Here is a 115,343-nt window from a genome sequence, read left to right on the forward strand (position 1 = left end):
GGATGCACAAATCCAAGAACGGCCGCATGAAGTGCCTGTCCTTGCATTTTGATGCCTTTATTCCGTCCGTACGTTGGATCTCCTACAAGCGGGTGACCAATAAATTTCATGTGAACCCGAATCTGGTGAGTACGTCCTGTCTCCAGTTTCAGTTCAAGTAAGGTGTAATCTTTAATGCGCTCTGTAACGGTAAAATGCGTAACGGCATGTTTACTGTTACGATCCGTGACCGTATACATTTTGCGGTCATTGGTATCTCGTCCAATTGGTGCATCAATGGTCCCTTGATCATGGTTAAGATGACCATGCACGAGCGCAATATAACGTCTATTCACCGTATGGTCTTTCAACTGAGCAGCCAGTGATGCATGAGCACGATCGTTCTTGGCAGCCATGATCAGGCCGGATGTATCCTTATCGATACGATGCACAATACCAGGGCGCAACTCCCCATTAATACCCGAGAGGTCATTGCAGTGATACATGAGTGCATTAACGAGGGTACCGGACGTATGTCCTGGTGCTGGATGCACCACAAGACCACGCTGTTTGTTAATCACGATCAAGTCGCTATCTTCATATACCACTTCCAGTGGAATATCTTCGGCAACGATCTCCACAGCAGTTGGTTCTGGAATCTGTAACTCGACCAGATCCCCTTCGGATAACTTGGCATTGGCTTTAACCACAGCACCATTTACCGTAACCATTCCGTCTCCGATCCACAATTGAACTTGGGAGCGAGATACGTTATCTACCGCTTCCGTAATATATTTGTCAATTCGTTCTTTTTTATGTTCAGCGGCAACGGTCCATTCCATACGTTCATTGCCATTCATTAGTTCTTCGTCGTTAATCTGTTCCTTATTCGGATTACTCATGATGTTCATTCCCTTCAATCTTCGCGGCAGCTTTTTCGCGCCGTCCTTCAAGTAACGTCTCCACAATGATCAACGCTACACCGATGCAGATTGCCGAGTCTGCGATGTTAAAAATGGGAAACGTATAACTTCCAAAATTAAGTTGTACAAAATCCACAACTTCTCCGGTCAATGCCCGGTCAAGGAAGTTGCCAATTGCTCCACCAAGCACCAAACTAAGCGCCACAGGCAGCAATTTGTGCGGGGTATCTTTTACTTTTTGCAAATACCAAATCAAGGCAACGACCACAATCAACGTAACCACGATAAAGAACCAACGCTGGTCCTGCAGAATGCCAAAAGCTGCTCCTGAGTTACGATGTGATGTGATGACAAAGAAATTGCCGATTACCGGAATTTCTTCTCTGAGTTCCATCCGGGTTGCAATCAGATACTTGGTTCCCTGATCCAATAAAAATACGATAAAAGCGAGGATATAATACACCACGTTTGTTTGTCACTCCGTTCTTGTCTTTTCCAAACGATACCAGGCTTACGCCAGACTTGTTTATTGTAGCACAGCTGTTTGGAAATCGTCCACGACGCGCTACATCGCAATGCTCATGGCAAAAACGATAACATTTCCCTTCTGTAATCTTGCCCATAATGGCACATCCTACAATAGAGTCAACATCCGGATTCCAGCATGAAATCAGAAAGGGGAAAATCATGTCACATTTTACTGCCGAACAACTGCATTTTTTACGTTCCCAATTGATGTCCGATAAGCGCGATATTGAACATAGACTGTCGGAAAACGAGCATTATGGCCTTGGAGACTCCCTTAAACTACAGACAGGTGAACTATCACCGATTGATAACCATCCTGGCGACTTAGCCACGGAAGTGTATGAGCGCGAAAAGGATATTTCCCTGTTGGAACATGATGAATTCCAATTGGAGCGAATCGATTCTGCACTGCACTCCATCGAAGAAGGACATTATGGTACATGTGCAGTCTGCCAGCAACCCATTCCTTATGAACGCATGGAAGCTGTTCCTTATACGAAATACTGCAAAAAACATCAACCGGAAACCGTTGTCTCCGAAAACCGCCCTGTAGAGGAAGAGTTCCTCGCCCCGGCATTCGGTCGAACCAGTCTGGACGAGCGTGATGACCAAAACGGCTTCGATGGTGAGGACGCTTGGCAGATTGTTGAAAGCTGGGGCACATCGAACTCGCCAGCCATGGCTGAAGGACGCGATATCGACAGCTATGATGTTATGGCCATTGAAGCCACCGATGAAGTGGAGGGCTGCGTTGAAGCGTACGAAAGCTTCGTTGCAACAGACATCTATGGTCATGACGTATCCATCGTGCGCAATCGGCAATATCGCCAGTATCTGGAGAACCGTGAGGGCGAGGGTCTGTTAGAACCGGATATGGAGACGGATGACATTTACTAAAATGTAACTCAATATCATTCACCTTAATTGCTTAATAGGTGTTCATATCAAGCTGACGCTGGACAATACGCACAATATCAGCGATGTAGTCTCCAACAATGGGAAGATTGAGCGCCCCGAGTAGCTGTAAAACGTAAATAATTGTTGCTGCGAAAAAGGTAAAACCAATGGCGATCCCCACACCTCGTGCGGCTCCAGACAACAAGTTAAGTCCGATTAATTTCCATGGTCTGTTCAGCAATTCTGTGTATTGCGCAATCCGTGAACGTTCCAGTTCATTCGCCAGACGGTTAGTCAGGGTATGCAGCTCTTCAATTTTGTCATGTGAATTCAGATGATCTGATGTTGATGGTGTAGCCGCCGTTGCTGTTTGCTTGTCATGTTCGCTCATGTTTTGGTCAGTTCCTTTGATCAATATAGATTGACTGCACTATAGAATCATTTCCTTTTTGCCTAAAAAACAAACGAGCCCAGAATCAGGGAAAATGTCCCTGCCTCTGCGGCTCGTTTGTTTATGCTCTATATGCTCTCACTGTTGAATGGAAAATGCTTCGAATTATGCTTCGATGTAAATACCGATCGATTTGCCTCCGGCTTCAACACGTTCCATGGACTCATTCGAGCCAAATGTCACTTCGGTTACGAGAACATTCTCACGCAACACATCATCAAACGCCTGAATAGCTTCCTGTAGGGATGTATCCACATCCAGTGTCAAACGTACTCTTTTCTCAATCGGCAAGTCCAGTCGTTTCCGGGTATCCTGCACAGCACGAACCACTTCACGAACCCAGCCTTCTTGTTCCAGTGCTGCTGTGATTTCAGTATTAAGCGCAACCGTCAGTCCGTAACCTGATGCTGAAGCAAAACCTGATTTGGCCTGTTTATCAACCAATAATTCTTCGCTCGTCACTTGCAGCTCTTCGCCTTCCGGAGAAACGATGTTCAGCACACCCTCCGAAACCACTTTACGTGTCTCATCGGCTGACATTCCCTTGAAGAAGTTTTGCAGGAATCCTACGTTTTTACCGTATTTCTTACCTGCAACTTTCAGGTTCAGCTTCAATGTAAAGTCAACGAATTCCGCATCGTTATGCTCCGTACGGATTCCTTTTACATTGATCTCTTCCTTGATGATCTCTTCATAACTTGCCAGGTCAAAGCCTTTATCCAGAGAAACAATCAATTCGGACAGCGGCTGACGTGTCTTGATGCCGGTTTCGTTACGAACGTTGCGGGCAAGTTCAACCACACGGCGAGCCGTCTCCATATCCTGTTCCAGTCCTGCATCAATTAGAGATTCATTGGCTACCGGATAATCTTCCATGTGCACACTCTCGCCTGTTGCAAGGTTCAGATAGATATCCTCTGCGAGCATCGGTGTAAACGGAGCAACCAGTTTTGCAGTAGTCACCAATACCTCAGTCAATGTGCGGTAAGCATCCAGTTTATCCTCTGTCAGGCCACTTCCCCAGAACCGGTCACGGGAACGACGGATATACCAGTTACTCAGCTCATCGACAAATGCTTCAATCGCTTTGGAGGAGTTCAGGTAGTCGTTAACCAACAACGCTTTTTCTACAACCAGAATCAGACTGTTCAGCCTCGACAGAATCCAGCGATCCAGCTTGTGTGCGGACAGTTGGAACGGGTGCTCCTGTGGATCAAATCCATCAATGGTAGCATAAAGCGTCAGGAATGCATGGGTGTTAACCAACGTATCCACCATTTTGGATTTGGCTTCGCCTACGATCCCTTTGGAGAAACGTTTACTGTTCCACGGTGCACTATCAGACAACAAAGCCCAGCGGAATGCATCGGTACCGTATTCTTCAATTACTTCCCAAGGATCGATCACGTTACCTTTGGATTTGGACATCTTCTGTCCGTTCTCATCAAGAACGTGTCCTGTAGCCATAACTGCTTTGTAAGGCGCTTTGCCTGTCAAAAGGGTGGAAACCGCCAGCAAGCTGTAGAACCAGCCACGTGTCTGGTCAATCCCTTCACAGATCATATCAGCAGGATACTGCTGTTCGAAGACTTCTTTATTTTCAAATGGATAGTGCTGCTGGGCAAACGGCATGGAGCCACTGTCGAACCAGACATCGATCACTTCCGGTGTACGTTTCATCTCATATTTGCCACAAGAGCTCATGACTTTAACGTCATCCACATACGGTTTATGCAATTCAAGATTCTCAGGCACATCCCCTACCGCACGGGCACGTAATTCTGCAATGCTGTGTGGAGCAAATTGTTCGCCAGTCTCCTCGCACACCCAGATGTTCAGCGGAGTTCCCCAATAACGATCACGGCTGATGTTCCAATCCACCAGATCCTCAAGGAATTTCCCGAAGCGACCTTCACGAACATGACCTGGGTACCAATCCACTTCACTGTTGTTGGCAATCAATTGGTCCTTGATGGCTGTCGTTTGGATAAACCAACTGTCCATTGCATAGTACAGAAGCGGTGTATCACAACGCCAGCAGAATGGATAGCTGTGCTCATATTTTTCTTTGCTGAACAAACGTCCATTCTCAGACAGATATCGCACGATATCAATATCACAATCCTTCACGAAACGTCCGGCAAAATCAGTAACCTCAGCGACAAATTTACCTTCCAGGTCCACCATGTTCACAAAGCTGATACCATTTTCACGGCACACACGGTAGTCATCTTCACCATGGGCAGGAGCCATGTGTACGATACCCGTACCACTTGCATCTGTTACAAAGCCGGCACCCAGAATGATGTTGGCTTTCTCAGCCTGAACGTAGTTGAACGGAGGATCATACGTTTTGCCAACCAGATCGGCACCTTTCAGTGCACCAATGATCTCGTACTCACCCTTGGTATCTTTCATTACTTTCTCTACCAAATTCGTTGCCATGATGTACACTTCATCACCTTGACGAACACGGGAGTAGTCCATATCCGGATTCACGGCAAGTGCGACGTGTGAAGGCAGTGTCCAAGGTGTCGTTGTCCAAGCAAGCACGAATTCTCCGCTGTCATTCAGCTTGAATTTTGCTGTAGCGCTCAGGTCTTTGACGTCTTTGTACCCTTGTGCAACCTCATGGGAACTCAGTGTCGTCTGGCAAGATGGGCAGTACGGGCTCACACGATGGCCCCGATACAGCAGGCCTTTCTCATGGATTGTCGCGAGAATGTTCCATACACTCTCAATGTAGTTGTTATCAAGGGTGATATATGGGTTATCCATATCCGTCCAATATCCGATACCTTCTGTCAGATCACGCCATTGTTGCTCGTACTCGAATACACTCGCTTTACATTCGTTAATGAATTTCTCCACGCCGTAATCTTCGATTTCCCACTTGTGGGAGATGCCAAGCTTCTTCTGTACACCCAGTTCTACGGGCAGGCCGTGTGTATCCCAACCCGCTTTACGAACAACACGGTAACCCTTCATCGTGTTATAACGACCAACGAAATCCTTGATTACGCGTCCCAGTACGTGACCGATATGCGGTTTTCCGTTCGCTGTAGGCGGCCCTTCATAAAATACAAAGTTTGGCTTGCCCTCGCGGTTTTCGATGGATCTTCTAAATGTATTCTCCGTTTTCCATTTATCCAACACGCGTAATTCTCTGGCACGTGCCTTCTCTTTGACGTCAACTCGTTGCATGGTGATCATCTTCCCTTTCTTTGGTTAAGATTGTGGACCGTCCACAAAAAGCGTTTCAATCCCCCTAAATCCCCCTTGCCAAGGGGGACCCCATAGGCGCTCCGCCCTCTGGACACCCGGGATGGCTTGTCGATTGGGGGACAGTTGCGCCGCTTGTGGGCGAGGGTTTATGTGCGTGGTGACGGCCATTTTGCGGCTTGTTCCCTGCGTGAACGCCGCATGGCCTTACCGCGAGGCGGGTGTTGCCGGGCGCTTCGCTCTCCCGGCGGGCGGCTCTCTCCTTGAGGCACCTTCGGGCCTCATGGACGTTCGCCTTAGCGAACCCTGTGTGCCGGGTGCTTTGCTCTCCCGGCGGGTGGCTCTCTACCTGGGGGCCCTGCGGGCCTCATGGACGTTCGCCTTTTTTGGACACAAAAAAGCCCCATCCCTGGAAAGGGACGAGGCTATACTCGCGTTACCACCCTAATTCTGTTCATCACAAACCACATCCAGGCAAGCCTGGGTATGCTCTGTCATCAACAGCGCTTATGCCCCGCTAAACTACCGCAGGGTGCCGTTATAACGTACGGCTTACGGTTCGGCTTACACACGGCAATCACGATCACCGCTTCAGCGTCACTTCTCCGGGGAGATATTCGGCTATAACTCATCCATTGGTTTGCACCAACCACCAACTCTCTGAGGGATGAGATCATAACGTACTGAACCCGTCATGGAATCACTATTCATTATGAATATAGTTATAGCCTCTTTGCAGACAAAAGTCAACCAGGCGCCAGACTAATAAATTTCTTTCATCTCCCGCTCACGGTCACGCACTTCCTGCTCCCGGCTCTCCAGCACTTCCCAACCATCCTGAGTCAACAGTTCAAGCTGCGCTTCAACAAGCGTGCGGAAACGGGCACGATAGATCGATGCCTGCTTTTTCAGTTCCTCTACTTCCAAAGCAATCTTTCGTGATTTACCCAACGCTTCGTTCACGATCCGGTCTGCATTTTTCTCTGCTTCCTTCACGATCAACTGCGCTTCTTTCTTCGCATTATTCTTCACATCATCAGCAGCTTCCTGCGCAATAATGATTGTTTTGCTGAGCGTTTCTTCAATCGTTGCAAAATGATCCAGCTTTTCCTGAACGGACAGCAACTGATTGCTCAGCTCTTTGTTCTCGCGAATGACGCCTTCGTAATCTTTGATGACTTGGTCCAGGAATTCATTGACTTCATCCTCGTCATACCCGCGCAAACGTCGGGAAAATTCCTTGTTGTGTATGTCCAGCGGCGTTAATGGCATGCTGTCCACCTCCTGTAAAAGTTCCTTCCCGTCCAGAGAAGGTTTGCAGCATAAATCTTTGACTTAATGTATATCGGATACACCGCGTATTTTCTACACCTTTATGATAAACATTTCGACAAGAAAGCGGATTTTCCTGCAACAGACTCAGGCAAATTTGCCGATTTTCACTCGGCATCGTCCTTTTTTGGTCATCCCATCCTGTTCAATGACCTTGAAGCGGCCAAATCCCTGAATGGATACGACATCACCCGCTTTTAGCGATTTGGACGGATCTTCCTCAACCTTCCAGTTTACACGACAGCGTCCAGCTTTGATTGGCACCAACACTTTACTGCGACTAAGCCGGTATACATCTGCACAGATTCCATCCAAACGAAGCGAAGCGACTGTAATGTCCATCGTCTCCAGTTTGTTCTCTGACCACCGCATCTGTTCCAAAGGAAGTAACTCTGTGAACACATGTAACCGATGCACCTGATTCAGTTGAAGCGATAAAAAAGCGCCGGTTTCCGCCGCCACCACTGTATGGCAACCGTCCTCCAGCACTTGGATATCCCCGATCTTTCCACGTTTCATCCCAAGTCCGAGCAGGGAACCCATATAGTCCCCGTGCTCCAGCTCTGAGATTTTCTGATCATCAGACGTGATGCTGAGCACCTGCATACCCATATCCTCATCATCCAGATACATGTAATCAGGTGCAACCAGCGCACGCTTTCGCTCAGCAGCCTCGTAACCACCATCCAGACGAATCTGCACGTCATTACGACGATTGACAAGAGTTTGTAAGATAAACACCTGTCTTGGGTCAAGAAAGTCAGTTAGCTTCATCTCATGATACTTGCCTGCACCCTCAACCCAATCTGAAGCCTTAACTACGAAATCTCGCTCATCATGGCTAAAATGTTCGTAAATTTCACCGCTCATCTATGTCACCCTACCCTAATAGTCCGTGTTCAAAAAGACCGGTTTTCAGTACCGAGAAGATGGGATAAAGCTAGAAATGGAGTAGCGGAGCGTAGAGAAAACTACGTGAGCAACCACAATGTTTCCGAAGGAAACATTGTTCGTAAGCCTCCCACTTATTTCGGCTGAATTCCATATTCGATGCTGACGATGCCACTAGGCATCCTTCGTAATCAAAAGCGGACTCTTTGAACAACCTCTAATATACAAAATACCGAAGTATGGAGATCAATCCATTAAGCGCAAGTTGCAGAACGATCAGCGCCACAATCGGGGAAATATCCAGTACACCGAACAAAGGTGGGATAAATCGACGAAATGGTCTTAGATATGGCTCCACAAACTTGCCTAGCCATTCACCAATGAAGCTTTCCCGCGCATTGGGAAGCCAAGACATCAATATGTAGACGATGACCATGTAAAAGTAAATCTGGTATAACGTGTACAGCACGCTTTCAATCTGATACAAAAGTGGCTCACCTCATTCTGTTATAATCTTGCTCGCTGTCAGCCAGTATTTCCGTAATTGATCCCTGAATTTCAACCGTATCTGGCGTGCAGAGAAAAATGTTTCCGCCGATTTTGGAAATACCGCCACCCAATGCGTATACCGTGCCACTCAAAAAATCTATAACACGCAGCGCTTGGTCCTGACGTATCCGCTGCAGGTTTACCACAACGGTACGATGCGAACGCAGATGGTCGGCAATCTCCTGAGCCTCGTCATAAGAACGCGGTTCATACAGGACAACTTTAACATTTTTCTGGGAATGAATGCTCACCACATTATTCCCCCTTTGGTTTCTACGTTTATCGAGACTGGAGGTTTCAGCTTCCTGCTGTTCAGCCTCATTTTCCTCCTGCGAAGCCATCCGTTCACGTTCCACAATCTCTTCCTCTTCCTGAAGTCCGAGGAAATTCATAAATTTATTCATTACGCCCATCGTGAACCCTCCTCTTTTCCTACGAGAATCGATCCCAGCCGTACCCAGGTTGCCCCTTCTTCAATGGCCACTTCAAAATCATTGGACATCCCCATCGACAGCTCAGTTAATGGCTCTGCTGTAAGGGCCTGTCCATTCAATTGATCTCTCAGCTCACGCAATCCACGAAATACAGGACGCGTCAGCTCCGGATCTTCCTCATGAGGTGCCATCGTCATCAGGCCAACGACCTTGAGATTGTTGAACGAACGAATATCACGCAAAAAAGAACTTGCCTGTTCAGGCTGTAAGCCATACTTGCTCTCTTCACCCGAAATATTCACCTGCAAAAACGTTTCCACTTGCATGCCAAGTGAAGCTGCTTTTTTATCCAACTCCTTCGCCAACGACAAACGATCGAGTGAATGTATGTAACGAAACTTCCCGATCACGTCTTTCACCTTGTTCGTCTGCAAATGACCGATAAAATGCCAGGTACCCTGTTGACCAAAAGCTTCCCATTTGGCCTGTGCATCCTGCCATCGATTTTCTCCAATATGCTCAAGACCATGATTCAGCACCGATCCCGTTGTTTCCAGTGAGACATATTTCGTGACTGCAATCACATTCACATCATCACGATGACGGTTACTGCGCCGACATGCATCCTCGATCTTCTGATTTACCTGTTGTATACGCTCCTCCAATGACACAGAGGGTCACCTCTCTTCCAGCCCAATCCAGCTCGCCATCCGCCCTGTAACACCATTTTCCTTCCGATAGGAGAAAAATAATTCGGGATGACAACTTGTACACCATGTTGTACATTCGATATGATCCGGCAATATTCCTGCTTTCATCATAATGTGTCGATTACATTCTTTCAAGTTTAACATCGTTTTACCGTTATCTACGGATCGATATGCTTTTTTAGAAGCAGAATCCTTGTATTCATCATTAACCGGGGAATCATCAAACCAAACCCGTACATGCTGCATAACCGCCTCATCCACTTCATAACAGCAATCCCCAATGGACGGACCGATTGCAGCTCGAATGTCCTGTCTGCGACTTCCGTACTCCCGTTCCATCGTCTCCACCATGGATACAGCGATACCTGCGACTGTTCCTTTCCAACCGGCATGAGCAAGACCAACGGCCTGTTGCACAGGGTCATAGAAATAAAGCGGGACACAGTCTGCATAGAAAGAAGTCAACAGCACACCCGGCACATTTGTAACCAATCCATCCGTATCCTGCAACGCCGACTGACGATCAAGCAATCCTCTGCTCCGATCTTCAGCTTTAATTACAGCCACATGTTTGCCATGCACCTGTTCTCCACAGGTCCAGGCCTCCGCTTCATAGCCAAGCTTCCCGGTTACAAGCCTGCGGTTGTTAAGCACAACTTCAGGATCATCCCCCACATGATAAGCGCAGTTAAGCGTAGCATAGGGTACACTTCCGACTCCCCCATGTCTTGTCGTAAATCCGACCGATAACTGTTCAAACCGCTGTCTCCAGGGCTCAACATATAATAATAACGGGTCAGAACCGAAATCTGAATTAGGGTTCTCTGTCCGTTCAAGTAATTCCTTATTCAATACAAAGGGTTCCATTCTCTCACCTCACCACTTCCAGTGTACCAAATGAGCCACATTCTGTCTCCTTTATATCGTTCGACGCTGATTACGGTCTGATCGTTCAATGCGTTCCACACGCTCCGTGCGGAGATGCTGCTGTTCGTCATACAGGCGCGCTTCCCGATCACGCTCGTCATACGTGGTTTCCTTCACCTCATCCATCTTCACAAGAATCACATCCGAACCAATCTTTACGATATTTCTCCAGGGAATCACCAGATCCGTTCCCCCGCCAAAAAGTCCCATAAACCGGCTGTACCCCGGCACAACAATCGCTTCAATTCGTCCCTGCTTCAGATCCAACTCCAAGTCACTGATCTGACCTAGGCGCTTACCATCCGTAATGTTAATGACATCCTTAGTCTGAAAATCCGAGATTTTCATGCCTCGTGCCGCCACTTCGCTCGTATTTACTTTCATTCATTCCCGCCCCCTGTTGTTCCTCTTCTTTCCGTTCCAAACGCTTCTATACAATATATGTTTCAGGGGCGAAAAATGTCCTGTTTTTCATCGAATGTGGAGACGGCTTAACACAAAAAGACGACCAACGGTATACATAGCCCCGATTGATCGTCCTCCTGCCCTTACCTTGTGTTACGACTTCACATGTTTTTGCATCTGTTGTATCGCTGATTTCTCCAGACGTGATACCTGTGCCTGGGAAATGCCAATTTCATCAGCTACTTCCATCTGGGTCTTCCCTTCGAAAAACCGCATGGACAAAATCATTTTTTCCCGTTGGCCGAGACGATGCATCGCTTCGCGGAGCGCAATTTCCTCGATCCACGACACATCCTTGTTTCGGTCATCACTGATCTGATCCATAACATAGATCGGATCTCCACCATCATGATAAATCGGTTCAAAGAGCGAAACCGGGTCCTGAATGGCGTCCAATGCAAAAACAACATCTTCCTTCGGCACATTCAGTACTTCCGCAATTTCGAATATCGTCGGTTCCCGGGAATTTTTATTCGTCAGGCTGTCACGGACCTGAAGTGCTTTGTAAGCAATATCCCTCAAGGAGCGAGATACCCGAATTGGGTTATTATCACGCAGGTATCGACGGATTTCACCGATAATCATCGGCACCGCGTAGGTTGAAAATTTGACATTCTGGGATAAATCAAAATTATCAATGGCTTTCATCAGGCCGATGCAACCAACCTGGAACAGATCATCGACAAACTCCCCCCGATTGTTAAAACGCTGAATGACACTGAGTACCAGACGCAAGTTGCCATTCACTAATTTCTCTCTTGCTGAGCGATCATGGTGTTGCTGAAGGGAATGAAACAATTCCCTCATTTCAGTGTTGGTGAGGACAGGCAATTTTGCGGTGTCCACGCCACAAATCTCGACTTTGTTTCGGGTCATCGTGATTTACCTCCCAAGGAGAAACATTAATGTACATTATCTCCGGGGCAGGCTTTTTTATTCGTACTTGGCACCCTTGCCAGTAATACCCATTCTGAGCATTGATGGTTTTCAGACCATTTTATTGAACTCCTTGCGAAGTCTTTTAATGATTCTTTTTTCGAGACGAGAGATGTAGGATTGGGAGATTCCAAGTAGATCTGCTACGTCCTTTTGTGTCTTTTCTTCCCCATCCGTCAAGCCAAAACGAAGCTCCATAATCATTCGCTCACGCTCCGTTAATTTTTCCAGTGCCTTGTGCAAAAGTTTTCGGTCTACCTGCTCTTCAATATTCCGATAGATTGTATCGTTTTCTGTACCCAGTACATCCGATAATAATAGTTCATTTCCATCCCAATCAATGTTAAGGGGTTCATCAAAAGAAACTTCAGTTCGGATCTTACTATTACGTCTCAGGTACATCAAAATTTCATTTTCGATACACCGTGAAGCATAGGTTGCCAGTTTGATTTTCTTTTCCGGGTCGAATGTATTAACTGCCTTAATCAGTCCGATGGCTCCAATGGAGACCAGATCTTCAATATTGATTCCTGTGTTCTCAAACTTGCGTGCGATGTATACCACCAGACGCAGATTGCGCTCAATGAGCATCGCGCGAATGGCCGAGTCTCCCGAAGATAATTTTTGCAGTAAAAATTCTTCTTCTTCCCTTGTCAAAGGCGGCGGAAGTGCCTCACTTCCCCCGATATAATAGATCTCTTCACTTTTGAGTCCCAACAAAAATAACAGACGGTAATATTGCAGCTGCGCCACCAGTTTCCATTTCACAAGCATGTACGTTCCTCCTATACCACATTCAGCGGCTTTTCTGTTGCTCCCGCAGAGAGAGCCGTAGACTGCGCAGAAGCAGCGTCTTGCACAAGTTCAGGATGAATCACGGCCTGATATTTCCCATCCGACGACAAAACACCTCCATCCAGCCCAATGAGTACCCTTGTCGTCTCATAACATGTTTCCCCCATCGTCACCTTCACCCGGTCCGGCTTCATTGCCAGCATAAACGCAGTGCCTTTGTTAATGCCTCGATAGGGCACTAGCCGCAGTCGATCCTGCCACTGAAAACTTTCCTGATCAAGCTCCATAATAAGGTTGTCCGGCGCCTCGTCCTTGAGTCTACCCTTCCACGAAGCCGGTAACATGTCTTGCCACAACGAAACCTCCATCACCATGACTGGCATACGCGATAAGGGATCTGTAAGTTGATTGCCCGTATCCAGAAGGCCTGTACAAGAAATGACTACCTCATCGATGCAGACCTCAACTTTACCCAAATAGGTCGTCATGCGATCTGTTTTCCGTTTTGAGCTCTGCACAGCTTTGAATACAAACAGGACAGCAAAGAATACGATAAACGTGAACCAGAAGGCAATCTTCAGATCAAATGACATCCCGCCAGAAGCCGTGAACCAAATGCCGTTAAACAGCTCACCGGAGCTCTGAAGCATGTAATGCACACCCAGAATACCTCCGGCAGCGACAAAATTAATCACATAGAAGGTACCCAGCGTCCTCGTAAAAGCCTGCAGACCCTTAAAACCAAAAGCAATCGTAAGCATGACCAGCGAGAACCCGAACTTGATCAAAAAAGTGAACATAAAATCAAACTCCGGTACAAACATCATAACCACGTATAACGCGCCCACAATGGCTGACAGTAACCATCGCCACCAAACCAGCTTCGTTTTTCGCATCCAGGCGGTCATGCCGATGAGTGCACCGTCAATACACAGGTTTGTCAAAAAAATAAGATCCACATACACAACCAAACTCTTCACCTGCCTGCGCGCAACATATCGAAATACCGGTATCCCGATATCCTGATATTCATGAGCATATTCACAAGTATACGGAGACCCCTGTTCAAAGTCTGTCTAATCATGGGGGTGTGTTTCCAACTTTTTTTGTCGGAATTGCTCAGCCCTTTTGTTCAGAATTTGTTCAATGCTGTATGCTATGATATTTAAAAAAACAGAAAAACCCGGTCGCTCCATAAGGAGTACCGGGTTATCCATAATTTGATTTGGGTATTAATCGTTATTATTATTGCGTGAACGATTGCGTAAAAATGTCGGAATATCCAGCTGATCATTGCTCGGCTGATTTCCGAACGGACGCAGATTCGGCGAACGTGTATCGGTTGTCTCCGTTGTTGCCGGAGCTGGCTTACGTCCTTGTGGAGGTGGAGCAGGTTTGTCTTCGAAACCAGTTGCGATAACTGTAACCTTGATCTCCTCTTTCAAGTCTTCATCGATGATGGCACCAAAGATCATGTTTACTTCCGGATCGGAAGCAGAAGTTACGATCTCTGCCGCTTCGTTCACTTCATACAGGGACAGATTAACGCCACCCGTAATGTTCATAATTACGCCGCGAGCACCTTCAATGGATGTTTCAAGCAAAGGACTCATAATGGCTTTGCGTGCTGCTTCTGCCGCACGATTCTCACCTGTTGATTCACCAATCCCCATAAGAGCAGATCCACGTTCATGCATAATCGTTTTGACGTCAGCAAAGTCAAGGTTGATTAGACCCGGTACAGCGATCAAATCCGAGATACCTTGTACCGCTTGACGAAGTACATTATCCGCTTGACGGAATGCTTCAAGCATCGGTGTCTTTTTGTCTACAATTTCGAGCAACCGATCATTCGGAATAACGATCAGCGTGTCCACTTTTTCCTTGAGAGCTTCAATACCTTGCTCTGCATGGCTGGAACGTTTACGTCCTTCAAATGTAAATGGGCGAGTTACGACACCCACTGTAAGTGCACCGCACTCTTTAGCGATTTCAGCAATAACCGGAGCCGCACCTGTACCTGTACCACCGCCCATACCGGCTGTAACAAATACCATGTCTGCACCTTTCAACGTGTTCATGATCAGATCGCGGGACTCTTCCGCTGCTTTTTTACCTACATCCGGGTTGGCGCCAGCGCCAAGACCACGAGTCAATTTATCACCGATTTGCAATTTATGCTCGGATTTCGCCAGGTGTAATGCCTGAGCATCCGTGTTCACCGTAATAAATTCAACACCTTGTACACCATTTTCAATCATACGGTTGACTGCATTGCTTCCGCCGCCGCCTACACCGATGACTTTAATTTGAGCCAAGCTCTCCATCTCGAAATCAAATTCCAACATATTATTCCATCTCCCCCTCAATGTGCATGGATGGCCCGTCCAATTTTTGCTTTGAACCGAATCAATTTCATATATCGACGAACGAAAGCGTTTATGTTAGTACCAGCGCATTCAGACGGCTTCAAGAATGTATGAAATGGATCCAACCTGTTATATAAATTCACTGAACATATTCTTCAGCCGTTCGAACAGACCAGGTTTTTGCTCCGATTCCTGTGCCGTATTTGGCTTCGGACGGTTGGTCGGTTTCTTATTATTATTATTATTATTGTTGTTATTTCCACCGCCGTTATTGATCGAGGGACGAATGCGCAAACTGCGAATTACACTGTGCAATATGCCGACTCCGCTTGTGTAGCCAGGGTCACGCACACCAATGTAATCCGGAACTGCAACTCGTACTGAAGCCGCAAGCTCATGCTGAGCGACCTGCAGAACCCCAGGCATAGAGACCGTACCTCCCGTTAGTATATAACCTCCAGGAAGCTCATTGTAACCAAGACGCTTCACTTCTTGAGAGATCATCTGGAATATTTCCTGAACCCTAGGTTCAATAATAGCCGCCAGATCCTCCTGTGAAAATTCCTTGTCTACATTACTGCCGATTCGGGTTACTTTGAACATCACATCCGCAGCAGCATCATCCAACCAGGCGCATCCGTATTTCAATTTCACCTTCTCCGCCTGATCCGTCAACGTGCGTAAGCCATAGGCGATATCATTCGTTACGAATTCCCCACCAATAGGCAATGTTGATGTTGCAACAAGACTGTCTTCTTCAAAAATGGCGATGGTTGTTGCGCCTGCTCCAATATCCACAAGCACTGAACCCATCGTTTTTTCATCTTTGGACAAAGCCAGTTGACCCGCTCCGAGCGACATGAGAACCAGATCGCTTACTTTCAGACCCGCTTTTTCCACGCAGCGCAAAAGATTATGTATCGCGGTTTTTGCACCCGTAATGATCGTTGCTTCAACTTCCAGACGAACACCAATCATTCCACGGGGGTCCTGTATGCCCTCCAAGCCATCTACAACATATTGCTTGGCGACAACATCAATAATTTCCCGTTCCGGCGGAACTGCAATTACTTCGGCTGCTTTCAACACCCGTTCCATGTCTTCTTCTCCGATTTCACGATCCTCGTTAGAAACAGCCACGACACCGTGACTGCTCATCAGTCCGATATGATTTCCCGAGATTCCAACATACACTTCGGATATTTGAATACCCACCATACGTTCTGCATGATCCACTGCGTTGCGGATCGACTGCACCGTCTGATCGATATCTACGATTACACCTTTGCGAATTCCCTCCGAGTCGGCAGATCCAACTCCTATAATATTAAAGGTTCCATTATTCATTTCCCCAATAATAGCGCGAATTTTGGATGTACCGATGTCCAAACTAACAATGATGTCATTGTTGCTCAAGTCTGTGGCACCTCCTGACTCCAATAGTAAATTACGTTCGAATTTAAACACTCTTAAAACATATTCAACACACTTCAGGCTTTCCCTCTTTTTTCTACAATGTTTTTGGGTGTCAAAATCTGGTTGCGAGACATAAAACCTTGAAGAAAAAAGAAGGAGGCAACTCATGTGCCATAAGTTCAAGTGTATCATTTTTTCTTCATCTCAGAAAGAACAAGTTTCATTGCTCTGACGGGGCCCAACCCCCGACCAGCCTAGGCTTTCATATTCAGTACAGCCTCATCATGGCAAAGGTCAAGGGCTTGCTCCTGGCTCAGCATCATCTTCCGGGTCATCCGGGATGAACGGGACATAGGTATCTGCCTCAAGCATGGTGATTTTCCCAGGCCGTTCGGTCTCTATCACCTGATTTAGATATTCCACTTTATCCGATAAAAGAGAGACGGTCGTAATCACTTCAAACTGTGATTTGGTATACATCCGAATCTGATCCGGAAATGAAGGCGTTGGGTTCGGAATAATTTCCGAAATATCCGTCGTCAATTCATTCGGGATTTTAGCCAGTGTCTGACTCAGTTTGGCTTTGAGTGGATCATCAGCCTTCCATTGAGTCAATATGGGCTTCTCCACAGCAACACCAATTGTAGCCGGAACCGTCAAGCTTGTCCCACTGGCCAAAATCGCTTTAAGTGTACCGTCAGAACCAAGCTCATACGCAACGGTGTCATATTCCTGAACCTTGATATGGATAATACCCGGAAATTGCTTGTCCACGGTAACAGTTGAAATGGCCTTGTTGGTCTTGAGACGCTCAATCACCTCGGCAGTACTTGTCCCAAAAAATTGATCGCCTTCTTTCAGACCACTTTTCTCCAGTAGCTCTGAAGTCGCTGTATATACATTACCCGTAATTTCTATTGCCGAAATCCGACTCATGGAAGAACGAAAGAATAATACAGCGAGCAATACAATAAATAGTAATAAGAGAATAATTACAATTCTACGGCTTGTGTTTCCTTTTGGCCGATTCTTCTTCAGAACCGGAATTTGACTTTTAGGCATAAGTAGCGCTCCACAAAGCCTCAGGTCCCCTCCCTTCAAGAAGGGGACTCCAAGGACGTTAATTGGCAAAATCCAACTGTTTTGAAACGGGTGACTGTCGCTCAACCGATGCTCCAAGACTTTGGAATAACTTCTCGATCTGATCGTAGCCCCGGTCAATATGATGCACTTGCTCCACAACCGTTTTGCCTTGAGCAGCCAGACCAGCAATGACCAGAGCTGCACCTGCACGAAGATCGGTTGCTTCTACTGTAGCCCCGTACAGACGGGGAACACCACGGATAAATGCTGCGTTCAGATCGACTGAAATATCAGCCCCCATCACATTCAGTTCATCCACATGTTTGAACCGGCCCTCGAATACCGTTTCCTTCATCACACTGAATCCGTCTGCCAGACTGAGCAGCACCATGATTTGCGATTGCAAATCTGTCGGAAATGAAGGATACGGAGAAGTCACAATACGGTCTACTGATTTGGGACGGCTCATACAGCTCACCGTCATTATATCATTGCAGACTGTGATTTGAACACCAGTGCGCTTCAATACATGTATAAGTGAAGTAAGATGAGCAGGATTGCAGTGTGTAAGCGTAACATTGCCACGTGTTGCTGCTGCTGCAATCATCACAGTTCCGGCAACGATTCGATCCGGTATAATCTCATAGGAACAAGGCTTCAGTTTCTCAACGCCATTGATCGTAATCGTATCCGTTCCTGCACCAATGATACTTGCACCCATAGCATTCAGAAAGTTTTGCAGATCCTGTATTTCAGGTTCTCTTGCCGCGTTGCAAATGGTTGTCGTCCCTTTAGCCAGAACGGCTGCCATCATGATATTCTCGGTTGCTCCCACACTCGGGAAATCCAAAAGAATATCTGTACCCACCAGATTGCGGCCATGGCAGATAATCTGTTGGTCCTGCTCTTCAATTAAAGCTCCGAGCGCTTCCAGGCCCCGGAGGTGAAGATCAATTTTGCGTTCTCCGATGGCACAGCCTCCTGGCTGATACACTGACACATGCCCAAACTTAGCCAGCAATGGTCCCATCAAAAAAATGGAAGAGCGCATCTGCTTCATTAGATCTTCTGGCACATCATATGACCGAATCTGCGAGGTATTAATGGTCACTGTTCCCTGTTCATGCCGACACGTGCATCCAAGCCGTTCCAGGATATACAGCATCACTTCAATGTCCAGCAAGTGTGGAACGTTATGCAGTGTAACTTCTCCATCTGCCAACAAACTTGCGGCCATAATCGGTAAAGCGGCATTTTTTGCTCCATGGATGCGTATGGATCCTGAGAGGGGTTTCCCGCCTTCAATCACCAATTTGTCCAATGTATCACCTCCGGGGTTTACCGTTCACCCACTACGAAGACTTCCGGTACCAGGTTAATACCGTTTTGAGATGATATAGTGCTCTGAATCTGCTGCATTAGGGTGATAACGTCCTCTGCTGTTGCTTGGCCTGTATTGACAATGAAATTGGCATGCATGGTGGATACCTGTGCGCCTCCCTGATTCATGCCTTTGAGCCCTGCTGCTTCAATCAGACGGGCTGCATGGTCACCCGGTGGATTTCGGAATACACTGCCTGCACATGCCATCTGCAGTGGCTGTGTGCGTCGTCGGCGATCTTTGTAAGCTGCCATGGTTTCCGAAATGACTTTGCGTTCTCCATGCTGGAGTTCAAATGTAGCTTCCAGCACGATGCCTCTCCGATCATGCAGAACAGAGTGGCGGTAAGCAAAATCCATGTCCTCCTTGCTGTAACGTACCAATTCCCCTGTCTCCAGTACAATCTCAGCGAATTTGAATATCCGTGACACATCCGATCCATGAGCACCTGCATTCATGTATACGGCTCCACCGACAGTGCCGGGGATACCGCTGCCGAATTCCAGACCGGTCCATTCCTTTTTGGCAGCAACCACACTGAGTTTAACAAAAGAATGTGCTGCTCCGGCAGTTACACCACCTTCGTGAAATTCGGCATAATCAAAGCCATCGCCTGGTTTCACAACAACACCACGTATTCCTTTGTCTGACACCAGCATGTTTGAGCCCCGTCCAAGTTGCATCCACGGAATCTGAAACTTGTGAAGCAATTGAACGAGATTCATCATCTGCTCTTTATTCTCGGGAATGACCAGTGCATCCGCAGGACCGCCGATCTTCCATGTGGTGTATTTGGCTAGCGATTCGTTTTCAAGAACTCTGCCAACATTATTCTGGGATAGTAACGACATCCACTGGTGCATGTTTGCTTCCTCCTTTGCTTCCAAACCGATGAGCACGGTATTCTGTTGTTGCTAAAGAACGTGCTCTGGCGCCATGGAACGATGGTCACGATTTATACGGTATCTTATGTCAGCCCCGTCTTGTGTGTGACAATCGCCCACAAACGCACTTTACCGGCGTGCAGCAAGACGCTGAATTTCATGAACAAGCACTTCAGCAGCATCGGGTTTACCCAATTTCCGGGAGGCCTCAGCCATTCGTTTTCGTCCCAATTCATCATTCATAATTTTGGCGATGGCTTCATACAGGACTTGGCCTGTAAGATCCTTCTCCAGCATCGTGAGTGATGCGCCCCCACCTTCAAGCGTACGTGCATTGGCTTCCTGATGATTGTTAGTCACGTTAGGTGACGGAATCAGAATGGAAGGAATGCCCAGTGACGTAATCTCCGCAAGGAATGATGCACCTGCGCGGTTTACAATCAAGGATGTACAGGCAAGCACCTCAGGCATATTATGCACGTAAGGCAAGACATGCAGATGGTTTGGCATTGTACCCAATGAGCTGCGAATGGCTTCACGCGTTTCATCAAAATAGGTATCCCCTGTCACATAAACCACATGTACATCGTCCAGTTGTTCCAGCATTGGCGCCATGTCCACCATGGCCTGATTGATTGCTTTTGCCCCTCGACTGCCACCAACCACAAGAACAACACGGCTGTTCATCGGTACACCTAACGTGGCAAAACCACGATCACGGCTAGCCTGGGCTACCGTAGTCGCCCGTGGATTACCGGTGTAGATCACCTTTTTCGCGCCGGAAAACGATTTTTCAGAACCTTCAAAGCTAACTGCAACCGTGTCCACATACCGCATCAAAAATTTGTTCGTCAGACCCGGGATGGCGTTCTGTTCATGAATTATACTCGGAATTCCCAGTTTTGTTGCTGCATATACCACAGGTCCACACACATATCCACCTGTACCTATCACAACATCCGGTTTGAATTCCTTCAGCATTTTTTTGGACTTGCGTACACCTTGAATGAAACGCATGACCGTTTTCAGGTTGTCGATGGACAGTTTCCGTCGAAAGCCGGTAATATCAATGGATTTAAAAGGGATATTTTCCTGGGGAACCAGCTTGCTTTCCAACCCTCTGGTTCCTCCAATGTATAGAAATGTCGAGTCCGGGTTCTCCGCCTCGCATTGTCTTGCTATGGCAACGGCCGGATAGATATGTCCACCCGTACCGCCACCGCTTAGAACGACTCGCATCGCATAGTCACCTCGCATAACGGGATAAATTCACTAAAATGCCTAGTGCTGTGAGCATGAGGGTCAATGATGATCCGCCGTAGCTGATCAAAGGCAAGGTAATGCCCGTTACAGGCATCATGCCAATGACAACACCAATGTTAATAATAACCTGTACGGCTACCATACCTACGATACCCACACCCAGCAGACTGCCGAAGGCATCCGGAACGGTCATGGCTACACGCATTCCTCTCCACACCAGCACCAGAAACAACAATAATACAATCATTCCACCGATAAAGCCGAGTTCTTCGGCCAAAATACTAAAAATAAAGTCCGTTTGCGGTTCAGGTACATAACTGTACTTCTGCCGGCTCATACCCAGTCCCAATCCCGCCAGTCCACCAGGACCAATCGCGTATAAGGATTGAATGATCTGATATCCGGCACCCAACGGATCGGACCACGGGTCCAAAAACGCTGTGATACGCTGCAACCGATAGGGTGCTGCTGCAATCAAAGCTGCAAACCCCGCTACGCCGCCAAGAGCAAGCAAGCTCAGATGTTTCATTCGCGCTCCGGCTGTAAAAATAATAAGCATCGATGCGCCCATCATCACGGTGCCAGTCCCCAAATCAGGTTGCAGCATAATAATTCCAAAAGCCAAACCGATCAATCCCAGCGGTGGCAGAAGCCCCGTTGTGAAGGTCTTGATTTTGCCCGGTTCCTTGCTCAGCCAGTGAGCGAGAAACAGAATCATGCCCAGCTTCATGAATTCTGAAGGCTGGATACCGAACGAGCCTATGCCTAACCAACTTCGTGCACCGCCGCGAACCACACCGATCCCAGGAATGAGCACCGCAATGAGCATAATAAAACAGGCAATCAATATCGGCTTGGCATATTTCCTCCACACCCGGTAGTCTACGTTAGCGGTGACGAACATGGCCATAAGCCCAAGCACCGCAAATAGGGCCTGTCTTTTAACAAAATAGAAAGAATCGCCATAGTCATGAAAGGCAAGCACCGAGCCCGCACTGTATACCATTACGATGCCGATGGCAAGCAATGCCAAAATACTAATCAGCAACCAAATATCTGGTGCCGGTCGCGTCTGTTTCATCAGGAGGCCACCCCTTGCATGGAAGTAGGGGCTTTTCCACCCCCCTACTTACAAGTTATGCGCCGCCTCTTTAAAAATGCGTCCCCGCTCTTCATAGGAAGCAAACATGTCCCAACTTGCACATGCCGGAGATAACAAAACGACATCACCCTCACTGGCAAGCTTCGAAGCTTCCTGCACAGCAACAGTTAACGTCCGGGCAGCGTCCTCTTCATTATCGACGACCTTAATTTGCTTTAATCCGGCAAGTTCCGCGACTTTGGCAATTTTCATCCGTGTTTCTCCAAGCGCAACGACAGCTTTTACCCGTTCCTGGAACAAGGGTAACAACTCCATCATGTCTGACCCGCGATCCAACCCTCCAGCAATTAATACAACCGGCTCCTTAAACGAGTTCAGAGCCATGACCGTAGCCTTCGAATTGGTCGCTTTGGAATTGTTGTAATACGCAGCGCCATTATGATCTAGTACATATTCAAGTCGGTGCTCAACCGCCTTGAAGTCTGCAAGCGGCGCAGCCAGTATCGCTGGATCAGCTCCTGCAGCTACGGCAATAGCCACAGCAGCCATTGCATTTTCCACATTAAATCGTCCAGCGATGCCAATGTTCTCAATATCAATGATCATGTGCTGATCTCCGTTTTCATCCGCGTAGATAATCTGGCGCTTCACATCATCCTCTTCTCCATCCACATAAGGAGGATCTGCATACACACCTGTATCCAATTTCTCAATCATAGAGAAGGGAAGCAATCTGCTTTTGATGTAAGGAACCAGACCACGACATACCGCATCATCCCAATTCAGAATGGCTACGTCGTCAGGCTGCTGATTGGCGAACAGTTTGGCTTTGGAGGCCACATAATCATCCAGATCCCCATGATAGTCCAGATGCGTCTCTGTAACGTTAAGCAAGCACGCAATACGAGGACGGAAATCAACCGTTCCTTTGAGCTGGAAACTGCTCAGTTCGACAACCATCCAGTCATCTGGAGAAGCTTGCTCTGCCGCTTCAGAGAGAGGTGTCCCAATATTACCGGCAACAATTGGCTTGAGACCGGCATGTTCCAGCATTTTGCCCACCCAAGTGGTTGTTGTGGTCTTGCCGTTGGAGCCCGTAATCCCGATCATGGGTGCAGCACATAGATGATAAGCAACCTCGACTTCGGTCACCACTTCAATGCCCAATGCCAAAGCTTGCTGCACAGGAGCTGCACGGTATGGGATACCCGGATTTTTGACGACCAGCTTCACATCACTGTGAATCAGATCGTCCGGATGTCCTCCGCATACAACAGAAATTCCCAAAGCCTCCAATTCGGAAGCTTCGGGACATTGATCTCTCTCTTTTTTGTCATTAACTGTAACTTTCGCTCCGGCGCGATCTAGCACTTTGGCGACCTGTACGCCGCTTTTGGCCAATCCGAGCACGACTACTTGTTGTCCGCGATATGATTCAGGATGGTTCATGATCTACAACCCCTTGTTGAGATAAAGTCCAAGAGCGGCCAAAATTGCGCCTACCGCCCAGAAGGTAATAACAACCCGCCATTCCGACCAACCACTTAATTCAAAGTGATGATGAATGGGGCTCATTTTGAATACACGTTTGCCACGAGTCTTGAATGATACCACTTGAATAATAACAGACAGGATCTCGATGACAAAAATACCGCCAATGATGACAAATAAAAGCTCTGTTTTAGTTACTATCGCTACCGCACCTATGGCACCGCCAATGCCCAGAGAACCTGTATCGCCCATAAACACTTTGGCTGGATGTGCATTGTATACCAGGAAACCGAGCACGGCTCCGATCATCGCTGCTGCACACACTGCCGCCGGCATCGACGTGGCTTGCATCGCCACAATGGCAAATGCGCCAAAGGCAATCGCACTTACCCCTGACAGCAACCCATCCAGACCATCGGTAAAGTTAACCGCATTGGTAATGGCAAGCATCATGAATACGACAAACGGATAATAGAACCATCCAGTCCAGTCAAACGAGAACGACGTACCCGGAATAGAAATGGCTGTACTGTGTCCATTCTGAATCAGCAAGAAACACATCACTGCACTGAAGAACAACTGGCCCAGCATTTTTTGTCTGGCCGTCAGTCCCAGGGAACGTTTGAACACAATTTTGATGTAATCATCCAGGAAGCCAATCAACCCGAATCCCAGCGTAGCCACAAGCAAGACATAAAAGTCTGTATTCTTGACAGCCGAAAATTTCAAAAAGGCCAATGTGAACGCAACTAAAATGACGACTCCACCCATTGTAGGTGTTCCGCTTTTTTTCAAATGGCTCTGAGGCCCATCTTCCCTAACTTGCTGTCCGAATTTCATGCGTCGTAACAGCGGAATCAGGAGCGGTGCGGCAATCACCGCCAGAATAAATGAAACGCCGATTGTTAACAGTAATACCTGAAAATCCATGGGTTCACCCCTCTAGTCTACTCGATTCTGTAATGTTGCCATTTGTAGTGCTTCGACCACGTCCTCCAGCTTCATGCCCCTTGAGGCTTTGAACAAGACAACGTCTCTGGGATGAAGTTTCTCCAGTAGATAACGGGTCATTTCTTCTTTATCTATAAAAGCATGCACAGCCTCTGCCGGCATATGCTTTCTTGCTCCTTCGGCAATATGCGCTGATAGCGGGCCGTATACGAGCACCATGTCCATTTTGGCAGATGTAATATACGCTCCAATTCCAAAATGAAGGTCCTGCTCCTGAGGACCAAGTTCAAGCATATCACCAAGCACAGCCACTTTCATGCGGTATCCTTTCAGACCTTCTAGTACATCGATTGCGGCCTTCATGGAGGTAGGACTTGCATTGTATGCATCATTCAGCAGAGTTAGACCACTAACACCTTGAGTAACCTCAATACGCATGCCTGTCAATTTCAAGCGAGACAACCCAGCGGAAATCTGCTCCGTTGTCACTCCAAAATGACGGGCTACAGCCAAAGCAGCCAGACAGTTAACGACATTATGCGTTCCCAGAAGAGGGAGCGTAAATGCATGTTCTCCAGACTGTTTGGTGGTGAAAACGACTCCGCTCTGCGCATTCATAAGTCCGGTAGGATAATCATCATTATCGGTTTGCAGACCAAATGTAAACCGCTGCAAACCATCGGGTTGTTTCGTTGCGGGCTCTTCAAGAACTTGTGCAATTAAAGGCTCGTCTCCGTTGTAGATCAGTAATCCGCCAGGCTTCAGTCCCGCGGCAATCTCAGCTTTGGCTCTGGCAATCTCCAGTCTGGACCCCAGCTGAAGCAGATGAGATTCACCAATATTGGTAATGATCGCTACATCAGGCTGAGCAATAACCGACAGATCGTTAATTTCCCCGCGACCACTCATACCCATTTCCAAAATGATAATCTCCGTATCCGGGGCCATACTTAATACGGTCAGTGGTAGACCAATGTGATTATTGAAGTTGCCTTGTGTCTTATGCACTTTGAATGTAGTTGAGAGAATCGCATCCACGATGTCCTTCGTTGTTGTCTTGCCGTTGCTGCCTGTAATGCCAACAACAGCTGCTTTATTCTCCGTTAGATAAGCCGATGCGAGTGCTTGCAGTGCGACAAGTGTGTCATCCACCACAATGACAGCTCCTTGTGGTGGAATACCATGATCCTTTTGCCAGATCGCCCCTGCGGCACCCTTCTCTAAACAATCTTGCACAAACTCATGTCCGTCAAACCTTTCACCCACTAGCGGGATAAACAAACTGCCTTCCAAGGGTTTACGCGAATCGGTAAACACCCCTTCAACCGTTACATGGCCATGAGCAGCAGCGTCACTTAATGTTCCTCCACACATCTCGGCCAATTGTGCCAATGTTCTTTTTATCAATTGGATTTGCCCCTTATCGCTTCTTTGGCTATGATTCGGTCATCAAAATCGGTTTTGGTTGTGCCGATAATCTGATAGGTCTCATGACCCTTGCCCGCAATCAATACTACATCGGCTGGGCTTGCCATTTCAATAGCTTCATGAATCGCCTGGCGCCGATCCACAATCATCGTATAACGTTCAGCAGGAACAGATTCTTCAATCAGGCCCTGTTCAATGTCTTTGAGAATCAGATCCGGATCTTCTGTCCGTGGATTATCGGAAGTAACCAACACATAATCACTATACTTCGCAGCAATTTTCCCCATGAGAGGGCGTTTGGTACGGTCCCTGTCACCACCACAGCCAAACACGCAGATTACACGTCCTTCGGCAAACTCCTTCACCGTCCGTAACACATTCTCCAGTCCATCCGGTGTATGGGCATAATCGACAATAACAGCAAATGGCTGTCCTTCGTCCACTCCTTCAACACGTCCATCCACGCCTGGAACCGTCTCCAGACTGCGCTTGATCTCTTCCAGTGGAATACCTTCCACCAGTGCTGCAGAGATTGCTGCCATGGCATTGTACACATTGAATTTCCCTACCATGCGCAAGCGAATATCCGTGCTGCCCGAAAATGTATCCACGTGGAAAGAAGTTCCTTGAGAAGTGATTGAGATTTGGGATGCACGTACATCGGCCTCTTCACCCATGCCATATGTAATCACTTCAGCAGCCGTCACAGAGATGAAATAATTCGCAGCTGCATCATCTGCATTGATGACCGCGAACTTACGCTGCGAAGCATCTTGCGTATAGCCGTTACCCAGCCGTGCAAAGAACAATCCTTTCGCCCCACGGTATTCCTCCATGGAATGGTGGTAGTCCAGATGATCCTGCGTCAGGTTAGTGAATACCGCAGTACGGAAGTTGGTTCCCTTTACTCGTCCTTGTTCCAATGCGTGAGAAGAAACTTCCATGACACAGCAGTCCGTACCCTTCTGAACCATATCATGCAGACTGCGCTGCAGATCAAGCGCTTCTGGTGTCGTTCCTGACATCGGGTAGGTCCGACCGTCATACCGCATTTGAATGGTACCGATCAATCCTGTCTTGCGTCCATAATCACTCATGATTTTTTCAATCAAATACGTGGTTGTTGTTTTTCCGTTCGTTCCCGTAACACCAATCATATTCATCTTCTGGCTTGGCGAGTCAAAAAAGAAATCTGCCAGAACAGCCATTGCAAACCGGCTATCCTTCACAAGCAATTGTGGTACAGGCAGATCCAGTTGCCGTTCAACCACCAATGCGACTGCACCGGAATTAACCGCTTTTTCTGCATAATCATGACCATCTACCGTATGTCCCGGAAGACAGATAAACAGATCACCCGGTTTTACCTGCCGGGAATCTGTCTGAAGGTTTTGGCATTCTGTATTTGGTTCGCCCACGAGGCGGGCGGTGGTCAGCATCGATGCAAATTGTTTTAAAAGCACATGAATAACCTCACTTTTCCAATTATACTTCTGTTTTAGCATATGTCTGTATTTATTAATATCGTCAATACAGCCAAATAATGAAACGCACTTGGATGAACTTTGTTGCGCTTGAAGCCGAAACTGCTCCAGTGCACAAGTTATTCATCCTTCGTGTGATCGTGCGCATCGTTCAGTACATTCCCCATATAAATGCGGATGGTGGATCCCTGATCTACCCTTGCCCCGGGCTTGGGTGCCTGATTGATTACGTATTTACCACTGCCAGACTTGGCCAGCATAAAATTCATGTTCAGGTCTTCGTACAGATCTTCGACAGTAGCTCCTGTCAGGTCTGGAACTGTCACGATTTGGGTCTCACCATACTTGTATTCTTTCGCGACCTGATCCTTCCGAACAGGGACATTCATATAATGCAACGCATCTTCAAGGATGTTCTGTACAATCGGGGCGGCAACCACGCCTCCGAACTGAATTCCTTTGGGATTATCCACTGCGGTATAGACCACAATCTGAGGGTCATCTGCTGGTGCAAATCCGATAAAGGATACGATATGCTCGGTTGAGGAATAACGTCCGTTGATGACCTTCTGGGCTGTACCTGTTTTGCCACCGACCCGGTATCCATCAATGAACGCTGGACGTCCTGTTCCTTTGGCGACAACACTCTCGAGTGCTTCGCGTACTTGCTTGGACGTATTCTCCGAGATCACCTGACGAACCAGTTCCGGTTTGGCTTCTTCCATGACTTCTCCCGTAACCGGATGGACCCATGCTTTCGTAACATATGGCTTGTAAAGTTTACCCCCATTGATTGCGGCTGACACAGCTGCTACTTGCTGAATGGGTGTTACCGATACACCTTGACCAAAAGCGGTCGTTGCAAGCTCAACAGGGCCAACTCTGGACAGTTTGAACAAAATTCCACTGGCTTCTCCGCTGAGGTCGATCCCTGTCTTGGTGCCGAAGCCAAAGTCTTTAATATAGGAGAAGAGTGACTCTTTCCCCAGCCTTTGCCCGAGGGCCACAAATCCAGGGTTACATGAGTTCTCCACCACTTGCAAGAAGGTCTGACTTCCGTGGCCTCCCTTTTTCCAGCAACGCAGGCGGGCTCCACCCACCTCAACATATCCGGGATCAAAAAATTGATCCTGTTGCAGATTGACTTTTTTCTCTTCAAGCGCTGCTGCCAACGTAATGATCTTAAAGGTGGAGCCTGGCTCGTAGGTCATCCAGATTGGTAAATTCCGATTGTAGATCTCTGCGGGATATTGCTGATAATCGGCAGGTTCGTATCCAGGCCTGCTGGACATGCCCAAAATTTCACCTGTTTTGGGATTCATCGCTATGGCCAATGCTGAGTTCGCCTGAAACTTCACCATGGCCTGATCCAGTTCTCTCTCCATGATGGACTGAATGGATTTATCAATGGTCAGCTTGAGGTTAAGGCCGTCCTTCGGTTCCACATACTTCTCGGATGAGCCCGGCATTAGCCTTCCGGCCGCATCGGACAAGTAGGACACACTGCCATTCAGACCATTCAGCTTATCATCATATTTCTTCTCGACACCCGTTAAACCCTGATTATCAATACCCGTAAAACCAAGAATATGGGCAGCCAAATCATCATAGGGATAAAAACGTTTATTGTCCTCAGCAACAACGATACCCGGAAGCTTCAAATCACGGATGCGCTGAGCTTTATCCATCGTAATTTTGCGGCCGCCGGGTTGTAGTCGTACAATCAGTTCTCGTTTCTTGATGGTTGCCAGCACTTTTTCTTCCGTCATCCCAAGCAATGGGGCCAGTGCTTTAGCTGTCGTTTCAGCTTCTTTGACCTGAGCCGGAATAGCCATAATGGTCGGTGTCGTCACATTATAGGCCAGAGAGGTTCCATTTCGATCCAGGATCTCCCCTCGCTTGGCTGAGTAAGGAATATTACGCCGCCAGGATTCTTCTGCTTTTGCTGACAACTCCGGGCCTTTCCCGAGTTGTACATAAGCAAGCCTGATCATCAAGGCCGAAAATAACAAAACTAAAATCATTAAACTCCATAGCAACCTGCGCCGCAGATTTACACTTGATCCCTTCACGAAAAGATCCCCCCACTCGTCCCAAAATCATGACATTCGTTCCCTTCATGAATATTCAGGACAACCGGGGGTTAGAACAAGCTGTCAGAGCTCCCTATGGTAGCGAAGCCCCGTCTGTTGCTGGATCATCAGAGGATTCGGATTCATTGGCGGGAGCCTTGTTGTTGTCTGTTTCGTCTGTTCCATCGGTTTTACCTTCGTCGCCCGAGGCCTCTTGTTCCTTCACTTCAGAATCTGACGACGGATCAGAAGAGATTGGAGCCTCATCGGCTATACCTGTCACTGCCGCTTTGGCAGTTTGCAAGTTCAACTTCACGGTTCTCTGCTCACCTGCGACCTGCTCGGTTTGCTTCACGACATAGCCCTCACCTTCGACCGTTACCCCCACTTTCATGAGTGAAAGTACTTCAAGGGCATCACGAAGAGATTCACCTGTTAGATCTGGAATCTTCATCTTGCTGCTTTCTTCCGTTAGCAGATAGATTCGTTGGCCTGGATTCATAGAGGCGCCAGCAACCGGATACTGCCGAATTACATTATCTCCTTGACCAAGAGTAACATAAGCAATACCTGCGCTTAGAAGTTGGCTTCTGGCCTGTTTGGCTGTCTTGCCACTCAGGTCAGGCGCCTTCGCTTGCACGACAGAGACTTCTTTTGACTTTTTGTCAGGAGTTTTGGCAGTGTCCTTCGGTATTCCCATGTATTGAAGAGTCTGGCTGACAATCTTTTTGAATACCGGAGCAGCCGCGGTTCCTCCACCGATGTTGGTTCCATCCGGTTGGTCAATGACAACAAGTATGGCAATCTTCGGATTATTCACTGGTGCAAATCCAATAAACGATACAACGTCTTTGGACTTGCTGTATTCTCCGTTAACTACCTTTCTTGCCGTACCCGTCTTACCAGCTACACGGTAACCTTCAATATAGGCATTACGACCGGTACCAATCGTTTGATCTGCAACCACTTGTTCCAGATAACCGCTCACCAGCTTGGAAGATTCCTTGGAAATCACCTGACGAACCACTTTAGGTTTGATCACTTCCGTGGTCCCATCATTCGGGTTCTTGATCTCCTTCACCAGATGTGGCTCCAGCAATTTGCCGCCGTTGGCAATCGCAGAGATAGCTGCGACCTGTTGAATTGGTGTTACCTGTACAAGACCATGACCGTAGGCTGCCGTGGCAATCTCGGATTTGTATATAAGTGGCTTGATCGGTGACGCTGACTCATTCGGCAGATCAATACCTGTCTTTTTACCAAAACCGAATTCGTCTATGTAATGACGCAGACGTTCACCACCAAGCATGTTATAACCCAAGTTAACAAAGGCAATGTTACTCGACCGTTTGACACCTTCAAGATAAGATATCCAACCATAGGCATGTCCATTATCACTAATTGGGAAACCACCGATATATATGCGTTTGGATTCGAAACTAGCATTGGGATCAAAGAGTTTTTCTTCCACAGCTCCTGCCAGCGTAACTATTTTGAATGTACTACCTGGCTCATAGATGGATTGAGTGGCATGATTGATAAAATTCTTTTGATCAGGTGTACTCCCATACGAATTAGGGTTAAAGGTTGGCCAATTCGCCATGCCTAGAATCTCCATCGTGCTCGGATCTGCTGCAATGACCGTCATACTCAGTGGATTATATTTGGCAACGGCTTCTTTCATTGCATCCTCAATGTAAAACTGGATCGTGTCATCGATGGTTAGCGTAAGGTTTTTCCCGTTCTGAGGCGGCAGATAGTTATCCTGTGAATCCGGAAGTTTGATGCCCTTGGCATCCTTCTGATAATTCAAATATCCGTCTGTACCAGTCAGTGCTTCATCATATGAGACTTCAAGTCCATTGACAGCTTTCCCGTCACGGCTCATATATCCCAAGAGGTGAGAAGCAAGTGTTTCTTCAGGGTAAAACCGCTTCGACTCTTGAGCCATGACAATGGCATTACGAGCCTTGTATTCTTCTTGTAATTCCTCACGCAGTTCGTTGACTTTTTCCGCAAGCTCAGGACTTATCTTATACCCTTCACTGCGTACTTCACGCTGCTGATAGAACTTGCCATCTTCCTTTTTGGCTGTGACCAGAGCACGCATCTCACTCTCATTTTTACCAAGAAGGGCTGAGAGCTTTTCCGTCACTACATCCTGAATCCCAAGTTCATTAATTAACAGAGGATTCACGGAAACCGTGTATGCAGGCGCATCAGTAGCCAGAACATTACCATTGCGGTCCGTAATCGTCCCACGTGCGGCCTTAATCGTCTGTTCCCGCTCTACCAAACCGGCCGCCCTTTCCTGCCATACACCACCATTTACTACTTGAATGAAGAAGATTCGGGTTACGAGTACAAGAAAAAAGAGGGTAATACATCCCCCTATAAGCAACGTGCGCATCTTTATTCTTTTTATCATCGGAACACCTCTTTACTTACTGCTTGCTGTATTCGAAGACGATTCAGTGCCTGTTGATTTCGTGCTTGTTGAGCGTGGTACAAAAATGACATCCTTACCGGAAGCTTCAACGTAACCAAGTTGTTTTGCATTTTCGATGACCTGATTATTTAAGGTTTCTTTTTCCACCTGCAGGTCTGCAATTGTCTTCTCATACCCCTTGATATCCGTAATAGTAGCCTGGGCCTGTTTGTTCAGATCATAGATATGAGCATAACGAGACATTAAAGCTCCACCAACAAGGATAACTGCAACCAGGGTAATCAGATACAAAATCTTCTCGCGTGCCGGAAGACCCGTACGACGGGTCACCACTTTGGTGGTTTCTTTGTATCGTTGCTGGGTCACACGTTCCTGGGACGCTTTTTCTTTTACAGCGAGATTACCACGTGTATATGCCATACTCCGATTCTCTCCTCCACTCTTGATCTACAATTTCTCGGCAACGCGCAGCTTGGCTGAACGAGCACGTGAATTTTCGGCCAATTCCGTTTCCGTTGGAATTAGCGGTTTTCTGTTAACTAAACGCAGGGTACCCTTGCCGCCGCATACACACAACGGAAAATCGGGTGGACATGTACATTTTTCCAGATAACTGCTGAAAATCTGTTTACATATCCGATCCTCAAGGGAGTGGAAGGTAATAACAGATACACGTCCTCCTGGTGCCAGACAACGAACAGCCTGATGCAAGCCTTCTTCAAACGCACCCAACTCATCGTTAACGGCAATACGTAATGCCTGGAAGCTGCGCTTGGCAGGATGTCCACCCGTACGGCGAGCTGCCGCCGGGATGCCTTCCTTGATCAGTTCCACGAGTTCACCTGTCGTCTCAATGGTGGACTGCGCTCGTTTTGTGACGATAACACGGGCAATTCTTCTCGAAAACTTCTCTTCACCATAGCGATACAAAATTCGAGCAATCTCTTCTTCAGGCCACTCATTCACAATCTCTTTGGCCGTCAGCATTGCATCCTGGTCCATTCGCATATCGAGCGGAGCATCGTGATTGTAGCTGAATCCACGTTCTCCTTCATCAAATTGCGGAGATGACACACCCAAGTCGTACAAAATACCGTCGACCTGTGGTGCACCATCCTTCATTGGCACATCCAGATCCTTAAGTACCTGTTCCAGATCTCGAAAATTGGTTTTCACCAATGTTACACGATCTCCATAGGCAGCGAGCTTCTCGCGCGCATTATCCAAAGCCCAATCATCCTGATCTAGTGCGATCAGACGTCCCCCTGGACCGAGCTTGGACGCAATCACGGAGCTGTGTCCGCCACCGCCTAAAGTGCAGTCCACGTATATACCGTCCTGCTTGATGTTTAATCCCTCTGTTGCCTCTTCTTTGAGTACGGTTATGTGGTGAAACAACCTGCACCCCTCCTGACTTTATAAATCAAAATTAAAATCGACCAGCTTTTCGGCAATGTCGTTGAATGCTTCTTCGGATTGATTGAAATAACTCTCCCATATGCCTTTGCTCCAAATCTCCACCCGGTTCGACACGCCAAGGACAACACAATCCTTGTCCAGCTTGGCATACTCTCTTAGATTGCCCGGCAGATTTACCCTGCCCTGTTTGTCCAGTTCACATTCGGTTGCACCCGAGAAAAAAAACCGGGTAAACGCACGTGCGTCAGATTTCATCAATGGCAGTGCTTTGAGCTTCTGTTCCATGACCCCCCACTCCTCCATGGGGTACACGAAAAGACACTGGTCCAAACCCCGTGTGACAACGAAAGACGGTCCCAGAGATTCGCGGAATTTGGCCGGAATGATAACCCGACCCTTATCATCAATGCTATGTTGGAACTCCCCCATAAACATTGGCCCACTCACTCCTCACCCGTTTCTCCCACTTTGCCCCACTTTCCACCACCTAAGCATAATAGATTCGCACAAAAAAATCAAAACCCTTCTTGCAATACTTGATTTTTTAATTTTTCAGCATAAAAAAACGTCTTTGATCCTGTCACTCAGGATCAAAGACGTTTCCCGTAAACGGGCAATCGTATGTCTACACGCACATGAGCCATATCATCAATAAACCATTCTATACCCTTTGAATCAATTCATCAGCTTGTAATTATTGGATAAAACTTAAAATTTCCAGCTATCCAGGTATTTTTCTTGCTCAGCCGACAAAGAGTCGATACCAATATTCAAACTTTCCAGTTTATAGCTGGCAACCTGTTGGTCAATTTCATAAGGTACATTAACAACGTTTTTACCTAACTCCGCATAGTTCTCACTCACATAACGCAGGCCCAGAGCCTGCAGAGCAAACGTCGTATCCATGATTTCGGCAGGGTGACCATCTGCTGCACCTAGATTCACGAGACGACCTTCTGCAAGAAGGTACATTTTGCGACCGTCTTTGAAACGATATTCCTCAATGTTACGGCGAACTGTGCGAATCGATTCCGAACGTTTAGCCAGTTCAGGTTTGTTCACTTCAACATCAAAGTGACCTGCATTACTCAGGATTGCTCCGTCCTTCATCACATCGTAATGCTCGCCCGTGATAACATCCTTATTGCCTGTAACTGCGATAAAGAAATCACCCAATTGGGCTGCTTCCACCATCGTCATGACACGGAACCCGTCCATATGTGCTTCTACCGCTTTGATTGGATCAATCTCGGTTACGATCACATTCGCTCCAAGACCTTTGGCGCGCATCGCTACACCTTTACCACACCAGCCATAACCTGCTACCACTACGTTTTTACCAGCGACAACCAAGTTGGTTGTACGAATAATCCCATCGAATGCAGACTGTCCTGTACCGTAGCGATTATCGAACAGATACTTGCAGTATGCGTCATTAACTGCAACCATTGGAAACTTCAATTGGCCTTCTTTCGCCAATGCTTTCAAACGAATAATACCCGTTGTCGTTTCTTCTGCTCCGCCGCGAATTGTTGCTGCGAGGTCAGGGCGCTCGGCTGCAATAATGGTTGCAAAGTCTCCGCCATCATCAATAATGAGATCAGGCTTCACTTCAAGCGCACGCAGTTGCAGAGATTTGAATTCCGCAGGTTCCGGATTGTATTTCGCATATACGGTAACACCGTCTTCCACTAATGCTGCGCAGACATCATCTTGTGTAGACAATGGGTTACTGTGCGTAATCGTTACTTCCGCCCCACCCGCTTGGATCACTTTTGCCAAGTAAGCTGTTTTTGCCTCCAGATGAAGACAAATCGCAACCTTCAAACCTTTGAAAGGCAGATCCTGTTCGAACTGGCGACGAATGCGGTTTAATATCGGCATATGTGCCTCTACCCAGTCTATTTTAAGATGACCCTCTGAAGCGAGTCCCATATCTTTAACGATACTATTTTGCAACGCAGGTGTAGTCATTCCATATCCTCCTTGTTTATGTGTTTCTTCTATTATAAAGGGCTCTATAGTGCAATAACCTTGTGCTCTCCAAGGAATTCGCTTGAGGCCTTAATCAGTTCTTCGATCCACTCGGAGCCATAACGATTCAGGTAAAAGAGTGCATTATGTACTCGTTCCTGTGGTTTGCCCGTTGGAAATAAGGAGTTTTGAATGCCGTTCCAGTGCCTTAGGCTCACATTGTGTTTATCTTCAATGGCTTTGTGAGTCTGCTGTTTCAGATACTGCATTTGCTCGTTGATTTTACTCAAATTGGTGTCGCCAATTCGTTCCAGCCCTGGATGAATCTCCGCGATCTCATCTAGCAATGGTCCATACAGATCAAGAAACGCTTCCTGAACCTTGTCAAACTGCTCATCTACCTGGAACGTCTCCTGTTGTGCGAGCCACTGCTCCTTCTTTTCTTCCAAATGATATTGTACATCCTGAAAAGAAAGCCCATATTGTTTCATATGTTTGTGATGAATATCTTCCACAATGGTGAAGGACAACCGCGGCAACAGAATGGGCATTTGCAGTCCGAACTGACAAAATGCTTCCCGAGTCAAACCCCAATATGCAATTTCACCCTGCCCCAAAATCACAGCGGCTACAGGCAGCACGGAATCCTGCATTAAAGGTCGCGTCAATACGTTGTTACTGAAGCGCTCCGGATGTTCTTCCAGTTCCTGGAGCAAACGCTCCTCCGTGAAAGAAAGCAAACCTTTGCGATCACTATACAAACCGTCCTTCAACAACAGTAGCAGCCGCGTACCTTCATGAATGTAGAACAGATTTGCTCCATCCTCCGCTACTTCGGCAGGCATAGCATAACCCGCTTGTTGTACCAGCGACGCTCCTTGTGTGTACGCGTTGCGCAGTACATCATTTTTGCGTATCAACCGCTCAAACACGGGCTGTTCCAACCTGCGTAACTCTGGATCGGCTGCATCCATCAAAACAAGTCCACTGCTAGCAAACAAGGCAGATATCATGCGGGCAAATGCGTCACTCAGGTTTGAACTGGATTGATGAATCTCCGTGATACATTTCATCAATCCTGGTTTATGTATCGTATCAGGTAGCAGATGTTCCACCTGTTCGAGTACATTCATCCACTGCTGCGTATCCACATGAACATTACTCACAGAATCCCTTCCTGCGAATCGTCCCTGTAACTTGATCTTCTTCATATCTCCCTGATGATCAGGCAGGTACGTATGGTTAACTTCATCCCAGTCGTGGTCTTCACCGGCAATCCAAAATACAGGAACTACCGGGCGTTGAAGTTTATCTTCCGCTTCACGCGCAGCTGCCACTACACTGGCGGCTTTGTATATGACGAACAGTGGTCCGGTGAGCAGACCGCTCTGCTGTCCTCCTGTAACCACCAGTGCATCTTGTTCTGCAAGACGTGTGATGGACGCATGAACCTCTTCATGGTCGTTCACCCGCTTATTATATATACGTAAATACTCTGCCAGATCACGACGATCAATACGTGTGTTCTCCGATTGGTCCAGCCACTCGGCACGCGCCTGAAGTCCTGATTCCCAGCGAATGTCATACTCGTAAAGGCCACGCGCAGCATCTCTTGAACAGATATAATCTTCTGCAAGTTTTGATCCGCTGCGGAGTGCCTCGGTAATACCGTTCATGAGGTCTGCCTCCTATTCTGCTTCAAAGAGCCTTTCTTGATTGTACCGAATTCAAGGCCGCTTCGTCAAAAGAAAGTGATTAAAATACGAAAAAAACCGCCGAACGAGTCGGCGGCATTTAATACATCAATAATAGCATATCGCTTTAATATTCCTATTATACGTAAGGTTCTGCAACCCAGTGACCTTTGGAAACCTCAATCAATTGAGCATTTTCCAGGTTGTACGGATCATTTGCAGGACCACCAGATCCATTCTGAATCGGGCTCATATGCTCTTCTGGCAGCAAGATGCGACGTTTGTTCGCTTCCACTTCCGGATCAGGTACAGGGATCGCGGAAAGCAATGTTTTGGTGTAAGGATGGACAGGATTCGCATACAGTTCTTCACTTTCTGCGAGTTCAACCACTTTACCCATGTACATTACAGCGACACGGTCACTGATATGTTTAACCATTGACAAGTCATGCGCAATGAACAGGTATGTCAAGCCGAGACGTTGCTGAAGTTCTTCAAGCAATTTAACGACCTGTGCCTGAATGGATACATCCAGTGCAGACAATGGCTCATCACAGATGATGAATTTAGGGTCTACAGCAAGTGCACGCGCAATCCCGATCCGTTGTCTTTGACCACCGGAGAATTCATGTGGATAACGAAGTGCATGACTTGGATTCAGACCTACCAGATCAAGCAGCTCTTCCACTCTTCTCTTGCGCTCTTTGGAGCTGGAAGCCAGGCCATGAATATCCAGGGACTCCCCGATAATATCCATAACGTTGAAACGCGGGTTAAGAGATGCATATGGATCTTGGAAAATCATCTGCATATCTTTACGCATTTCTTTCATTTTGCGCGGGGACAACTTGTAGATATCCGTTCCGTTGAAGTTAACATTTCCGCCAGTTGGCTCATAAAGACGCAGAATGGTACGACCTGTTGTGGATTTACCACAGCCGGACTCGCCTACAACGCCAAGCGTTTCACCTTCAAAGATATCAAAGCTTACGTCATTGACCGCTTTGAGAATGTTACCTTTACCCAAATTAAAGTACTGTTTCAAGTTTTTCACTTGTACCAGAGGCTTATTGCTACCTTTGATAATACCAGCCGGAGCTGGTTTTTCCTTTTTGGGCTCGTCCAGACGAGGCAAAGCATTCAGCAATTTAATGGTGTATGGATGTTGAGGGTTACTAAAGATTTCAGCAGTTGTTCCTGTTTCAACAACTTCGCCTTCCTTCATAACAACAACACGGTCACACATACCCGCTACGACACCAAGGTCATGCGTGATCAGCATGATCGATGTTCCCAGCTTTTGCTGCATGTCTTTCATGACATCCAGAATTTGAGCCTGAATGGTAACGTCAAGTGCAGTTGTCGGCTCATCCGCAATCAGAAGGGATGGACGACATGCAAGCGCGATCGCAATCATGGCACGCTGACGCATACCACCAGAGAATTGGTGAGGATAATGATTCATGCGAATAGCCGCATTTTTAATACCTACAAGTTCCAGCATCTCCAAAGCAGCTTTATTCGCAGCTTGTTTGGACATGTTCTGATGCTTGCGCAATACTTCAGTAATTTGTTTACCAACTTTAATGGTAGGATTCAAAGAAGTCATTGGATCTTGGAAGATCATACCAATATCTTTACCACGAATCGCTTCCATTTGTTTGTCTGTCTTATTCAGCAGGTCTTGCCCGTGAAAAGTAATTTCTCCGCTTTTGACCTTCGAAGGCGGGGAGGGAATCAATTTCATGATGGTTTGGGCGGTAACACTCTTACCACTGCCCGATTCACCTACGATCCCCAGCGTCTCTCCTTTGCCAAGTTCAAAACTCACATGTTTAACGGCATCAAATTCACCAGAACGTGTTGAGAACGACACACTCAGGTCTTTGACAGTTAAAATCGGCTCCATAATCCCACCTCCTGTTTCTATTTACGTAATTTCGGATCGAGTGCGTCACGCAGACCGTCTCCGAGCAAGTTAAATGCAAGCATTGTAAGAACCATCAGACCTGCTGGGAACCACATCCGCCACGGGAATAGCGTCCAGCCTGTAAGTGCATCATTGATCATAGAACCAAGTGAAGATCTTGGTGCTGATACACCCAATCCAAGGAAGCTCAGGAACGCTTCGGCAAAGATTGCATTTGGAATAGACAACGTCAATGTTACAAGAATCGGTCCTATTGCATTTGGCAACAAATGACGGAACAATTGACGCCCTGTGCTTGCTCCCATGGACCTTGCAGCAAGAATAAAGTCTCTGTTTTTGAGTTGCATAATCTCACCACGCACAATCCATGACATGCTGATCCAGCCTGTGATGGTGAGGGCAATGATAATCGTTGTCAGACTTGGTTCCAATACAACCAGCAACAAGATAACAACGAGCATGTACGGCAGGGAATAGAGGATTTCGGAGAATTTGTTCATAATTCCATCTACACGTCCACCGTAGAAACCCATGATCGCTCCATAAATAACCCCGATAACAAGGTCAATCAAGGCTGCGGCCAAACCTACAGTAAGGGATACACGTGCTCCTACCCAAGTTCTTACCCACACGTCACGACCAAGCTCGTCCGTACCGAACCAGTGCTCTGCACTCGGCGCTGCATTGGCATTCAACAAATCATTGGAATAATAATTATAACTTGTAAACAAAGATGTTGGACCAATCAAAGAGAAAATCACGACAAGAACCAATACACCCAGACTTATCATAGCAGCCTTATTGGTTGCAAGTCTGTACATGGCATCTTTAAAAAGGGATACACTTTCTTGCGGTTTAACCGCTGCCTGACTAGTCAGGTTCGTGTTCGCCGTTTCATTCTTTTTATTATTCGTGCCAGACAACGTTATGCCCCCTTCCGGCTTTCCAGCTTAATTCTAGGATCAATCAGCACGTAAGCGATATCCGTAAAGAAACGAGCCAACATCAGGAGGATACCATAGAAAATCGTAATCCCCATGATCATAGTGTAATCACGGTTTGTGATACTCTCTACGAATACTTTACCAATTCCCCCGATGTTAAAGATCTGTTCAATTACAACGGAACCTGTGATGATATTCGCTGTCATTGGACCAACATAAGTTACTACCGGTAGAATACCGTTTCTTACAACGTGTTTAAACATAATTGCAGGCCATTTTAAACCTTTGGCTTTAGCTGTTTTGATATAATCTGCATGTAAAACTTCAAGCATGCTCGAACGCGTCAAACGAGCGATAAAAGCAATCGGAGATGCAGATAGCGCTGCAACCGGAAGAACGTAATCCAATGGACCATCAAAGCCCATAACGTTAAACCAGCCTAATTTAGTAGCAAAGAGATACTGCAATAGTGACGCAAGCAAGAAGCTCGGTACAGCTATACCTATGACAGCGAGGACCATTGTGATATCATCAATGAGTTTACGGTGGTATACTGCAGCAATAAGGCCCAGCAAAACACCTACGATAATGGAGATAACAATTGCAAACACTCCAAGCTTCAGCGAAGCGGTGAATGTTTCGCCGATCATTCCGGCTACATCTCGATTGAGATATTTCATTGAGACTCCGAAATCTCCCTTAAGGATTCCACCCATATACTTCAGGTATTGTTCATACATCGGTTTGTCCAATCCATACTTCTGTTCCAGCAAGACCCGAATTTCAGGCGATACTTTCTTCTCGGATGTAAAAGGGTCACCCGGAATAGCCTTCATCAGGAAGAAGGTTGCAGATGCGAGTATGAAAAGCGATAGCAGCATAAATAGTAGTTTTTTCAACACATACTTAACCAACCCTTGCACACCTCCACAAACAATATTTTGTATACAAATCGATTGTAGAATTAGACAGAAATAAAGTCCAATCCATTTATCGGAAATTTCAAGAATTATAAGGAAAATCGGTGCACATACAAAAAAATCGGGATATATATGGAATTCCACATATATATCCCGAAGTAATCATATTAGACTTCAGAACAACTTATTTCTCTTCCAGATATGCACGAGTGAAGTCAATAGCTCCACTGAAATCAAGTTGTACGCCTTTCAGGTAAGGCTTAGTCAAAGATACGTTAGTGTAGTAATAGATCGGCATAACGCCCATTTCATCTTGAATCAGGATTTTCTCAGCGTCAGCAAATGCAGCCATACGTGCAGCTGGATCAGCGGATTTTACAGTTTCTTTAACATCTTTGTCATACTGTTCGTTGCTGAATTTGGAATCATTGTTTGTGTTTCCAGTAGTCCACATTTCCAAGAAGTTGTATGGATCGTTGTAGTCAGCAGACCAACCTGCACGAGCTACTTGGAAGTTTTGGTTTTGACGGTTCTCAAGGAATACGCCCCACTCTTGGTTTTCTGTTTTCACATCAACACCAAGATTTTGTTTCCACATATCAGCAATTGCCAAAGCGATTTTCGCGTGACCATCACTTGTGTTGTAGATCAAAGTAACAGCTGGCAATGTAGTGTAACCTTCTTCTTTCATACCTTCAGCAAGCAATTTTTTAGCTTCATCCACATTTTCTGTGAAGTAATCGTCTTTGTGCTCATCACGGAATTCGCCGTTTTCACCACGAATACCTGGAGGTACAAAGCCGAATGCTGGAATTTGACCACCTTGTGTTACTTTGTCAACAATCAGTTGACGTTGAATTGCCATTGCAAATGCTTTACGGATTTTAACGTTGTTGAATGGTGCTTCATTTACGTTGAACTGGTAGTAGTACGTACTTGCAATACCAGTAGCTTTGAACTCGTCCGGCAATTCCGCTTTTACAGAAGGAATTTGGTCGGATGGGATTTCACCGTTAGGTGCACCAGTGTAGTCCAATTGTCCTGATTTGTAAGCTTGCAGTTCGGAAGCACTGCTGTTTGTCAAAGACATATCGATTTCAGCCAGTTTAATGTCAGCAGCTGCATGGTAACCATCGTTTTTCTTCACAACAATTTTTTGACCTTTAGAGTATTGATCCATTACAAATGGTCCGTTAACGATCATGTTTTTGTAGTCTGTGAAGAATTTGTCATTTGTATCAGCAGATGCATGTACTGGGTAGTACGTGTAGAATGCTGTCAGACCCAAGAAGTAAGGTGTTGGGTTTTCCAACGTTACTTCAAGCGTGTGCTCATCAGTAGCTTTAACACCTACTTGAGAGAAGTCTGTAACTTTAGTACCTTTATATGTTTCGTCTTTGCTCAGGTTGTAACCTTCAGCACCTTTGATGTAGTACAATTGGTATGCATATGGAGAAGCTGTTTCCGGTTTCAAAGCGCGTTCCCAAGAACGAACAAAGTCTTCGGCAGTGATTGCATCACCATTGCTCCATTTAGCATCCGGGTTCAGGTTGAAAACATATTTCAAACCATCTTCGGAGATTGTCCAGTCTTTAGCTACGCCCGCTTGTTCTTTACCGTCAGCATCGATGCGTACAAGACCTTCATACAAGAACTTCAGAACTGTGTTGGTTTGGCTGTCTTTTGCTTGAGCCGGGTCCAACGTAGGAGGTTCAGCTGACAGGTTAATTTTCAGGATTTGATCTTTAGCAAGACCATTTCCTTCGCTTGCAGAACCAGTATCGGTGTTACCTGTGCCTTCGTTTTTCGATCCGCACGCTGCAAGTACGGTACCGAACGCCAGAATCAGCGTCAAAAGGACTAATAGACTTTTCCTTTTCATCTAACACGTTCCCCCTAAATTGATATGGTTTATATGTTTATAGATTATACAACCACCGGTCAAAAAAATCTACATTACTTTTTCAGAAAGTAATGTTTTTTTCAGTTTTCGACAAAATCGACACATTTTTCAGCTCTTTTGCGTTATGTATCCTTACATCTGTTGCATGAAGTATCTAAATAATCCAAATAAAGTAAACAAAATGTATCCGAAACTCATGATTACAAAAGCCATGCGCCAAACGGCCCGGAACATTCTACCCCCATCCACCTTCCCCTTTAGTCGATTTTGCGCTCCCCCGATGAATCCAAGTGCTAGTAGTATGAGTAATAATGTCAGATAAAAACCAAAATTCGAATCAAATGTTAAGTTGAATAACGCCGATACTGAAAATACAAGGAAAAAGGTGGTTACATCCATTGCCGTCCGCAATGCTGTGCGCTTGTCTTTTTTCCATAAGTACATGCCCCAATAGACGAGAAAGAACGGAAAAAAAGGTAATATACTCAGCACGATAAAAAGTCCCATTAATTCACTCCTTCCGGTTGCATTCCTTCAATCAGATGAAGCAGTAGTTCATGTGTAGGTGCAGTAAGGCCCGACTTTTGTGCCATCCTTACAATATGTCCGTTAATTGATCCGACTTCTGTACCACGTCCAGCGAGAACATCTGCAAGCATGGAAGAAGTGTTCGTTGCAGTCGAACGACAGACTAATATCAATTGATCCCACATATCCTGATCCATACATATTCCGCGTTCAGAGTAGACTAACAATACTTCTTCATATAACTGCCGCATTAGCCTCTTGCGTTCTTCCGTGGTGATCAATTCTCCGTTCGGGATTCGCCATAACGCTGTAAGCGGGTTAATGACTGCGTTAATTAATAGTTTCCTGTATATCAGCTTATCGATTTCATTCGACACTGTACAGTCAAATCCTGCCTGCTCCAGGACTCTTGAAAGAGTAAATATTCCTTTTTCCTCTATAGAGATAGAAGCTTCTATATGTGTATTATGATTTCCCAACCTGGTTTCACCCGCCCCTGCACGAGTCACCTGACGCTGTGAACGCTTCGCACCTTCTGTTGTAACCGCACTACAGAGAAGCGAATTTGGCATAGCAGCATGAAGTTTTTCCAGATGGCCCATCCCATTTTGAAAACAAGCGATATTCAGCATATGATCTTGCAATGGACTAATCTCATGAATGAAATCATCAATGCCTGTCTGCTTAACCATGAGCAGTAACCATTCTCCTGGCGTGTTCTTCCATGTGTCAGTCAGCTCACTTATGGGTTTCACATGTATTTGATCCGGTAGAATATGTATCTCCTTGCCTCGTTCCACAAGGGTTACTCCATCATGATTGAGAAGGTCTGCCTGAGCCGTTGTTCTAGTCCAGAATCTGACCTGGTTACCTGTCAACAGCAGTTTCCCGCCATATAATAGACCCAGCGCCCCCGCTCCAACGATGTCAATGATCATATCATGCACTCCTATCCGCTTCAGTAGTTACGCTTCCCTTATCTATAATAGAACAAAAACACTAAACTAAAAACCCGTCATACCTGCCGTTATGTAACGGAGGTGTGACGGGTTCATACCTGACTCTCACAAATCAGACGTCTGTACTTGCTATTCAATTCGTTCCAGATTCCCGTTGGCATCCATCTTGAAACGTGTCTTGAGTTCTTCTTCTTCTTCGGACAAAAATGCAAGTCTGCGAGCACGATCCATAATCTGAATCAAAGCTTTGTAGTCGTCGTTCACCACGCGGTAATCCGTTTGTACTTCATTCACTTCCTTGGAGAGACGGTCATTCTCAAGACGCAGTTCAAGCAATTCATCTTCTTTCTCCCGAAGCTCCTTCTCCAGCATCTTGAGTTGACGATTACTCTCCTGCACGGTTCCCTTCCATTGTCGCAGGAAGCGAATGACTGCATCCATCGATAATGAATCGTCCGAGATCCCATCTGATTTGTACAGATGTTCTTCAGTGTCCAGTGTAGACAATGCAGCAACCTGTGGTCCGAGCATCGTTGGCTGCTTTCTGAGATAACTTCGTTTTTGCCGTTGTGCCTTGGCGTTACTGATGGCAGACTCATACTTTTTACGTACACAACTGTTCCAGCGAAAACCGCATGCGGCAGATGTTCTGCCTATTTTTTCGCCTACCTCTTCAAAAGCGGCCAATTGTGTACTGCCTTCCCGAATATGACGCAAAGTAACCTCAGCTAATATCAAATCGTCCTCTGTACTCCAAGCATCCTGTCTCACTGCAGTCATGCTATAATACCCTCCTAACAACATCCTAAAATAACCGTCCGCATTACCGGAAGCCCGGTATGTGAATTAGGTATAAAAGCTGCTTCATTCATTCTTATGCCTCTCATAGAGTTCATAGAATTGATTTCATACTAAAATGTATTTCCACATTCAGGCTTGCTCATACGTGACACAAGTAAAACTTCTCTCTTTATACTTCATTTGAGCAAAAAAAGAATTCGCTTTCATATCCAAATTTGTTTACACGTTTTTCCTTTCCCGGTATAATGTTGTGTAGACAATCTATGATCGTACTTAGAGAGGAGGATTTACCGTGGCACGCATGTTTCGGGTACTCGGGTTCTTCACGCTTGCGATTGGCCTGATGGCTTTTGCGGGAGATCTGGTCGAAATGGCTTTGCTTTTTTTCCTGCAGACTGCGTTTTTTGTCATTTTGGGATACTTGAAATTTACTGAAAGAACGTACATATTGCTCTTCTGGGGTTATATGATCGTCACATTCACGGGGTTCAGCTACTGGACCGTATTCCAAATGGGTTTGCCGCTATAATCCACCTGCAGCATCAAAGTAATCCGATATCTGTCGGGTTACTTTTTTGTTGTGTTCAGATTAAATGGTTGTTCATGGTGTTATTTAACCTCTAAGGATAATTCACGTATTTGTTTCATATATTGTCTGGAAGACAACTAGCCTGTACTATTGTCATTGAAGAAGTGGAAAGGAGAATGATCGTTGAGACGTCATAACGGCATTGCCGCATTTATATTATGCATCATTGTATTTCTGCAACTACCCTCAAACTATGCCTATGGAGAGCCTTCATCTGAGGATACACGTGAAATATTGCAAAAAAGTCTATCCATCGTCGAAATCGATCATGAAATTGAACGTATCGCAGGCAGACAGAAGCAGCTGGCTCAACAATACGAGAGATTATCCGTCCAACTTCAGGATCAGGAAGAACAGATACATATTCAGCAAGATCGGGCCGGAGCTGTAGTGAGGTCCTACTATACTGGAGAACGTGACAGTCTTCTTATGACGGTCCTGGGGGCCCGGTCATTCAAAGACCTGTTTGTACTGTATGATTATTATCAGATTATTATTGGACGGGATCAGGCTGTGCTGGACAAGTATCAGGACCGGTATCGCAACCTGCAACAGACTTCCACTCAGATTCGTCAGACTACAGCAGAACTAACCGAAATGAAGACTAATCTTCAAAACCAGCGGGAACGTGTAGTCGCCTTGCAAAAAGAAGTAGATGCCCAAATAGCCACCAGCGGAGATGCGGCGGCGATTCAGAAACTAATGGATGAATTAACTCTCTATTGGGAGAATATCGGCATCTATGAGGTGAAACGATATTTCAAAGCATTGGCATCTGCCATGCAGAACCTGCCTGATTTTATACAAAAACAAAACGGAGGCATATCCACAACTGGAACAACGTATACGATTCGTATTGGGCAGGATGAGCTTAACGCATTTTTACGTTCGCAAAATCCTATCTTTGAAGACTTTGCCTTTCAGTTTAATCAGGATAAGATTATCGCATCCGGTCAGCGGGATCAGTTGCAATTAAGCATTGAAGGACATTATACGGTAGAAAATGAACCTCAGAACTCCATTCGTTTTCATGTAGACAAACTAGTATTTAATCAGCTTGAATTGCCCGACACCACCCGCCGAATGCTGGAAAGAGAATTCGACCTTGGATTCTATCCACAGAAAATCCTGTCTTTCGTCAAAGCAACGGATGTTTCAACAAGTGAAGGCATACTGGAAGTTAAACTAGCTATATCATTTTAAAGAGCTTGTTCTAATACTATTTACGTATTGATTCGCTGTAATCTCTCCCTTTAAGAATTGTTGTACCTTTTTATGAAAACGAGTGATTAGAGCAAGACTTTCTGTCGTTGACGCAGGGGCATCTTGGGTTGTTGAGAACCAGGAATGTCTCTTTGTCATTTCATAACGTCCAGTAAGTTTCTCGGACTCCAAATCCAGTTCCTGTTGCTTTGCAGGCAAACGGTTGACCTGTTGGTACCATTTTAACTGTAAAGGAGCGGACGTCATGCCTTCAATCCATCTACTGGCCTCCTCAGCCTCAACCGAACCCGAAGTAATGACAAGGCTTCTGGAGCTTACTGTTTCCAAGGATTCAAAAGAAATGCGCTCCAAAGAATCTTTATGAACGGTACTCGCTTGATCTGCACTTAATAATTGAGATAACAAGGATACAACCATTGGTATGTTAGTCTCGTCAGCAGTTGATGAGAACATCGGATAGGTAGACTGGACCATTATATGAGGTTGAATGTGATTCATCAATTGAATCCCCTGCTGGAGGTCTCCCGGTTGCGAATCTAATGGCGTTTGATTAACTTGATCAGGCGCCATTCTCGGTTCAAGATGATTTAACCACGCATTTGTCCCGTACATATCATTGATGTTCATTGTAATTAAAGGGATTCCTTCGGCATTGGCTTGTTGAGTAAGTTTGACCCACTGATCTTTATTGTGAGGTAATGACTCCATTCCAGCTCTCTTCAGAAATGAAGATTGTGCAGCCAGAATGTACGGATCAAAATCAAAAGGCATTCCCCATTGATAACCATTCCACTCTGTCATTCCCCGTAATCCAACTACTGTATCTCCAAGCGACTTCGATAATGTTGTTCCGTTTAACGGATAAAGGTACCCTTTTTGAGCATAGTATTGCACTTCCTCACTATCAAGCAGAACAACATCCCCGTTCTCTCCTAGTGAAAATTCAAGATCCAAAACACGCTTATATGTATCCGGCTTCTCATTCCGAAGATTAATCTCTACCAGTTGGGAAGCAGCAACTTCTTTGGCTAACTTTTGAAAGGCTTGGAACTCTTCATCCGACATGGCAACCACAATCTCCAGCGGAGATTGAGCATCTTCATTACGTGATGAATTACCCGGAAAAGCATCTTTCTCCTTCTCTTGTTCCTGATTGAGCTGCGAACCTCTAAAGTCAAAACTCGGTGACAAGATCGTTAACGAAAGCAGCAATACCGCGAACAAAACAACCTGATGTTTACGCTTCATTAACTTCCCTCCTTGTTCACCTAGTTTTTTCCTGCAGCAATTATTGTAACAAATAAGTAGTACTCTTGTCCTACCCTGCCGAAAAACACTTTTTCGGATTTTTGCATACTACGAGCATATCGAGTTCTGTGCAATAACGCTTTCTTAATTTTTCAGCAAAAAAGCCGGCTCCAAGAGCCGGCTTCAATAACAACATTTTCCGGGAAATAAATCCCCTGAATTTTACAATAAATCAGCCGCAAGCTGTGCCAGCTTGGACCGCTCTCCTTTTTCGAGCATAATGTGTCCGCTGATTCCCTCTTGCTTGAACCGTTCCACGATATACGTTAGACCGTTACTGGCGGAATCAAGATACGGATGGTCGATCTGTTCGGGGTCACCCATCAAAATAATTTTACTGCCTTCACCGACCCTGGATACAATGGTCTTCACTTCATGGCGGGACAGATTCTGAGCCTCATCAATGATGATAAACTGTCCAGGTATCGATCTTCCACGAATATACGTTAATGCCTCCACCTGAATACTGCCAAGCCCCATTAGAATTTTATCGATATCCCCGGCTTTTTTGGTGTCAAACAAAAACTCCAGATTATCATAAATCGGCTGCATCCATGGACGAAGTTTTTCTTCCTTCTCACCAGGCAAGTAACCGATATCTTTCCCCATAGGAACGACAGGACGAGCGATTAACAGTTTTTTGTATTTATGATCATCCTCTACCTTAAGCAGACCTGCTGCAAGTGCCAGCAAGGTTTTCCCTGTTCCAGCTTTACCGGTAATGGTAACAAGCGGGATGTCGTCATTCAAAAGCAGTTCCAGTGCCATGCGTTGTTGTGCGTTACGTGCGCTAATGCCCCAGACATTATCATTACTGAGGAAAAGCGGCTCCAGCTTTGTTCCCTCTGTATTCACTTTAAGTAAAGCCGATTTATTGGTTCCCATCTCATCCTTGAGAATGACGAATTCATTCGGATATAACGAGTAAGACAACTGTAGCGGTTTGATTGGTAAAAAACGATATGTGTAAAACTCATCAATCACTGACGGATGAACTTTTAGGGCCGTATAACCTAGATATAACTCGCTGAGTCCTGCCGTCCGATCTGATAAGTAATCCTGTGTAAACAGACCAAGTACATCCGCTTTGATACGCACAAGAACATCTTTACTGACAAGCACGACCTGACGTTCGACTACTTCCTTTTCATTCTCTTCGATCTGATAATTTAGTGCGACAGCCAGAATTCGATTATCGTTGGATACTTCACCAAACATTTCCTGAACTTTTACGAAACTCCGATGATTCAGCTCTACTTTCAGGTTACCTCCATTAGCCAAAGGTACCCCACTGTGCAGGTGACCCAGCTCACGTAATCCATCCAACAGTCTGGATACATTACGGGCATTACGCCCAATTTCATCGGCATTTCTTTTTTTGGAGTCGATCTCCTCCAATACAACCGCGGGAATGATTACCTCATGTTCCTCAAAGGCAAATATGGCATTGGGGTCATGCAGAAGCACGTTGGTATCCAATACAAAAATCTTTTTCATTCAATCCCCTCCAAAGCGGCGTCGTTAAAGGCATGGATAGTGTGATCTTTCAGCAGCGGCATGGACAATCATGATCCCATACATAAATGTATTCGACTAGGGCAAAATAATTGTCAACCATTCTGAAAAACTCCAAGAAAGGATGAACATTTATGAAAATATGGGTTTGCACGCTGCTTCTGATCTTTATACTTACAGGTTGCAATAGTACCACTCGTAACGCTTCTCAGGAACCGCATACGTCACATCCAAGAAGCTACGGAGGAAATATTACAACTCAGCAAGATCAAAGGAAAGGATCTCACATGCTCGATGCACAGGAAGATCGGTTGAATCCTTCACGTTTGGACCGTCTTAATGAAAATACAGGTGAAGTCCACGATACCAACATTGCGGATGATGCAAAGAGTGGCCGGATGCCAAATGAAAAACGAATCAATCACCTTAAAGCACTTGCCAAGCAAGTGGAAGGTGTTAAAGATGCGAACTGCGTTATACTCGGTAATACGGCTGTGGTCGGTATTGATGTTGATGGTGAACTGGAACGTGCTCGGGTAGGTACCATCAAATACGCTGTTGCCGAAGCGCTTCGTAAAGATCCCGAAGGTGTAGATTCCATTGTTACTGCTGATGCCGATGTCACTGAACGAATTAAAGAGATTGGTGAACATATCCGTCAAGGGCACCCCATATCCGGTTTTGCTTCAGAACTCGCTGACATGGTGGGACGAATTATCCCTCAACTCCCGAAAGACGTCAAAGTCCGTCAAAATCCGGATGAACACGTGAATCAAAAACAACAAATGCAGCAGCTGCATTCATCAGACAAAAGACAACAAAAAGCCCAGTGATCTCTCACTAGGCTTTTTTCATGGCAGCAAAAACCTGCCCATCTAATTTTTCAGCAGCACGCTGATCATATACTTTGACATATTGAGGCACGGAGGACAGTTGAGCGCCGTAAAACAGAGCATTCCTCACCGCTTCAATCGTAATGTCGAAACAGCACATATTAAATGGAACATCCTGCAGCGGATCTTGTCGTACCGCAGCACGTCCGTTCACTGCGTACACTGTCTCTTCTCCAAAGACAGTAATCGTAATGAGCGGGTTAGTCATCATGTTATTCACTAAGCGCGAACGATGATCGATCGCTAAACGAAAAGTAGAAGCATTCTCCGCATAAATCCAGGAGATGGCTGTTGAAGTCGGACCTCCGGATTCTACATCCACTGTGCTCAGCAGCACAAAGGTCTCATTCTTGAATTGCTGTAAAAGAGATTCAGTTAATTGTGTGACGGCTTCGGACATTCAACCAGCCCCCTAACCTTCTTTATGCAATTCTTAAACTTGGTTTATATTATTATAGCATACGAATTAATGTGCTTCCAATCCCAAAAGAATGAAGATTATTCACTCGAAGTTGAAGTGGTTACCTTACCTGAAAGAGTATCTTGTAATGCCTGCTTCGCATTGGCGAGTTCCGTTTCATTAATATACACATAAGGACTTCTCCACTCTCCGGTTACCGGAGTATAGTGTACATCCGAGGTGGAAATGTTCCAATACGTCGAGATAAAGTTTTTCATTTGTTCTGATTCCACATCTGTCGTCATGTTCTTGTCAACTGCACCAATCACTTTGCTAATCTTCGTAATGCCCCCAAGAGATTTCATCTGATCCAACATGGAGTTCAATACTTGGTTTTGACGTTTGTTACGGTCAAAGTCATTGGATTCAGCAGTCTTCGGATTACAATTGGATTTGCGGTAACGCACAAAATCCAGTGCCGCTTTACCATCAAGATGTTGTGCGCCTGCGACCAGATTGATATCTGTCCCATCGGCTGTATCTCTATAACACATATTTTTATCCACAGTCACATCCACGCCACCCACGGCATTAACAGCGTCACGGAAAGCCTGGAAATTCAGTACGGTTGTATAATTAATATCTACATCCAAATACTTACTCATCATTTCTTTCATCTGATCCTCTGCATTTTTACCAGTGGTTTTTTCCTGTGCTTTAAACCTCGGATAATAGGAATTCAACTTGTTGGATTTGTACCCATCCAATTGAATACGCGTGTCTCGTGGCAAAGATACAATGGTTGCCGTCTTGGTCTCCGGATTCAACGAAGCCACCATTACGACATCCGAGAGATATGTGCCCGTTTCAGGACGGTTATCTGTGCCTAATAACAGCATCGTGATCGGTTTGGTTGTGGCTGACATGCCGGGAGGTACCGGTTTATCGATGCCTGTATCCACGACTTGATTGTATACCCAGTACGCATATCCACCACCTACCAAAATGGCAATAACCAATAGACTTAAAAAGATTCTGCCAAAAGCATTCATTCTCTTTTTCTTCTTAGGCTGCTTGCCCTTGCCATTCTTCGATCCAGAAGCACCGGATTGCGTTGGTGCCTGTCTCCGTGGAGGCAGTCCGTTCGAATTTGAGTTCATATCTTCAACACCTTTATCACATCTGTTTTTTGTCTAAATAAAAGACAACCGCTTTCCCTAAGGAAAACGGATGGTCTGTACAAGACAGGATTTATGAATTTCGAGCGGTAGCTTCCGCTTTTTTCTTTTGACGGCCTTCGATAAAATAACGCACTCTCACTAACAACATCAAACCAACCGCAACCAACAAACATTGAATGATGGGAAGCTTGTCGATCTGAAAAATAAGAAGCATGAATGTGCCCATCGCCATCAATATATAGAGAACGATTTCCTTACCAAGCGGCAATTTCTGACGTACCCGAAACACCTTGTTATATACGTAAGTAATCAATACAAAGATGACGATGTAGGCTACGATCGGGTGTGATGCGAACCATGCTTGCATGCACAGCCAGCTCCTTTCGTGTTCATGCTAGAATATAAGTTAACTGGTTGATGAAACTCCCTTTAGCAACTTAGAGAGCCAGTACGTGCATCGTGACCGTTTCGGTCTCAGCTCGTTCTTCCGATCGCTGTTATCCCCAGATTTTTTTGATCCATTTTCAATGGTAAAATCCGGGGATAAAGGCGAACGCTTCGCTTCTTCAGAATCTATTCTGTTCCCTACACTACGTTAGTTGTACAAGCTCTCGTTACTAGCCGGGCCCATCAAATGCTAACTTATATAAATTATTTTGTTGTTATTAGGCTTTGGAAGCCATTTTGCGTTGTTTTTCTGCACGTTCACGCTCGGATTTATTCAGGATCTTCTTACGAAGACGAATGGATTTCGGTGTGATCTCACAATATTCATCTTCATTCAGGTACTCAAGCGCCTGTTCCAATGAGAAGATAATCGGAGTTTTAATTTTAACTGTATCATCTTTACCAGAAGAACGAACGTTAGTCAGTTGTTTTTCTTTGCAGATGTTAACAACGATATCATTATCACGTGTGTGTTCACCAACAATCATACCTTCGTAGATCTCAGTACCCGGCTCCAAGAAGAGCGTTCCGCGATCCTCAACACCCATCATTCCGTAGAACGTAGATGTACCCGTTTCAGTTGAGATCAGCACTCCTTGGTGACGTCCACCCACTTGACCGGATACTACTGGAGCGTAGCTGTCAAATGCATGGTTCATAACACCGTAACCACGAGTCAATGTCAGGAAGTTTGTGCTATATCCGATCAAACCACGTGCTGGAATCAGGAACTCCAGACGAACTTGACCACTACCTGTGTTAACCATGTTAACCATCTCTGCTTTACGTGCACCCAGGCTCTCCATTACGGAACCCATGCTCTCTTCAGGGATATCAATCAACAAGCGCTCAACAGGTTCCATTTTCTTACCGTCAACTTCTTTAACGATAACTTCTGGTTTGGATACTTGAAGCTCGTATCCTTCACGACGCATGTTCTCAATCAGGATACCCAAGTGAAGCTCACCGCGTCCGGAAACGACAAATGCATCCGGGCTGTCCGTTTCATCAACACGAAGGGAAACGTCAGTTTCCAGTTCTTTCAACAAACGCTCACGAAGTTTACGGGAAGTTACCCATTTACCTTCACGACCTGCGAATGGACTGTTGTTCACGAGGAACGTCATTTGTAGTGTAGGCTCATCGATTTTCAAAACTGGAAGTGCTTCTGGATTGTTCGGATCGGCAATGGTTTCACCAATGTTGATGTCCTTGATCCCTGCAATGGCAACGATGTCGCCTGCTCCTGCTTCTTCCGTCTCAATACGTTTGAGACCCTGGAAACCGAACAGTTTCTCGATACGTGCAGTTTTGCTCTTGCCATCACGCATAATAACCGTTACCGATTGTCCTTGACGGATCACACCGCGGTTAACACGACCAATGGCAATACGGCCAAGGTATTCATTGTAGTCCATCAAAGTAACGAGGAATTGAAGTGGTTCTTCAACATTTTCGGTAGGGTGTGGGATATGACTAACGATCGTATTGTAGATCGCCACCATGTTGTCATCCTGTTTAGCAGGATCACTTTCCATGCTGGATGTTCCGTTCAATGCGGAAGCATATACAACAGGGAATTCAAGCTGTTGATCGTTGGCACCCAGTTCAATGAACAGGTCCAATACTTCATCAATTACCTCAGCCGGACGAGCCGCTGGACGGTCAATTTTGTTTACAACAACGATAGGTGTCAGGTTGTGCTCCAGTGCTTTACGAAGTACAAACTTCGTTTGTGGCATACAGCCCTCATAAGCATCAACAACGAGCAATACGCCGTCAACCATTTTCATGATACGTTCCACTTCGCCACCGAAATCGGCGTGTCCTGGTGTATCCACAATGTTGATCAGATAATCTTTATAAGTTATAGCCGTGTTTTTGGCCAAAATCGTAATACCGCGTTCACGCTCCAAATCGTTGGAGTCCATTGCGCGCTCCTGTACCGTTTCGTGATCACGGAAAGTACCGGATTGCTGGAGCAACTTGTCGACGAGCGTAGTTTTCCCGTGGTCGACGTGGGCAATAATCGCAATATTGCGAATGTGTTCTCTTGAATGCATGGTTTGTATCCATATCCTTTCCAATTTCAATTCTTATCTACTAAACTTCCCGCAATTTCGCAGGTTACTCACAAAATAAGCGTCGGTGATATCCCGACGCATGTCTATATCCCTTATATTATAGTTTATTATAGGTAAAAATCAAGATATTTCGCACGAAAAGACCATTGGGAATGTTACCAGCCTCTCCCTTGCCGTCCTCGTCCAAGCAATAACCAGACTCCGCTCAGGATCAAAAGAACAGCAAGGACATAGATTATTCCCGTTTGCAGCAAGGTAAATCCGAATAATATGATGGATACCGCACCAAGGATCAAAGCTGCAGGTAATACATATTCCGGTCTTCGACGCTCAGCCATTCCATATTCGAGCAGCCCTATGGCGATCCCAAGCAAAATTGCTGGCCAGAGCCTGCTCATCAGTCCAGCACCCCATGTATTGGTTATACTGAATAACAGACCATATACCGTTAGTATGCCGGCTGGAACAAGTGACCACGACGGTGAAATACGCGCATAATATAACGCATGAAGGGCTATACCTGGCAGCAAGATCAGCAAAGGCCAGAAGTTACGACCAATAAATCCAAACACACCAAACTTACCGAGCAGGATAATAATTCCAGCAGCTACAATAAATATGCCAATTGCTTTTTCATTTCTCATCCTCATCTGCAATCACCTCTTATACCATGGCTATGTACTTTATTTCTTTGATAAACAATTTACAATCCATGCTGACTGTTGATTTCCTAACCTGTTATCCTGCTTCTAGTGTATCTGATGTTTCGGCAAAAAACTATACTTTATGTCGCACTTTGCAAGTGCCCTTTACCTGTATTACCCTAAAATGTGCAACTTATGACTAGCCCAATGGAACTTCTAATGGCAAGAGTATTCGCTCAACACAGGACCGCCTAAACCTGAGGGTTCGGGCGGTCCTGTGTTCAAGCTTTTATCCATAGTCAAACTATGCGTTCTTCCTCACAAATTTATGGGCTCCTCCAACCGCTATTACAAGACAAGCCATTGCTGCGGGCAACAGCGTGTGTACCTCTGATGCCATTCCTCCCAACCATTCTCCTAACTTGGGGTCTTTCATCACCATCTCACCAGCTGTAAAAGCCAGAATGCCTGATCCGGCGAATACCAGAATCGGAAATCGCTTGAGCAAACCAACAATTAGCCCACTGCCCCATACGACAATGGGAATACTTATTGCAATCCCGATGACGATCAAAGCCAAATCTCCATCTGCCAAAGCCGCTATAGCCAAAACGTTATCCAGGCTCATTACAAAATCGGCAATCAGAATGGTTTGAATGGCTTTCCACGTCGTAGAAGCTTCCCGAATATGTACTTCATCCTCATTTTGAAGCAGTAGCTTCACTGCAATCCAGAGTAGCAACAGTCCACCTGCCGCTTGGATAAAGGGAATCCCGAGTAATAACACTGCGACGAAGGTTAACACACAGCGTAGCAGCACCGCCCCAAAAGCTCCCCACCATACCGCTTTTTTGCGTTGTATCAGTGGCAGATCCTTGCTGGCAAGCGCAATAACAACCGCATTATCTCCACTCAATACCAGATTGATCATTAAAATCTCAGTCAACAGCCAGAGTGTATCCATGTCCTCATCCCCCCACATTAACTTGTATGTCAGAGTTGTCCATGCTATTCTTAATGATTGAACCGTATATAAGGAGTGACATAATACATGGAGCTATTTAGCCCCGCTTTCTGGCTGGCTTTGCTGAACGTTGTCTTTATTGATCTCATTCTGGCTGGAGATAATGCCATCGTCATTGGTCTTGCAGCTCGAAATTTGCACCCTTCCGTGCAGAAAAAGGCGATTCTATATGGAACGGGCGGCGCACTTCTGATTCGAATCTTGGCAACCGTTGTTGTTTTATGGTTGCTTAAAGTGCCTTGGCTCTTGCTGGTGGGAGGCATACTGCTGATCTGGATTGCCTATAAATTATTGGCGGATCAGGGAGATGAACACAATGATATTCAGGCGGGGACTTCCTTATGGACTGCTGTTCGTACCATCGTGATCGCAGATGCAGCCATGGGACTCGATAACGTGATTGCCGTTGCCGGAGCTGCGCAGCAGCATCTTGTGCTTGTCATTCTCGGACTCCTGATCAGTGTACCTATTATCGTCTGGGGCAGCACTCTGTTTATCAAGCTCATTAATCACTTTCCCTGGATCATCTATGTCGGAGCCATCGTTCTCGGGTATACGGCATCCAATATGATTACCGAGGAGCAGCGACTCTCGCCTTACTTTACTGAACATCCGGCATTGCGAATTCTCTTCATCGTTGTGGTTATCGCAGGCGTAGTCTTTGCAGGTTATCGCAAACGCTCCAGCAGTTCGAGTCACAAGGGATCTGGCGGGGAACAGCAACGCTCCTATTCGTAGGCTATTTAATTTATAATTGCTCCTGAACACAGCAAAGGACTGAACGATATTTTATCGGACAGTCCTTTTTTGCAGTTAACATAGCCCTTATTATGTCAGCCATGCTCATTTTTATTGAGTTTAGAACCAGTCATCCTTCATGCCTTGATCGCCTGACTGATTCGTTACCACAGAAGTTTCACCGGCGTGCAGCGTGATGGTTTCTGTTAATTCCACCGCTTGGTCGACCCATTCTGGCAGATGGCTCATGGTTGATTCAATTTTATCCACAATCCGAAGATTGGGATTGGTAGAAGGTGACTTTGGCACAAAGAGAGTACAGCAATCCTCATATGGCAAAATCGATATGTCATACGTTCCGATCTGTTTGGACAGGGTAATGATCTCCTGTTTATCCATCATAACCAGTGGTCGCAACAGTGGCAGATCCGTCGCACGACCAATGACATTCATACTCGGAAGAGTCTGACTCGCTACTTGGCCCAGGCTATCCCCGGTGATCAGTGCTAGTGCGCGCTCCCGCTCGGCAAGTTTGGATGCAATTCGCAGCATTGAACGTCTCATTAGGGTAATAATCAGATTGTCCTGACCCAGTTGGGTGAATGCCGTTTGGATCTCCGTAAATGGAACCAGATGCAGCTTGATTGTTCCTGCATGATCAGCAAGGGCACGCGCCAAATCAATGACTTTTTCTTTGGCCCGCTGGCTTGTGAACGGATAACTGTAAAAATGTACACATTCCACTTCGAGTCCACGACGCATGGAAGACCAGGCAGCAACAGGGCTATCTATCCCACCTGATAGCAGTACCATTGCTTTGCCATTCGTCCCCAGCGGAAACCCACCCACCGCAGGAATGGTTTCATTGAAAATATAAGTGCCTTGATCCCGAATTTCCACTCGCAGTTCAATATCAGGCTGACGAACATCAACACTCAATTGCTGGAACTTCCGAAGGATCGGGGAACCAACCAGATGATTCATTTCATGTGAAGAGTTCGGGAACTCCTTCCATACCCGCCTTACATTTACCTTGAATGTGGTGCCTTCCTTAAATTCGTCTTCCCTTTCGTCCATAAAAGCAACTGCGGTTTTCACAATCTCATCAAGCTCGGATGGAGTAACTTTAACCGGACTAATCGACATCACACCGAATACCCGCTTTAACACCTTAATCAGTTCAGTATGTGATTCACCGCCAAGATCCACATAGACACGGCCATATTCTTTGCGAAGACTTGCTCCTGGATAAGGTTTAAGTAAAGCTTTCACCTGTGTAATGATCGTTTTCTCGAATCGCGCACGATTTTTTCCTTTTAACATAAACTCTCCGAAACGGAGAAGCAGCATATCATATTTCATATCCATTCACATCCGCCTTTCAAGGGGTCGCAACTGCGCCACCATCTGATGTAAAGCCCGTTCAAGCGAGGCTACATCTTCTTCTGTATGTTCATCTCCAAGACTAATACGCAATCCGCCAGCAGCACAAGCTGTATCTCTGCCCATCGCAAGTAGAGCTCTACTTGGTTCAGCCGAACGCGAAGAACAGGCAGATTGGGTGGATATGGTTATGCCAAGTTGCTCCAAGGTGTGCAGCGCCACTTCTGCCTTCATCCCGGGATAGGAGAAGTGCACAATATGAGGGGCACCCTCTGTGCGACTGTTCAATTCAAATTCAGGAATGTGACGTATCGTTTCCATCAATCGATCACGGAGTACCTGAGTACGACGGGCAAAATTAACCTGGCCTTCTGCTGCCATCCGCATGGCCTTTGCCATGCCTACTAACAAGGCCACGTTCTCCGTGCCAGCTCTTAGACCCTGCTCCTGTGATCCCCCTGACATGAGTGGCGTAAGTTCCACTCCACTTCGCACATACAAGAGACCTGCTCCCTTCGGTCCACGGATCTTGTGAGCAGACAAACTGTACAGATCTGCGCCCCAAGCGGCAGGTGAAGCCTCCATTTTTCCAAACCCCTGAACACCATCCACATGAAAAAGCACTCGGGGTGCTTTCTTTTTGAGCTCTTTGCCAATCTCTGCAATCGGATGGATAGCTCCTGTTTCATTGTTTACATGCATCAGACTTACTAGCACTGTATCCTGTCTGATTGCATCTATAACCTGCTGAGCATTCACAACACCAGCGGAATTGACAGGAATTAGCGTTACATCCCATCCCCACTGTTGCAATTGCATAAAACTTTCATACACCGAGGCATGCTCGGTAGCCGTTGTGACAATATGTCTTCCTCGTGACTGATAACGTAATGCAGCACCTTTTATCGCAAGATTATTGCTCTCGGTCGCACCGGAAGTAAATACAATCTCCTCAGGCTTAACGCCTATCGCCGCAGCACAGCCAGAGCGTGCACGACGCAACAATTGATGAGCACGCTCTCCATATCCATGAATAGAGGACGGATTACCGAATTGTGTCTCCATAATCTCGGCCATCGTACGAACTACATCCGGATGGGGAGGCGTGGTAGCAGCATAATCAAAATATTTCAAATGAGGTTAGACCTCCCTTATCTCTTCGTTCATGAACCTACAGTGAGCATTGTAACACGATACCCATACAACACAAAAAGACCAACCGGGAACAGGCGTTTCAAGCGCTGCTGTCCCCACATTTGATCTCATCCTGCCTATCATGTGTTATCGCAAATGTTACTGTGAGTTTAAATCACATATTTAGACTGTGCCTTTTCCACCTTGGAGATATAATTCTGTGTTTCTGAAGGCAGACGGTTAAGTACACTCATCAGTTCGCTATCACTCGACACGCCCAGACGTGAAACACGACCCGGTCCTGCATTATATGCAGCAAGCGCCATCTTCACTTCTCCACCGAAACGCTGGAGCTGAAGAGAAAGATATTTCGTCCCGGCATCAATGTTCTGGGCAGGATCAAATGAATTATTTACACCCAGCCCTGCAGCTGTCCCATCCATTAATTGCATAAGCCCTTTGGCACCGGCGGAGGAAACAACATTTGGGTTAAAATTGGACTCTGTGTCAATGACGGCCTTAATCAATGATTCAGGCACACCATATTTCGCACTTGCTTCCGCAATCAATGATTCAAAATCCGTAGGTACGGATGCACCGGGATCCACGATTCCTGTATTGGATGAAGATAATAAAGACTCAACGATGTTATTGGAGACAGAGGACGATCCTGCCGTATTTATATCCGGATTGTACGTGCTTCCGAGTTGCAGCCACAACAAACCATCACTGGATCTTTTGGAGACCGTAGCGGTGGAATCCGTATTGCTCGTCGAATTGGCACCCGTGCCTAACAGCCCGTCCATCACTTTGGCGAAATCCACTGTTGAACCAGCATCTGGTTGTGACCCACTGGTTTGGTTATTCACATTGGACAATTGCAGTTCCAACAACTGCCGCGATCCGCTTGGATCTATCTGCATGACTTATACCCACTCCCGTAGTATTAAGCGTAATATGACCTTATTCTACATCGTTTTACAGCAAGGTTCCATTGTTTTCAAAAAAATAGTTGAATCCCACGCTCTAACCTGCGTATATACGAAAAAAAACCTCCTGTAAGTCACCACACATGGGTGCAAACAGAAGGCTTGGTGAAGCATATTTTACACCTAGCGCGCAAATGGGATCATGAAAAAATAACTCAGCGTAGCTACAATACCCAGTCCAATGGACCAAGCTCCCGCAGTTTTCCGACCATTTACATAAGCATAGTAACCCAGAACAGCTGCCGCTGGTCCAAGTACGATTGACCACATGAACAAGGACGCAATACCGAAGGCCAGCCCCATATAACCTGCGACCTTGCCTGTTGACTCCATGACACGGTCCGCCTCATGCTTCTCAACTACAGGTTCTGAACGTTCGGTGCCTCCAGTTCTTACAACAGTTGGAGGAGCCACCTCAGCCCCGTACTCTTCCCGATGTACTTTCCTTGGATAATCCACACGCATACGCTGTTTTTCAACCTCACCCTTGTTTTCAGGGCGATCAATAGAACGAATGTTGTTATCGTCATTTTTCATTTGGAAGCACCTCCATTATGAATAGGGATGACTGCTCACTTGGGTTTGAACGTGTGACAGCAGGTTGCAGAGGATGTACGCGCATGATCATGATGATCCGAGTCGAATGTCTCACCGGCAAACTCCTCATGCAGACGACGGGTGGCGTGTTGGTCGATGTCAATCATGATAGCATCAGCCTGGCAGAAGTTGTTCTCTCCCCAAAAGTTGCAGTTGGAGACGCTGCATTTGACAATTGGTTTGTCTTGGCTCATTTTTTTATCACCTCGACTACTATTGTCTCCCCGCCACAAACCCGATATTCTCTGCTAAAATGCCAGATGATGACATGATCCCTCCCCGTTGATTTCTGACTGAAAACACAAAAAAACCGCCACAAGGGCGGTTTCGTCCAATATCATATTAAAATTCAAACGTTAGTTAAGCGTGATTCCGTTGATTTTGCATACGGCGCTGAGTCAGGTAATCACTTTCGTAGTATGCCAGATCATCGCGCAATTCTTCGTACGTTTTGGAAACCTCAAGAATGACATCCCGCACTGCACGAATTGGCTTGTCACGAAAACGAATGGCATCTTGTCCTGTGTAAGCGTATCTTCCGTCTTCCGAGTAACATTCATTTTTGGGATAGAAAAAGCTGTTTACGCATTGGTGATACGTATTATAAAGAGCCTTTTCGGCAAAATCGACATCAAAGTTGGCACGACGCAGCACAACGCCAAGTTTTTCGTAAGAAACTTCAGAAAAAACGAGTAAATGACGGAGATCTGAAAGAAATCCTTTGTAGAAGACTGTTGATTCTTCCGTCTGATTCTGATCCAGTTCAGGCAAAGCATTCTCATTCAAAAATTTTTCAATCCGATCGATAGCCGGTTTTAACTTTTCCCTAGTTGACTCACATGTTTTCTGTACATTGGCTGCTGACATAAAGGTAGCTCCCCCTTAAATAAGTCCTTACATATAGGTCGGCCAACGGTGGTTTTCCCCTGACCTTTGAATTCTCAGCTATAATCCTACCATAAAAAGTTGACGAGCGGTATCCCTTAATCATGCTTTCCGTTTCTGCCATTGAACATGCCTATTATACGCAGTTAGACTCGAACTTGTTTGCATAAAACGTTCCACTTTTTCTAACGATAGATATAACCAGTGACAACGATGAAGCACTGTTAATGACTGTCCAAAAATGAACGAAGGAGGATCCATCCGCCATGGCCAGACCGAAATGGATTAACTGGGCCCTTGCAGCTGGTGCGGGAGCACTCGCCCTTACACTTTTGCTTCCAACATCAAATCGTACCGAGCCCAAACCTAGTGCCCTGTCCGATTCTGCTCATGAAGAGCACACGAGTAAACAGCGTCTGAAAGTGCAGGATGTCAAAGCAACCGATCTTCTGACCCGCATGGATGCCAAGCAACATCTCAGTATCATGTTGGAGAAAACCGCCACAATGAATGCCGCGCAGGTGAATCGATATGTGAATGATCTCCAAGGCTCACATGAACATATCAGATCCATTCATCTCATGAATATCAATGGCTCTTTTGACAAACCGTTAGATAAGGCCTCCACACTAGGAAGCAAGCTGGAACAACAGAAGCTTCAACATGCACTGAACCTTGCCAAAAAAGCGGTAAACAAACGTCAAAGTTTCGAATCCTCTTCTTTTCCTTTGGGAAAAGAAAAATATTTTGTTATGGGGCAACCCTCCAAAGATGGCAAACGAGCTGTAGTTGCCTTGTTCAGCCAGAATGTATTAAATGCAGTTGAACAACATCAACGCAAAAATCTGCGTATGATCCCTTATCCGCGTGAGGGTAAATTCAAGATTGAGTCTGTTCACCCGGATACACTTAACGAAATCACAGTGAAAACCGGACATGATAACGCCAATGCCAGTCATTTTTACGAAAATGAAATCGTTATCCGATTTCGCCAGGATCCCAGTGAACGGGATATGCGTATCATTAAATCTGATCTAAGAATGCAATCTGCGCGCAAGCTGGGATACACGTATGTTTTTCGGTCAGAAGACATGAGTTACAAGCAATTGCATAGCTATTTCGAAAGCAAATGGAATCCACTTTATATGGAACCCCACTACATGTATTTAACCAATGATACCGTAACTGAACAAACCGATGTTACGATACCCAATGACATTTTGTTCTCCGATTATCAGTGGAACCTGCCTGCGATTGAGACAAACAGAGGTTGGAATATTACCAGGGGAAACAAAGATGTCATCGTTGCAGTCGTTGACACGGGGGTTGATATGAATCACCCTGACCTAAAGGGCAAACTCCTCGAAGGTTATAATGTGGTCGAGCCGGGAAGCAAACCGATGGATGATGTGGGACATGGCACACATGTCGCAGGCATTATCGGTGCTATTGTCAACAATAATGAAGGCGTGGCAGGCATGAGCTGGTATAACAAGGTATTACCGGTTAAAGTACTCGACAACTCGGGTTCAGGTACCACGTATGCCGTTGCCGAAGGTATCATCTGGGCAGCCGATCATGGAGCCAAAGTGATCAACATGAGTCTGGGCAATTATGCTGATGCGCAATTTCTTCATGATGCCGTTAAATATGCTTTTGATCGTGATATCGTCCTGATTGCAGCCACGGGAAATGATAATACAGAACGTCCAGGATACCCTGCTGCTTATCCGGAAGTATTTGCCGTATCAGCTACCGACCCGGATATGAGCAAAGCTTCCTACTCCAACTATGGGGATTATGTGGATGTGATGGCTCCGGGTTCGAGTATCGCCAGTACCTATCCAAACAATCAGTATGCGGCCTTGTCCGGGACGTCCATGGCTAGCCCCCATGTAGCCGCACTTGCAGGTTTGATTCGTTCGTTAAACCCGGATTTGACCAACACAGAAGTGATGGATTTGATGCGTCAAAGTGTTATTGACCTCGGTGATCCGGGTCACGATAAGTATTTTGGATATGGGCAAATCGATGTCTATAAGGCATTGCAAGCCGCATCAGGCAACAGCGCTCCTTTGCAGTTCTGGCCGCAACATGTCAGACAACAAATGGATAATACAATGAAGAAGTATACCCAGTAACCGTAATAACACTGATCAGTAAAAAACAAAAGCAGCTGCGCCCCGGGGCGTACGCTGCTCTTTGGTTTATATTCAATTCCCCGGGGCACCCGCTGCAATTAGCGCTTGCGTGAAGATGTGCGGGCTTTACTTGATTTTTTCACGGATTTTTTCTTCGCATTGTGACTGGATACATAGCAAGGATCTTCTTCTTTGACAACAACAGGATACATGTGGTGATGAATCGGAACACAGTGATGTTTTTTGATCACTTCGATCGGGTGGATTACAGGCACGATTTGTGGGATGTAGTAATCCTCAACAACCTGGATCGGGTCACAGACAATCGGGCAAAGCGGTGGACAGTAATGGTTCATTTCAAAACCAACTCCCTTTCTGGTGATACTATAACCTATTGCAGCAGGTCGAAAGTGGATTGGATGTATGTCCATACTCCGAAAAATTATATGAGCGGTAGCCTGTCCGCCACTGCCCCACCCTGCCCAGGTGTCACACTAGCAATGACTCCGCACAGTACACGAAGACCTCCACACAAAAGCTCCACACTCGTAACCGTGAAGCAGATGCGCAGACTTGGTGTATCCGTCTCCCCTACATAACAGGCGGAACCCGGCAGAAAAGAGACCCCTGCAGCCAAGGACTGATGATGCAGCTCACGCATATCCAGGTTGCTCGGAAGTTGGAGCCACAGATTGAGTCCTCCCTCTGGCAAACGCCATTGCATTCCCATAGGAGCATGCTCTTCCAACACTTCAGATGCGGCACGCAAACGAGAATACAATTCATCCCTCAATCGGGATACATAGGCACCGTACTGATTCTGAATGAAAGATTGCAATGCCTTTTGTGTAAGCAACGGACTACCCAGATCCGCTGTTGACTTCGCAGCCACAAGCCGGGTCAGTACACTTCCATCAGCGATAGCACAGGCTATGCGGCAACCGGGAGAGAGCACCTTGCTGAAGCTTTTGATATATACGACATGGCCTGACCCATCCATCGATTTAATGGAAGCTGGCGGAGGATCCCGAAAATAAAGATCCGCAAATGGATCATCCTCCAGGATGAGGCAGTGGTAGCTTTGCGCGAGATTCAGAAGCTGAGCCCGCCTTCTCGCACTCATCGTAATACCTGTTGGATTATGATAAGTCGGGATCGTATAGATGAGTTTGGGCGGATAGGTATCACATAATCGGGTCAACAGATCGATACGCATGCCTTCGTCATCCATCGGGACCGTAATGATCTTCGCACCTCTACTCGTAAATACATCAATGGCTCCGGTATAGCTTGGCGCCTCCATATATACAACATCCCCAGGTCCAATAAAAGTCCGGGCCACAAGATCAATCCCCTGCTGAGCACCACTTGTGATTAGCATGCGTTCAGGTACTACCTGTAGTCCACGTTCGGCAAAATGTTCGGCGAAGATCTGTCTGAGCTCCCGATCTCCCTGAAAAGATCCATACGCCGCCATACGCTCTGCATGGTCAGAGGAGAGCCGGTAGGCACTGTCAATAATCTCGCGTGTAGGCAGCAGTTCAGGCTGAATCGCTGACATATGTAGTTCATACCGTACTTGAGGGGACGTATCGAAATGTCTCCAGAGCTGCGCTCGGGGTAAATAATCCACAAGTGCCATCTGCCAATTCCATGACGTACCGGATTCACTGTTAAGATGATTACGCTTGGCTCGATCCACATCCTCCATCGAATCCGCGTTTAGAGTACCTCTTACATAACAACCTTTCCCCTGAGAGCAGGTGATCAGTTGAATCGCTTCGAGTTCAGCATACGCTTTGGATACAGTGACCAGGCTAACACCCAAATCCGTGGTCATTTTGCGAACAGAAGGAAGTCGGGTTCCGGGTTCAATGAGTCCTGATCTGATACGATCGGCAATTGTTAGTGCAATCTGCACGTACAATTTGGTACTGCTTCCCCGCTTTAATTCAATATGCATGGTTGCGCCCCCCAACTGTTATGATCTTCATTTTACTGTTATAGTGCAGTCCGTCTATTATAGTTTATAATATCAGTATAACAGTGAATAACAGGAGATGAGAATAACATGAGTATCCCATGGTCCAAAATGGCACAAAATACCCCGTCCTCTGTCGTTCGCGACATGCTCCAGGCCGCTCAGGCACCTGGAATGATCTCGCTAGCCGGTGGATTACCAGCCCAGACTTCTTTTCCGCTGGAAGCCATTCGTGTTGCGTATGAAAAAGTATTTATGAGCGGAGCAGCCGCTCTTCAATATGCTGAGACTGAGGGCTACCGTCCTCTTCGCGCCAAGATCGCCGAACGTCTCGAATCCAAGGGCATTCCCGCTTCACCTGATCATATGCTTCTCACTACGGGTTCACAGCAATCTATTGACTTGGTCTGCCGCATCCTTCTTGACCCGGGTGACCGCGTATTAGTTGAATCACCAACCTACCTCGCTGCTCTGCAAGTCATCCATTCCTATCAAGCTGAATCTCACGGCGTAGCCTGTGATGATCACGGCATGTTGCCTGAGTCTCTGGAGGAACAGCTCCAGTTGCATCGTCCAAAACTGGTCTATATTAACCCCACGTTCTCCAATCCTACGGGAAAAGTATGGTCTCGAGAAAGAAGAAAGCAGGCTGTGGATCTGTGCCGCAAGTACGGCGTACTTATTTTGGAAGATGACCCCTATGGTGAAATCCGGTTCAATCCAGAGCAATTGGATGTCCCTGCTCTCGCAGAACTGGATGCCGTATCCTATGATGGCCCTTCCAATGTTATCTACACAAGTACATTCTCCAAAACGGTAGCACCAGGCCTTCGTACGGGCTGGATACTGGCTGCTCCCGATATTGTTAAAATGGCAGCACGCGCCAAACAAGGCGCTGACTTGCATTCCAGCAGCATTGACCAAAGAGCGCTTCATGCGCTGCTTGAATCTTTCGATCTGGATGCGCATATTCGTCATATTTCAAAGGATTATGAACAACGGATGAAAACACTGACCACTCTCATGGCAGCCAAGTCATGGGAAGGCATCTCATGGAATTCACCACAAGGTGGCATGTTCTTGTGGCTGCAACTACCAGAAGGCATGCTGGCAAGCAATCTATTCACTTACGGTATCCAGGAGAAAGTGTGCATTGTTCCGGGTGATTCCTTCTATGCAGGTACACCAGAGTTAAACCGCATGCGAATCAACTTTACTCATACAGACCCTGAGCTTCTTCCTGAAGCCGTGGAAAGAATGGATCGCGCCATCCAACGCTGGCACGCTTCGTTAACATCGGACAGTGTTGTTACACTGTAATGAACTGTCATAAACGTTGCCCTATATTTTGCGTATGACATTGATTAGGACGTGTCTGAAAACACCAGGCACGTCCAAAACTTGATATGAGCAACAAAAAAAAGGCGGCAGGCCCGAGAATATCGGAACTGCCGCCTTTTTTTATAGTATAGAACCTGTCATCAACAGGAATTATGTTTATCCAGATATGCATGGGTCCTTCTGATCAGTCAGGCCATCGGTGAATCACACGGATTGTCCTCGACTGATAGGTGGACTACACTGTAATGCTGTTGTTGCAGTTAGGAAAGCTTACCGTAAGCCGGGTTCTGTGCTCTTCGTGGTTCATACGGGAACTACCCTCCCACCAGAAGCGACAATCATCTATCTAGGCCATACATTGCTGCACAGCTCAAGCGACCAACCTAGACACACCTCGGGCTAAGGCTGCCTCCTCCGAAGAGGCGACTGTGTCCCATTAGGTCTTGCTCCAGATGGGGTTTACCAGGAACGAAGTCACCAGCGTTCCTCGGGGTCTCTTACACCTCGGTTCCATCCTTGCCTGTGCCGGAAAATCCGGCCATCGGCGGTCCATTTCTGTGGCACTATCCTTCAACTCGCGCTGACTGGACGTTATCCAGCATCCTGCCCTGTGGAGCCCGGACTTTCCTCTCGTGGCAACAAAGGCCACCAGCGATTGTCTGTCAAGCTTTCCGAACAACATTACATAGTATACAGGCATTTGGGTTCCCAGACAAGCTTAATATTACTGGGAATCACACAACAACTGTCTTTTTAGATAAACTGGAATACCTCCGTATTGACCTCTGAAGCTGTAACTTGCGTATCATATCGTTTCTCTTCCAAACGGGAACGAAGCCAATCAGCCGTTTTTGGTTTCATAATCTTCTCGGAATTATGACCTGGGTCGATGATACACATGCCTGCCATTAACGCATCATGAGCCGTGTGATAATCAATATCTCCGGTCACAATAACATCCGCACCTTTGAAGCGGGCAGTGAGCGCGTAACGGCTGCCCGAACCGCCAAGAACCGCTGCTTTTTTGATCTGCTTGTTCAGATCTCCGACAACACGTACATGAGGCACATTGAATTGGGTCTTCACGACCTCCACAAGCTCACCTAATGTCTTAGGCTCCCTAAGGGGTCCCAAGCGCCCCAGACCAAGCGTACGGCCCTTTAAATCCATTGCATAGAGATCGTAGGCCACTTCCTCATACGGATGAGCCTTAAGCATCGCCTGAACGACCTTACTTCTCAGACTTTGGGGTACGATGGTCTCAATCCGCATTTCTTCCACACGTTCCATCTGCCCTTGGGTTCCGATAAACGGCTCAGTCCCTTCACCAGGTACAAACGTTCCTGTACCTTCCGTGTTGAAGCTGCACTTGTTGTATTGGCCGATACTCCCCGCTCCGGCTTCAAGAACCGCTTGAAGCACCTGTTCATGATGCGTACGTGGGACAAATACAGCCAGCTTGTACAGATGATCTGTGTGTACATCTTCCAACGATTCTTTACTGTCGATGCCAAGTGCCTCGGCCATCCAGTCATTCATACCACCCTCGGCCACATCCAGGTTCGTATGACTGATATAAACAGCAATATCATGCTTAATCAGCTTTTCATACAATTTACCCATAGGTGTATCTGTACTCAGTGACTTAACTGGTCTGAAAATGATGGCGTGATGCGCGATAATCAGGTTGGCACCGATGCGAATCGCTTCATCCACTACTTCATTCGTTACATCCAATGCAACTAACACATGGCTGATTTCTTTTTGCAAACTGCCGAGCTGTAGACCAATCCGGTCATCCGGTACAGCCAGATGTTTGGGAGCGAGCTGCTCCATCAGTTGAATTACAGTTTGACCTTTGGCAAACATGCCAAAACCTCCTTCAAGTTTGCGATAAGACGCTCTACCTCAGCCGCCTTGTCCCGAGAAGAATCCTGATCGGATTTGGAGATGGAGTTTACAACCCCTTGCAATTTGATGATCTCACTTTCCCATTTCGCAAAAAATACATCCGTTGGACGATCCACCAAATAGGGTCCCATCCGCAGCAGCAAATCTTCCGTCAATTCTGCCCCGCCTTGAAGCGGACGTGCACGATACACTTCTTCATTTGCAATCGGGCTTACGGATTGTGGCATCGCCGTTATAATCTCGTAGATCTTGCCATCTTCTTCGAGCAACTGTTCTGCTACAACCACCCAGTGATGCTCCAGCAACCAGCGTCTGAGAATATCCTCTCCCACATTCGGTTGTAAAATAAGTAACTGCACTCCATCCAGTTTGGATAAACCTCGGTCCAAAATGGAGGCAATGAGAGCACCACCCATACCTGCAATGGTGATGACATCCACTTCTCCCGCAGAGATCACATCCAATCCGTCTCCACGGCGTACCGTTATTTTTTCTTTCAGGCCAGCATCACTGACTTGTTTGCATGCAGCATCATAAGGGCCAGGATTAACTTCCCCGGCTACTGCACTCGCGGCTTTCCCACTACGGATTGCGGCTACTGGCAGCAGCGCGTGGTCTGAACCGATATCAGCCATGCGGCTACCATCGGGAATTTGATCATGTATTCGCTGTAATCGATTCGAAAGTTTCATGAAGCACCTACACCATTCATTTAATTTATTGATTTGCATTGAACAAGGAAAAGCGATAAAATAAAATCCAATCAAACATTTCAAGGATGAATTTCCAAAACCAAGAAATCAAGACGTTCAAATTAAAAATAAAGGAGACCCCGCCGCCGCTAATGCGTCTTGCGGAAAGTCTCCCGTAGTTCAATTATTCGAGGAAATCTTTGAGTCGTTTACTACGACTCGGGTGACGCAATTTACGAAGAGCCTTGGCTTCGATCTGACGAATACGCTCACGCGTAACACCAAACACCTTGCCGACTTCCTCCAGCGTTCTCGTCCGTCCATCGTCCAGACCAAAACGTAGACGAAGCACATTCTCTTCACGTTCAGTCAGTGTATCTAACACATCTTCGAGCTGTTCTTTCAGCAACTCATACGCAGCAGCATCCGCCGGAGCAAGTGCTTCCTGATCCTCAATGAAGTCACCCAGATGGGAATCATCTTCCTCACCAATCGGTGTTTCCAGAGAAACCGGTTCCTGTGCAATCTTCGTAATTTCACGAACTTTCTCCACACTCAGGTCCATCTCAGCAGCGATTTCTTCCGGTGTCGGTTCACGCCCAAGTTCCTGCAACAGCTGACGGGATACCCGGATCAGCTTATTAATCGTCTCCACCATATGCACAGGGATACGAATGGTACGCGCCTGGTCAGCAATAGCACGAGTGATTGCCTGGCGAATCCACCATGTGGCATACGTACTGAACTTATATCCTTTTTTGTGGTCGAACTTCTCAACCGCTTTGATCAGGCCCATATTACCTTCCTGGATCAAATCAAGGAATAACATTCCACGTCCAACGTAACGCTTGGCGATACTGACTACGAGACGCAGGTTCGCTTCAGCCAGACGACGCTTGGCTTCTTCATCCCCATTCTCAATCCGCTTAGCCAGTTGTACTTCATCATCTGCCGACAACAATGGCACACGACCAATTTCCTTGAGATACATACGGACAGGATCATTGATTTTGATTCCTGGCGGCAAGCTCAGATCATCATCAAAGTGGAATTCGTCCTCTCCCTCTCTGGTGTTGTTTTCGGAATCTTCACTAGGACGAAGTGTAACCTCTTCATCGTTCTCATTCACTACATCAATACCCAGATCGCTCAGTTGCTCGTAGAACTCATCCATTTGCTCTGCATCCTGCTCAAAAGGAGAGAGTTTCTCTATAATTTCCTTGTAATTCAGCGAAGCTCTTTTCTTACCTGATTCAATCAATTGATCTTTAACCTGATCCAGTGTCAATTCTGTTTCTAGTTCAGTATGCTGATCATTCGCCATAACTCGACTCCCTCCTCCCTAGAAACATCTAATCATCAGACGTTCACTGTCTCTCTAGGGCAATCATTTCAATTGCGATCTGTGCCGCGCGTACAGAATCACCTGCCCGCTCTGCAGCAATCATTTCTTCTTTTTTCAAATCGTACTCTTTCTTACGTGGATACTTCAGCACTTCCCTGATGCAATCATCGAGCATTTGAATACTCCATTCACCTGGACCATCCATCATCGAGATTGAACTGACCGTTTTTTCCAAACGATCGTCATGCAGTGAAGACATAAAACGACTTGTATCCGACGGTTTTCCTTGCGCATAGTAGGCATATAGATAAGCAGCAATAGCTGCATGATCATCCAAGTTAAAAGCTTCACCAAGATGCTCATTCACGTACTGGGCAGCCTCATCATCCTGTAACATCCAGGCAATCAGTTTGCGTTCAGCAGCGTGATAAGCCGGCAACAGATTAGGTGTAGGCACCTGCCTATTTTGTTGCCTACCATTATTCCACCTTTTCGGGTTATTATCCCCATACTGTAGGTTATTTTTCATCGCCTCCCGTTCTTCATTACACTCCTGCTTCAATGTTTCGAACGATACGTCCACTTCTGCAGCCAGTTCACGAAGATACACTTCCCTCTCTGTTGGAGAAGGCAAGGGGGCAATCAATTTTACTGCTTCTTTCGAATAGGCGATTTGTCCGCCACCCTCTAGCAGTATATGGCTTTTTTTTAAGTTTATAAGTTTAAATTTTGTAGTTGTCACGGCACCATCCACAATCTGGTTTCGGAACCGTTCACCACCATGCTTCCGGATAAAATCATCCGGGTCAAGTCCCTCGGGTATGAGAGCCACTTTGACCTGCAATCCGGCTTCCTCAAGAATGGGGAAGTTTTTCAGTGCAGCAGCCTGTCCTGCTTTGTCGCCGTCATAACATATGATGACTTCGTCGCACATGCCTTTGAGCATCAGTGCCTGATTCTCGGTTAGCGCAGTACCCATTGCGGCCACACCATTCTGGATGTCCTGATCCCATGCGGAGATGACATCACCATATCCCTCGAACAAAATGGCTTGTCTTTGTTTACGAATTGCATTTTTGGCCTGATGCAGATTATAGAGAACACGGCTTTTGTTAAATAACCGGGTTTCCGGTGAATTTAGATATTTCGGTTGCCCATCTCCCAATATGCGTCCTGCAAATGCAATTGGCTTACCGCTCCTGCCATTAATCGGGAACATGATCCGGTCTCGGAATCGGTCCACATATCCCTGACCTTCATTTCGCGGAGATAGAAGTCCACCCTTTTCCATTTCTTCGAGCGGATAATTACGTTTTTCAAGAAATTGTACCAATGTGTCCCAACGATTTGGAGCGAAACCAATCTGGAACTGGTCAATCAACTTGTCGCCAAAACCTCTGGAGCGTAAATATTCCATGGCTGACTTGCCGTGCTCTGTATTTTTCAACAAAAAATGATACAGCTTCGCGGTAAGCTCATAAGCCTCCAACAGACGTTCAGTCTCCGGATTCACATGAGCAGATTCACGCCCTTGCCAGTCCCCCATAGAGATATGACTTTCTTCCGCCATCGTTTTGACAGCCTCGGGAAAGGATAACCCTTCGATTTCCATCCTGAATTTGATGGCATTTCCACCCGTGCCGCAACCGTAGCAGTAGAAAATTTGTTTCTCAGGTGTAACGGTGAACGAAGGCGTCTTCTCGGAATGAAAAGGACAGAGGCCTTTCATATACTTCCCCTGCTTGGTCAGATGCACAAATCGGCTCACCGTATCGACAATATCATTCTGCTGCAACACCGATTCAATAATACTTTCGGGTATACCGCCTTGTCCGGTACTCATCTCTGGCCACCTTCATCTCTTCAACACGTAAATATAATTCGATAAACTTACACATTCTCCTGCAAATCTTTTAAAAGTTTTGTCAGTTTATGTTGAAAAATTTCACGATCCTGCTCTGTGAAAGGCTTTGGGCCTTTCCCGTAGTGGCCTCTTTTTCGTGCTTTGGCCGCAGTATGACGAGAATCCAACATGAAATCAATGTCACGGTCGTTAAACTCACGACCACGAAAGGATAAAACATAACAACGTTTGCCGAGCGCAAGTGCCGCAAGTCCATAGTCCTGAGTGATAACCACATCATATGGCTTAATATGATTAGCAATATAGAGATCTGCGCTCTGATCACTGCGATCCACTTGCACGGTACGCACCCCTTCTCCCCCTTGAAGCAAATGATCAAATGAAGAGACTAACAGTACAGGGATGTTGAAAAGGCGAGCGGTTTGCGCAATCTCGGTTTTGACCGGGCAAGCATCACCATCCACAACAATATGACGTACATTCAACTCACTCAAACTCAGACCACCCGGTTTCATAAAATAGCTGCATATTGTAATATACGACCCCGGCCAGGCAAAATCCTTCTGCCACAACAAGGGAAATCAAAGGCTAAAATACGGAGCGGTTGTCAAAAATATATTTCACAACCCGTTCCGTATATTTATACCCTCATATATCCTTCTTTAATACTGAATTTTAGCTTTGCTCCAAGTCTGTGGAAAAGGGCTCATGAAATACGCCCAATTACCAAACCAACTTGGAAAAATCAGCAAATCCTTTCAAGTCGCGATCAATAGCCGCAAGCAAGGCAAGTCGATTCGCACGGACAGCCTCATCTTCAGCCATAACCATGACCGAATCGAAGAATGAGGTAATCCCATCTTTCCAAGCTGATGCAATAGCCAGTGCTTCAGCAGCATCATGCTGAGTCAATGCCTGACGATATTCTGCATTCGTTCTACTCCATGACTCGTGTAGCTGACGCTCTCCATCTTCTGTGAACAGTTCTGGATGTACAGAAGCAGTGGATGCTTTGGCAGCCAGGTTACCCACACGGTTGAACGATTCAACCGTTGTTTTGAATGCGTCTCCTGTCAGAACAGCAGCCATCAACGCTTCACCTTTTGGAACTACAGCACTAATATCATCGAATCCGGAAGAGATTACGGCATCCACTACGTCGTAACGAACGGTTTCAGACAACAATTTTTTCACACGAAGACCAAAGAAGTCTTGCAAGTCTTTACGCACCTCTTCATCTGCACGTTTCAACAGGTTCATCTGTGCATGTACTTGAAGTGCTACTCCGAATACGTCTGACAATGTCAGCGGAAGCTTGTGATCCAGCAAAATCTGTACAATACCTGCAGCCTGACGGCGCAGTGCATACGGATCTTGAGATCCCGTTGGAATGATGTTAATGGAGAAACAACCCACGATTGTATCCATTTTGTCCGCAGCACTCACAATGGCACCGACAAGAGAAGCAGGGGATTGATCTCCAGCGAAACGTGGCTGATAGTGTTCAAATACCGCTTTGGCCACTTCTTCTTTTTCGCCAGCTTTACGAGCGTAATCCTCACCCATCACACCTTGCAATTCAGGGAATTCCCCCACCATCAGTGTCACCAGATCGAATTTGCAGATATCAGCTGAGCGGCTGACGGATTCGGCAACATCACCGGATACTTGCAGTTTAGCAGCAATTCCATCAGCAATTTTGCGAATACGGCGTACTTTATCTCCAACCGTTCCCAGCTCTTCCTGGAAGACGATACTTTCCAGCTTCGACAATGCATCCTTAATCTGTAACTTCTGGTCTTCCTCATAGAAGAACTTGGCATCAGACAGACGCGCACGCAGTACTTTCTCATTTCCTTTTGCAATAACATCCAGTGAATCACTTCCACCGTTACGTACTGTCACGAAGAATGGCAACAATTGTCCTTCATTGTCCAGTACAGGGAAATAACGCTGATGCTCACGCATGGAAGTAATCAATACTTCTTGTGGAATATTCAAGAATGAAGAGTCAAATGTTCCGAACAATACGGTAGGTGTTTCCACCAGGAAGAGGACTTCCTCCAGCAAATCTTCCTTAATCGCAATATCCCATTTTTTCTCAGCAGCGAGTGCCTGAATTTGGGATACAATCATCTGTTCACGTTCCTGGATATCAACAATGACATGTTCTGAACGCAACACTTCCACGTATGAAGACGGAGTGGAGATCACGGCCTCCTTACCGAGGAAACGATGTCCGCGAGTTACATTACCCGACTTCACACCTGTCACTTCCAGATCGATGACATCACTGCCCAGCATAGCCACGATCCAGCGGATTGGACGAACAAATTTGAAATCATATGAAGCCCAACGCATGAATTTCGGGAACGTCATGGCATGTAATACTGAAAGCAATCCTTCGCCAATCACAGAAGCCGTCTCCACACCTTTGCTGGACTTCATTGCATAGATATATTCGACACCGTTCAATTCCTTGAATGTGAACTGGTCCGGTTCAACACCTTGACTGCGCGCGAATCCGAGTGCAGCCTTGCTCCAATTGCCACTGTCGTCCAGGGCAATTTTGCGTGAAGGACCTTTTACTTCTTCCTCTATATCTTCCTGCTTTTCAGCCACATTCTGGATCAAAACAGCCAGTCGGCGAGGTGTAGCATACGCATTCACTTCACCATAAGCAATGCGGGATGCATCAAGCCATTTCACGACACGCTCTTGCAGCTGTGCGATCGCTGCGCGCATGAAACGTGCAGGTACTTCTTCCAGTCCGATTTCAAACAACAAATCCTTAGACATGCTCGGCTCCCCCTTTCTTGATCAGCGGGAAGCCTAGCTTCTCACGCTCTTCCATATATGTTGCAGCGACTTGGCGAGCCAGATTACGGACACGTGTGATGTAACCCGTACGTTCCGTTACACTGATGGCTCCACGTGCATCCAACAGGTTGAATGTGTGGGAACATTTCAACACATAGTCATATGCCGGGAACACCAGATGCTGTGCCATAGCCTTGTTTGCTTCTTCTTCATGCATGTTGAAGAGTGTAAACAGCATTTTGACATCAGATACTTCAAACGTATATTTAGAGTGTTCGAATTCTGGCTGACGGAATACATCACCATAAGTGATACCTTCCACCCACTCCAGATCAAACACATTTTCTTTATCCTGAATGTAAGAAGCCAAACGCTCCATACCATACGTAATTTCAACAGCTACCGGATTTGTCTCAATTCCACCAACCTGTTGAAAATACGTAAATTGCGTAATTTCCATTCCGTCCAACCAAACTTCCCAACCAAGACCTGCACAACCAAGGGAAGGATTCTCCCAGTTATCTTCGACAAACCTAATATCATGTTTGAGCGGATCAATACCCAGGCGTTTCAGACTTTCCAAGTAAATTTCCTGAATATTGTCTGGAGAAGGCTTGATGATTACCTGGAACTGGTGATGCTGGTACAGCCGGTTAGGGTTCTCGCCATAACGTCCGTCCGAAGGACGACGGGAAGGCTCCACATAGGCCACTTTCCAAGGTTCGGGTCCAAGCGAACGCAAAAAGGTCATCGGGTTCATCGTACCTGCCCCTTTTTCCGTATCGTATGGCTGGACAATAATACAGTTATGCTCGGCCCAGAATTGTTGCAGCGTTAGAATCATCTGCTGAAAATTCATAATCATGCTCCTTTTCGATGGTTTGTTGGCAAGCTTAGAACGGTGCAGACAACAATAAATAGCCCCCGTCCTACGCCTGTTGTACAGACGTAGGGACGAGAGCTATTCCCGCGGTTCCACCCTACTTGGCTTGGATCAAACAAGATGATCCTGTTCGTTCCAGCCCACTTTTCCGTGTCCATTCATGCTCCCGAGTGCCGTTTCAAAGACCGATTCAGCCAGGCTTCCACCATCCCCGGCTCGCTCATCCATGATTGCAAGTGTCATACAACGACTTGTCTCCATAAATGCAATAAATCCAGACTTCTACTCTCTCGTTCAATGCATGTCTCATAAAGAGAAATTATATTTCATAATATATAAAATCTAGTATGAAGTCAAGATATAGTTTCACTTCCACAAAAACGCCTCAAATCCCGTACTTCTCCATCTGATCGAGGAAAGAACGGGATTTAAGATTCAGACCAAGCTGATGATCCATAAAAGCACGCATCAGCTTTTTGATCTCATCACGGGTAGACTCACTCACTGATATATTTCCCAAACGCTGCAGATCCAACTGTGCGAACAAACGTAACAATTTCAGAGCCTTTGGACTGACTGACATCGCTGGAGGATCGAAATGTTTGCATGCACGACACAGGACACCACCAAGTCTTGGACTTACAAACAACTGCTCATCCGGTCGCTCCTGATTGCAGGAGATGCACTCGTCAAACTGCGGACCATAACCGGCTGCCTGTAATATCTTCATTTCGTACAGACTTGTTATGACAATCGGATCTTTCTCCTCCTTCAACGCTTGCAAGCACGCCTTCAACTGCTTGAACCAAAAAGCACCTGTCTCTTCATCCTGAAGTACACGATCCAATAGTTCACACGCATAAGAAGCATAAGAGGCCTTGACCAGATCTTCACGCAACTCATGATAGGATTCAACAATTTCTCCAGCGTTCAGTGTGCCTAGACCTGTATTGCGAAAATATACATATTGACCATACGTAAACGGCTGCACCAGTGCAGCATGTCGGCTCTTGGGCTTTTTGGCACCGCGGACGAGTACCCCTACTTTCCCGCCGCTTTCGGTGCAAAGCGTAATGATTTTGTTCCCTTCGCCGTAGTCCATGCTGCGGATGACAATCCCTTCCACCCTGTATAGCATGCCTCGTCACCTAACCATTCCCGAATCAGCCAATTATCCTTCGGCTTCTTCATCTTCAATCACTTCCCTTGCATGATCCGACTCCTGTCCTAACGAGTTACACGCCTCGGTATATAACAAATAGGACTCTACATCCCCCGTCATCGCAAAAACCTTCCACGAAAAATCTCGCATCGGAATTTCATCCTCTCTTCGGAAATGACGTCTGCATCTACCAAATAGGATGGAGTCTTGCAAGGTAAACTATGTGTTGCAATTACTGGATACAAATCCGGTGATTATTCGCGGCCAAAGCCAAGATCACGCAGAACTCGATCCTGATTTCTCCAGTCTTTTTTCACTTTAACCCACAGATCCATGAAAATTTTGGAGCCGAGCAGATTTTGGATATCATGACGAGCTCGTTTACCCACTTCTTTCAAAAGGGCACCCTGCTTCCCGATGATGATCCCTTTTTGCGAATCCCGCTCCACAAAAATGACGGCTGAGATATAAACAACACCGTTATCCTGTACTTTCATATCCTCAATCGTTACCGCAATGGAGTGTGGTACTTCTTCGCGAGTCATCTGCAAAATTTTCTCACGAATCAATTCCGCACATACAAACTGCTCTGGATGGTCAGTAACCTGGTCATCCGGATAGTACTGTGGACCTTCTGGCAAATACTTGCCGAGCTGTTCCAATAAGGTGCTTACATTACTGCCGAGCATGGCAGAAACAGGCACGATTTCAGCGAAATCATGTAACTTGCGATACTCCTCGATAAGAGGAAGCAGCGCTTCCGGCTCGATTTTGTCAATTTTATTCATGACAAGAATGACCGGTGTACGGATATTTTTCAACTGTTCCGCAATATAACGGTCACCGCCACCCATACCTTCCGAAGCGTCAATCAGGAATAGTGCTGCTTCCACTTCTCCAAGCGTGTTCAGAGCAGTCTGATTCATGTAATCGCCCAGTTTGGATTGACGTTTGTGAATCCCCGGGGTATCGAGGAATACGATTTGCTGATGTTCAGATGTGTACACACCATGAATTTTATTACGAGTGGTTTGCGGCTTGTCCGACATGATCGCAATTTTCTGACCGATCACCTGGTTCATCAGTGTGGATTTACCTACGTTCGGACGTCCAATAATAGCTACAAAACCGGATTTAAATGCTTGTTTTTTCATATGTTCCTCCTCAGGCGCCTAGGCCTGGAATATTGGTTTATTTTTTGGCAGAATTGAGATCAGAAGGCCCAAAAGCCCAAGGTAACAGTTCAGCAACGGTAGTCTCTTGCAGATCACCTTTCATGTTCCCCAAGATGACTTTCATATCGGGTTCACATAATTCGTACATCACCTGACGACATACACCACATGGAGCAATCGGACCATCCGTGTCTCCCACAATGGCAATCGCTTTGAAGCTGCGAGGCTTCTGCCCACCTGCAATGGCACTGAACATCGCTGTACGTTCAGCACAGTTGCCTGGAGTATACGCAGCATTCTCAATATTACAACCATGATGCACATGTCCTTCACTGTCAAGCAAAGCTGCACCTACACCAAAATGGGAGTAAGGCGTATATGCCTTCGTACGCGCCTTAATTGCCTCCTGCATGAGCAAATCATTATCCATTAATATTCTCTCCCTTAGGGTGCAATATAAAGTTACTACCTACGAATTAAGTTCAACCAAAGCCAATGTTACACTAGCCACTCCGAGTCCAGAATAACCCTTCGATCGCTGTTATCCCCAGATTTTTTGATTCACTTTTTCAAAGTGAAAATCCGGTGATAGGCATATGCTTCCGATGTAGCTTTCTTTCAGAAAGCTTTTAGGCGAACGCTTCGCTTCTACAGGTTTATTTCTGTCCTCTTCGTTATCGTGTAACGTCTACAAGTTCAACTTAAACAAGGTCTAACTTTATAAAGTTGTGTAGTATTAAAATCACAGAACGAATCAAAATCAGTAAAGACCCAGCCAGCTCATCACCGGCTTAATAAAAACGATACAACCGATGATGACGGCGAATACCGCAGCCAGCAGAACTGCCCCGGCCGCGGTATCCTTCGCCGCTTTTGCCAGCGGATGGATATGGGGATGTGCCAAATCAACTGCTGCCTCTACAGCCGTATTCATCAATTCAGTCACCAGGACCAAAAAGACAGCGGTCAGCACAAACATCCAATCCGTTCTTGAGATTCTGAAAAAAAAGCCGGCTACACACATCAAAATAGCCACTCCCGTGTGAACTCTCACATTACGCTGAGTCCGCAACCCATATGCGATTCCTTCCGCAGCATTGCGGAATACCAGACCCCAGGAGCGCCTTTTCATTATCGTGTCAACCCGGCCTGGGCCAATACCGCTTCTTGTTTACCCATCATTTCAGCCTCACTTGCCTCATCCTGATGGTCATATCCGAGAAGGTGTAAAAAACCATGGACAAACAGAAAACCAAGTTCACGTTCAAAAGAGTGTCCATACTCCTCGCTTTGCAGGATGGTCCGTGGTACGGAAATGATGATGTCTCCAAGAACATCCGGCATTTCTTCCATTTCTTCATCTTCGTCAAGCTCATAGATAATATCAAGCTCTTCATCCACCGTTTCGTTCATCGCAAAAGACAATACATCCGTAGGACGGTCAATACCGCGATAATCACGATTCAACTCATGGATCTGTTCATCGTTCACAAAAGTCAGAGCCACTTCCCCGTCTGCAACACCTTCCGCTTCTCCGGCGAGATTCAGCAACTGTTCCAGCATCGCAATCATCGGTTCTGTAATTTCTTTATCCTGTTGTTCATTATTCCATGCCAGATTAAGACTCATTCTTTCATAACTCCTGTCTGCTCAATATTAGAGGTTCTTCAAAAAGTGAAATCAACCCGCTTCGGGTGAAGTCGGCTTTGGTTTCTTAATCTCCTCCGGATATTCTATCCTGGAGTGGAAGATACCCATCACCGTTTCCTTCAATGTTCTGGCGACGATATCCAGTTCGCGCATCGTAAGATCACAATCATTGAATTGATGATCGTCCAATCGTCCTTTAATAATCTTCTCAATCATGGATTCCACTTGCTCCACAGTCGGTTTACGCAAAGATCTCACAGCAGCCTCCACACTATCGGCAATGCCAACAATAGCAGATTCCTTGGACTGAGCCTTCGGCCCAGGGTAACGGAAATCTTCTTCCGTAAAATCAGGTTCAACTCCCGCTTCTTCCGCCTGACGCAGTGCTTTGTGATAGAAAAAGTGGAGAAAGGTCGTTCCGTGATGCTGTTCCGCAATATCCCGAATAGGTTTAGGCAGCTTGTAATCCTTCTGCATTTCCACCCCATCGCGTGCATGAGCAACAATAATGGATTTGCTCAGTTTTGGATCAATTGAATCATGCGGGTTCTCCATATTGTTCTGATTCTCAATAAAATAGATGGGACGCTTCGTCTTGCCAATATCATGATAATATGAACCCACTCGGCACAGCAATCCGTTAGCTCCAATGGCTTCTGCTGCAGCTTCGGACAGATTCCCCACCATAACGCTGTGATGATAGGTACCCGGTGTCTCCGTAAGCAACTTGCGTAGAAGGGGATGGTTCGGATTAGACAGTTCCACCAGTTTGAGTGCTGACAAGATACCAAACGATGTTTCGAAAAATGGCATCAGCCCAATGACCAGTATGGCTGTCAAAACGCCCCCCGCAAATGCAAACCCAACGCCATACAATGTCGTAGTTCGGTTCCAATCGCCCGAGTCAATCAAAGCCAGGGTGAAGACGGCTATCGACCCGAACAGACAGACCATAATAGCCCCTTTCAGGATCGTAGATCGCTGACTGGCCTTATGGGTAGCGAAAATCGCAACAAACGACACGAGCACGGCGAAGAATCCTAATTCAAAGTCAAAAAGTTGACCCTGATGGGTGTTCAAAATGATGCTGGATAACATACCGATCAAGATCGAACATACAAAGGCAAGTGACGTATCCAGCAGCAGTGCAATTAACATTGCCCCTACCGCAACAGGTGCAAGGAAGCCTACATACGACCTCTCATTGGTTTGAATAATCGCCGTCACATGCATAACCACTATCGTAATAATAAAAATGAGAACAAGCATCAACAGCTGCGCATTATTATATTTGAAATGCGTTCCACTGCATTGCTGAATATACATCAGAATTGCTGCCGACAACAGGCAGGAAAACATAAGAAGACCAAGCTGTGGCCAGTAGTTGACTTCGTTTTTCAGCAAATCATTCTCACCCAGCAAAGTATACATCTCCGGGGTGATCATCTCACCTTTGGCAACTAAGGTGTCCCCTTGCTTGATAAAGACGGTTTGCGTGTTCTCACGTGCCTGAACCTTCGCTTCCTTGGTTCCCTCTTCATCGTAGAAGCGGTTAGCGGTCACTACGAGGCGGGCAAGCTCTTGCACTACCTCACGTTGCGTACGCTTACTAAGAGAGCTGACACTTACCATTTCGGCTACTTTGGCACGGGCAGTGGTTGCATCGCTGATCTGATCCGTCATTAACCGGGAAACAATATCCCTCGCAACTGGTTTCATCTCCTGGATATCATCCGATGTCAGGCGCGAGATTTTAATGTAGGTTTCTTCGGGAATACGGTAACTTTGCTCCTGTACCACATTTCTGATCTCTTCCAACAGAGTCTCGGAGTATGTACCGGCTTTCCGATTATTATTGATATAGTTGGTCACAAAGTCCTTATGACGCTGCGGAATTTCATCCCGATAAATATCAATCTTGTCCTGACTTGAAATCTGATCATCCTGATTCAATCGATCTACACGATCAAGCAGGGTTGTCATCAGATTTTCGTTTCGCATCTGCACGATCTGAAATATCGGCTGTACGCGTTCAGCAGCTTCTTCCTGCGCTTTGAGTGTAGCCTTGTTGTTCGGAATCTGCATGGGCGCAGCAATATCCACTTCACTCCGTGTACCTTCCTGAATATCATACCGCTCAGGGAGCAGCTTGGAAGCCAGACTCACGTAGAAAAGAATCACCAGAAACAAAAACAGAAGATAGCGTGCCCACACGCTATACTTCCATCCTGTAGCCTTATTCTGAAAAGATTTGCCTTTTGACGGTTCCTTCGAGGTCACTTTAGACAATCCCTTTCTATGCTTGATTTTCTGCGGCGTGGTTGTAAGCCACGATAATTTTCTGGACGAGAGAATGCCGCACAACATCTTGCTCGGCAAAATGCACAAATCCGATCTCTTCAACTTCGTTCAAGATCGTATTCGCTTCCACAAGCCCGGATTTCTTACCACGCGGTAAATCAATCTGTGTCACGTCTCCGGTAATAACCATTTTGGATCCAAAACCAAGACGGGTCAGAAACATCTTCATCTGTTCCGGCGTTGTGTTCTGTGCTTCATCGAGAATGATGAACGAGTCATCCAAGGTACGCCCCCGCATGTAGGCGAGTGGTGCAATTTCGATTAACCCACGCTCCAGTGCCTTCGCTGTCTGTTCTTGTCCCATAACGTCATACAGGGCATCGTACAGTGGTCGCAGATACGGGTCTACCTTTTCCTGAAGATCACCTGGCAAAAACCCAAGACTCTCGCCCGCTTCAACCGCAGGCCGTGTAAGTACAATGCGTTTGACGCTGCCCTCTTTGATTGCGGCAACAGCCAGTACAACAGCAAGGTAAGTTTTACCCGTACCGGCAGGACCAATGCCAAATACAATATCACGTTTTTTAATTGTAGTTACATAGTGCTTCTGTCCAATGGTTTTGACACGGATTGGTTTACCTCGGTATGTCGTCGTAATCTCGCCCTTGAACAAGTCCAGTAGCTGGTCTGCCCGCATATCCTTGGCAAGTTCAATTGCATACTTCACATCTCTTTCAGTTAACACATATCCGTTGCGTATCAATTGCAGTAACACATCAAATAATTGTTCAAGCGATTCCACCTGCTGTGTGCTGCCAAAAATCACAATTTCCGCTTCGCGGGATGCAATCTGGGCGGGAATCTCGGATTCAATCAGTTTAAGAAAAGTATCTTGGGGTCCAAAAAGAGATTGACCCTCTCCCGCACTCTGGAGCGAGATTTGTATGCTGCGTGTTTGCTCTGACAAATATCCTCATTCTCCTTGACTATGGACTAGCGGAAGTTCCTCCGCAATGCTTTCTTCTACTTCAAATAAGACTTTCATATAAACTTTACCATTCTCTTTCTTCTCATGCAAAATTTTTTCACTTATAATTTTCGTTCCTTTACCGTTTTTGGCAATAATATCGTTCCTTGCTCCTTCTAATCCTTTCGTTCTGGCCCATTCTATCGTCTGCTGCTCCTCATGCTCTCGAGTCTCCAGATCTTTCTCTGTCAGCCAACCCATCGGGAGTGTGAAGGATCGCCACGTCAATGGTCTGTGACTACTCTCGGTATCAAATGAACTGAACGGTGTACTTCCGTACCCCCACAGTTGGATCGCCCATTTTCCCAGTACCATGTAAAAACGTTCTTTGCTCTCACCTGTCATTGTGTTATGTTTTTGCACCAACGGGACCTCTACCTGATACTCACGCCATACCAGGCCACGAACTTCGCCCTTGGCAACGATGGTTTTGGTGTTCTCCTCATCCCCGAGAATCCCCGATATTAATACCTGGCCCTTTTTGACACGCATATCCTTCTGAACAACAGGTCGTCCCTGCTCCGCATAGATTTGAGTGACAACAGCATCTGATTTGCTGATCAGATGTCGGGGATTCAGTAATGGCTCGCGCTTGGGTTGCGCCGATTCCACGACCTGAATGGTAATGGTTGTCCCCTCTTTGCTCACGCCAATCCAGGTTACATCCGGAAGAGCGAGTGCAAGCTGTCTGGAGAGCTTGTCTTGGCTTGGCAAGCGGAACCCCCATTGGAAAGGATATATCCCCTCTTTCTTCGCTGCTGCGAGCACCTCGTCCGTAGGAATGGTAACGTTACCCTTGACCTCTACATCCCATACCATGGATGACAACACAAACAAAGCTGCTACAAAAAACAGCATTCCCCCAAGAAAGAACTTCCTGCGTAATAATCGGGCTGCAAAAAAGGGGAAACCGCTGCGGTGGGTCACTTTCACCCTGCAGCCTGTCCGTTTCAACACAGGACGCAGCCTGAAAAAATGCGGCAGCAGAATGTTCATCTCTGCCACGCGTCCATCGTGAGCACGCAGGTTCCACACTTCCAATCCCTGCTCTGCCACCGTGTTGATCAATGTTTCAATGTCTCCCCCAGTGACCGTGATTCGGACTGCTCCCCGCAGTTTAGACAGACTGGGCTGCTTCATCCGTTCCCCTCCACTCCATTCATATGAATATCCAGAATCGTTCCTTCAACAGCTACTTCATCCGGCAAAATGTTACGTATCACCAAGGCAGTTCCTTTGATCTCCAATTGGCCTTGGGAAAGAGCCAACACGATGCGATCCGGGGTGAAATGGATGACACCGCGATGATTCTCTATATACAGTTGCTTACTGCCGATCAGGGTTAACCGTGGCATATCATAAAGCACATCCTGCGGCAGATCCAACACTTCACTGGTCCATCTGCGCAGCTTGCGGCTGATCCGGGTCATTCGAAGGTCTTCCCCCTTCCTCTACAGTTCAACTTATGCGCAGATTCATGAATTTATGAAAATTCCGGGGCGTGTTAGATACGAATGTTGAGAAAAATGGAGAGAACACAGAAAAAGCCGTCTCCGGCGGCTTGATGCTCACCAGAGACGGCTCTATTTCCGTCCAACAGTTTAACTTCTTTACAGTTTCCCTCTTGTACCAAACGGTTGCTTGGAACGGGGCGGACCCAATACTTCTGCCCATATGACGCCCTTACGAATATCTTCAGGACGAAGTTGGGAATTTCCCGAATCACTTGTGTCAACTTGATCCCAACTAGAATCAGACACAACTGGTTTGTTCGAAGGAGAAAAGCGATTTAGCCTTTCATGAATCAAACGTTGTTGCTTTTCAAATTCTTTGTTCTGTTGGTCAAGCGAACGTTCCATTGCTCCACTAAAATCTCGACTACCTACCTCATCTAAGGTACGTGAAGAAGTTACAGGTCCTACATTGGGCTGATTGTGAGGAGCTTCATCATACTGGTTTTCATAAGGTTCATCATACTGATTGTCATAGGTTTCATCGTAACGAGTCTCACCTGCCGCCTCAGTCCGCGAAGATTGCTGCTTAGAGGTCTGCGCGGGCGAACGCGGGGAGTCGCCACTGCCACCGAAGGTTGGCATCCCGTTTCCAGGTCGCTTTTTGTTCGGATCGGCCGATTTGGCCGCTTTTCCCAAGAAGGAAAAGAGGGCAAATCCAATAACAGCTACAATATACAGATTATTAAAAATCCATTCAAATAGGCCCATATGCACTCACCGCCTATCTTCCGTTTTTGGAATCACCCTGATCGTTGGAATTCGAACCTTCACCAGGTTTTCCCAATGTATTACGCATTTGAGTATCCGCTTCAATATTTTTTAGATTCATGTAATCCATAACACCAATTTTCCCACTACGCAAAGCCTCTGCCATTGCTAGTGGTACTGCGGATTCCGATTCAACCACGCGTGCTCTCATTTCTACAACGCGTGCTTTCATCTCTTGCTCTTGTGCTACGGCCATTGCACGACGTTCTTCGGCTTTTGCCTGAGCGATTCGTTTGTCAGCTTCTGCTTGCTCCGTTTGCAAGAATGCACCAATGTTTTTACCTACATCAACGTCCGCAATATCAATAGACAGAATTTCAAACGCAGTCCCTGAATCCAGTCCTTTGGACAAGACCGTACGAGAGATCATATCCGGATTTTCAAGAACGTCTTTGTGAGAGTTGGAGGAACCGTTCGTACTTACGATACCTTCACCAACACGGGCGATAATTGTCTCTTCACCAGCACCACCGACAAGTCGGTCAATATTGGCACGAACTGTAATTCTTGCTCGAACATTAACTTCAATACCATCTTTGGCTACTGCGGAAACGACTGGCGTTTCAATTACACGAGGATTTACACTCATTTGTACAGCTTGCAATACATCACGACCTGCGAGGTCAATGGCAGCAGCACGTTCAAATTCCAGTGGAATGTTCGCACGTTGTGCAGCAATCAGAGCATTTACAACGCGGTCAACGTTACCACCAGCCAAGAAGTGGCTTTCCAGTTGGTTCATTGAGAGTTTAAGACCGGCTTTGGTTGCTTTAATCATTGGATTAACGATACGGCTGGGCGTTACACGTCTCAGTCTCATCGCTACCAGTGTAATAATACTTACGCGTACGCCGGATGCAATCGCCGAAACCCAGAGCATAACCGGGAAAAAGCTGAAGAATACGCTCAATACGATAATACCTACCACCGCAATGAGCAAAATCGTAATCGTAGATGTGTCCATTGTTTAATTTCCTCCATTTGCAATTTGAATTTGATAAAGACAGTCAGAGAAGACATTCATGAGTGCGCTGCTAAAATAAAACATTGCACCACCTCGCTGGCAGCTTCAGCTTAAGTGGTTATGTACATTGCCGAAGTGTTAATACTTCGACAACAAAGCGAGTTACACCGGCAGTGCTTGTTGAACGACAATCCGGGTACCTTCCGCTTTAATCACAATGATCGGTGTATCAACTGGAATGAAGTCACCATCGGTCACAACATCAATTCGTTCGCCCTCAAACATCGCTGTTCCAGATGGGCGAAGCGGTGTCAGACTGATTCCTTGCAGTCCAATCAACTCTTTGCGTTCCGTAGCAGATGAGTATCCACGTTCCGCAGAGAGACTGTCACTGAGGATAAATCGATTCCATATCCCTCGATCTTTAAACAGCACTGCAATAATAGCAATAACTACCACTGCTGCTCCGAAAGCAATACCCAATGACACAAATGCATCGCTTGTATCATAAGCAGCCCTCACAACACCTGCTACTAGCGCAATGGATCCCAGAATACCCAGTATACCCATGCTTGGTATGAACATCTCTAGAATCATCAGGATGAGTCCGACAGTAAATAGCACCCATGTCTCTGCTCCGGCAAATCCCGCAATGTAATTACCCGAGAAATACAACACGAAACACACGATACCTACAATACCAGGAACTCCAAAACCAGGAACGATCAATTCAATGGCCACTCCTGCGATTCCGAGGAATAGAAGTACTGTCATGACAACGGGATTAGTAAGAAAAGATGAGATATTCTCCGCTGTCGTTCGTTCCACCTTAAATACATCATCCTGACTGTAACCGAGCCAAGCTGCTGCTTCCTCCGGTGTGTTGCTGATGTGGTCGGCATAACCAACTTTCAGCGCTTCTTCAGCCGAGAGCGCAATAATTTCACCTTTTTGCTTGGTTTTATTGATCTCTGGCATTTCAACAACGATGTTAACATCCGTCATTCCAGCTGCAATCTTGCCATCACGACCACTGATTTCAGCCGCTCCCTGCATTTTGCTTTTCCAGAATGCAACAAGCTTCGGATCATCAACATGTTTACCCGTACTGTCCACCATGGCTGCCGCACCAATCATACTGCCTGGTGACATTACGATCTTATCTGCATTCAGGGCCAGAAAACTTCCGGCTGAAGCGGCATCTCCACGGACAAATGCAACAGTCTCAATCGGAGTGTCCTTGATCAGGATACCCAACGCTTCCGCAGTGTCTACACGACCTCCTGGCGTATTGATATCAAGAACGATCAGGCCAGCGTCCATCTTTTCCGCTTCCTTGAACCCGCGTTCCATGAACTTGCCAAGTCCCTGCTCGATTGGTTTATCAACCGGAATAATATATACGGCGCCACTCTTCTCAGCTGCATGCGCTGACGGTGATCCAATCCAGACAGGAAGCAACAGCGTCAGCAGCATTAAGAGCATCAATGGCCCCGTAAGCTTCTTCCGGCGCTTTCCCTTCACAATAGTCCCCCCTTTTCCATTAATGTTATACTGTCCAGCTTATGGTATTTATTACGTGCAATGCAACATTTCGTTTCAAAATCTTAAAATTATATTTGAAAACTTGATCAATTGCAAGAATATAAAACCATAATCATATATATTAACCATTAAAAAGAAATTCGACTTCCCTAAGAACATCCTGAATTAGAATAAATGGAAAAAACACCTTCTGACAAGTCAGAAGGTGTTTATTGATTTGCTTTATTGCAGGAATTGTTGAACTGCTTGATTCACCAGTTTGCCGTCCGCTTTGCCTTTAACTTTCGGCATAAGGGCCGCCATAACTTTCCCCATCTCGGCTTTCGAAGAAGCACCGGTTTCCTGGATGGTCTGCTGTACAATAACTTTAATTTCTTCTTCGGAAAGCTGTGCGGGAAGGTACTGGATGAGTACTTCAATTTCCGCTTTTGCATTTGCCGCGAGGTCTTCACGGCCCGCTTTGTCAAATTCTTGGAGGGCATCTTTGCGCTGTTTGATTTCACGACTCAGAATATCAAGCACTTCGTTGTCATCCAAATCTCTTTTCAAATCTATTTCAAGATTCTTGATCGTCGAACGAATCAACCGAATGTTGGAGAGTCTGAACTTGTCCTTACTCTTCATCGCTTGCTTCATATCTTCGTTCAATCGTTCGCTAAGATTCATGTAGTTAAAATCCTCCTAAAACTTTCTCTTACGAGCAGCCTCGGACTTTTTCTTGCGCTTTACGCTTGGCTTCTCATAATGCTTACGTTTCTTCACCTCAGCCAATACGCCATCTTTAGCGATGGAGCGTTTAAAACGACGAAGTGCAGCATCAATAGTCTCGTTTTTGCGAACTTTAGTTTCAGACACCAGTTTTCCCTCCCTCCGACCAGACCGTCCAAGAGCAATAACACGGTTCATCATCTTTCATTATAGGCGAAAGGTAATAAAGGTGTCAACCTCAATGTAATGATCACTTATTTATATGAGCGTTTGGTCACATATCCATGGACTTCATGCATATGACTAAATCCTCAATAGTAGTACCCATTAGCTCGTTATTGGTGAGAATCCGACAGGCTTGTTAACACGCCAAGTCTTGTACCACCCAACAAATGATAATGCAGATGATGAACAGTTTGTTCTCCATCCTTACCACAATTGTTGATTAAACGATATCCTGTTTCATCCACGCCAAGACGCTTGGCTGCTTCTTGAGCAGCCAGATGGATCTCACCGATCAAAGGCAGATCTTCTGCAGTAACTTCATTCATGGAAGCAATATGTTTCTTCGGAATGACAAGCACATGTGTCGGTGCAGCGGGCTGGATGTCATGAAACACGATAACATGGTCATTCTCCAGTACTTTATTGGAGGGAATGGTGCCCTCTACAATTTTGCAAAATAAGCAATCCATAGTTCATACCCTCCTTTGTATCCCAATGTATGTATTCCCTTCTATCATACTAGAAGTACAAACTCACGTCCAATGTCCAGTCACACAATCAGGTGATCTATGTCAACTCTGCATCTCCTATAAATGTCGGCAAGAATTGGGGCTCACGGATGGTTTGACTCGTATCTCATTTGGATCGAGGTTGTTGAGGATTTACTTGAGGATCTGAAACTTGCATTAAGTTAAGGGCGTTCTGCAGTCCATGCTGAGCTGATACTCGCGTATGGAAATTGACCATTTTCTAAGGAACACAGAACCTCTTAATTGGGGCTCAGGCTCTCATTTCAAAATTATAAGGAACATCAGACACGTTATTTCCCAAAATAACCTCACAACAATGCTGGAAATGGCTGTTTATCCGGTTATAGCGTGTCCCAGATTCTTTAGATTGCTGCTGACGCTTCAAAACCTTGAATAAGATGCCTCAGATTCTTTAGCGCTCATATCATGCTCTTCTCCTACAACCGTAAAACATCAGAACAGCATCAGTTTCACCCGAAACGAAGATTCTTATCTGAATAGAGAATTAAATAGAGAATTAAAGCCATGCGGTGTCTTGATTGTTGCTCACACATGTGTACCTTCTCGCTTTTCGCATATTCAGAATACGATTCGCCGTTTGCTGCTACGAACACGTGAAGACTCGCTTCTGCTTTCAGCAGGTTAACTACACGGTATATGCCATTCCACTTATCATCGACCTTTCCCTAATTAGGGTCCAAAAAAAGGTCATGCCTTACAGAAGTTCGCTTCTGCAAAAGCATGACCTTTGGGATGTTCGGTATGTTGCCAGTTGTATTGCAATGACAGGTCGCGATACATCAGGCTGAGACTCCGTATGTGATAAAACCGCTCTATTTCATACTGCATGGTAGTTTCTTTCCACGAATGAAACATATTCATCCTGAGCTGTTCTTTTTCAAAGGCGTTAAGGAACATGAAAATGACTCACTGTTCGTATGCCTTTATTTCTCAATTTCAATAGTACGGTAAAAGGGTTAACGCCGTAAGCGCAAATAATGGGAGCACCAAACGGTTAAAACGTCTGCGGCCATAACCATAATATGGATAAGGTGTAGGGTAGCCGTAACCTGGATAAAATCCGCGAGTATGACCTATTGGATAGTTCCCTCCAGGCATGGCATTTGGAGCCCAGTTCGCATGATTCATCATGGCTTCCGGTCCAACGGGAACAGCCAGGTAGATCATTTCGTCATCCACATTTTCCATTATGCCATCGTAGTGCATACCGTCATTCATCTGTACACATACATAACGGTGCATGTGTGCCTTGCATAATTTCTTCGCTTCCACTTTTTCCACTTGCCAACGCCTCCCTGATTCTGCTCTTGATCACCTTTTCATGGTATTCAGAACTGGGCGAATTGACACAACCGACGAGAAAACACAAAAAAGAAGCACCCCGTGAGCGGCTTCCTTAGAAGTCTGCTGCGCGGACATCTATTCAGGATACGTCCTGATCAGATGTCCGCCGGGGTACTTAAATAAGGTTTGTCGGCTTAACTGTAGTATAACAGCGGGATGAACCTGTATCTGTGATGAAACTCACTCCGCTATGTCATACAAGCAAGAAAAGAAATATTTTTACAAAAATAATATTCGGTAATAGTGCGTGTTCAAAAGGTCGTTTTCAGCATCAAGAAGATGGGATAAAGCCAGAAATGTCGAGCGTAAAAAAGCTACCTGAGCAACTGCAATGTTTTCCTAGGCAACAACCTAAGCCCCTACTTATTCGGCTATACTTCATATTCGATGTTGATGATGATTCTGCCGCAAGACACCCTTCGTAATCAAAAGCGGACTTTTTGGAACAACCTCAACATTCAGGGGTTTGGGCTATAAGAAACGCTTCTATCCGTGATATTGCTTACATCGTTTCCCGCTACAGGGTCTCCAAGACCACCCGTGAGCCGTTTCCGGCCTCACCTGCCGGAATCACCACAAGCTTGCGCGGCAAGCGTGCACGCAGTTCAGGCACGTGACTGATTACACCAACAGCCAATCGATCGTCATGCAATTTTTCCAGAGACGTAATGACAGTATCCAACAGCTCAGGGTCAAGTGTACCAAACCCTTCATCCAGGAAAAAGAATTGAAGCGGGTACTGACCTCGCAGCTGAATCTGGGCCGACAGTGCCAAGGCCAGTGACAACGAAGTCAAAAACGTCTCGCCACCGGATAACGTCGATACCGGTCGTTTGACTCCTCCGTTGGCATCATCACAGATCACAAAACCACCACCGGAATCCACCTCCAGTGAATAACGTTGTTTGGTCAGGAAGCGCAGACGCTGAGATGCCGCATGACTGACCTGCATCAGTTGTTCCTCCGCAATATATTCAACAAAAGCATTACCTCTGAATGCGGATTGAAGTTTGCTGAGCAGTTCGCCTTGACGGCTGACCTCCAACCGCTTGTTCTCCAGTTCGGTCCAGCGAACATGTCGCTGCTCCACATCCTCCAGATCACGTTCTGCACGTGCTTTCGCACGTAGGGCAGCCTCATCCTGAGCCCGGACCTGCTGCAAACGTTCAGTGCAGGCTAACCACTGCTCCTCCGATACAACTGCACCACCCAGCTTTTGTTCCAGTTCACGCAATTGGGATGCCAGTTCACGCTCACGTTCACGGTGCTGCTGGATCTCGCCCGCCAGTTGTTCCGCTTCCTGGGAAGGCATCGCCGCGGACACAACGGCATCATCCGAGTCGAACGGGGATTGTTCCAGCAATTGATTCCACCGTTCCTGTGCCTGTTGCAGATGCTCTGTTGCCGAGGCGGCAGCCTGCTGAGCCATGACATCTTTCTTGGCTGATTCCTGCTTCAGATGATCCGCTTCTTTGAAGCGTTGTGCCGACTCCGCAGCTTCTTTCCGCAGTCCATCCAGACGAGCCTGAGCTGCAGCAATCAGGTCTTCCACCCGCTGCTCCCCAACCCACTGGCGCAGGCGTTCTTCCTTCTCAGCGAGCAGTTTCTTATTGCCCTGCCACTGCGTTTGCCACTGGATCAGTTGTTTGTCCAATTCCACCAGCTTCTGCTGGAGAGACTGAATGATCTGGTCTTTCTCCTCAAGGAAGGTCACGCTTTTATTCAGACGTTCCTTGATGTCTTCGGCGCGCGCATCGCGCTCCTGCATCGCCTGATAGAGGGCCTTGGCCTCCTCCTGAGCGATGCCCGGCAGTTCCGCGGCCCAGCGGCCCTGCAAGGCAGCCGCTGCAGCCTCGCTCTCGGCCAGCTTGCGCTCCGCCTGGGCGAGTCCGGCACGGCCGGCCTCTTGCGCAGCTGCCGCTTCCATGCGGCGCTGCTGCGCGCCCACAGCCGCCTGCTGCAACGCGGCGGCTTCGGCCTGGAGCGGCGCTGCTGCGATAGCCAGCGCCTGCGCGGCTTCGCGCAGCGCAGCGGCACGCGATGCCCAGCTTGCCGGGGAGCGCCCGTATTCGGGCGACCCGGCGGGCTCGGGCTCCGCTGCCGCAGGCGCGGCCTCGGCTGCGGCAGGAGCTTCGCCGGCCGCAGCGCCAAGCTGCGTCAGCAGGCTGCGACGTTCGTGCAGCTGCTGGCGCAGCCCAAAGCGCAGCTCCTGCAGCTCCGCGTGCAGGCTGCGCAGCAGTTCTAGGTCCGCATCGCCTGCGTGCGGACCTTCTCCCGGCGGCGCAGCCGGGAGCGGGTGATGCGGCGAGCCGCACACCGGGCATGGCTCGCCATCGCGCAGCTCGGCGCGCAAGGCGGAGGACAGCTGGTGCAGCTCCTGCTCGCGCATCGTGCCACGCAGCTGTTCCTCCGCAAGGGCCAGCAGGCTCTGTTCGCGGCTGAGGTCCTGCTCACAGGCAAGCAAGGCCTCAAGACCTGCTGACGCCTGTTCTACGAGATGCTGACGCTGATCACTCAGGCGTCTCTCTTCCTCAGCCGCCGCCTTCAGCTTGTCGGCTCCCTGTTCTGCCGACTGCTTATAGGCTTGCATGTCAGCCTTGTTTTGCTGCAATTGCTCCGCAGCAGTATCCACACGATGCTTCAGTTCAAGCGCCGCCTGAAGAAGCCTGCGTTCCTCTGACTTCACTTCATTCGGCTTGAGGCTCTCCTGTAGTTCCTCACGTCGTTTGCGCCCGCGCTGCTGCAGCTCCTTTTCCTTTTCAAGTTGCTGTCCCAGCGCGGTCTGTTCGCCCTGCCCCTGTTCCAGAAACTGAGCAAGGCGCGAGCAATCGGCTTGAAGCCCATCCCGTTCCCGTTGCAGCTCTTTCGCTTGTTCGAGCTGCTCCAGGCGCAGCATAAGTTTCGGTTCTTCCTCAGTCAATTGCTTACGTGACGTCTCGGCCTTCTCCGATTCCTGAATAGCCACACGCTCATGTTCCAGAGCTTGCTGATGAGCCGTCTCGGCAATATCCTGCCGCTGCTTCTGTGTAGCTGTAGCATCTCGAACCGTCTGCAACGCAGGCAGTATGGCATCTGCCGCAACGGATTGTTTCAGCCGTTGTTCGCCCGCCTCAACCTGTGGCTCCAGAGCCTTCAGCTTCTGCTGTTCATCTGTACGAGCCTGCCGTTCGTGACTTAACTCACGAATTTTACCCAGTTGTTCGGCTTCCTTTGCAGCTTCATCCAGCGCTTTGCGGGACAATTCAGACTGCTGAACAGCAGCTTGAAGAAGACGTTTCGTCTCATCCAATGTTTCCTTGCTGGCATTGCCAAGTCCCTGTTGCTCCGCAGCAAGGGATTGGTGAACCATATCATTATCCTTGACCCGCCGACTTAATTTGATGGCCAACTGGTCCCCATACTTCTCCAAATGGAATAATCGTTGCAGCATCTGGCGACGCTCACTGCCTTTGAGTGACAAAAACTCGGCAAACTTCCCTTGCGGAAGCACCACTGCCCGTGTAAAATCATCCATCTTCAAGCCAATTACATCTTCAACACAGCGATTCACATCTGCCAATTTGTCGGCAAGTACCTGCTCTTCGCCATGGACCGTCTCTATGAATTTGCTGATCGTGTTACTTACCGACACTTCATTATTTCGTTTGAAACGTCGCTCTACCCGGAACCTTCGCGTGCCTTCAGTCGACATCAATTCAAATGTAAAAGCAACCGACAACGAATCCTCTGCATGATTCATAATGCCCTGCGTCCCATTCACCGCACGTTCCACTTTGCCATACATGGCGAGTGTGATGGCATCAAGCAAGGAAGATTTACCACTGCCCGTTGGACCGAAAATACCGAATAGACCCGTCTCCGTCAGCACGGTAAAATCAATCTCCTGCATCTCCCGATAACTTTGAAGTCCGGCAACTTTCAGTAGAATTGGCTTCATCTTTCCTCGACCTCCTCACGCAGACCCGGCTCGTCTTCATCCACAAGTTCAAGGAAAAGCTGTACCAGGCTGTCTTCCGGCTGTGCGCCGCCTGTCTGACGCTGATAGAATTTACGGAATAGTTCATGTACCGGCAGCTCGGATCGTTGCTCCAAAAGTCCTGCTGCAGCCATCTCGGGATACACCGGGCGAATATGAATGATCCCTTCATGTGATTTTCGCAGCTGTTGAATCTCCTTCAGAGACATTGCCTCGTCCAGCCATACTTCCATGTCAATAAAAGCCTGCGGATCACGTCCCTCTTCCAGCCAGCGATATACTTCTGCCAGACCGCCACGTGCCTTCCAGCGAACAAGCGGACGCCCGGACGTCAACAAAACTTCTTCTACCTGTGCAGCTCCGCCCGGGGCCAGATCAACCATCGTGACAGACTTGCTCTGTCCAGCTTCCGAGAAGCTGTAGGCCAGAGGCGAACCGCTATATCGAATTACACCGTCACCTTTGACAGCCTGAGCACGATGAAGATGCCCAAGCGCCGTGTATTGTGCACCAGTCGATAAAGACGAAGGGTCCACCGTGTAGGCCCCACCGATCTGAATCGGACGTTCCGAATCACTCTCAAGTCCGCCGAGCACATAGATATGGCTCATGGCCAAGTTCACGGTATCCGGGCGGAAGGAAGCTGCCAGACGCTGCATTAACATACCCACCCGGTGACTATATGCCTGGCGAAGCACATTTTCGTCCCCATCCGTTGTCAGCAATTCATTCAATCTGGCTTCAGAAGGATAAGGTAATGCCGCAATCTGTCCAGTCTCTCCGGTACGCTTGGCATGGATGGTCACTGCTTCTGAAGTAGGCATACCTACGAGTGTAATGCCCTGCCTGTTCACAAGTGGCGTAACAGAAGCTACACGTTCTGGCTGATCATGATTGCCTGCAATGACCACGAGAGGTCTTCCATGCTCCGTCAGACGCGCTGCAGCTTCATAAAAAAGCTGCTCCGCCGCTGCGGGAGGATTCACCGAATCATACACATCTCCAGCCATCAATATGGCATCCGCCTGCTGCTCATCCGCCAGTCTGACGAGTTCATCAACGAAATCCTCCTGTTCACGCAGTCGGCTTCGTCCTTCCAGCGTTTTTCCCAAATGCCAGTCCCCTGTGTGCAAAATACGCATCGTCCGTTCCACCCCTCTCCCATGTGATATCCATGGTTCTGATTCCGATCAAGTTCTTTTACAGTTTCACTGCATGTCCACCATCAAAAAAGTACAGCCATTTCCGGTCAACTTTCCGACCTAATATATCTTCAATAGCCCGTCCATACAGATCGAGCTGGAAGCGATAGTTTTTGGTGAGTTCACCCAAACCACCACGATGCTCCAACACCCGATCTGTCTTGTAATCGAGCAAAACAAGCTCACCGTCAACCTCATACAGACAATCGATAATTCCCTGTACAAGCACTGTTTCATTTTCAATCGTTGCCTTCATTTTGCTATCTATATTTAGTGCCTGCATATCTGAATTCGATGCCCGTTCATGTAACCATTCCACAGGAGACTGATGTGCCGGAAGCCCATATACAAACGGGATCTCCCGTTTTACCCAATCTGCACGCAATAATTCTTCCCCGGGTTCTGTATTGAAAAATCCGGTCAGTTCTTCGGGTTCGATCGCCTCAACATGATGGGGCAGCAGAATCTGAAGCTTAATCAACCGCTCAATGGTCTGTTCAACAACCTGTGAGTCAATGGTTGTTGATCCATCCACAGGAAGATGCTGCATCAACGTATGATACACGTTCCCCCGTTCTGCCCCTGTCAGTTGGTTCTCACCCATAAATTTTGGACGACGAAGATGCAATTTGAATGACGTACCCAAAGATCCCGCATCCGAAACGTTCATCGTACCGTCTGAACCTGACCCCAACCCAATCCCATGCTCGTTCAATTCACTGGATAAGCCATGTAGTGCATGGCCTGCTTCATCGTTGGTGTAATGGTTTCCCGGGTTGTTGTGATCCAATAATGTCTCCGACTGTTCTCCCAGTTCCTCCATTACCTCTACAGACTGGATGTCCTGCATCGAAAGCAACGTTTTCAACTCCGTGACAGATGTACTGGCTGCCACTTGAGTTACCGCTTCATAGGCATATGTCCACGAAAGGCGTTGATCAACCTCGTGAATCAGCCGTGTCTCTTCTTGTTGCAGAGCTACCGTATCTGCACCTGTATCTGCAATGTTTTGGTTCACCGTATCTTGTGCATTCATCGTGAGCTCTTCTACAGTTGAGGATGTAACCAATTTCACGGGCTGAACCGCTTTTAGCGCAGCAATTCGTTCTTTCCGCACCACCGTCATCCCGTCTTCTTCTCCCAGAGTCTGATCCACCACATGATCACGGGATACCTGATCGGCGGAAATAATAGAAATTGCCCATCGTGATTGATCATCTGCAAGACAGGACGAAAACGAATCATTGCTTCCAGCAAGTTCACGCAGCACAGCCGCATCTGGATGCCTCATCAAGGATGGTCCAATCCAGTCCAAGTAACTCCGTCCAGCAGCCAGCAGGTAGTCTGGCAATGCCAGTTCAGTACTGTCCTTGACCTGAGACCACGCCAACGCTTTTTTCGCCGCATCTTTTACAGTACCCAGCAAAATCATTTTCTCTTTGGGACGGGTCAACGCAACGTACAACACACGCATCTCTTCAGCAAGCAATTCAAATTGCGCGCGACGACGAATCGCCAGATTGGCTAGTGTAGGATAGGCAACCCGGTTCTCACGATCCACAAACCTCGGACCAAATCCCAGTTCCTTATGCATGAGAAACGGTGCGTTCAGATCCTGTTGATTGAACATCTTGGATATGCCACCGACAAAAACGATCGGAAACTCCAGACCCTTACTCCGATGAATCGTCATGATACGTACAGCGTTGTCCTGCTCACCGGAACTACCCGCTACAGTCCCCAGGTCTCCTCCGTTTTCCCGCAATCTTGAGACATAGGTCAGGAAACGGAACAAGCCGCGATTTGCAGTTGATTCCTCATATTGTCGTGCGCGATCGTACAATGCCTTAAGATTACTTTGACGTTGCAATCCTCCGGGAAGACCACCAACCCAGTCCAAATACCCGGTTTCTCGGTACATACGCCAGATCAGTTCACTCAGACTGCCTTGTCTTGCCTCAAGTCTCCACTGCTGCAATTGACGCAAAAAGAGAATTAACTTTTGCTGCAACGCCGAGCCTGAAATCTCCGTAACGCCCATATCCTCGCTTGCATGTCCAGTAAAACCAGCATCTTGAATTCCTTCTGTATGCACATCGAATTCATATCCATGGTCAAGAATCTCTGCTTCGACAGAAGCGGCTGTCTCCCGCTGTCCTTGTTCCATCTCTGACCAGGCTTCCGGCCACTGCAACTGGACGATATTGGAATCAGGATGATTTTCCTGCCGGGATTGTTGTACGTCATTAGTGGAAGAATTGCCCCATTCCCCAGCAGCCGTTATAACTGCATCATAGAATGACTGTCTTTTGTCACCGAGCCGAATCTGTGCCAGTTCTTCTTCATCCAATCCAACAATCGGGGAACGAAGCACGGAAGCAAGCGGAATATCCTGCCTTGGATTATCAACAAGCTGAAGCATAGACATCATGATTTCCACTTCCGTGGCCTGGAAGTACCCCTTGCTCTGTTCTCCTCCAGCAGGAATTCCCTGCTGTCTGAACTCCTCAATCATGAGCGGAGCCCACATCAAGGTTGAACGCAGCAAGATGACCATGTCACCGTAACGTGCCGGGCGCATCGTTTGCAGAGCTTTGTCGTACACATGGAGGGCAGGTTGGTCCGTATCTCCAACCATCTCACGAATACGCCTTGCGATCGCCCTTGCTTCCAACTGGGCTGTCTCAAGTTCGGCACTCTCCAGTTCTGCGGAGACCGCTGCATCTCCGTTCTCATCCATACCATCTGTCAGATCAGGACCACCGCCTTGACGATCGATCAGCATAAGTTCAGGTGTATACGCCTCATCGCCAAGCGTTTCTGACGGGAACGTAGCCCCATATGCCAGTTGAGCACGTTCATCGTAAGCAATCTCTGCCACACCTTCGTTCATGAGTTGCCGGAATATCATATTGACCGAATGCACGACCTCCGCACGACTGCGGAAATTACGTGCCAGATCAATACGTTGACCTGTACGATTCAGGCGATCTTCACCATTTCTGTCCTCATGCGTGTTCGCTCCGTACTGGCGATACTTGTTCATAAACAGACCTGGCTCAGCCAACCGGAACCGGTAGATACTCTGTTTGACATCACCTACCATGAATCGGTTACCCGGATTTTCTCTGGAGATCAGTTTCACGATATCTTCCTGAACCGTATTGGTATCCTGATATTCATCAAGCAACACCTCATCGAATCGCGAACGATATTCCATAGCCGCATCGGAAGGCATCGAGAGTTCAGGCGTTGAATCCTCATGTCGCAAAATGTGAAGACAATAATGCTCCAGATCACTGAAGTCCACTTGCCCACGTTCCTGTTTGGCCTGCCGATAACGTTCTCCAAATGTACTCACCAGCCTCGAAAGTTCCTTCATGAGTGGTGCCGCCTGCTCCAGCTCCTGCCAGAACGAAAACGCACTTCTTCCGAACAAGGAGCCTTTCAGGTCGGAAACTGCCTTTTTCGCAGCCTCTCGGAGTTCCTTCACTTGATCCTGTAAAGCCGGGTCCGTTTGATCCTTTTTGCAGGGTTTCAGTTTGCCAAATGCAGCGGGTTGAAACACTTCGGGCAACCTTTCCCACGGCATAACCTGGATCGCAGACAGCAGCTCCTCCACCATCACCAGATCTTCTTTTAACGTATCTGCATACGGTGCAGGTCCTTCCGGCTGCATGGAAATATGGATGCCTTGGCGGAGCAGTCCTGCTGCACCACTTAAAGCAAGAGCAGCATCACGCATAATACTCTGAACCCATGCTGAATGCCCCAGCTCCTCCACACTCTCCACCTGAAAAGCGGATGCCATCTCTGAGAGCCAATGATCCGGCCAGGAATGGCTGCGGGAGAAATCATACAAGCGTTGCACCAGTCGATGCATGGCATCATCGTTTCGTTCTCCACTGAACCAGTCCACCAATTCACGGAATGTACTGCCTTCATCTTCTTCACCATACTTTTCCTCGAAGAGTTCTTCCAGCAGTTCCTGCCGCATGATTTCCGCTTCATTTTCATTCAGGATACGGAAAGCCGGGTTCAACGGAATTTGCTGATAGTACCGGCGAATGACTTCCATACAGAATGAATGCAATGTTGTAATGGATGCCCGCCCAAGCAGGGACAGCTGCTTACGCAGATGTTCTTCTCCAGGCTGTTCTTCAAGCGCACGTTCCAGTGCTTCCCGAATCCGTTGTTTCATCTCGGCGGCGGCGGCTTTGGTAAACGTAGCTACAAGCAAACGATCCACACTGAATCCTTGGGAGGGATCTGCGATCTTGCGAATAATACGTTCAACCAATACGGCTGTTTTGCCCGATCCCGCCGCAGCAGCAACCAGAATATCTTCTCCGCTTTCCGAGATCGCACTCCACTGATTGTCACTCCAGAAGCTTCCTTCCGGTTTAGGCATATTCGTCATGATGTTTCCCCTCCCTTGGTGTGAGATAACATATCCCAGATTTGCTGTTTGCCCGGTTTGGCAAGCAGATTATATTCATTTCCTTCTATATTCTCATCAAACTGACAAACAGGCTTATATGGACAGAACGTGCATGCCACTTCCTGCTGAATACGATAAGGCTCAATCGCCACATCCCCATCCGTAATCCGGGTACCAATCTCGCGGATGTTACTGCGAACTGAAGCAAGCAGCGTATCCCATTGCTCTGGCGTAGCTACAGCGGCGCTGCTATAAAAGCTGCCATCTGCTTTAAGAGCAACCGGAATTATGGCCGAATATCCCTTATCCAGGGTATTGTCCATTTGCGCGATAGCATCCCGGTCCGCCAGCAGCAGACCTTTCATTTTGAACCGTTTCAGCAGTTCTTGTCCGGCTTGCTCCGATGTCATACCGTTTGCGGATTGCAACAGCGGGTTATGCACATGGAAATACAGCGTTCCTCCAGGCATCGCCGTTTCTCCAAGCCATTCCTCGGCAGCACTAAGCAGCACCTCCAGATAGGTGAGCATCTGCAATGACAGACCATAGTACACTTCATGCAGCTTGAGGTCCGTCTGGCTCGACTTATAGTCAATGACACGGAGGAGCAGACCATTCTCGCCTTCTGCTACATCCACACGGTCAATCCGACCCACGATTTCCATCACACAGCCGTTCTCCAGTTCAAAACGCAGTGGCGGCAGTGTTTTATCCGGTCCAAAATCAAGCTCCAACCCAATCGGTTCAAAACTTCCACGTCTGGACTGTTCCCCGAGAATAACAGATGCCCGGCTAACAATGTCCTTCAATTTGCGGAAAATATAACCGTATCGCTTGGTGCTTAACAAAATCTCCCCTTGCAGCTGTGGAGCAATCTGCTCCACCGTTTGCTCGGCTTCCTGACGGCATTGGTCTGGAGTCAAACTGCCCCAACTACGATTTTCTTCGCGCAACCGCATAGCCAGCTGGCTTAGTGCAGCATGAAATAATTGTCCGATATCAGGAGCCTGAAGGCGGTACAATTGCCTTTCTTTGAGACGCAGCCCGTGCGAAGCAAAATGGGAGAATGGACAAGCTACGAACCGCTCCATTCGCGAGACACTCGTCCTTACCTCTGTGCCATACAATCTGCGACTGGTGGCTGTACGTAGTGGCAATGCCCGATTACGATAAAAGATTGATCCCATCAACCGTTCCAGCTGAGGTCTGCTTGTCTCCTGAGATACATGCCAATTGTAGACCGCCCACCACATTTCAGGGATGTCTTCTCCGCGACGCCATTTACGCAATTGTCCAATGAGCGCAGACAGACTCTGACCCGGATGGGTGACATACGACCAATGGGATTCTTCCGAGTTCACAACCGGTGGTTGGGCAAGCAATGGCTGTTCTTGTAGACCAAACATTTTCCGTACATGGCGGACAATCTCGGAAGGAAGCAGTGCTTTTCCCTCATCATCAGCAACCGGGTAACTCAACCACAATTGGTTGCTTGCCGCTGTAAGTGCCGTATAGATCAGAAAACGTTCATCCAACATTTGCCTCGTTGCACCTGGTCCAAGCGCTACACCTCTTTCCGTCAATAACGCTCTCTCCAGTTCCGTTAATACGCCATCATCCTGAGGTACAGCTGGCAATTCACCATCAACTGCACCAAGGATAAATACATATTTGATATCCTGAAGACGTGTACGGTCCATGGAACCAACCAATACCTGATCAAGTGCGGGTGGTACCAGACCCAGCTTCAGTTCCGTTAATCCGGTCTCAATCATCCCGGCAAACAGAGTGATATCCAACCGTTCATTGCCCATCATATCTACCATCTGATCCAATAGATCCAGCACAGCTCCCCACATCTGCCGATGTTCTCTCGACCGTTCTGGGTCACCTTGAGTCTTAGCTTCAGCAGACATCTGTTCCAGCTTCCATGGAATCTCGGCCTCTTCCAGCAGTCTGTATAGTGCCTCGCATTGAGCTTTGGCTGTCTTTGCTTTTTTCATCCGTTTCTCAAAAGCACCCAAGGCATCTGTAATGACCGCTCGACAACGCTCCATTAAAGAAAGCATTTGGTCCCGTCCACGACTACGGCCATCCTGACCATTGTCTTCCAGCGACAGGCTGGGTACATACTTCCACGGCTTGCCGTCAGTCCAGCGATACCCATGAATACCACAAGCCAGCACATAATTCTCAAGTTGGTCCATATCTTCACGAGTGATGGAACCATCACGCGGAAGCAGCAGATCCGTTTTGACACAGCGAAATACATCCTCGTAACGCCAGTGGCGCCGAACAATATCCAGTGCGGAACGGATAAATTCGGATAATGGGTGATGAAGTTCATTTCTTCTGCGGTCCAGAAAGACAGGTACACCATAGTCCCTGAATAGCGGTTCAGCTATATCAGCGTAGGTATCCAACTGACGAACAAGTACTGCCATATCCCGATAACGCGCACCTTCGTTTTGCGCCAGACGCCGCATCTCACGGAGTGCTCCCTCCATCTCAGCTCGTCGGTTCTCCGCTGCAACTAGGCGGATTCCTGAATCAGTACCATCACCTTTCCAACGAATTCGGCGGTCAAAACCAGCCTCCAGATGAGCAAGTCCCGGACGATCCTTGTATCTAGGTGGAATCTCCGAATCTAGCACGGTGATATCCCTCGGTACACCCAGTTCTTCAGCCATCCCTTTCAAACGCGCATATGCACTTGCCGTTGGATAGAACAGTTCCAGTTCTCCAGGCAGTGCGCCGTGATCATATTGACGATCCAATGTCAGTGCAATCGTCACGGAAGAGCACTGCAACATCAGGCGACCGATCACACTCATCTCCTGTGGCGTGAATCCCTGAAAACCATCAATCCAGATCTGAGCATCCTGCAGCAATGTACTTTCAGACAGGCGCTCTGTCAGTTCGGTCAACGTATCTTCATCATCAATATATAAATTGGTCAGTTCCTGTTCATAGTCACGATAGATCAGATTCAAGTCATGCAACTTGTCCTCCAGAATTGGCGAAGAGGATGAGGTATACCCTCCAGACAACCCTTCTTCCAGCAAAGATGGATCAACTTCATAACGTTTAAACTCACTATATAAGTCATTTAATTCGCCTATAAAACCCAGCTGGCTGCCAGATGCACCAAACAGCTTCAATTCTTCCTTACGACGCTGGATGACCTTATAGAGCAGCATCTTTTTGCCTTCGGCTCCGATTGGAATACGAGCAGAACCGCCTGCTTCCTGCATTATGCGGTAAGCTAATCGGCGAAAGCCGAGCACTTCTGCACGCATGGTACCTTTAATTGCTCCAGAAGACACCAATGCCTGCTCTGTTCGAAAGGAACTCTGTTCGGGAACGAGTAAAATCAAAGGTTTACCTTGCGGCTCCTTTTGAAGTAAGGATGTAATTTCCCGGGTAATCAGCGAGCTTTTGCCGCTGCCTGCCCGGCCAATAAGAAAACGAACGGACATGTCTAATCCTCCAAACCACACGTACAAGATTTTAATTCCCAGTATAACATATCTGACTTGGTTCGGAACATACGTTTGCCACTATCCGGTAAAACCGGAGATTCTCTCCGTTAACACGGCAAAAAGCCCGCAGCTGTTCACACTGCGGACTGTTAACCGAAAGTATCATTCATTTAAACTTCACTTTATCTCACGAAGGATTAAAAAAAGTAAAAAGAGACTTCTCTAATTCTTTTTGCTACGCACCTCGAAAATAGCAAATTTGAGGTAATGTCCTTCATCCACGCCCAAAATTTGCGGGTGGTCCTTACCTGCAGCCTTCCAGTCGATTAGACGAAGCACTTTGCCAGCATCTTCCGCTGCATCAGCAATCGTATCCAGGAAGAGGTCTGGACGCATGTGGTATGAACAGCTGGCGGTTACCAAATATCCGCCCTCATTGACCAGTTTCATTCCTTGCAGGTTGATATCCTTATATCCACGGCATGCGCCTTTGACTGCTGATTTCGTCTTGGCAAACGCTGGGGGATCGAGGATCACTACATCAAACGTTTTACCGCCAGCTGCAAGCGCTTTGGAAGTATCTACTTTTTGTTCGCCAGCACGCGCACGTGCAGTACGTTCATCCAGTCCTTTCACTTGTTCACGCAAGTACTGGAATGCATCGGCAACTACGAATTCGACACGGTCGGTGAAACCATTCAGTTCGACATTCGTTCGTGCACTTTCAATGGCATGCTCCGATATATCAAGACAAGTCACTTTCTTGGCTCCATATTTGCAAGCATTTAACGTGAAGCTGCCCGTGTGTGAGAAGCACTCCAGTACGGTGGCACCATCCCAATAAGGGAATGTAACTACCTTACCGCTTTTATTCACAGGCAAGAGCTGCTCTGTGCCGTCCTGCTCAGTCGTTTGGAGTGTGATTCCACTCTTATAGCCCCAACCCTTCATAAGCGGTTCGATCGCTGCACGATTCTCACGTTGGTCGAAGAAGTAACCTGTCTTCTGTCCTTCCACGATATCGACTTTAATGAGTAGTCCATTCTCGGTAACGGTGACATGTCTTGGGCATTCTCCATACAGTGGACCTTTGGTCTGCTCCAAACCTTCCAGTTCACGAATTGAGACGTCACTGCGCTCATATATGCCTTCAGGCTGCATCACTTCAATGAGTGCTTGAACGATGGCTTCACGGCAACGATCCATGCCAAGTGTAAGCAACTGTACAACGAGGATGCTACCGAATCGGTCAACGATCAATCCGGGCAGAAAATCAGCTTCCCCATAAACGAGACGGTACGCTTCTCCATCCTGGATAAAACGTTCCCGATGACGCAAGCAATCGCGAAAACGCGCTACAAAGAATGCCGTATCCATCTGTTCGGACTCCAGGGGTTGATAAGCTACAACCCTTACCGTGATCTGAGATGCGGGATTGTAATAACCTGTCGCCAGATAGCGACCTTGATGATTCAATACATTGACCAGATCTCCCGGCTCCGGGTTTCCGTCAACCGAGGCAATTTCGTTGTTAAAAATCCATGGATGTGCATGTTCAAGCCGCTTTTTGCGACTGCGTTCGAGTGTAACTGATGGCAAGGTAGATCCACTTCCTTTTATTTAATAGTTCAAAAGACAGGTTTGGTGCGGCGCGTAGGTGGCGTTTCGGTTACGAATCGATCTTCCGATCGCTGTTGTCTCCAGATTTTTTTGATTCCCTTCTTTAAAGGGAAAATCCGGGGATAAAGGCGAGCGCTTCGCTTCTTCGGTAACAATTTCGTCTTCTTCGCTACGTTTGCACGAATCACCGTATCTTTCGAATTGGGGCGGGTAATTTAGACGCATTCCGTAATTTTGAATGAGGGAACGGAATGGTCCGGTTCCCTCTGAATTCCTTTAGGCTTGTCATGGTTGTCTTTTCTTACTCATAGGATGAGGTAAGGAACCGGACGGAAGGAATGATGTTCTATGTTTAGAGATGTGATATTGCCCCTACTCTATGGGCTTATTATCTTTTTTGGTGGCATGAAGCTGATGGAGACGGCCTTGCAGCGCATGGCAGGGCCCATGTTGGCAGGTTGGCTCAATCGTGCCACCTCTGCTCCGTGGAAAGGCATGGCCTTCAGTGCAGGTGCAACGGCCTTGTTACAGAGCAGTACGGCGGTCACCGTACTTACCATTGGACTGGCGAATGCCCGATTAATTACCTATGGACGCACACTCGGCATCATCCTTGGTACCAACATCGGGACTTGTCTGACGACGGAGCTGGTGGGACTGCAGATCGGACGCGCTTCCCTGCCATTGCTTGTCCTGTCGCTGACGGGCTGGGCCATGTTTGTTGTGCTTGGTGAACGCAATCTGGCCGCGCCTGAGAGCACACGCCGGACTTTGTTTAACATCCAGTACAGCTTCCTGGCAGCTGCGGGATTTGCACTTGTCATGACAGGCATACAGGTGATGCAATCCATTGCCTTACCCTTGCGGAGCATGGGTGTATTTCAATGGTTTCTCGACCGCTCGGCCGACAGCCTGTGGTGGGGCTTCCTGGCAGGTGCCTGTCTTACCGCGCTCATTCACAGCAGCGCAGCTGTCATTAGCATGGCGATTACGCTCGCAGCCACAGGGGTATTGCCTGTGGAGATCGGCATCGCCATTGTGATCGGGTCCAACGTGGGGACCTGCATCACCGCTGTGATCGCTGCCGCGGGCGGCGCATCCGCGGGCAAATTTGTCGCAGCCTCCCATGTTGTATTAAACATTGCGGGAGCGCTGCTCTTTATGCCGCTGATCGGCCAGCTGCATGCAGCTTCGGCCTGGCTGTCAGCGGACAACGGGGCACAGATTGCGCATGCCCAGACCCTTTTTAACATCACCAGTTCACTGCTTGCTTTGCCATTCTGTTACTTGCCCATCTGGCACAAAAAACCACCGGTCCACGCCCCCGCGGCGAAGTCACCTGTGGCTTGATGATCTGCCTATCCAGACCCACAGAACACCCGGCTAACTGAACCAAGACTAGAACTATAGTGAGTTATACATTAATGCCCAATTTGTTCAGTGCTACACGCAAGATGTCATCGTTATTATCATATCCGCTCTGCTGCTGTCTGGACCATGCTTCTTCCGGAGCATACCAATCCACACCTTTGATTTCTTCAATCTGAGGCTGTAGATCACCACTCTCGGCTTCTACGAGATAATAATGAACTTCCTTGTCCACCGGGCCAAAGTCTGCATGTTGGTACGTATATGCAATGATATCAACTGGCTCTACAATACGACCCACCATACCTGTCTCTTCCAAAATCTCGCGCAGTGCCGTCTGTTCGATTGTTTCTCCATCTTCCATTTTGCCCTTGGCGAGAGTTGTTTTACCATAACGATCTACGATAAGCTGAATTTGAAGACGTCCGTCTTCCCCTTTTCTATACACAACTCCGCCTGCTGAAATTTCTTTTTTGTTCATCGTACTCTCCCCCATCGACTTCAATATCTTATTTTTTGCAAAAGAAGGACCTCATCTCCCCGGGTAAGCTCCCCAAGGAAATGAAATCCTTGTTTCTGACGCCTCGATCACATCGCGGCGGACTTCAGATTCTCTTCCAACACCCGTACCAGCGTAGCCTGACTCTCGTTGACACCAGCTTCAACCACTTTGACTCGGCACACTTTACCGACCATATCCATGGTTCCGTCAAAGACCAGCTGAATGTAGTTGTCGCTATAACCGTGCAGCTTGCCACTTCCCTCACGACCCTTGGCTTCACCTTCGGGAATAACATCAAGTACCTGTCCAACAAACTGCTTAGCGTACTCCAGCTGCATCTGCTCAGACAACTCAATCAGTTCATGCACACGTGCATTTTTGACCTCTTCGTCCACCTGATCTTCCATTCGTGCTGCTGGCGTACCCGTACGCTTGGAATAAGGGAATACATGCATTTCGGAGAAACCGATCTTCCGCATCAGCTCATAGCCATTCCGATACATCTCATCGGTCTCACCTGGAAATCCAACAATAATGTCTGTTGTAATCGCTACATCCGGCATCGCTTCCCGAATGCGAAGCATCTTATTGTAAAACTCTTCTGTCGTATATTTGCGGCGCATGCGTTTCAACACCGTATCATCCCCCGCTTGCAGCGGAATATGGAAGTGACGAACGAGTTTATCCGAACGTTGGATCACGTCGAGCATGCGGTCATCGATCTGACTGGCTTCAATCGAGCTGATTCGAATACGCTCCAAACCTTCCACCTTGTCCAGATCCCACAGCAGATCGGTGAGATCATAATTCTCCATGTCATCGCCATAACCACCTGTATGAATACCCGTCAGAACAATCTCCTTGTATCCTGCGTGTACGAGTTGATGCGCCTGTTGAATAATGCTGCTTGCCTCACGGCTGCGTGAAAGCCCCCGAGACCACGGAATAATGCAGAATGTACAGAAGTTATTGCAACCATCCTGAATCTTCAGGAATGCGCGGGTACGGTCAGCAAAATCCGGTACGTCCATTTCTTCAAACACACGGGTTTTCATAATATTACGCACCGCGTTAACCGGTTGACGGGACTCCTGAATTTCATTAACATATGGCAAAATCTTGTCACGGTCCTGTGTACCGATAACCAGATCCACCCCAGGGATATCCAGAATCTCTGCCGGAGAAGTCTGCGCATAGCAGCCTGTAACAGCCACGATCGCCTCCGGGTTGCGCCGAATGGCACGACGAATAATTTGACGGCTCTTTTTGTCGCCGGTATTGGTTACTGTACAAGTATTAATCAAGTATACGTCCGCTGTCTGTTCATCAAAGTCCACTTGATCGTAACCTTCGTTTTTGAACAATTGCCAAATCGCCTCTGTATCATAGAAATTAACTTTGCAGCCTAAGGTGTAAAACGCCACGGATGGCATAATTACATTCCTCCCATTTCTCCGGATTCATATAGCACGCAAGTTAGTGCTGCCATTCCAGCTGTCTCAGCACGCAAAATGCGTTTGCCCAGTCCAACAGATACAGCACCTGCCTGATCAGCCTCTGCCGTCTCCTTCTCAGAAAATCCACCTTCCGGTCCAACAACGATCAGTACTTCTGCACTTGCATCAGGCGCAAGCTGCTCAACAAACGGTTTCAATGCATCTCTCAGCTGTTTACCGTTTTCTTTCTCATAACAATAACATACCAGACTATAGCCCTCAAAAGAAGATAACAGCCCTTTCCAAGAAAGCGGCTGCTCGACGGATGGAATGCGATTCCGATGACTCTGTTCGGCAGCTTCCTTGGCAATTTTTCGCCACCGCTCCAACCGTTTGCCTTCTTTCTTGGCATCATATTGCACAATCGTACGTTCTGATAGGAAAGGTACAAAGGATACCGCTCCGATCTCAGTACATCTCTGGATAACTGTTTCCATCTTGTCGCCCTTGGGCAGACTCTGTGCCACAGTTACTCGAATCCGTGCTTCACGGTCCATCTCGAGAGGTTCCACAATATTCGCTGTCACTTGGCCAACTTCAATGGTCTCAATTTCGACGAGAGCTTCTCTGGAGTTTCCGTCACTGACAATCAGTTTATCTCCAGGTTTACCACGCATGACCCTACCAATATGGCGTGCATCATCACCTGTGATGATCACATCGTGTTCATTAAACTGTTCTGCAGATACAAAATATCGCTGCATTAGTCAATCCACCCATTCTGTCCTGTTATGACTGGAATTCACCCCGCCTTAAGACAGGCATGAATCCAATCGCCACAGATGATCATACAACTTTTACGTGTTTCTGACCAGTATTCCGGTCCAATACAAGATGCGCTTTTAGCGATATAATTCAATAATCACCTTTGCCAGATCCACATACATTGTTTGCGCAAACTCATACAAAGGTTGAATCGTCACATTTTGCAACGGAGGAATAACAAGAATTAATAAGAAAATAAAAATGGACCATTGCTCCACCCCTTGCAGCTTGCGGCTGAGTGAAGGTGGCAGTACATCTTCTAGAATCCGATAACCATCCAGAGGTGGCAACGGAATCAAGTTAAACAGGAACAAGAAAAAGTTGGTTAAGTTAAAAATAGCGAAGAACGTCGTGATTGCTGTCAGCAACCGCTCATTATCTATACCGCCGAGTGCTCCCGAACCAACCAGTGACGCATAGATGATTGTACCGATGATCGCCAGCAACAGATTACTCAGAGGCCCTGCTGCGGATACGATGATGCCCATCAACCTTGGCTTGTCGAAGTTAGCCCGGTTAACCGGAACCGGACGAGCCCAACCGAAGCCGGCAATAATGAGCAACAGCACCCCAAACAAGTCAAAATGTACAACCGGATTCAGTGTGACCCGACCCAATAGCTTGGCTGTCGGATCACCAAATTTGTTGGCAAAATACGCATGCGAGAATTCATGCACCGTAAATGCGATCAGGATCGTCAGCAGGAAAAACGGAAGCTGATCAATCGGATAACGAAAGAACGAATTCCAAAAGTCCATACGTTACCCCTTTCTGGCTACATACGCCAGCCAATCCTCATCACGGTGGATCGCACTCACTTCAAACCCGGAGGCTACCAACGCATCATGCACCACTTGTTCTTTGTTCTTCCAGATGCCCGACACAATATAGGTGCCACCCGACTCAAGCGCATTGTACACATCGTCCACGAACAACAAAATGATCTCAGCCAGAATGTTCGCCACAACAACCTTAACTGGCAGTTGCACTCCAAGCGCAGGGTCTTGACTCCCAAGGACGGACAACAGATCACTTTCTTTAACCGTAATTTGTTGCTCCAACCCGTTCAGTTCCACATTCTCCCTGGCGCTGATTACCGCAACCGGATCAAGATCGAGCGCCAGCACATGTTTTGCCCCGAGTTTAATCGCGCCTATAGCCAAGATGCCAGAACCTGTACCTACGTCAATGACTTCCTCACCGCCCTGAATAACCGTTTCCAGTGTGCGCAAGCAGAGAGAGGTTGTTGGGTGTGTTCCTGTACCAAAAGCCATGCCGGGATCAAGCTCAATAATTTTCTCATCCGGACTTTCTGGCGTATACTCTTCCCACGTTGGTTTAATCGTCAGACGTTCCGATACACGTACCGGCTTGAAATATTGCTTCCAGGCTGTTGCCCAGTCATTTTCATCCACTGTACGTGTCTCATAGCGAACCTCACCTGTATCAATTCCGAATTCAGAGAGTTCCTCAATTCTAGGATTAACTTCTGACTGTAGTGCAACCATATCCGTACCTTCGGAGAAGTACCCTTTGATGACCGCAAAGCCTTCAGGAATATCATTCAAAGGAACATCGTATAACTCACCATATGTGGTGTCCCGTTTTTTATTTAAAGTACCGGACTCTTCTATCGAAACCCCTCCAGCACCCGCTTCATGTAAAAAATTCGAAATCATCTCCACAGCTTCTTCTGTGGTATGTATTGTTAGTTCATGCCATAACATACTTGGTTTTTCCTCCTCATTTTTCAAACATCCCAACTATTGTACTACACAAGCGAGCCGGAGTACAAAGCCGCACCAGTAAAAGAAAAACAAAACAGGATATCCGCAGTCTGACTGCTCGAATATCCTGTCGTCTAATATACATATCTGATTCATTTACTTCAGCATGTTGCAACATTCGAATCTGATTTAGCAAAAGCGTCCACCATTCTGCGTGATCATCTCTGCGGCTTGCGGGAGCGAATCGTTCGATACGGACACGGTTAACAAAATTTCTTGTTTAAACCTGTTTGCCGAATCCTCTTCAGGCGTATCATACACCTGACCATTGGATAACATTTCCGTGTCATCACTAATCAGAGCAAGTACATTCAGTTCACCACTGAATCCGCCGACAATGGCTGTAGGAGAATTATCAGAGCCCGTAACATCGTGTGAGTCCAATACAGACGTTTCATTGCTAAGGCTCTCGATACTCAATTGGTTCGGGTGCAACAATGCCAGGGCTCTGCGTGCAGACTCGGCCTCCGTCCAGCTTGTAAAAACAGCTTCGAGGGTCACTGCCGAGCGATCTTCAGTCATGAAGCTCCCGTCCCTGACGTCGATCAGCCGCTTCACTGCGGCGTAGTGCTTCTATATCTTCATGATCCGCAGCTTCAGCGCTGAATTCCACGTCTTCATTTTTCGCGGATTGCATCCGTTTCATTTTTTCCGTTTTTGTTAGAATCTTGCCCGGACGTTCATGTTCTGCCATTGTAATGCTCCTCCTTCAAATTAAAATGAACTAAGAAGTGTTACACTGTAACACTCCGATTGTAGTACCATACCTCCGATCGCTGTTATCCCCAGATTTCTTCAACTCCCTTCTTAAAGGGAGAAATTTGGAGATAAAGGCGAACGCTTCGCTTCTTCAGATTGGTTCTACACTCTCCATTAAAGTGTAATTCACTGTTCATCTTTATACATTTCCTGAAACTAGATCATTCCACCGGCTTGTTCGATTATGGACATGGCGCGGTGATGTACCGATTCATCTACGATGACAGTAAGTAATACATCCCTTCCTGTAGGTCCACCTTGTCCACCATCACTCATGCCGCTCGCAGAAGGGTCTGCTGCAGCCATGATTCCAGCACTGGCATTTGTTTGCATCGAATCGGGCACCCATGATGAAAAACTGCCGGAAACGCCCGGCTTGTAGGAAGCCCCGCTTGGTCCTACACCCGCATATCGGCTGAATCGATTAATGGACAGGTCCTCCACTCGCAATGCCTCCAGTTTTTTGGCCGCCCCTTGGGCCTGCTCCGGGCTGTGAAAGTACGCCAAAATATTTTTCTCGGTCATCCGCTTCACCTGCTTCCCTAATTTCTCGCATATCAGCTATGCATATCATCCTCGCCATGCTATCTTTCCGCAAGTTCGCGCAGAATATACCGAAATGCTCCCACAAATTGCTGTTGCTCTTCATAGCATATATCCATGGATTTTGCCAAAACGGCTGAACCACTAAAAAAAGGCGTACAAAAAAAGGACACCCTGCGGTAAAAAACCGCTGTGGTGTCCTTTTGGACTTGCTATATTTTATTCTCAGTCGCCGCGAAATGCACGTTTCACTCGATCAAAGAAAGATTGTTCATGCTCATGTGTTTGTTCTCCATCCAGCGCAGCAATTTGGCGAAGCAGATCTTTCTGCTCGTCATTCAGCTTACTAGGTGTAACCACAACCACTTTCACATGCTGATCCCCTTGCCCCATACCGCGCAAGCGTGGTACGCCCTTGCCTTTGAGACGGAAATACGTACCCGTTTGTGTACCCGCTGGTACTTTCAGTTTCACTTTCTCGGTCAACGTCGGGATCTCAACTTCATCTCCCAGAGCTGCCTGAGCAAAGGTAAGTGGGATTTCGCAATAAATATCGTCGCCTTCACGCTCGAAGAAATCATGTGATTTCACGCGAATGACAATATACAGATCTCCGGCTGGTCCGCCACGCAGGCCTCCCTCGCCCTCACCTGTCATACGCAGTTGCGCTCCGTCATCCACACCCGCTGGAATGCGAACATGAATTTTGCGTTGCTTGCGGACTTTCCCGCTGCCACTGCACGTTGTACATTTTTCTTTGATAATTTGGCCCGAACCGCTACAGTTTGAACATGCACGACGATTCACCATACGACCAAACGGTGTATTTTGCACAACTTCCTGCTGACCGCTACCATGGCAGACCGAGCAGGTTTCCGGTTTCGTTCCAGGTTTGGCACCTGAGCCATGACAGGTATCACAGCCTTCAGTACGCGGAATTGTAATATCGGTTTCTTTACCGAATACCGCTT

The 115,343-nt window shown here is 47.0% G+C and carries 102 protein-coding genes, 1 other RNA gene and 1 other annotated feature (2 of these 104 only partly in view); of the genes, 8 read left to right on the forward strand and 95 right to left on the reverse strand.

What is annotated here, in order from left to right; all coding sequences use genetic code 11:
• Together MKX40_RS21300 and lspA are read right to left on the reverse strand one after the other, a co-directional pair.
• A protein-coding gene (locus MKX40_RS21300) for an RluA family pseudouridine synthase (protein ID WP_339243143.1) crosses the window boundary here: on the reverse strand, positions 1-890 show its 5' portion. Its footprint begins 82 nt before the window's first position; only the first 890 of its 972 coding nucleotides appear in the window; it begins with the start codon at positions 888-890; the stop codon falls past the left edge of the window.
• On the reverse strand, positions 874-1,368 hold the full coding sequence (gene lspA / locus MKX40_RS21305) for a signal peptidase II (protein ID WP_091028497.1): 495 nt from the start codon (positions 1,366-1,368) through the stop codon (positions 874-876). Before lspA ends, MKX40_RS21300 begins: the two co-directional genes overlap by 17 nt.
• Before the next feature lie 221 nt (positions 1,369-1,589).
• On the opposite strand from lspA, the gene MKX40_RS21310 reads away from it, so the two are divergent.
• Complete coding sequence (locus MKX40_RS21310; protein WP_339235891.1) at positions 1,590-2,327, forward strand: TraR/DksA C4-type zinc finger protein; 738 nt, start codon at positions 1,590-1,592, stop codon at positions 2,325-2,327.
• Positions 2,328-2,358: 31 nt separating this feature from the next.
• On the opposite strand, the gene MKX40_RS21315 is transcribed toward MKX40_RS21310, so the two are convergent.
• The 37 genes from MKX40_RS21315 to MKX40_RS21495 all read right to left on the reverse strand — a co-directional run bounded on the left by MKX40_RS21315 (position 2,359) and on the right by MKX40_RS21495 (position 45,463).
• Positions 2,359-2,718 carry a DUF5665 domain-containing protein gene (locus tag MKX40_RS21315; protein ID WP_339235894.1) on the reverse strand — a complete coding sequence of 120 codons (360 nt, stop codon included), beginning with the start codon at positions 2,716-2,718 and terminating at the stop codon, positions 2,359-2,361.
• Between the two features lie 165 nt (positions 2,719-2,883).
• A complete protein-coding gene (gene ileS / locus MKX40_RS21320) occupies positions 2,884-5,982 on the reverse strand; it encodes an isoleucine--tRNA ligase (protein WP_339235896.1) in 3,099 nt (1,032 codons plus the stop codon).
• A 430-nt stretch (positions 5,983-6,412) separates the two neighbouring features.
• Positions 6,413-6,705 (reverse strand) — a binding site (T-box leader).
• 57 nt (positions 6,706-6,762) lie between these two features.
• Complete coding sequence (locus tag MKX40_RS21325) at positions 6,763-7,272, reverse strand: DivIVA domain-containing protein (RefSeq protein ID WP_339235898.1); 510 nt, start codon at positions 7,270-7,272, stop codon at positions 6,763-6,765.
• A 147-nt stretch (positions 7,273-7,419) separates the two neighbouring features.
• Complete coding sequence (locus MKX40_RS21330; RefSeq protein ID WP_339235901.1) at positions 7,420-8,202, reverse strand: YlmH/Sll1252 family protein; 783 nt, start codon at positions 8,200-8,202, stop codon at positions 7,420-7,422.
• Positions 8,203-8,440: 238 nt separating this feature from the next.
• Positions 8,441-8,701, reverse strand: a complete 261-nt coding sequence (locus MKX40_RS21335) for a YggT family protein (RefSeq protein WP_090810047.1) — start codon at positions 8,699-8,701, stop codon at positions 8,441-8,443.
• Positions 8,702-8,717: 16 nt separating this feature from the next.
• Positions 8,718-9,185: a cell division protein SepF gene (locus MKX40_RS21340; RefSeq protein ID WP_253439303.1), complete on the reverse strand. Its 468-nt coding sequence runs from the start codon at positions 9,183-9,185 to the stop codon at positions 8,718-8,720.
• Positions 9,176-9,877, reverse strand: coding sequence for a YggS family pyridoxal phosphate-dependent enzyme (locus MKX40_RS21345; protein WP_339235904.1), 702 nt, complete (start codon positions 9,875-9,877; stop codon positions 9,176-9,178). The genes MKX40_RS21340 and MKX40_RS21345 overlap by 10 nt, the downstream gene beginning before the upstream one ends.
• Before the next feature lie 6 nt (positions 9,878-9,883).
• Positions 9,884-10,783, reverse strand: coding sequence for a peptidoglycan editing factor PgeF (gene pgeF, locus MKX40_RS21350; protein ID WP_339235906.1), 900 nt, complete (start codon positions 10,781-10,783; stop codon positions 9,884-9,886).
• A 51-nt stretch (positions 10,784-10,834) separates the two neighbouring features.
• On the reverse strand, positions 10,835-11,227 hold the full coding sequence (locus MKX40_RS21355) for a YlmC/YmxH family sporulation protein (RefSeq protein ID WP_339235908.1): 393 nt from the start codon (positions 11,225-11,227) through the stop codon (positions 10,835-10,837).
• A gap of 174 nt (positions 11,228-11,401) precedes the next feature.
• Positions 11,402-12,184 carry an RNA polymerase sporulation sigma factor SigG gene (gene sigG / locus MKX40_RS21360; RefSeq protein ID WP_017687309.1) on the reverse strand — a complete coding sequence of 261 codons (783 nt, stop codon included), beginning with the start codon at positions 12,182-12,184 and terminating at the stop codon, positions 11,402-11,404.
• Positions 12,185-12,295: 111 nt separating this feature from the next.
• The gene (gene sigE, locus MKX40_RS21365) at positions 12,296-13,018 is read right to left on the reverse strand and encodes an RNA polymerase sporulation sigma factor SigE (protein ID WP_017687308.1); all 723 of its coding nucleotides are present in this window, start codon (positions 13,016-13,018) and stop codon (positions 12,296-12,298) included.
• Between the two features lie 11 nt (positions 13,019-13,029).
• Entirely contained in the window at positions 13,030-14,010 is a 981-nt protein-coding gene (spoIIGA, locus tag MKX40_RS21370; protein ID WP_339235910.1) for a sigma-E processing peptidase SpoIIGA, read from the reverse strand.
• Positions 14,011-14,271: 261 nt separating this feature from the next.
• The gene (ftsZ, locus tag MKX40_RS21375) at positions 14,272-15,387 is read right to left on the reverse strand and encodes a cell division protein FtsZ (protein WP_253439311.1); all 1,116 of its coding nucleotides are present in this window, start codon (positions 15,385-15,387) and stop codon (positions 14,272-14,274) included.
• Positions 15,388-15,537: 150 nt separating this feature from the next.
• Positions 15,538-16,824 carry a cell division protein FtsA gene (gene ftsA / locus MKX40_RS21380; RefSeq protein WP_339235912.1) on the reverse strand — a complete coding sequence of 429 codons (1,287 nt, stop codon included), beginning with the start codon at positions 16,822-16,824 and terminating at the stop codon, positions 15,538-15,540.
• 294 nt (positions 16,825-17,118) lie between these two features.
• On the reverse strand, positions 17,119-17,886 hold the full coding sequence (locus tag MKX40_RS21385) for an FtsQ-type POTRA domain-containing protein (RefSeq protein ID WP_339235914.1): 768 nt from the start codon (positions 17,884-17,886) through the stop codon (positions 17,119-17,121).
• A gap of 58 nt (positions 17,887-17,944) precedes the next feature.
• Positions 17,945-19,228: a UDP-N-acetylglucosamine 1-carboxyvinyltransferase gene (murA, locus tag MKX40_RS21390; protein ID WP_339235916.1), complete on the reverse strand. Its 1,284-nt coding sequence runs from the start codon at positions 19,226-19,228 to the stop codon at positions 17,945-17,947.
• 17 nt (positions 19,229-19,245) lie between these two features.
• Positions 19,246-20,151, reverse strand: coding sequence for a UDP-N-acetylmuramate dehydrogenase (murB, locus tag MKX40_RS21395; protein ID WP_253439319.1), 906 nt, complete (start codon positions 20,149-20,151; stop codon positions 19,246-19,248).
• Between the two features lie 150 nt (positions 20,152-20,301).
• Positions 20,302-21,411 carry an undecaprenyldiphospho-muramoylpentapeptide beta-N-acetylglucosaminyltransferase gene (gene murG / locus MKX40_RS21400; protein WP_339235919.1) on the reverse strand — a complete coding sequence of 370 codons (1,110 nt, stop codon included), beginning with the start codon at positions 21,409-21,411 and terminating at the stop codon, positions 20,302-20,304.
• 7 nt (positions 21,412-21,418) lie between these two features.
• The gene (gene spoVE / locus MKX40_RS21405; RefSeq protein WP_339235921.1) at positions 21,419-22,516 is read right to left on the reverse strand and encodes a stage V sporulation protein E; all 1,098 of its coding nucleotides are present in this window, start codon (positions 22,514-22,516) and stop codon (positions 21,419-21,421) included.
• Between the two features lie 48 nt (positions 22,517-22,564).
• On the reverse strand, positions 22,565-23,986 hold the full coding sequence (gene murD / locus MKX40_RS21410) for a UDP-N-acetylmuramoyl-L-alanine--D-glutamate ligase (RefSeq protein WP_339235924.1): 1,422 nt from the start codon (positions 23,984-23,986) through the stop codon (positions 22,565-22,567).
• Between the two features lie 3 nt (positions 23,987-23,989).
• A complete protein-coding gene (gene mraY / locus MKX40_RS21415; protein WP_047843751.1) occupies positions 23,990-24,958 on the reverse strand; it encodes a phospho-N-acetylmuramoyl-pentapeptide-transferase in 969 nt (322 codons plus the stop codon).
• 12 nt (positions 24,959-24,970) lie between these two features.
• Complete coding sequence (murF, locus tag MKX40_RS21420; RefSeq protein WP_339243147.1) at positions 24,971-26,383, reverse strand: UDP-N-acetylmuramoyl-tripeptide--D-alanyl-D-alanine ligase; 1,413 nt, start codon at positions 26,381-26,383, stop codon at positions 24,971-24,973.
• The gene (locus tag MKX40_RS21425; protein ID WP_339235926.1) at positions 26,383-27,870 is read right to left on the reverse strand and encodes a UDP-N-acetylmuramoyl-L-alanyl-D-glutamate--2,6-diaminopimelate ligase; all 1,488 of its coding nucleotides are present in this window, start codon (positions 27,868-27,870) and stop codon (positions 26,383-26,385) included. The genes murF and MKX40_RS21425 overlap by 1 nt, the downstream gene beginning before the upstream one ends.
• A gap of 140 nt (positions 27,871-28,010) precedes the next feature.
• Entirely contained in the window at positions 28,011-29,963 is a 1,953-nt protein-coding gene (locus MKX40_RS21430; RefSeq protein WP_339235928.1) for a stage V sporulation protein D, read from the reverse strand.
• 94 nt (positions 29,964-30,057) lie between these two features.
• Positions 30,058-32,391 (reverse strand): penicillin-binding transpeptidase domain-containing protein, encoded by a 2,334-nt coding sequence (locus MKX40_RS21435; RefSeq protein WP_339235931.1) that lies wholly within the window; start codon positions 32,389-32,391, stop codon positions 30,058-30,060.
• Positions 32,392-32,403: 12 nt separating this feature from the next.
• Entirely contained in the window at positions 32,404-32,832 is a 429-nt protein-coding gene (locus MKX40_RS21440; RefSeq protein WP_339235933.1) for a hypothetical protein, read from the reverse strand.
• 27 nt (positions 32,833-32,859) lie between these two features.
• Positions 32,860-33,810, reverse strand: a complete 951-nt coding sequence (gene rsmH, locus MKX40_RS21445) for a 16S rRNA (cytosine(1402)-N(4))-methyltransferase RsmH (protein ID WP_339235935.1) — start codon at positions 33,808-33,810, stop codon at positions 32,860-32,862.
• A gap of 18 nt (positions 33,811-33,828) precedes the next feature.
• The gene (gene mraZ, locus MKX40_RS21450; RefSeq protein ID WP_017687291.1) at positions 33,829-34,266 is read right to left on the reverse strand and encodes a division/cell wall cluster transcriptional repressor MraZ; all 438 of its coding nucleotides are present in this window, start codon (positions 34,264-34,266) and stop codon (positions 33,829-33,831) included.
• A gap of 273 nt (positions 34,267-34,539) precedes the next feature.
• Positions 34,540-35,805: an adenosylhomocysteinase gene (locus MKX40_RS21455; protein WP_339235937.1), complete on the reverse strand. Its 1,266-nt coding sequence runs from the start codon at positions 35,803-35,805 to the stop codon at positions 34,540-34,542.
• 44 nt (positions 35,806-35,849) lie between these two features.
• Entirely contained in the window at positions 35,850-37,481 is a 1,632-nt protein-coding gene (bshC, locus tag MKX40_RS21460; protein WP_339235940.1) for a bacillithiol biosynthesis cysteine-adding enzyme BshC, read from the reverse strand.
• Positions 37,482-37,638: 157 nt separating this feature from the next.
• Positions 37,639-39,408, reverse strand: a complete 1,770-nt coding sequence (locus MKX40_RS21465; RefSeq protein ID WP_339235942.1) for an ABC transporter ATP-binding protein — start codon at positions 39,406-39,408, stop codon at positions 37,639-37,641.
• Positions 39,409-39,425: 17 nt separating this feature from the next.
• Positions 39,426-40,352: an ABC transporter permease gene (locus MKX40_RS21470; protein WP_083657091.1), complete on the reverse strand. Its 927-nt coding sequence runs from the start codon at positions 40,350-40,352 to the stop codon at positions 39,426-39,428.
• A gap of 2 nt (positions 40,353-40,354) precedes the next feature.
• Positions 40,355-41,287 carry an ABC transporter permease gene (locus MKX40_RS21475; protein WP_339235945.1) on the reverse strand — a complete coding sequence of 311 codons (933 nt, stop codon included), beginning with the start codon at positions 41,285-41,287 and terminating at the stop codon, positions 40,355-40,357.
• 190 nt (positions 41,288-41,477) lie between these two features.
• Positions 41,478-43,175 carry a peptide ABC transporter substrate-binding protein gene (locus MKX40_RS21480; RefSeq protein WP_339235947.1) on the reverse strand — a complete coding sequence of 566 codons (1,698 nt, stop codon included), beginning with the start codon at positions 43,173-43,175 and terminating at the stop codon, positions 41,478-41,480.
• Positions 43,176-43,328: 153 nt separating this feature from the next.
• On the reverse strand, positions 43,329-43,703 hold the full coding sequence (locus MKX40_RS21485; RefSeq protein ID WP_339235950.1) for a DUF3397 domain-containing protein: 375 nt from the start codon (positions 43,701-43,703) through the stop codon (positions 43,329-43,331).
• Positions 43,703-44,662 (reverse strand): 2-dehydropantoate 2-reductase, encoded by a 960-nt coding sequence (locus tag MKX40_RS21490; protein WP_339235952.1) that lies wholly within the window; start codon positions 44,660-44,662, stop codon positions 43,703-43,705. Before MKX40_RS21490 ends, MKX40_RS21485 begins: the two co-directional genes overlap by 1 nt.
• 150 nt (positions 44,663-44,812) lie before the next feature.
• On the reverse strand, positions 44,813-45,463 hold the full coding sequence (locus tag MKX40_RS21495) for an RsfA family transcriptional regulator (RefSeq protein WP_339235955.1): 651 nt from the start codon (positions 45,461-45,463) through the stop codon (positions 44,813-44,815).
• A 313-nt stretch (positions 45,464-45,776) separates the two neighbouring features.
• Here MKX40_RS21495 and MKX40_RS21500 point away from each other — a divergent pair, with 313 nt between their 5' ends.
• Together MKX40_RS21500 and MKX40_RS21505 are read left to right on the forward strand one after the other, a co-directional pair.
• Positions 45,777-46,013, forward strand: a complete 237-nt coding sequence (locus MKX40_RS21500) for a DUF2626 domain-containing protein (protein WP_076332330.1) — start codon at positions 45,777-45,779, stop codon at positions 46,011-46,013.
• 183 nt (positions 46,014-46,196) lie between these two features.
• Positions 46,197-47,276: a hypothetical protein gene (locus MKX40_RS21505; RefSeq protein WP_339235958.1), complete on the forward strand. Its 1,080-nt coding sequence runs from the start codon at positions 46,197-46,199 to the stop codon at positions 47,274-47,276.
• Here the strand turns inward: MKX40_RS21505 and MKX40_RS21510 are convergent.
• Positions 47,268-48,545, reverse strand: a complete 1,278-nt coding sequence (locus MKX40_RS21510; RefSeq protein ID WP_339235960.1) for an ABC transporter substrate-binding protein — start codon at positions 48,543-48,545, stop codon at positions 47,268-47,270. The genes MKX40_RS21505 and MKX40_RS21510 overlap by 9 nt on opposite strands.
• A 222-nt stretch (positions 48,546-48,767) precedes the next feature.
• The gene (locus tag MKX40_RS21515; protein ID WP_339235963.1) at positions 48,768-50,102 is read right to left on the reverse strand and encodes a PhoH family protein; all 1,335 of its coding nucleotides are present in this window, start codon (positions 50,100-50,102) and stop codon (positions 48,768-48,770) included.
• Positions 50,103-50,254: 152 nt separating this feature from the next.
• Between MKX40_RS21515 and MKX40_RS21520 the strand changes: the two genes are divergently transcribed.
• The gene (locus tag MKX40_RS21520) at positions 50,255-50,953 is read left to right on the forward strand and encodes a YhcN/YlaJ family sporulation lipoprotein (RefSeq protein WP_339235965.1); all 699 of its coding nucleotides are present in this window, start codon (positions 50,255-50,257) and stop codon (positions 50,951-50,953) included.
• A 7-nt stretch (positions 50,954-50,960) separates the two neighbouring features.
• On the opposite strand, the gene MKX40_RS21525 is transcribed toward MKX40_RS21520, so the two are convergent.
• From MKX40_RS21525 to MKX40_RS21550, 6 genes are all read right to left on the reverse strand, one after another.
• Positions 50,961-51,413, reverse strand: a complete 453-nt coding sequence (locus MKX40_RS21525) for a pyridoxamine 5'-phosphate oxidase family protein (RefSeq protein ID WP_124116004.1) — start codon at positions 51,411-51,413, stop codon at positions 50,961-50,963.
• Between the two features lie 98 nt (positions 51,414-51,511).
• Positions 51,512-52,573 carry an LCP family protein gene (locus tag MKX40_RS21530; protein WP_339235969.1) on the reverse strand — a complete coding sequence of 354 codons (1,062 nt, stop codon included), beginning with the start codon at positions 52,571-52,573 and terminating at the stop codon, positions 51,512-51,514.
• Positions 52,574-52,664: 91 nt separating this feature from the next.
• Positions 52,665-52,961 carry a YlaH-like family protein gene (locus MKX40_RS21535; protein WP_339235971.1) on the reverse strand — a complete coding sequence of 99 codons (297 nt, stop codon included), beginning with the start codon at positions 52,959-52,961 and terminating at the stop codon, positions 52,665-52,667.
• A gap of 298 nt (positions 52,962-53,259) precedes the next feature.
• Positions 53,260-55,104: a translational GTPase TypA gene (typA, locus tag MKX40_RS21540; protein WP_339235973.1), complete on the reverse strand. Its 1,845-nt coding sequence runs from the start codon at positions 55,102-55,104 to the stop codon at positions 53,260-53,262.
• A gap of 176 nt (positions 55,105-55,280) precedes the next feature.
• Positions 55,281-55,775: a hypothetical protein gene (locus MKX40_RS21545; RefSeq protein WP_339235975.1), complete on the reverse strand. Its 495-nt coding sequence runs from the start codon at positions 55,773-55,775 to the stop codon at positions 55,281-55,283.
• A 298-nt stretch (positions 55,776-56,073) separates the two neighbouring features.
• Positions 56,074-56,733: a TerC family protein gene (locus tag MKX40_RS21550; RefSeq protein WP_339235978.1), complete on the reverse strand. Its 660-nt coding sequence runs from the start codon at positions 56,731-56,733 to the stop codon at positions 56,074-56,076.
• An 87-nt stretch (positions 56,734-56,820) separates the two neighbouring features.
• On the opposite strand from MKX40_RS21550, the gene MKX40_RS21555 reads away from it, so the two are divergent.
• Positions 56,821-57,531: a TerC family protein gene (locus MKX40_RS21555; protein WP_339235981.1), complete on the forward strand. Its 711-nt coding sequence runs from the start codon at positions 56,821-56,823 to the stop codon at positions 57,529-57,531.
• Positions 57,532-57,651: 120 nt separating this feature from the next.
• Here the strand turns inward: MKX40_RS21555 and thiI are convergent, their stop codons facing one another.
• From thiI to MKX40_RS21585, 6 genes are all read right to left on the reverse strand, one after another.
• Positions 57,652-58,893, reverse strand: coding sequence for a tRNA uracil 4-sulfurtransferase ThiI (gene thiI / locus MKX40_RS21560; protein ID WP_339243148.1), 1,242 nt, complete (start codon positions 58,891-58,893; stop codon positions 57,652-57,654).
• A 6-nt stretch (positions 58,894-58,899) separates the two neighbouring features.
• On the reverse strand, positions 58,900-60,048 hold the full coding sequence (locus MKX40_RS21565) for a cysteine desulfurase family protein (protein WP_339235984.1): 1,149 nt from the start codon (positions 60,046-60,048) through the stop codon (positions 58,900-58,902).
• Positions 60,049-60,218: 170 nt separating this feature from the next.
• The gene (locus tag MKX40_RS21570; RefSeq protein WP_339235986.1) at positions 60,219-60,971 is read right to left on the reverse strand and encodes a lytic transglycosylase domain-containing protein; all 753 of its coding nucleotides are present in this window, start codon (positions 60,969-60,971) and stop codon (positions 60,219-60,221) included.
• 189 nt (positions 60,972-61,160) lie between these two features.
• Positions 61,161-61,574, reverse strand: a complete 414-nt coding sequence (locus tag MKX40_RS21575; protein WP_253439370.1) for a hypothetical protein — start codon at positions 61,572-61,574, stop codon at positions 61,161-61,163.
• Positions 61,575-61,609: 35 nt separating this feature from the next.
• Complete coding sequence (locus tag MKX40_RS21580) at positions 61,610-61,828, reverse strand: DUF1540 domain-containing protein (RefSeq protein WP_076211597.1); 219 nt, start codon at positions 61,826-61,828, stop codon at positions 61,610-61,612.
• A 166-nt stretch (positions 61,829-61,994) separates the two neighbouring features.
• Positions 61,995-62,501, reverse strand: a complete 507-nt coding sequence (locus MKX40_RS21585; protein ID WP_091014020.1) for a YpuI family protein — start codon at positions 62,499-62,501, stop codon at positions 61,995-61,997.
• A 284-nt stretch (positions 62,502-62,785) separates the two neighbouring features.
• On the opposite strand from MKX40_RS21585, the gene MKX40_RS21590 reads away from it, so the two are divergent.
• On the forward strand, positions 62,786-64,660 hold the full coding sequence (locus tag MKX40_RS21590; RefSeq protein WP_339235991.1) for a S8 family peptidase: 1,875 nt from the start codon (positions 62,786-62,788) through the stop codon (positions 64,658-64,660).
• 98 nt (positions 64,661-64,758) lie between these two features.
• On the opposite strand, the gene MKX40_RS21595 is transcribed toward MKX40_RS21590, so the two are convergent.
• Positions 64,759-65,016 (reverse strand): hypothetical protein, encoded by a 258-nt coding sequence (locus MKX40_RS21595; RefSeq protein WP_339235994.1) that lies wholly within the window; start codon positions 65,014-65,016, stop codon positions 64,759-64,761.
• Between the two features lie 86 nt (positions 65,017-65,102).
• Positions 65,103-66,623, reverse strand: a complete 1,521-nt coding sequence (locus MKX40_RS21600; protein ID WP_339235996.1) for a PLP-dependent aminotransferase family protein — start codon at positions 66,621-66,623, stop codon at positions 65,103-65,105.
• A 108-nt stretch (positions 66,624-66,731) separates the two neighbouring features.
• Between MKX40_RS21600 and MKX40_RS21605 the strand changes: the two genes are divergently transcribed.
• Positions 66,732-67,961 carry a PLP-dependent aminotransferase family protein gene (locus MKX40_RS21605; protein ID WP_339235999.1) on the forward strand — a complete coding sequence of 410 codons (1,230 nt, stop codon included), beginning with the start codon at positions 66,732-66,734 and terminating at the stop codon, positions 67,959-67,961.
• Between the two features lie 282 nt (positions 67,962-68,243).
• Here MKX40_RS21605 and rnpB read toward each other — a convergent pair.
• The 31 genes from rnpB to MKX40_RS21760 form a co-directional block, all read right to left on the reverse strand.
• An RNA gene (gene rnpB / locus MKX40_RS21610) (RNase P RNA component class A) lies at positions 68,244-68,653 on the reverse strand.
• Between the two features lie 82 nt (positions 68,654-68,735).
• The gene (locus tag MKX40_RS21615) at positions 68,736-69,851 is read right to left on the reverse strand and encodes a Nif3-like dinuclear metal center hexameric protein (RefSeq protein WP_339236001.1); all 1,116 of its coding nucleotides are present in this window, start codon (positions 69,849-69,851) and stop codon (positions 68,736-68,738) included.
• A complete protein-coding gene (locus MKX40_RS21620) occupies positions 69,827-70,585 on the reverse strand; it encodes a class I SAM-dependent methyltransferase (RefSeq protein WP_339236004.1) in 759 nt (252 codons plus the stop codon). Before MKX40_RS21620 ends, MKX40_RS21615 begins: the two co-directional genes overlap by 25 nt.
• Positions 70,586-70,769: 184 nt before the next feature.
• Positions 70,770-71,909 (reverse strand): RNA polymerase sigma factor RpoD, encoded by a 1,140-nt coding sequence (rpoD, locus tag MKX40_RS21625; protein ID WP_062835490.1) that lies wholly within the window; start codon positions 71,907-71,909, stop codon positions 70,770-70,772.
• A gap of 43 nt (positions 71,910-71,952) precedes the next feature.
• Entirely contained in the window at positions 71,953-73,773 is a 1,821-nt protein-coding gene (dnaG, locus tag MKX40_RS21630) for a DNA primase (protein ID WP_339236006.1), read from the reverse strand.
• Between the two features lie 47 nt (positions 73,774-73,820).
• Positions 73,821-74,309 carry a DUF188 domain-containing protein gene (locus MKX40_RS21635; RefSeq protein ID WP_339236009.1) on the reverse strand — a complete coding sequence of 163 codons (489 nt, stop codon included), beginning with the start codon at positions 74,307-74,309 and terminating at the stop codon, positions 73,821-73,823.
• A gap of 208 nt (positions 74,310-74,517) precedes the next feature.
• Entirely contained in the window at positions 74,518-76,593 is a 2,076-nt protein-coding gene (gene glyS / locus MKX40_RS21640; RefSeq protein ID WP_339236011.1) for a glycine--tRNA ligase subunit beta, read from the reverse strand.
• The gene (glyQ, locus tag MKX40_RS21645) at positions 76,586-77,473 is read right to left on the reverse strand and encodes a glycine--tRNA ligase subunit alpha (RefSeq protein ID WP_017687252.1); all 888 of its coding nucleotides are present in this window, start codon (positions 77,471-77,473) and stop codon (positions 76,586-76,588) included. The genes glyS and glyQ overlap by 8 nt, the downstream gene beginning before the upstream one ends.
• Positions 77,474-77,608: 135 nt before the next feature.
• Entirely contained in the window at positions 77,609-77,740 is a 132-nt protein-coding gene (locus tag MKX40_RS21650; RefSeq protein ID WP_339236014.1) for a hypothetical protein, read from the reverse strand.
• Positions 77,741-77,882: 142 nt separating this feature from the next.
• Entirely contained in the window at positions 77,883-78,635 is a 753-nt protein-coding gene (gene recO / locus MKX40_RS21655; RefSeq protein WP_339236016.1) for a DNA repair protein RecO, read from the reverse strand.
• Between the two features lie 33 nt (positions 78,636-78,668).
• Positions 78,669-78,809: a YqzL family protein gene (locus tag MKX40_RS21660; RefSeq protein ID WP_091013993.1), complete on the reverse strand. Its 141-nt coding sequence runs from the start codon at positions 78,807-78,809 to the stop codon at positions 78,669-78,671.
• Between the two features lie 104 nt (positions 78,810-78,913).
• On the reverse strand, positions 78,914-79,813 hold the full coding sequence (era, locus tag MKX40_RS21665) for a GTPase Era (RefSeq protein ID WP_145151051.1): 900 nt from the start codon (positions 79,811-79,813) through the stop codon (positions 78,914-78,916).
• Between the two features lie 37 nt (positions 79,814-79,850).
• Positions 79,851-80,264, reverse strand: coding sequence for a cytidine deaminase (locus MKX40_RS21670; RefSeq protein WP_339236019.1), 414 nt, complete (start codon positions 80,262-80,264; stop codon positions 79,851-79,853).
• A 330-nt stretch (positions 80,265-80,594) separates the two neighbouring features.
• Positions 80,595-80,966: a diacylglycerol kinase family protein gene (locus MKX40_RS21675; protein ID WP_017687246.1), complete on the reverse strand. Its 372-nt coding sequence runs from the start codon at positions 80,964-80,966 to the stop codon at positions 80,595-80,597.
• Entirely contained in the window at positions 80,966-81,463 is a 498-nt protein-coding gene (ybeY, locus tag MKX40_RS21680; RefSeq protein WP_036674804.1) for an rRNA maturation RNase YbeY, read from the reverse strand. The genes MKX40_RS21675 and ybeY overlap by 1 nt, the downstream gene beginning before the upstream one ends.
• Before the next feature lie 51 nt (positions 81,464-81,514).
• Complete coding sequence (locus MKX40_RS21685) at positions 81,515-83,764, reverse strand: HDIG domain-containing metalloprotein (protein ID WP_339236022.1); 2,250 nt, start codon at positions 83,762-83,764, stop codon at positions 81,515-81,517.
• A gap of 16 nt (positions 83,765-83,780) precedes the next feature.
• A complete protein-coding gene (locus MKX40_RS21690) occupies positions 83,781-84,752 on the reverse strand; it encodes a PhoH family protein (protein WP_339236024.1) in 972 nt (323 codons plus the stop codon).
• 6 nt (positions 84,753-84,758) lie between these two features.
• Positions 84,759-85,952 (reverse strand): sporulation protein YqfD, encoded by a 1,194-nt coding sequence (gene yqfD / locus MKX40_RS21695; protein WP_339236027.1) that lies wholly within the window; start codon positions 85,950-85,952, stop codon positions 84,759-84,761.
• Positions 85,949-86,242, reverse strand: coding sequence for a sporulation protein YqfC (gene yqfC, locus MKX40_RS21700; RefSeq protein WP_017687241.1), 294 nt, complete (start codon positions 86,240-86,242; stop codon positions 85,949-85,951). Before yqfC ends, yqfD begins: the two co-directional genes overlap by 4 nt.
• A 180-nt stretch (positions 86,243-86,422) precedes the next feature.
• Entirely contained in the window at positions 86,423-87,034 is a 612-nt protein-coding gene (locus MKX40_RS21705) for a hypothetical protein (RefSeq protein WP_339236029.1), read from the reverse strand.
• A gap of 13 nt (positions 87,035-87,047) precedes the next feature.
• Complete coding sequence (gene floA, locus MKX40_RS21710; RefSeq protein ID WP_339236031.1) at positions 87,048-88,058, reverse strand: flotillin-like protein FloA; 1,011 nt, start codon at positions 88,056-88,058, stop codon at positions 87,048-87,050.
• A gap of 162 nt (positions 88,059-88,220) precedes the next feature.
• A complete protein-coding gene (locus MKX40_RS21715; protein ID WP_339243149.1) occupies positions 88,221-89,543 on the reverse strand; it encodes an NfeD family protein in 1,323 nt (440 codons plus the stop codon).
• A 282-nt stretch (positions 89,544-89,825) separates the two neighbouring features.
• Positions 89,826-90,269: a GatB/YqeY domain-containing protein gene (locus MKX40_RS21720; RefSeq protein ID WP_062835503.1), complete on the reverse strand. Its 444-nt coding sequence runs from the start codon at positions 90,267-90,269 to the stop codon at positions 89,826-89,828.
• Between the two features lie 15 nt (positions 90,270-90,284).
• Positions 90,285-90,458 (reverse strand): 30S ribosomal protein S21, encoded by a 174-nt coding sequence (rpsU, locus tag MKX40_RS21725; RefSeq protein WP_005547957.1) that lies wholly within the window; start codon positions 90,456-90,458, stop codon positions 90,285-90,287.
• Between the two features lie 188 nt (positions 90,459-90,646).
• Positions 90,647-91,006: a histidine triad nucleotide-binding protein gene (locus MKX40_RS21730; RefSeq protein WP_339236033.1), complete on the reverse strand. Its 360-nt coding sequence runs from the start codon at positions 91,004-91,006 to the stop codon at positions 90,647-90,649.
• A 1,017-nt stretch (positions 91,007-92,023) separates the two neighbouring features.
• Positions 92,024-92,329 (reverse strand): hypothetical protein, encoded by a 306-nt coding sequence (locus MKX40_RS21735; RefSeq protein ID WP_339243151.1) that lies wholly within the window; start codon positions 92,327-92,329, stop codon positions 92,024-92,026.
• Between the two features lie 619 nt (positions 92,330-92,948).
• Positions 92,949-96,368 carry an SMC family ATPase gene (locus MKX40_RS21740; RefSeq protein ID WP_339236034.1) on the reverse strand — a complete coding sequence of 1,140 codons (3,420 nt, stop codon included), beginning with the start codon at positions 96,366-96,368 and terminating at the stop codon, positions 92,949-92,951.
• Entirely contained in the window at positions 96,365-97,549 is a 1,185-nt protein-coding gene (locus MKX40_RS21745; protein ID WP_339236037.1) for an exonuclease SbcCD subunit D, read from the reverse strand. Before MKX40_RS21745 ends, MKX40_RS21740 begins: the two co-directional genes overlap by 4 nt.
• Positions 97,550-97,607: 58 nt before the next feature.
• On the reverse strand, positions 97,608-102,029 hold the full coding sequence (addA, locus tag MKX40_RS21750; protein WP_339236041.1) for a helicase-exonuclease AddAB subunit AddA: 4,422 nt from the start codon (positions 102,027-102,029) through the stop codon (positions 97,608-97,610).
• The gene (gene addB / locus MKX40_RS21755; protein WP_339236043.1) at positions 102,026-105,529 is read right to left on the reverse strand and encodes a helicase-exonuclease AddAB subunit AddB; all 3,504 of its coding nucleotides are present in this window, start codon (positions 105,527-105,529) and stop codon (positions 102,026-102,028) included. Before addB ends, addA begins: the two co-directional genes overlap by 4 nt.
• 225 nt (positions 105,530-105,754) lie before the next feature.
• The gene (locus tag MKX40_RS21760) at positions 105,755-107,131 is read right to left on the reverse strand and encodes a class I SAM-dependent rRNA methyltransferase (protein WP_339236047.1); all 1,377 of its coding nucleotides are present in this window, start codon (positions 107,129-107,131) and stop codon (positions 105,755-105,757) included.
• Positions 107,132-107,500: 369 nt separating this feature from the next.
• Here MKX40_RS21760 and MKX40_RS21765 point away from each other — a divergent pair, with 369 nt between their 5' ends.
• On the forward strand, positions 107,501-108,502 hold the full coding sequence (locus MKX40_RS21765) for a Na/Pi symporter (RefSeq protein ID WP_339236050.1): 1,002 nt from the start codon (positions 107,501-107,503) through the stop codon (positions 108,500-108,502).
• Between the two features lie 64 nt (positions 108,503-108,566).
• Here MKX40_RS21765 and MKX40_RS21770 read toward each other — a convergent pair whose 3' ends face one another.
• The 9 genes from MKX40_RS21770 to dnaJ form a co-directional block, all read right to left on the reverse strand.
• On the reverse strand, positions 108,567-109,001 hold the full coding sequence (locus MKX40_RS21770) for an NUDIX domain-containing protein (RefSeq protein ID WP_339236053.1): 435 nt from the start codon (positions 108,999-109,001) through the stop codon (positions 108,567-108,569).
• A 107-nt stretch (positions 109,002-109,108) separates the two neighbouring features.
• Complete coding sequence (gene mtaB / locus MKX40_RS21775; protein WP_339236056.1) at positions 109,109-110,455, reverse strand: tRNA (N(6)-L-threonylcarbamoyladenosine(37)-C(2))-methylthiotransferase MtaB; 1,347 nt, start codon at positions 110,453-110,455, stop codon at positions 109,109-109,111.
• Between the two features lie 2 nt (positions 110,456-110,457).
• Entirely contained in the window at positions 110,458-111,222 is a 765-nt protein-coding gene (locus MKX40_RS21780) for a 16S rRNA (uracil(1498)-N(3))-methyltransferase (protein WP_339236059.1), read from the reverse strand.
• 138 nt (positions 111,223-111,360) lie between these two features.
• Positions 111,361-112,041 carry a site-2 protease family protein gene (locus tag MKX40_RS21785; RefSeq protein ID WP_339236061.1) on the reverse strand — a complete coding sequence of 227 codons (681 nt, stop codon included), beginning with the start codon at positions 112,039-112,041 and terminating at the stop codon, positions 111,361-111,363.
• 3 nt (positions 112,042-112,044) lie between these two features.
• Positions 112,045-113,010, reverse strand: coding sequence for a 50S ribosomal protein L11 methyltransferase (gene prmA, locus MKX40_RS21790; RefSeq protein ID WP_339236063.1), 966 nt, complete (start codon positions 113,008-113,010; stop codon positions 112,045-112,047).
• A 189-nt stretch (positions 113,011-113,199) separates the two neighbouring features.
• Positions 113,200-113,592 carry a hypothetical protein gene (locus MKX40_RS21795; protein ID WP_339236066.1) on the reverse strand — a complete coding sequence of 131 codons (393 nt, stop codon included), beginning with the start codon at positions 113,590-113,592 and terminating at the stop codon, positions 113,200-113,202.
• Complete coding sequence (locus MKX40_RS21800; protein ID WP_017687220.1) at positions 113,585-113,764, reverse strand: YfhD family protein; 180 nt, start codon at positions 113,762-113,764, stop codon at positions 113,585-113,587. The genes MKX40_RS21795 and MKX40_RS21800 overlap by 8 nt, the downstream gene beginning before the upstream one ends.
• A gap of 221 nt (positions 113,765-113,985) precedes the next feature.
• Positions 113,986-114,354, reverse strand: coding sequence for a hypothetical protein (locus MKX40_RS21805; protein ID WP_017687219.1), 369 nt, complete (start codon positions 114,352-114,354; stop codon positions 113,986-113,988).
• A gap of 243 nt (positions 114,355-114,597) precedes the next feature.
• A protein-coding gene (dnaJ, locus tag MKX40_RS21810; RefSeq protein ID WP_339236068.1) for a molecular chaperone DnaJ crosses the window boundary here: on the reverse strand, positions 114,598-115,343 show its 3' portion. The gene runs 379 nt beyond the window's last position; the window shows 746 of its 1,125 coding nt (coding positions 380-1,125); its start codon lies off the right edge, out of view; the stop codon is at positions 114,598-114,600.

Source organism: Paenibacillus sp. FSL R5-0517, from assembly GCF_037974355.1.
Lineage (GTDB): Bacteria > Bacillota > Bacilli > Paenibacillales > Paenibacillaceae > Paenibacillus.

Coding starts and splice junctions, on each gene's coding strand:
- MKX40_RS21310 (WP_339235891.1), top strand. CDS start 1,590: ATGTCACATTTTACTGCCGAACAACTGCATTTTTTACGTTCCCAATTG.
- MKX40_RS21315 (WP_339235894.1), bottom strand. CDS start 2,718: ATGAGCGAACATGACAAGCAAACAGCAACGGCGGCTACACCATCAACA.
- ileS (WP_339235896.1), bottom strand. CDS start 5,982: ATGCAACGAGTTGACGTCAAAGAGAAGGCACGTGCCAGAGAATTACGC.
- MKX40_RS21325 (WP_339235898.1), bottom strand. CDS start 7,272: ATGCCATTAACGCCGCTGGACATACACAACAAGGAATTTTCCCGACGT.
- MKX40_RS21330 (WP_339235901.1), bottom strand. CDS start 8,202: ATGAGCGGTGAAATTTACGAACATTTTAGCCATGATGAGCGAGATTTC.
- MKX40_RS21340 (WP_253439303.1), bottom strand. CDS start 9,185: ATGGGCGTAATGAATAAATTTATGAATTTCCTCGGACTTCAGGAAGAG.
- pgeF (WP_339235906.1), bottom strand. CDS start 10,783: ATGGAACCCTTTGTATTGAATAAGGAATTACTTGAACGGACAGAGAAC.
- MKX40_RS21355 (WP_339235908.1), bottom strand. CDS start 11,227: ATGAAAGTAAATACGAGCGAAGTGGCGGCACGAGGCATGAAAATCTCG.
- sigG (WP_017687309.1), bottom strand. CDS start 12,184: ATGACCCGAAACAAAGTCGAGATTTGTGGCGTGGACACCGCAAAATTG.
- sigE (WP_017687308.1), bottom strand. CDS start 13,018: ATGCTTGTGAAATGGAAACTGGTGGCGCAGCTGCAATATTACCGTCTG.
- ftsZ (WP_253439311.1), bottom strand. CDS start 15,387: ATGTTGGAATTTGATTTCGAGATGGAGAGCTTGGCTCAAATTAAAGTC.
- MKX40_RS21385 (WP_339235914.1), bottom strand. CDS start 17,886: ATGCCTAAAAGTCAAATTCCGGTTCTGAAGAAGAATCGGCCAAAAGGA.
- murB (WP_253439319.1), bottom strand. CDS start 20,151: ATGCACCAGTGGATGTCGTTACTATCCCAGAATAATGTTGGCAGAGTT.
- murG (WP_339235919.1), bottom strand. CDS start 21,411: ATGCGAGTCGTTCTAAGCGGTGGCGGTACGGGTGGACATATCTATCCG.
- spoVE (WP_339235921.1), bottom strand. CDS start 22,516: ATGAAACAGACGCGACCGGCACCAGATATTTGGTTGCTGATTAGTATT.
- murD (WP_339235924.1), bottom strand. CDS start 23,986: ATGAACCATCCTGAATCATATCGCGGACAACAAGTAGTCGTGCTCGGA.
- mraY (WP_047843751.1), bottom strand. CDS start 24,958: ATGGATTTTCAGGTATTACTGTTAACAATCGGCGTTTCATTTATTCTG.
- MKX40_RS21435 (WP_339235931.1), bottom strand. CDS start 32,391: ATGATAAAAAGAATAAAGATGCGCACGTTGCTTATAGGGGGATGTATT.
- MKX40_RS21440 (WP_339235933.1), bottom strand. CDS start 32,832: ATGGCATATACACGTGGTAATCTCGCTGTAAAAGAAAAAGCGTCCCAG.
- mraZ (WP_017687291.1), bottom strand. CDS start 34,266: ATGTTTATGGGGGAGTTCCAACATAGCATTGATGATAAGGGTCGGGTT.
- MKX40_RS21455 (WP_339235937.1), bottom strand. CDS start 35,805: ATGACTACACCTGCGTTGCAAAATAGTATCGTTAAAGATATGGGACTC.
- bshC (WP_339235940.1), bottom strand. CDS start 37,481: ATGAACGGTATTACCGAGGCACTCCGCAGCGGATCAAAACTTGCAGAA.
- MKX40_RS21465 (WP_339235942.1), bottom strand. CDS start 39,408: ATGGAGCCGATTTTAACTGTCAAAGACCTGAGTGTGTCGTTCTCAACA.
- MKX40_RS21480 (WP_339235947.1), bottom strand. CDS start 43,175: ATGAAAAGGAAAAGTCTATTAGTCCTTTTGACGCTGATTCTGGCGTTC.
- MKX40_RS21485 (WP_339235950.1), bottom strand. CDS start 43,703: ATGGGACTTTTTATCGTGCTGAGTATATTACCTTTTTTTCCGTTCTTT.
- MKX40_RS21490 (WP_339235952.1), bottom strand. CDS start 44,662: ATGATCATTGACATCGTTGGAGCGGGGGCGCTGGGTCTATTATATGGC.
- MKX40_RS21495 (WP_339235955.1), bottom strand. CDS start 45,463: ATGACTGCAGTGAGACAGGATGCTTGGAGTACAGAGGACGATTTGATA.
- MKX40_RS21510 (WP_339235960.1), bottom strand. CDS start 48,545: ATGAAGCGTAAACATCAGGTTGTTTTGTTCGCGGTATTGCTGCTTTCG.
- MKX40_RS21515 (WP_339235963.1), bottom strand. CDS start 50,102: ATGAAAAAGATTTTTGTATTGGATACCAACGTGCTTCTGCATGACCCC.
- MKX40_RS21520 (WP_339235965.1), top strand. CDS start 50,255: ATGAAAATATGGGTTTGCACGCTGCTTCTGATCTTTATACTTACAGGT.
- MKX40_RS21525 (WP_124116004.1), bottom strand. CDS start 51,413: ATGTCCGAAGCCGTCACACAATTAACTGAATCTCTTTTACAGCAATTC.
- MKX40_RS21530 (WP_339235969.1), bottom strand. CDS start 52,573: ATGAACTCAAATTCGAACGGACTGCCTCCACGGAGACAGGCACCAACG.
- MKX40_RS21535 (WP_339235971.1), bottom strand. CDS start 52,961: ATGCAAGCATGGTTCGCATCACACCCGATCGTAGCCTACATCGTCATC.
- typA (WP_339235973.1), bottom strand. CDS start 55,104: ATGCATTCAAGAGAACACATTCGCAATATTGCGATTATTGCCCACGTC.
- MKX40_RS21545 (WP_339235975.1), bottom strand. CDS start 55,775: ATGAGGATGAGAAATGAAAAAGCAATTGGCATATTTATTGTAGCTGCT.
- MKX40_RS21550 (WP_339235978.1), bottom strand. CDS start 56,733: ATGGATACACTCTGGCTGTTGACTGAGATTTTAATGATCAATCTGGTA.
- MKX40_RS21555 (WP_339235981.1), top strand. CDS start 56,821: ATGGAGCTATTTAGCCCCGCTTTCTGGCTGGCTTTGCTGAACGTTGTC.
- thiI (WP_339243148.1), bottom strand. CDS start 58,893: ATGAAATATGATATGCTGCTTCTCCGTTTCGGAGAGTTTATGTTAAAA.
- MKX40_RS21570 (WP_339235986.1), bottom strand. CDS start 60,971: ATGCAGATAGATCCAAGCGGATCGCGGCAGTTGTTGGAACTGCAATTG.
- MKX40_RS21575 (WP_253439370.1), bottom strand. CDS start 61,574: ATGAAAAATGACGATAACAACATTCGTTCTATTGATCGCCCTGAAAAC.
- MKX40_RS21580 (WP_076211597.1), bottom strand. CDS start 61,828: ATGAGCCAAGACAAACCAATTGTCAAATGCAGCGTCTCCAACTGCAAC.
- MKX40_RS21585 (WP_091014020.1), bottom strand. CDS start 62,501: ATGTCAGCAGCCAATGTACAGAAAACATGTGAGTCAACTAGGGAAAAG.
- MKX40_RS21590 (WP_339235991.1), top strand. CDS start 62,786: ATGGCCAGACCGAAATGGATTAACTGGGCCCTTGCAGCTGGTGCGGGA.
- MKX40_RS21595 (WP_339235994.1), bottom strand. CDS start 65,016: ATGAACCATTACTGTCCACCGCTTTGCCCGATTGTCTGTGACCCGATC.
- MKX40_RS21600 (WP_339235996.1), bottom strand. CDS start 66,623: ATGCATATTGAATTAAAGCGGGGAAGCAGTACCAAATTGTACGTGCAG.
- MKX40_RS21605 (WP_339235999.1), top strand. CDS start 66,732: ATGAGTATCCCATGGTCCAAAATGGCACAAAATACCCCGTCCTCTGTC.
- MKX40_RS21615 (WP_339236001.1), bottom strand. CDS start 69,851: ATGTTTGCCAAAGGTCAAACTGTAATTCAACTGATGGAGCAGCTCGCT.
- MKX40_RS21620 (WP_339236004.1), bottom strand. CDS start 70,585: ATGAAACTTTCGAATCGATTACAGCGAATACATGATCAAATTCCCGAT.
- rpoD (WP_062835490.1), bottom strand. CDS start 71,909: ATGGCGAATGATCAGCATACTGAACTAGAAACAGAATTGACACTGGAT.
- dnaG (WP_339236006.1), bottom strand. CDS start 73,773: ATGAGTACCGGACAAGGCGGTATACCCGAAAGTATTATTGAATCGGTG.
- MKX40_RS21635 (WP_339236009.1), bottom strand. CDS start 74,309: ATGAAACCGGGTGGTCTGAGTTTGAGTGAGTTGAATGTACGTCATATT.
- glyS (WP_339236011.1), bottom strand. CDS start 76,593: ATGTCTAAGGATTTGTTGTTTGAAATCGGACTGGAAGAAGTACCTGCA.
- glyQ (WP_017687252.1), bottom strand. CDS start 77,473: ATGAATTTTCAGCAGATGATTCTAACGCTGCAACAATTCTGGGCCGAG.
- MKX40_RS21650 (WP_339236014.1), bottom strand. CDS start 77,740: ATGACACTTGCAATCATGGATGAGCGAGCCGGGGATGGTGGAAGCCTG.
- recO (WP_339236016.1), bottom strand. CDS start 78,635: ATGCTATACAGGGTGGAAGGGATTGTCATCCGCAGCATGGACTACGGC.
- MKX40_RS21660 (WP_091013993.1), bottom strand. CDS start 78,809: ATGCGAGATTTTTCGTGGAAGGTTTTTGCGATGACGGGGGATGTAGAG.
- era (WP_145151051.1), bottom strand. CDS start 79,813: ATGAAAAAACAAGCATTTAAATCCGGTTTTGTAGCTATTATTGGACGT.
- MKX40_RS21670 (WP_339236019.1), bottom strand. CDS start 80,264: ATGGATAATGATTTGCTCATGCAGGAGGCAATTAAGGCGCGTACGAAG.
- MKX40_RS21675 (WP_017687246.1), bottom strand. CDS start 80,966: ATGAAAAGGCGCTCCTGGGGTCTGGTATTCCGCAATGCTGCGGAAGGA.
- ybeY (WP_036674804.1), bottom strand. CDS start 81,463: ATGAGTCTTAATCTGGCATGGAATAATGAACAACAGGATAAAGAAATT.
- yqfD (WP_339236027.1), bottom strand. CDS start 85,952: ATGAAGCAGCCCAGTCTGTCTAAACTGCGGGGAGCAGTCCGAATCACG.
- yqfC (WP_017687241.1), bottom strand. CDS start 86,242: ATGACCCGGATCAGCCGCAAGCTGCGCAGATGGACCAGTGAAGTGTTG.
- MKX40_RS21705 (WP_339236029.1), bottom strand. CDS start 87,034: ATGGGCCTATTTGAATGGATTTTTAATAATCTGTATATTGTAGCTGTT.
- floA (WP_339236031.1), bottom strand. CDS start 88,058: ATGGACACATCTACGATTACGATTTTGCTCATTGCGGTGGTAGGTATT.
- MKX40_RS21715 (WP_339243149.1), bottom strand. CDS start 89,543: ATGCTCTTAATGCTGCTGACGCTGTTGCTTCCTGTCTGGATTGGATCA.
- MKX40_RS21720 (WP_062835503.1), bottom strand. CDS start 90,269: ATGAATCTTAGCGAACGATTGAACGAAGATATGAAGCAAGCGATGAAG.
- MKX40_RS21730 (WP_339236033.1), bottom strand. CDS start 91,006: ATGGATTGCTTATTTTGCAAAATTGTAGAGGGCACCATTCCCTCCAAT.
- MKX40_RS21735 (WP_339243151.1), bottom strand. CDS start 92,329: ATGCACCGTTATGTATGTGTACAGATGAATGACGGTATGCACTACGAT.
- MKX40_RS21740 (WP_339236034.1), bottom strand. CDS start 96,368: ATGAAGCCAATTCTACTGAAAGTTGCCGGACTTCAAAGTTATCGGGAG.
- MKX40_RS21745 (WP_339236037.1), bottom strand. CDS start 97,549: ATGCGTATTTTGCACACAGGGGACTGGCATTTGGGAAAAACGCTGGAA.
- addA (WP_339236041.1), bottom strand. CDS start 102,029: ATGACGAATATGCCTAAACCGGAAGGAAGCTTCTGGAGTGACAATCAG.
- addB (WP_339236043.1), bottom strand. CDS start 105,529: ATGTCCGTTCGTTTTCTTATTGGCCGGGCAGGCAGCGGCAAAAGCTCG.
- MKX40_RS21765 (WP_339236050.1), top strand. CDS start 107,501: ATGTTTAGAGATGTGATATTGCCCCTACTCTATGGGCTTATTATCTTT.
- MKX40_RS21770 (WP_339236053.1), bottom strand. CDS start 109,001: ATGAACAAAAAAGAAATTTCAGCAGGCGGAGTTGTGTATAGAAAAGGG.
- mtaB (WP_339236056.1), bottom strand. CDS start 110,455: ATGCCATCCGTGGCGTTTTACACCTTAGGCTGCAAAGTTAATTTCTAT.
- MKX40_RS21780 (WP_339236059.1), bottom strand. CDS start 111,222: ATGCAGCGATATTTTGTATCTGCAGAACAGTTTAATGAACACGATGTG.
- MKX40_RS21785 (WP_339236061.1), bottom strand. CDS start 112,041: ATGGACTTTTGGAATTCGTTCTTTCGTTATCCGATTGATCAGCTTCCG.
- prmA (WP_339236063.1), bottom strand. CDS start 113,010: ATGTTATGGCATGAACTAACAATACATACCACAGAAGAAGCTGTGGAG.
- MKX40_RS21795 (WP_339236066.1), bottom strand. CDS start 113,592: ATGACTGAAGATCGCTCGGCAGTGACCCTCGAAGCTGTTTTTACAAGC.
- MKX40_RS21800 (WP_017687220.1), bottom strand. CDS start 113,764: ATGGCAGAACATGAACGTCCGGGCAAGATTCTAACAAAAACGGAAAAA.
- MKX40_RS21805 (WP_017687219.1), bottom strand. CDS start 114,354: ATGACCGAGAAAAATATTTTGGCGTACTTTCACAGCCCGGAGCAGGCC.